The following is a 110,687-nucleotide window of genomic DNA, read 5'->3' as shown; positions in this document are numbered from 1 at the left end:
AGCCCGTCAGCCGCCGTAGACACCCCGGCAGAGCCGCTCCTGCTCGGACCCCGGCGTCAGCTGCCCGTACTGCTCGGCCAGCGCGCACATGCCGGAGCCCTCGGCCGGCCCGGGCGCGGGGGAGGGCCGCCGGGGCACCTGCTGCGGAGCGGCCGGCTGCCCCGGGACCGGCGCCGCGGGCGCGGGCTGCCGCGGTGGCGGCGCCGGATGCGGGCGGGCGGAGGGCCGGACGGGCCCGGCGGGCGAGCCGGCCGCCGCCGAGGGCCCGGCCGGCACCTCGGCCGCCTCCACCTCCGCCGAGCCGTGCTCCGGCACGGCCCCGGACGGCGGCGGCAGCGGCGCCGTGCCCTGCTGCACGGCCGCCCGCCCCGGCGCGCCGGGCGTGGGCGCGCCGGGGGAGAGCGACGGGCTCGGGCTGACCAGGCTGACCATCGGCCCGGCGGGCGGCAGTTGCTCGGCACAGCCGGTCAGCGCCAGGCCCGCCGCCAGGGCCAGCCCGGCCAGCGCCGCGGCGGTGTTTCGGTAGTCCACGGCGGGTGCAACGAGCCGACCGCCCCGGAGGCGACGCCCCGTCAACCCGCCGCCGCCGAAGACACTCCCTAGAGCCGGGGGATCACCTCCGCGCCGTAGGCGTCGATGGTGGCCTCGATCGCGTCGTGCATCGCGTACACGGCGAACTGGTCCACACCCAGCTCCCGCAGCCGCTCCAGCCGGGCCAGCTGCGCCGCGACCGGGCCGATCAGGCAGAACCGGTCCACGATCGCGTCCGGCACGAAGGCGGTGTCCGGGTTCCCGGCCCGCCCGTGGTGCGCGTAGTCGTAGCCCTGCCGGCCCTTGATGTACTCGGTCAGCTCCTCCGGCACCAGGTCGGAGTGCTCGCCGTAGTGCCGCACCAGGTCCGCCACGTGGTTGCCGACCATCCCGCCGAACCAGCGGCACTGCTCGCGGGCGTGCGCCAGCGCGGCGGGCGAGTCGTCGGCCGTGACGTACGCCGGCGCGGCCACGCAGATCCGCACCGAGGCCGGATCCCGCCCGGCCGCCGCGGCCGCCGCCCGGACCGCCTTCACCATGTACTCGGTCAGGTACGGATCGGCCAGCTGCAGGATGAAGCCGTCGGCCTGGCGCCCCGTCAGCTCCAGCGCCCGGGGGCCGTAGGCGGCCATCCAGACCGGCAGCCGGCCGTCCCGCACCCAGGGCAGGTGCAGCTCGGTGCCGTCCAGCTCGACGCTGCGGCCCTCCGCCAGCTCCTTGATCACGTGCATCGCCTCGCCCAGCCTGGCCAGGGTGGCCGGCTTGCGCCCCGCCACCCGCTGGGCCGAGTCGCCGCGCCCGATCCCGCAGACCGTCCGGTTGCCGAACATCTCGTTCAGCGTGGCGAAGAGCGAGGCGGTCACCTCCCAGCTGCGGGTGGCCGGGTTGGTCACCATCGGACCCACCGTCAGCCGGCTGGTCCGCGCCAGGATCTGGCTGTAGATGACGAACGGTTCCTGCCAGAGCACGCAGGAGTCGAAGGTCCAGCCGTGGCTGAACCCGGCGGCCTCCGCACGGCACATCCGCTCCACCACCAGACTGCCCGGCGGATCGGTCTGCAGGACGAGTCCGACGTCCATCGGCGCACCACCCTTTCCCAACATCAGTTGACGTACTGACAGGTCCCCCGGCGCAGGAACCGCCCGTGTCCGGCGCGCCCCCGCCACTCGCCGCGGTCCAGCACGACGGTGCCCCGGGAGAGCACCGTCCGCACCCCGCCGCCGACCCGGGTGCCCTCGTAGGCCGAGTAGTCCACGTTCATGTGGTGGGTGGCGGCGGACAGGGTGTGCGCGGCGGCCGGGTCGTAGACCACCACGTCGGCGTCGGCCCCGGGCGCGATGGTGCCCTTGCGCGGGTAGAGGCCGAACATCCGGGCCGGCGCCGCGCAGGCCAGGTCGATCCAGCGGCGCCGCGAGATCCGCCCGTCCAGCACCGCCTGGTGCAGCAGGTCCATCCGGTCCTCCACCCCCGGCAGCCCGTTGGGGATCTTGGAGAAGTCGCCGCGGCCGAGCTCCTTCTGCCCGGTGAAGCAGAACGGGCAGTGGTCGGTGGAGACCACCTGGAGGTCGTCGGTGCGCAGCCCCTTCCACAGCTCGGCCTGGTGCTCGCGCGGCCGCAGCGGGGTGGAGCAGACGTACTTGGCGCCCTCGAAACCGGGCTCGGCCAGCTTGTCCACGTCCAGGAAGAGGTACTGCGGGCAGGTCTCGCCGAACACCGGCAGCCCCTGGTCCCGGGCGGCGGCCAGCTCGGCCAGCGCCGAGCCGGCCGACACGTGCACCACGTAGAGCGGCGCGCCCGCCACCTGGGCCAGCTTGACGGCCCGGTGCACCGCCTCCGCCTCCAGCAGCTCGCGCCGCACCTCGCCGTGGTAGCGCGGGTCGGTCCGCCCGGCCGCCAGCGCCTGTTCCACCAGCACGTCGATCGCCAGGCCGTTCTCGGCGTGGATCATCGTCAGCGCACCGTTGCCGGCGGCCCGCTGCATGGCCCGCAGGATCCGCCCGTCGTCGCTGTAGAAGACGCCGGGGTATGCCATGAAGAGTTTGAAGGAGGTGGACTCGCCGGAGTCGGTGAGCAGGTCCATCTCCTTCAGCACCGGCTCGGTGACGTCCGAGACGATGGTGTGGAAGCCGTAGTCGATCGCGCAGTTGCCCTCCGCCTTGGCATGCCAGGCATCCAGCCCGGCCCGCAGACTGCCGCCCCGGGGCTGCACCGCGAAGTCGACGATCGTGGTGGTGCCGCCCCAGGCGGCGGCCCGGGTGCCGGTCTCGAAGGTGTCCGAGGCGGCGGTGCCGCCGAACGGCAGCTCCATGTGGGTGTGCGCGTCCACCCCGCCCGGGATCACGTACTGGTCGGTGGCGTCGATGACGGTCTCGGCCGTCCAGGCTTCGGCGGCGTCGCTGCCGGTGGCTGCGAGGGCCACGATCCGGTCGCCTTCGATCAGCACGTCAGCGTGAATCTCGTCGGCGGCGGTGATCACCAGGCCGCCCTTGATCAGGGTCCGCGTCACTCGCTGGCTCCTCTCGGGCACGGGACCTTTATAGGTTCCCGCTCCCGGCACTCGGCAACCCGCAGACACGCGAAGGGTCGCGATGCGGATTCCGCAGCCGGCGGACCTGGGCTGTGGTCGGTAGGAGGCGCCGCATGGCGGGGATCGGGTCAAGGCCGGCGGTGTGCTGCGGTCCTGTAGTGGCGGGAAGTGCGCTACTCGCTTGGCTCCGGACCTTCCGCCGGGGGCTGTCGTTGCAGGAGGGCGGTCGCGCCCGGCCGCTTTGCGTCGACGACCGGCGGACGGAGAGCGGAACTGAGGTGGCGCCCATGAAGTCACCGGTGGCATGTGACCAACCGGCCTGGCCGGAGGCTGCGTCCAGCGCGTCGACCCTGCGGTCCGCGGAGCCCGGGTAGACCGTGTCGCCGGTCACCACGGGTATGGCGTTGATCAGGTCGTCCGTGTTGGCGATCCACTCCTGCCGGCCGGTGGCGGTGTCGAGGGCGTAGGCGTTGCCGAAGAAGTCGCCGATGTGCAGCCGGTTTCCGGAGACCGGCACGAGGAGGAGTCGCTCAACTGGACGGCCTCTGCTGGTCGTTCGTTCGTCATGGGGCCGCAGCGACACCGGGAGCGCTGGCCGCAGCCGCCCGCATCGTTCCAGCGGAGGGCGGGCCCCGCGAAGCCGGGCCGCCAGTGCTCTCTGGGTAGCCGGCCGAAGCGGCGGCCGGGCTGGGGCGTCCACCACCCTCCCCGGGCACCAGGGCCAAGAGTTAGGCTCAGACCGTGGACATCCAGACGAGCATCGCCCAACTGGCCGAGGAAGCTGAGCGCGAGATCCACGACGGGGTGTGGGAGGTCGCGGAGGGGGAGCGGCTGCTCGCCCGCAAGGTCGCCGACGGCCTCACCGAAGCCGTCGATGTGCCGACCGATCGTCAGGGCCTCCCGGAGACTGTGCGCTTGGAGGCTCTGCGCGAGGCCCTCGCCGTCGTGGCGATCACCCTCGCCCGCACCCACGGCCACCTCGCCTGGTTTCTCGGCAACGCCGGCACCGCACTCTCCCCCGTCCTGCACTGGCGCTCCCTGCCCGCCGACCCCCGGCATGCCTTCGGCACCGTCGTCCCCACCCCCGGCCAGTTCACCGATGCCGAGGTGGCCGTCCGCCAGTTGCGCGACACCCTCATCCGCATCGCCGTCGCCTGATCCTTTCCACGCTGGTCCGGCTTCCGCAGACCTGTCGACTCACCGACCGGGCGGTCCGCACCGCAGGTCGTCGTCCTGCTCGGGCGCCGGACCTCTGTCTTGCTGCCCGTCGCCCCGAGCCCGCCCTGTCCCGGCCCGCGCCCGGGACGGCGGGGGATGCGGCATCGGCGGTCAGGCGTCGGGCCGTGCTTCGAGGAATGCGAGGGCCCTGGCCACGAACTCGTCGTGGAACTGGAAGATTCCGCCGTGTCCGGCGTCCGGGTAGAGGGGGACGAGTTCACCCTGGGGCAGCCGTGCGGCGAGGTCGAGGGTGTTCTCGCTCGGCACCGTCCGGTCGCTCTCGCCGTTGGCCACCAGGACTGGCTGGCGGATGCGGGACAGGTCGGCCGGCGGCTGGAGGCCCCATCGGTGGATGGCTTTCGGTTGGGCGCGGAACGACCTCAGCGAGATGGCCTTGTCGCGGCGGTCCGTGCGCTCCTTCAGCCGTTCCAGGAAGGCGTGTGCTTCGCGTCGGCCGTGTTCGGTGTCGGTGAAGAAGAGGAACTGCTTGGGGTCCTTGCGGGTCAGGAAGCCCTTGAGGATGTCCCGGAGGGTGAGTGCGGTGACCTTGTCGATGCCGGGGCCTCCGGCGGGGCCGGTGCCCGCGAGGATGACCTTGCGCACCAGCCGTCGGATGAACAGCACCGCGTCGCGGGCCATCGTTTCGATGGTGTCGGGGGTGGATCCGCCCGACGCGCCGACGCCGCGGTTGTCGAAGGCGATCACCCGGCGCCGGGCGGCGTGTCGCGGTGCGCTCATGATCGGTTCCTGGGGGTATGGAAGGCGGGGCCTGTCGGTGGGTGTGGCGGGGGCCGGCCCTCACGCCATAGCGATGACGACCTTGCCGGCCTTGGCGCGGCCCTTCTCGGCGTACTCCATGGCCTCGAGGGTCTGCTCGAAGGGGAAGACACGGTCGACGACGGGGCGGATCTCTCCGGCGTCGATGAGCCGGGTGAGTTCGCGCAGCTGGTCGCCGCCGGCCTTCATGAACAGGAAGGAGTAGGTCACGCCCTGGCGCTTGGCGTGGCGCCGGGTCCTGAAGCTCAGCGCGTTCATCGCCTGCCGCAGGACCGGGTTCGCGCCGAGTTCGCGGGCGAAGTCCGCGTCGGGCGGCCCGGCGATGCTGATGACCTTGCCGCCCGGCTTGAGGACCCGCAGCGACTTCTCCAGGGTCTCGCCGCCGAGGGTGTCCAGGACGACGTCGTAGCCGTCCAGGACCTCCTCGAAGTCCTGGGCGCGGTAGTCGATGACGACGTCCGCACCGAGTTCCTTGACCAGGGCGGCGTTGGCCGCGCTCGCGGTGGTGGCCACGTGTGCGCCCAAGTGCCTGGCCAGTTGGAGGGCGACGGTGCCCACTCCGCCGGAGCCTGCGTGGATCAGGACCTTCTGGCCCGGCTGGACCTGGGCCCTCTCGACCAGCGCCTGCCATGAGGTGAGGGCTACCAGGGGAAGGGCGGCGGCCTCCGCCATGGTGAGGGTGGCCGGCTTGGGGGCCAGGTCGTTCTGGTGGACGGCGATGAGTTCGGCGAAGGTGCCGATGCGGTCCTTGTCGGGCCGGGCGTAGACCTGGTCACCCACCGCGAACCGGGTGACGGCCGAGCCGACCTGGACCACCACTCCGGCGAAGTCGTTGCCCAGCACGAGAGGGAGGCGGTACGGGAGGATCCGCTTGAAGGCACCGTCGCGGATCTTGAAGTCCAGCGGGTTGACGCTCGCCGCATGGATCTTGACCAGCACGTCGTCGGCGCCCGGCACCGGATCGGGCAACTCGGCGGCGCGCACCGCGGACTGGTCACCGTACTTCTCGATCACGTAGGCCTTCATCGCTGTCTCCCTGTCCCGTCCGCACAGGGACGGGGATCTCCGCTTCGGGCTGCCCCGGTACGAGCTGATTTCTGGTATTCCCTGCTGGTCCATCACGCCCCGCGCCGATGCGGCGGGCGCGCCTCACGCTGCGTGCGGCGATGCGGCCAGGCTCCGCTTCACGTGCCGGGTGGTCTCGTCGGCGAGGATCTCGGGCAGTGCCCGCTCAATGCCGGCCAGCGCCTGGGCGGCGACCTCGGCGGGGTCGGTCTTCTGGTCGGCGGGAACGCTCGCGGCCATGTCCGTGTCCATGTATCCGACGTGCAGCGCGGAGACGGCGATGTTCCGGGGCGCCAGCTCCTCCCGGACCGCGCCGGTCAGCGCCCATGCCGCGGCCTTCGCCGCGGCGTAGGCGCCGAGGCCGGCCGGGTGCAGCCAGGACAGGACCGACAGCACGTTGAGCACGGCGCCGCCGCCGTTGGACTCGATGACCGGGGCGAAAGCCCGCGTCACGGCGAGCGGGCCGAAGAAGTTCACCTCCATCTCCAGGCGCACCAGGTCCGGGCTGCCCGTCATCAGGGGCGTTCCGGTGGAGACGCCCGCGTTGTTGACCAGCAGCGTCGCGTCGGAAGCGGTGCGAGCCGCCGCCCGGATCGACTCCGCGTCCGTCACGTCGAGCCGCAGCGGGATGACACCCGGAAGGTCCACCGTTTCGGGGCGGCGGGCCGCCGCGTACACCTTGGCCCCGCGTTCCACGAGCTGGGCGGCCAGGTGCCGCCCGAGCCCCCGGTTGGCGCCGGTGACCACTGCTACCGCGTCCTTCAGTTCCATGCCCACTCCCAGTGCCTCGGCCGCCTTCAGGCGACCGCGCCAATTAGATTACGACTGCAATCTAACCACTGGTCTAAGATAGATGCCAGTCGACATCCAATCGGGAGGTGGCCGATGGGCCGCGTATCACAGGCGCAGGCGGAGGAGAACCGCCGGCGGGTCGTGGAAACCGCCTCCCGCCTGTTCCGGGAACAGGGGACCCACGTCAGCGTCGCCGACCTCATGAAGGCGGCCGGTCTGACCCACGGCGGCTTCTACAAGCAGTTCGCCTCCAAGGAGGCGCTCATCGACGAAGCCACCGCCCACGCGTTCGGCGAACTCGCCCAGCACCACAAGGACGGGCTCGATCAGTACGCCGGGCAGCGCGACGCCGCCCAGCGGGCGCTGATCGACGCCTACCTCTCCGCCGAGCACCGCGACGGCGCGGCGGACGGGTGCCCCGCCGCCGCACTCGTCACCGACATGGCCCGCGACGGCGGACAGAGCGAGGCCCGCCGCGTCTACACCCAGGGAGTGGGCGACTTCGCCGACTGGCTCGCCACCAAGGACCAGGACGGCATCACCCGGCTGTGCACCATGCTCGGCGCCCTCGTCCTGTCCCGGGCCACCAAAGGCTCCCCGCTCTCCGAGGAGATCCTCGCCACCGCACGCGAGGCACTGACGGCCGGCAACTGACCGGAAACACCGTGCTTCATGGCGGCCCAGACGCCGCGGAGGTTGACGGCGGTGACGCGGCCCGGTAGCGGGCGGCGAGGCGGTGGCGGGCCCTGGTGTCAGCCGATGGCGGGGGCGGCGGTGTACTCGTCCTCGGTGACGGGGCTCAGCCAGTGCACGACGTCGTGGTCGTCGTCGCCCTCGTTGATGGCCAGGTGGACCATGAGCCGGTTGGGGGCGGCGCCGTGCCAGTGCTCCTCGTCGGCCTCGAAGAGCACGCGGTCGCCGGGCCGGATGACCTCGATGGGGCCGCCGCGGCGCTGGCACAGGCCGACCCCTTCGGTGACGAACACGGTCTGGCCCAGCGGGTGGCGGTGCCAGTGGGTGCGGGCGCCGGGCATGAAGTGCACGAGGTTGGCGCTGACCCGGGACGGGGCAGGGGCGGCGGCGACGGCGTCGATGTGGACGTCGCCGGTGAACCAGCCGGCCGGGCCCTTGGCGGTGTCGATCGAGCTGCGGGTGATCTGCACGGAGTGCTCCTTGTCCGGTTCAGGCAGGTCAGGGCGTGAGGAGGGTCTTGATGGCGCGGCGCTCGTCCATGGCCTGGTAGCCCTCGGCGACCCGGTCGAGGGGGAGGGTCAGGTCGAAGACCCGGCCCGGGACGATCCGGCCGGTCAGCACGCGCTCGTTCAGGTCGGGCAGGTAGCGGCGCACGGGGGCCGGTCCGCCACGCAGGCCGACGTGGGAGAAGAACAGCTCCTGCCCGTCGACGGCGACCTCGTGGGGGACGCCGACGAAGCCGACGCTGCCGCCGGGGCGGGCCGAGTGCAGGGCCTGCTGCATGGCCTGGGCGGTGCCGACGCACTCCAGGACGCTGTCGGCGCCGATGCCGCCGGTCAGTTCCCTGATTCCGGCGATGCCGTCCTCGCCGCGCTCGGTGACGATGTCGGTGGCGCCGAACTCCAGGGCGAGCTCCTGCCGGGACTTGTGGCGGGACATGACGATGATCCGCTCGGCGCCCATCTCCTTGGCGGCGATCACCGCGCACAGGCCGACCGCGCCGTCGCCGACGACCACCGCGGTCGCGCCGGGGCGCACCCGGGCGGCGTCGGCGGCCCACCAGCCGGTGCCCATCACGTCGGAGTTCGCCAGCAGGCCCGGCCACAAGCTCTCGTCCGGGACCTCGTCGAGGGCGACCAGGGTGCCGGCGGCGTTGGGGATGCGCACGTACTCGGCCTGGCAGGTGGACATGAACTCCCGGTGCAGGCAGTTCGACTGGAAGCCGTTTCGGCAGTTCGGGCAGGTGTTGTCCGAGGTCGCGAACGAGCCCACGACGAACTGGCCCGGGCGCAGGCCGGTCACCTCCGAGCCGACCTCCTCCACGAAGCCGACATACTCGTGGCCCATCGGGTGCGGGTCGCCGATCGGCTCCGCGCCGCGGTAGGGCCACAGGTCGGAGCCGCACACGCAGGTGACGGCCGTCCGGATGACTGCGTCGGTGGGCTTGAGGATCTTCGCGTCGTCCACGGTCTCGAAGCGGACGTCGCCGGGGGCGTGGATCACTGCGCCGCGCATGGGGTCTTCCTTCGCGTTCCGGGGTGCGGCGGCCCGTCGTACGGGCCACCGCGGGGATGCGGGCGCGTCCTCGCCGACCGGCCGGGGCCGGTCCGGGGGAGCGCCACGCCTTCCAGACAACCCCCTACCGGCGTCCGCAGCGAGTCACCGGTGAAGGGTGTACCGGCAGTGCACCCCTCGCGGACCCGGCGCGCCGTACCGTCGAAGGCGTGGACAACAGCCGAGAAGTCCGCGAGTTCCTCACCTCGCGGCGCGCGAAGATCACCCCCGAGCAGGCCGGCATGCCCTCGGGCCCCCGCCGACGCGTGCCCGGTCTGCGCCGCAGCGAGGTCGCCGCCCTCGCCGACCTGAGCGTCGAGTACTACGCCAAGCTGGAACGCGGCAGTCTCGCCGGCGCCTCCCCGGCCGTCCTGGAGGCCGTCGCCCGCGCCCTGCAACTCGACGACGCCGAACGAGCCCACCTGCTGCACCTCGCCCAGGCCGCCGACGGCTCCGACACCCTCGCCCGCCCCCGCCGCCGCACTACCCGGCAGTGGACCGCGCACCCTGGGCTCCAGTGGATGCTCGACGCGATCACCGGCGGCCCGGCGTTCGTCCGCAACGGCCGCATGGACCTGCTCGCCGCCAACCAGCTCGCCCGCGCCTTCTACACCGAGGTCTACGACACTCCCGCCAACCAGGGCAACCTGGCCCGCTACCAGTTCCTCGACCCCGCCGCCCGCCGCTTCTACCCCGACTGGGACCAGGCCGCCGACATCACCGTCGCCATCCTGCGCACCGAGGCCGGCCGCGACCCCCACGACAAGGACCTCCACGACCTCGTCGGCGAACTCTCCACTCGCAGCGACGACTTCCGCACCCGCTGGGGCGCCCACAACGTCCGCCACCACGGCACCGGCACCAAGCGCTTCCACCACGCGGCCGTCGGCGACCTCACCCTCGCCTACGAAGGCATGCACATGGCCGCCGCCCCCGGCCTGACCCTCACCGTCTACACCGCCCAGCCCGGCAGCCCCGACGAACAGGGCCTGCGCCTGCTCGCCACCTGGGCCGCCACCCGGGAAGCCGCCGCTTGAGTTCGGCGAGCTGGGCGGTGAGGGCGCGTATGACGCTGCTGGGCGCGGGCCTGGGCGGCAGCGCTCTTGCGGACCGCGGGCCTGTGTGATCAGCCCCCGCCGCCGCGGTGGTCGGGGGTGTCGATGCCGGGGCGGGTCTTCACACGCTCAACTGCGGGGTGTGGCGGGGGATTTCGTCCACGTCGTGGTAGACGGGCAGGCCGCGGCGGCGGGCGGTGGCGACGTCCTGGTCGGCCCCGGTGGATTCGCCGGGAAGCCGGAGCACCGCGTCGCAGTGGGCGAGCAGCCGTTCGGCGGTCGGGTAGAGGACCTGGTCGGCGAGCGGGGAGGTGGGGCCCGCGCCCGCCGAGCGCAGGACGGGCAGTGCGATCCATTCCCCGATCACGGGGACGTGGCCGGCGGCGAAGACGGGCCAGGCCGCCGCTTCGAGGCGGGCGAGGTTCGCGGCCATGGCCTGCGGGTCGCCGTCGGTTCCGGAGCGGTACGGGCCGGCGATGAGGATGAGCATGGGCTTGTCGGTCATGGTGCGCTACGATACATGCAGAAACGTGCAAGAACATGAGGAAGTACGGATGCTGGCTGCCGAGAGACGCGACCACCTGCTCGACCTGCTCGCCCGCGAGGGCAAGATCGTCGCCAAGGAGGTCGCCGCCGACCTGGGCATCTCCGAGGACAGCGTGCGCCGCGATCTGCGCGACCTCGCCGCCGAGGGACTGTGCCAGCGCGTCTACGGCGGGGCGCTGCCCGTCTCACCGGCCATCGCGGACTACTCCGTCCGGCAATCCGTCACCCCCGACGGCAAACGGCGGGTCGCCGTGCGCGCTGCCGCGCTCGTACGGCCCGACAGCGCGCTGATCCTGGACGGCGGCACCACCGCCCTCGCCGTCGCCCACGCCCTCCCGCCGGACCTGGCCTGCACCGTGATCACCCACAGCCCGACGATCGCGGCCGCACTGCTCGACCACCCCCGGGCCGAGGTCTTCCTGCTCGGCGGCCGGCTGTACAAGCACTCGGCGGTCACCTGCGGCGCGGCAGCGGTCGAGGCCGCCCAGAACGTCTCAGCCGACCTGTGCCTGCTCGGCGTCACCGGTGTCCACCACGAGGCGGGCCTCACCACCGGCGACGCCGAGGAGGCCGCGATGAAACGGGCCCTGGCCGCACGGGCCGCGGACACCTACATCCTCGCCTCCTCCGAGAAGATCGGTACCGCCTCCCGGTTCCGCGTCCTGCCCTGGGAGGAGGTCAGCGGACTGATCACCGACGCGGACCCCTCCCATGCGGTCCTCGGCCGGCTCGCCGCACACGGCGTGGAGATCCTGGCAGCCTGAAGACCACGGCGCGATGCGGAATCGCAGGAGATCAGGACACCCTCGGTCCGGGAAAGGCGATCCGCCGGGCCACCGATCGTGCAGCACGGGCTACGGGAACGCCTCCACCGGCGCGCAGAAAAGCGGGGAAGAATATCTGTGCCAGGTCGGGGCATCCGAGTGCCATCACCGACTGGGAGGTTTCTCGCCATGGTTCCGCTGCTTCTGGTTCTTCTGTTGGCCCTGATCCTTTTCGGCGCCGGTTTCGCCCTCAAGGCCCTGTGGTGGATTGCCGTCGTCGTGTTCGTCGTCTGGCTGCTGGGATTCGTCGCCCGCGGCACCGGCGCCTCCGGCAGTCGCGGCCGCTGGTACCGCTGGTAGCCGTTTTCGCGCATCTCGACGGCTCGCGTCTGGGGCGCATCCTTCCTGGATGCGCCCCAGACGCGAGCCGTGACGCAACGCTGGGGCGCCTTCCCGACGGTTTTACGGCCCGCAGCCCGGTAGTGGCCGACTGCACGCCGGCCCCCATCCACTGAGGTGTCATCGCACCGGCGGCGACGGCCGAATTCCGGGTCGGCGCTCCTGGAAGCCTCCCTCGATACCCGCCCGGACGAGAAAGAGAAAACCCGTATGAGGAAAGCCCTGAACGATCTCGACGCCCGCCTGTTCGTCCAGGTTGCTTCCCGTCGCCTTCGCGGGGCCGACCCGTGGCTCTCCCACCTGACGCGCCTCGCCGATCACGGGAAGCTGTGGATGGGTGGCGCCGCGCTGCTGGGCGTCACCGGCAACCGCACCGCGCGGCGAGCCGCACTGCGCGGCGCGGGCTCCCTGCTGCTCGCCTCCGCCCTGGCCAACGTCGCCGCCAAGGGGCTCACCCGCCGCCCCCGCCCCCTGCTCGACCCCGTACCCGTGGTGCGGCGCCTGCTCAAGCAGCCCGTCACCAGTTCGTTCCCCTCCGGGCACTCGGCCTCGGCCGCGGCCTTCGCCACCGCCCTGGCCATCGAGTCCCCGCTCCTGGGCGCCGCAGCCGCGCCCGTGGCCGCCGCCGTCATGGCCTCACGCGTCTATACCGGTGTCCACTACCCCGGCGACGTCCTGGCCGGAGCCGCCCTCGGCGCCGGAACGGCCGCCCTCACTCTGCGTTGGTGGCCCCGCCGCAACCAGCGCCCGGCCAGCACCGCGGCCCCCGCCGTGGACGCACCAGCACTGCCCACCGGCGAAGGCCTCCACATCGTGGTCAACGGCAGCGCGGGCTCCGGCGCCGTTCCGGGGACCGGCACCCACGAGCAGATCGTCGAGGAACTGCGCCGTGAACTGCCCGACGCCGACGTCCGGCTGTGCGTCGAGGGCGACGACCTCGCCGTCCTGCTGGACCAGGCGGCCGCCGCGGCCCTCAAGGCGAACGGGGCGCTCGGCATCTGCGGCGGGGACGGCAGCGTCAACCTGGCCGCGACCGTCGCCGCCGGCCATGGCCTGCCGCTGGCGGTGTTCCCCGGCGGCACCCTCAACCACTTCGCCGTCGACCTGGGTACCCACACGGTGCGCTCCACCGCCGAAGCGGTCAGGGCCGGCAGCGCCCGCGCCGTCGACCTCGGCCTGGCCATCGGCGACGACGGTGACCCGCACCCGTTTCTCAACACCTTCAGCATCGGCGTCTACCCGGAGCTCGTCCGCGTCCGCGAAAGCCTGGAGAAGCGCCTGGGCAAGTGGCCCGCCCTGGTCGTCGCCCTCGCCCGCGTCCTACCCAAGGCCCAACCCGTACAGCTGACCGTCTCCGGGACACCCCGGAGCGTGTGGATGCTCTTCGCCGGCAACGGCGCCTACGACCCGCCCGGATTCGCCCCCACCCACCGCAGCGAACTGGACGGCGGACTGCTCGACATCCGCGCGATCGACGGCAGCCACCCCTTCGCCCGCACCCGCCTCCTGCTCGCCTTCCTCACCGGCACCCTCGGCAGCTCTCCCGTCTACCACGAGGCCCGCTTGAGCGCCCTCGACATCACGGGGCTGCAGGAGGTCGAACAGTTCGCTGTCGACGGCGAGGCCCTGCCCGCTCCCACCCGACTGCGCCTAACCAAGGCTTCAGCCGCTCTGACCGTCTACCGGCCCCTTCACCCCGCGGTCCCCTGAGCTTCGGCGGGGTGCCGGCCCGGGCCGGCACCCCGCGCAGGCGCGTTCGCAGTGAGCCGGGGGCCTACTGCAGGGCGCTGACGGCACGGGCGATGACGAGCAGCGAGGTGATCAGCGCGGCGATGCTCTCGATGCTCATCAGGAGTTTGGCGCGGGTGGTGAGCGGCATCGTGTCGGTCGGGCTGAACGCGGTGGAGTTGGTCACCGACACGTACAGGTAGTCGACCAGCGCGGGCGTCCAGTCGCTGGAGCGGCTCGAGCCGTCGGCGACCTCCTCGACGGCGTCGTGGTTCTCGTCCTGGGAGAACCGGAAGTCCGCGGCCGGCAGCTGGGAGCGCGGTGCCTGGGTCCGCACGACCGGGCCTCCGCGGTCGAGTTCCCAGAAGGCGAGGCCGAAGACGATGATGTCGGTCGCCCACACCTGCAGGGCCGCCAGCAGCAGCGCGCCGCCGTTCTTGACGTCGCTGGACACGAGCGCCCTCACCAGCAGCCCGAGCACGACGAGGTTGCTGATGCCGATGACGGCGACCAGCACCAGCGACACGGTCCGGGAGAAGCGGTTCTGCCGGGTGAGGCGGCGCGGGTTGACGGCGATCAGCGGGATCAGCAGCAGGACTTCCAGCGCGGGCAGAACGTAGCGCGGTCCGACGACCAGGCGCTCGGGCAGCGCGAGGTACAGCAGCACGGCGACGAGGGTGGCGATCACCCCGGGCAGCCGGGCCTCGCCCCGCCGCTCATGCCGGGGGTGACGCTTCGACAGGCCCGGGCGCGGCGTGTCCGGATGATGCGCGGTCATCGAGCCGATACCTCCTTGGTCAGCGGCGAGCCGTGGTGAACCCGCTGCCGGCCGCGGTCGGTGCCCCGGGCGATGAGCCGATCAGCCACACGAGGAGGACGAAGATCGCCACCGACCAGCGGACAAGAAGCGCGGGACCACGGTGTGCCTCCTTCGTGCCGGGTTGGTAGATCGTCTGCCCAGCCGGGCCGGTTGCATACCCGATCAGCGGACCGTGGCCTTCCCACGAAATCGGTTTGCCCTGCTCGGCCCGGTCCTCGGCCGGCCCGGACCATCGGACAGTCCTAGCGCACCTTCAACGCAGCCTGTTCCGAGGGGACGCCCGGATGGTCGAGGTTCAACCGGGTTTCGGGCCGGCGCGGCCTGAGCGCGGCGGCCACGAAGGACGCGACCAGCGGTCGGCGGTCCTGGTCGTTCCAGGCGAGCACGAGGCGGCTGGGCGGCGCGTCGGACACCGGGAGGCAGACCAGGCCGGCCGGGACCGGTTCGACCAGCGAGCGGGGCAGCACGCCGATCATCCGGTGCATCTTGATCATGTCGAACAACTGGACCACGTCGGCGACCTCGGGGCCGGTGCCGTCGCCCCCGGGGATTCCCTTCCAGCGCGGCAGCGTCTCGCCCTCCAGATCGGCCAGGCACGCCGAAGTGTGCCCCGCCAGCCGGTGCCCGGCCGGGACGATGACCACGCGGTCCTCGATGTACAGCGTCTCGTGGGCCAAGCCGGCGAGGTCGTCGAGCGGCACGTAGAGCAGGCCGACGTCGGCCCGGCCGTCGCGCAGGATGTCGGCGCGGTCGGCGGGGCCGCTGAACAGGATGTCCACCTGGCGGGCGTCGGGCTGGTGTGCGTATTCGGCCAGGATCCCGGACAGCAGGCCGGCGTCACCGCCGGGCTTGAGCACGAGCCGCAGATGGGCCTGGGTGTCGCCGGCGCGCTGGGCGTGCCGGACGGCGGCGCTGACCGAGTTGAGCACGTGCCGACCGTGTTCCTGCAACGCCTCTCCCGCCGGGGTGAGTTCGACGTGCCGGCTGGAGCGGACGAAGAGCGCGACGCCGAGCCGGGTCTCGATCCGCCGGACGGCCTTCGACAGCGCGGGCTGGGCGATCGAGAGCCGGACGGCGGCCCGGCCGAAGTGCAGTTCGTCGGCGACTGCGAGGAAGTACTCGAGCTCGCGCGTCTCTAGTTCGGCCATGCCTCCAGGTTATCGCTGAAGGCCGAACCGCTCTTGGACACCAGCCGCGGCGGGCACCAAGAATTGACGCATGATCAACCACACGACGAGGGGCACCTCGGATCAGCCCCTGCCCGCCGCCCTGCTCGACCGGTACCTCGCGGATATCGAACCGGTCATGCCCGACACCGGTCAGGTGGCCCGGGCATGAGGGGCGTCGCGGCCGATCACTCACGCCCGGCGGGTACGTCCGGCCTACTCGACGCCCCGACACCTGCCGCCGCATCCGCGCGGCGGCTCGCCGTCAAAGTCCCCGAAATCACCGCACTGTTCTGGATCGTCAAGATCCTCACCACCGGGATGGGCGAGACCTTCTCGGACTTCCTCGTCAGCCACACGAACCCGGGAATCGCCCTGGGGAGCGGCGCGATCGCGTTGACGGTCGCACTGGTCGCCCAATTCCGCAGCGACCGCTACCGCCTCTGGATCTACTGGTCGGCCGTGACCATGGTGGCCGTCTTCGGCACCATGCTCGCCGATGCCCTCACCTTCCTGGTCGGTCTTCCGTACCTGGTGACCACGGTGGGGCTCTCGGTCGTGCTGGCCGTGATCTTCGCCTGGTGGAACGCCCGGGAGAAGACCCTGGCCGTGCACAGCATCACCACTCCGCGCCGGGAACGCTTCTACTGGGCGATGGTGATGACCACGTTCGCGCTCGGCACCGAAGCCGGCGATCTGACGGCCAGCCTGCTGCACCTGGGGTACCTGGGTTCGATCGTGCTGTTCGCCGTCGCCATTGCCGTCCCGGCCGCCGCGCGACGCTGGGCGGGTCTGGGCGCCGTCGCCACGTTCTGGTCCGCCTACGTCATCACCCGTCCGCTCGGCGCCTCGATCACCGACTGGCTGTCCTCGTCCCGGCAGGACGGCCTGAAGCTGGGTACCGGCTGGATCAGCCTTGTCGCGACGATCGCCATCGTCACGCTGCTCGGACTGCTGACGGTGCGCGGAACCGACGCCACCGCAGACCTTCGCTCCGATGCCGACCGCCCCGCCGAGGCGGAGGCCACACCGTAGAAGGCCGGCGGACGCCGGTGAGAACGGAGTCAGACCATTGAGCACACCAGCGTTCGCCCCCGCGGGCGGCAGGCCGTCCCGAAGCCCTTCGGCGTCGGTAGGCACCGTACTCGTCGTCGGCCTGGCGGTGATGACACTGGAAGGCTTCGACCTCGTCGCCTTCGGCGCGACCACGCCACTGCTGCTGCACTACCGCCCCTGGCACCTCACCGCTGCCCTGGTCGGCCTGCTCGGCAGCCTCACCCCCGTCGGCATGCTCGTCGGCTCCCTGCTGGTCGGCCAGTTCACCGACCGGTTCGGCCGCCGCCGGACCACCCTGGTCAGCATCGCGATCGTCAGCGCCGGGATGTTCGCCTGCGCCGCGGCACCCCTCCCGTCCCTGTTCGGCGCGGGCCGGTTCGTCGTCGGGTTCGGGGTCGGTGCGATCTATCCGGCGATGACCCCGCTCATCTTCGAACTCGCCCCCGACAGACGGAAGAACCTGTATTCGGGGATCGTGCAGTGCGGGACCGCCATCGGCGGTGCGTTCGCGGCCCTGGCCGCCAACACCTTGCTGGGCGGGCACGGCTTCCAGCCGGAGTACCTGGTCGGCGGCATCGCCGGTCTGCTCCTGCTGCCCGCGGCCTACGCCTGGTTGCCCGAGTCGACGGAATATCACCAGGCGATGAGCACACCGCTCCCCGCTCTCGGCAGCCGTGGTGTGCGTCTGGTGCTGAAGCCGCCCTACCGCGGCACCACACTGCTGTTCTGCGCCATGGCGGCCGTGTCGTTCCTGCTCATCTTCGGCATGAACACCTGGCTGCCGCAGCTGATGCAGGCGGCGGACTACCCGCTGGGCTCCTCGCAGACCTTCCTCATGCTGCTGAACCTCGGCGCCACCGTCGGCGGGCTCTCCATGGCCCTGCTGGCCGACCGTGGCGGATCGAAGGGACCGGTCACGGCCAGTTTCGCCCTCGGAGCCGCCGCGATCATCGCCATGAGCGCCAGACTGCCGCTCGCCGTGCTCTACGGCATCGCGTTCATCGCCGGCTGCGGCGCGGTCGGGGTCCAGGGGCTGATCAACGTGTACATCTCCCGCAGCTACCCGGTGACCGCGAGGGCCAGCGCGGTGGGCGTCACGCTCGGCGTCGGCCGCATCGGCGCGATCGCCGGTCCCACGCTCGGCGGCTGGATCCTCGCGGCCGGCCTGGCACCTCGGTGGAACTTCGTCGTCTTCGCCATACCCGCCGTCCTCGGCGCAGCCCTCGCCCTGGCCGCCGGCGGGCGAACGCCCCAGAGCCACGACCGTCCCGTTCCCACGCCGCGCGAGGAGTCGATGGCCGGACGGACGCCATGAGAGGGCACTCTCCTCGAGCCGCGGGCTGTGACAGACCCGGTGTACACGGACGCTCGTTCACCTTCTGCTCACAGTGGCGATCCTGGCATGCACAGGAAGGCCAGTATGGTGCTCCTTGTCGTGCTCACTTCGGACCCGACGAACACTCCGACAGACTGGTTCCGCACGGGGCCGGGGATGGGAGCGCTCTCATGGCGCCGTGCCGCCCCAGCTGCTGGCGGGCCCTCATGGTCGGTCACACAGAAAGCGCTGGAGCTCTTCTCCTGTCGACAGCCGCCCCGGACAAGCCATCGCCGCCGGGGCGCGAGCATAGGGAATCACTGTTGCAAAAAAGTCATGGAATACGACTGTTTCTCGGAAAACCCTTCGGGTGGCTTCCGATCTTGACAGCCCTGACCCTGTTAGTCGGGTTGGTCGGGGTCCTCTCCTCGACGCCCGCGCGGGCGGACACCTCCTCGGTGTTCGCCTCCAACGGGGACTTCTCGATCACCGTGAGCGCGTCGGACCTCGGTATCACCCCGGCCGCCTTGCAGGAGGCGACGAACACGGTCACCACCGAGGACATCAGGGAGCACGTCAGCCTGGCCGGCCAGCTCAAGCGGAACGTCGCGGAGTACGGCGGTGACATCTCGGGACTGGTGGACACCGACCTCAGGCTGGACCTGAGCCCCGACGGCTCGGCCGTGACCTTCAGCATCCCGGCCTCGGAGGTGCAGACCAGCCAGACGTTCTGGCAATCGACGATCACACTCGTGGTGGTCGGCATGATCTGGCTCGTGGGCAGAGCAGCGTGCGTCACCTGGCTGACGTTTTCAGGATTCGGCGCCGCGCTGGTTCCGGTCATCTGCACCCCCGTCGCCAGTGGCTTCTCCGCGTTCGCCACATCGCTGATGCAGCACATTATCGACGGCGACGTCAAGACGCCGAAGGCCTGGGCGGACATCCTCGTCAAGACGCTGATCGCGGCGTCCCTCGGCTTCGTCTGGGAGAAGTGGGTCGGCCCGTTCGCCAAGACCACCCTCCCGGATACGTTGACGTTCATCGGTGACCACCTGCAAGCGATGGCGCAAAGGTTCCAGGTGCTGTGGGACAAGGCACCCACCGTCGTGGCCGGCGTCGGTGAGTCACTGGTCGCGCTGGGGGCATTGGTGGTGGTGGCGGTGAACGAGGCCAACGCCAACCCGTCGGCGCCAGGAAGCCTGCCCTGCGACATCTACGGCGAAGACACCGCGGGTGCCCCCTGCACAGCCGCCTACAGCACGACCCGCGCACTGTTCTCCTCCTACGGCGGCCCGCTCTACCAGGTGCAGCGTGCCTCCGACAACACGACGGCCGACATCGGACTGCTGTCGGTCGGCGGCTACGTCAACGCCGCGACGCAGGACTCCTTCTGCGCCGACACCTCCTGCACCATCTCCGAGATCTATGACCAGTCGCCCCAGCAGAACGACCTGACCATCGAGGGCACCGGCGGTGCCGCCTCGGCGGACGGTCCGGCCAGCGCGACCGCGCTGCCCATCACCGTGGCCGGTCACAAGGCGTACGGCATCAGCTTCCCGGGGCACACCGGCTACCGGGACGATGCCACGACCGGCATCGCGACCAACGGCGCCGCCGAGGGCATGTACATGGTGGCCAGTGGCACGCGGGTCAACGACGGCTGCTGCTTCGACTTCGGCAACGCCGAGGCGAACAACCTCGACACCGGCAACGGGCACATGGACTCCGTCAACTTCAGTACGACGTGCTACTTCGCGCCGTGCACCGGCACCGGCCCCTGGGTCGAGGCCGACCTGGAGAACGGCCTGTTCCAGGGCGGAGACGGTTCGAACACCGCCAACACCGGGCTGATCGGCAAGAACTACGTCACCGCCATGTTGAAGAACAACGGGCAGACGACCTACTCGCTCCGCGGCGGTGACGCGAACTCCGGCGGTCTGACCACCTGGTACGACGGAGGGCTGCCGACCATCGGCGGCTACAAGCCGATGCAGCAGGAGGGCGCGATCGTCCTGGGCACCGGAGGTGACAACAGCAACTGGGCGGTCGGCTCGTTCTTCGAGGGCGTCATGACCGCCGGCTACCCGTCCGACGTCGCCGACGCCGCCGTCCAGGCCGACATCGTCTCCGCCGACTACCAGGGCGACTCCGCCGGTACGGGCGGCGCCACCCAGGGAGCGGCCCCGAGCGCGGCCGGGCAGGCGGTGGTCCACACCGCGGGCGCGACCGGCAAGGACGCCGCCGGCTACTCCAGCGTGTACACGGTGGACTCCTCCGACGGTCACCTGCGGGAGAGCTACCTGCCCGCCATGGGCGACAGCTGGAGCAATCAGGACCTGTCCGCCAAGTACGGCACCCCGGCCGTCATGCCGGGCACCCAGCCGGTGTCGGTGGTGCACTGCGGCTTCACCAGCGTCTACACGGTCGACGCGGCCAACGGCGACCTGCAGGAGACCTACCTGCCCGCCATCGGCGGCAGTTGGACCACCCAGGACCTGACCGCCAAGTACGGCACCCCGCCGACCGACACGACACCGACCGCCGTCGTGCACTACGCCGGGGCGACCGGCTCGGCCTCGGCCTGCGGCTTCACCAGCGTCTACACCGTCGACCGGAACGGTGATCTGCAGGAGACCTATCTGACCCTGATCAGCCAGAGCTGGGCCACCCAGGACCTGTCGGCGAACTACGGCACCCCGAAGGTCGAGTCCGGGACGTCCCCGGTCGCCCTCGTCCACTGCGGCTACACCAGCGTCTACACCGTCGACGGCGACCACGACCTGCAGGAGACCTTCCTGCCGGCCATCGGCGGCTCCTGGTCCAGCCAGGACCTGTCGGCGAAGTACGGCACCCCGAAGACGGACACGACACCGACCGCCGTGATGCACACCGCCGGGGCGGGCGGCGCGTCGCCGAGCTGCGGCTTCACCAGCGTCTACTCGGTGAACGAGCGGGACCGGCACCTGCAGGAGACCTACCTGCCCAACGCCGGCTTCCCCGGCAACCCGTGGCAGACCCAGGACCTGTCGGCGAAGTACGGCACCCCGGCCGCAGCCCCGGGCACAGCCCCGGTGGCGCTGGTCCACATGGACTTCACCAGCGTCTACACGGTCGACCAGGGCAGCCTCCACCTCCAGGAGACCTACCTGCCCGCCGTCGGGCAGAACTGGCTCACCCAGGACCTGTCGGCGAACTACGGCACGCCGCCGACCTACCAGACCCCGATCGTGCTGGTTCACCCGGACGCGAGCGGGAACCTCGACTGGACCAGCGTCTTCACGGTCAACCAGTTCGACAACGACCTGCAGGAGACCTATCTGACCAACGTCGGGTTCCCGGGCTCGGCGTGGAAGTCCCAGGACATCTCCGCCAACTACGGCACCCCGCCCGTCGCCGTGCCGCAGTCCTCCCAGTCGGGCTGGTCGGTCGACCACGACGGCTACACCAGTACGTTCACGGTCAACCCCGACCACAGCCTCGAGGAGAACTACCTGCCCGCCATGGGCGGTGCCTGGCAGACCCAGAACCTGTCGAACTACGGGGCCCAGGGCGTGGAGGACTTCACCACACCCGTGGCGCTGGTCCACGACGGCTTCACCAGCGTCTTCACGGTCGACGGCTCCGACCAGCACCTGCGGGAGACCTACCTGCCGGCGATGGGCGGGAAGTGGCTCAGCCAGGACCTCTCCGCGACCTACCAAGTCCCGTCGGTCGCGGCCGGCACCTCCCCGACCGTCGTCTTCCACGACGGGTACGTCAGCGTCTACACGGTCGACGCGGACAAGGGGGACGCGGGCGACCTCCAGGAGACCTTCCTGCCCGCCGCCGGCTTCCCGGGCGACCGGTGGCAGACCCAGGACCTGTCCAAGAACTACGGCGCCCAGCAGGTCCTGCCCATGACGTCCCCGGTGGCCCTTCTCCACGGCGGCTACGTCAGCGTCTACACGGTCGACGCGGCCACCAACGACCTGCGGGAGACCTACCTGCCGGCGATGGGCGACGCCTGGTCCACCCAGGACCTGTCGGCGAACTACCACACGCCCAGGACGCACGCGTCGCCGACCGCCATCGCCCACGACGGCTACGTCAGCGTCTACACCGTGGACATGTCGGACGGACACCTGTGGGAGGCCTACCTGCCGGCCATGGGTGACGCCTGGTCCGCCCAGGACCTGTCGGCGAACTACCACACGCAGGCAGTGAGTCCGGACATGCCTCCGGTCGCGCTCTACCACTCGGGCTACGTCAGCGTCTACACGGTCGACGCGGGCAGCCACGACCTGCGGGAGACCTATCTGCCCGCGATGGGCGACGCCTGGTCCACCCAGGACCTGTCGGCGAACTACCACACGCCGAGCTCCTCGGTGGTGCCGCCGTCGCCGCTGGTCCACTACGCCGCCAACGGCGGCCTGACCTGGACCAGCCTCTTCACGGTCGACGCGGGCAGCATGGACCTGCAGGAGACCTATCTGCCCGCGATAGGCGACGCCTGGTCCACCCAGGACCTGTCGACGATCTACCACATCCCGCCCCTGTAACCACCGGGATCGACGGGCCGCGGGTTCACCTCCCGTCGTCCCGGACCGCGTCGACGCACTCCGAAGGCCGTTCCCGCCGCCCGGCGGGAACGGCCTTTCCGACGAATGCGGCGATGAGGCCGGACAGCTCCCGCTCCCTCGGGTGTGCGGCCATGCGGTGCGCTGGCGGCCGGCCCGCCGGGGGTGCCGTTGCAGCCCGCCCATCCGGAGCACACGGTGGTCGAGCGCCGAGATTCCCGGGCGCGGCCACCAATCCGCCCGGGGCGCGGATCCGAACGAGGGGTGCGCGATTCGGTCAGACGCGCTCCTACGTGTTCTCGGAGGTCCTCATGCCCCACTGCCGGCCCGCCGGCGGCCCATGCCGCCCCGCCGCACCGCCGGCCCGGCCTTCGCGCGGGACCGGGGAGTGCCGGTGAACACCGTTGTCCACCTCTCAGCCCCCCAGCGCCGGGGTCCGGATCTGAAGGAACTGCTCGCGCAGGTGGCGTTCGGCGACCAGACGGCGTTCGGGCAGCTGTACGACGCGGTCGCCGGGCCGGTGTTCGGCCTGGTGCGGCGGGTGCTGCGTGACCCGGCCCAGTCGGAGGAGGTGACGCAGGAGGTGATGCTGGAGGTGTGGCGCAGCGCGGCGCGTTACCAGCCCGAGCGCGGCGAGGTGATGTCCTGGGTGCTGACCATCGCGCACCGCCGGGCCGTGGACCGGGTGCGCTCGGCGCAGGCGGCCACCGAGCGCGAGCAGCGGGCGGCGGCCCGCTCCCACGTGCCGGCGTTCGACGAGGTGGCCGAGCAGGTCGAGGGCAGGCTGGAGCGCGAGCAGGTGCGGCGCTGCCTGAGAAGCCTGACGGACCTTCAGCGCGAGTCGGTCTCCATGGCGTACTACCGGGGCTTCTCCTACCGGGAAGTCGCCGACATGCTCGGGGTGCCGCTGGGCACCATCAAGACACGGATGCGCGACGGGCTGATCCGGCTGCGCGACTGCCTGGGGGTGGCGTCGTGACGATCTCCGCGGATCTGCACACCATGACCGGGGCGTACGCCGCCCATGCGCTCGACGAGCCGGAGCGGGAGGCGTTCGAGCGCCATCTGCTGCTGTGCGAGGCGTGTGCGGTGGAGGTGGCGGAGTTCCAGGACACGCTCGCGCGCCTGGGCGCGGCCGAGACGGTGGTACCGCCGACCGCGCTCAAGGCGCGGGTCCTGGCACAGGCGGCCACGACACGTCAGCTTCCGCCGCTGAGCACACCCGGCGAGGCGATCGCCGGGCGCGGCGGCGGGCGGCGGCGGGCGTGGTCGCGGCTGGCCCTCGCCGCGTGCGTGGCGGCGGCCACCGGTCTGGGCGGGATCGCGGTCCAGCAGTACCAGCGGGCCGAGCACGCGAGCGTGCGGGCAGAGCAGCTGCAGACGCAGCAGGCGCAGCTGACCGCGCTGCTGGCCGCCCCCGACGCGCGGACCGCGACGGCGCGCACCGGCGCGGGCACCGGCACGGTGGTGTGGTCGCAGCACCTGGGCCAGGCCGGATTCCTGGCCGACGGGCTGCCCGCGCTGGCGTCCGGCACGACGTACGAGCTGTGGTTCGACGACGCCGGGACCATGCGCCCGGGCGGGCTGCTGGCGGCCTCCTCGGGGACCGTGCTGCTCGACGGGAAGATCAAGGACGCGGCCGGCATCGGCGTGACCGTCGAACCCGCGGGCGGCTCGCAGCATCCGAGCGGCCGGCCTCTGCTGCTCCTGCCGTTCAGCTGAACCGGGGCCGGTTCCTGCGAGTGAGGACGCCGCACCGCGGCCGCGCGCGGCGTGCGGGCCCGCGCTCACGTTCGGAGCAATCCTCACCGCTGCGTGCTCCGAAGGAGCAGTGAGCACGACGGTGGGCGAGCCCTGAGGAGGGGCCGCCCGTGAGGGAGGGCACGATGGTGTTTCCGGTGCAGGAGCGGTCGGCTGGTGCGGTCGCGCGGCGTCCCGGTGGCGAGGGTGGCGGCGGGACGGCTGCCGTGATCGGGGCGGGGGTCGCTGCTACGACGGCCGCCCGCCGCGCCCACGCGTCCCAGCAGAAGGTCTCCGCGTCATGACCTGGTCCGCCGAACCCCTCGCACCCGCCGCACCGGCCCTGGTGGACGCGCGCCACTGGCCGGACGTGGCCCGGACCCCGTACGTACCCGTCCGCGCCGCCGTGGCGCGGCGGCTGCTCGTCCGCATCGCCCGCCGCCGCGGCCTGCGCGTCGAACTGCCCGGCGAGCGCCTGCTGGCCCCCGCACCCGCCACGGCCCCCGCCCTGCGCCTGCACCGCCCCGACGCGTTCTTCCACCGCATCGGCCAGAGCGGCCTGATCGGCTTCGGAGAGTCCTACCAGGCCGGCGACTGGGACTCGCCCGACCTGGTCGCGCTGCTCACCGAACTGGCGACCGCCCCCGAAACGCTGGTGCCCACCGGCGCGCAGTGGCTGCGCCGCCTGTACGTCCAGCGCCCGCCCGCCGCCGAGCTGAGCACCCCGGACAACGCCCGCACCAACATCCACCGGCACTACGACCTGTCCAACGACCTGTTCGAGCTCTTCCTCGACCGCACCCTGTCCTACTCCTCGGCGATCTTCCCCACCGCGCAGGACGGCACGCCGCTCGCTTCCTGGGAGGGCCTGGCCGAGGCCCAGCACCGCAAGATCGACCGTCTCCTGGACCTGGCCCACGTCCGCTCGGGCAGCCGGGTGCTGGAGATCGGCACCGGCTGGGGCGAACTCGCGATCCGTGCCGCCGCCCGCGGCGCCACGGTCATCAGCCTCACGCTCTCCGAGGAGCAACAGGCCCTCGCCCGGCGCCGGATCGCGGACGCCGGCCTCGCGGACCGGGTCGAGGTGCGGCTGTGCGACTACCGCGCCGTCGAAGGCGAGTTCGACGCGGTGGTGAGCGTGGAGATGGTCGAGGCGGTCGGCCGGCCGTTCTGGCCCGTCTACTTCGCCACCATCGACCGGGTCCTGGCCCCCGGCGGGCGGGTGGCGCTGCAGGCGATCACCATGCCGCACGAGCGGATGCTCGCCAGCAGCGGCACCTACACCTGGATCCTCAAGTACATCTTCCCCGGCGGTCAGATCCCCTCCACCGAGGCGATCCGGCAGGCCACCGCACAGCACACCGACCTGCGCGTGGCCGACTGCGACTCCTTCGGCCCCCACTACGCGCAGACTCTGCGACTGTGGCGCGAACGCTTCACGGAACGCGCCGACGAGGTCGACGCCCTCGGCTTCGACCAGGTCTTCCGCCGCATGTGGGAGCTGTACCTGGCCTACTCCGAGGCCGGGTTCGCCGCCGGCTACCTCGACGTCCAGCAGATCCTCCTCACCCGCCCGGAGCCCACTCGATGACCACCGCCCAGCTGCTCACCGACCAGCTCACCCACCTCATCGGCAGGCCCCTCCCGCTGCGCATCAAGGCCTGGGACGGCTCGACCGCCGGCCCGGCGGACGCGCCGACGGTGACGTTGCGCAACCGGCGCGCGCTGCGCCGCCTGCTCTGGCAGCCCGGCGAACTGGGCCTGGCCGACGCCTGGATCAGCGGTGACCTCGACATCGAAGGCGACCTCGCCCCGGCCCTGTCCCGGGTACGGGCGGCGCTCGCCGGCCGCGGCCCCGTCCGCCCGGGTCTGCGCGAGTGGCCGGCGCTGCTGGGGACCGCGGCCCGCCTCGGCGTCCTCGGCCCGCGCCCCCAACCGCCCGGCGGCCGCGCCCGGGTGCGCGGCTCGCTGCACAGCCGCGCCCGCGACCGCGCGGTGATCAGCCACCACTACGACCTCTCCAACGAGTTCTACGCCCTGCTCCTGGGGGAGGCGATGGCCTACTCATGCGCCTACTGGACCCCCAAGAGCGACAGCCTGCAGACCGCACAGGAAGCCAAGTTCGACCTGGTCTGCCGCAAACTCGCCCTGAACCCCGGCAGCCGCCTGCTGGACATCGGCTGCGGCTGGGGCGCGCTGGCCGTGCACGCCGCCCGCCACTTCGGCGCCCGGGTCACCGCCGTCACCCTCTCCCAGCGCCAGCACGCCTTCGCCACCGCCGCCGTCGAAGCCGCCGGCCTCACCGACCGGGTGGAGGTGCTGCTGTGTGACTACCGCGAGATCGCCGCCGGCCCCTTCGACGCGATCAGCTGCATCGAGATGGGCGAGCACGTCGGCGACCAGGAGTACCCCGCCTTCGCCCGCCGCCTGCACAGCCTGCTGCGGCCCGAGGGCCGCCTGCTGGTCCAGCAGATGTCCCGCTCCACGGTGGCGCCCGGCGGCGGGGCGTTCATCGAGACGTACATCGCCCCCGACATGCACATGCGCCCGGTCGGCGACACCGTCGCCCTGCTGGAGCGCGCGGGACTGGAGGTGCGCAACGTCGAAGCGCTGCGCGAGCACTACGCCCGCACCATCGACGCCTGGCACGAGCGCCTCGACGAGCACCGCGCCGAGTTCACCGCCCTGGTCGGCGAGCCGACGGTGCGCCTGTGGCGGCTCTACCTGGCCGGCAGCTCGCTGGCGTTCGCCGAACGGCGGATGGGTGTGGACCAGATCCTCGCCGTCCGCCCCACCACCACCGGCACCAGCGGAGCCCCCGCCACCCCGCTGGACTGGTACCAGGCCCAGGAGCGGTCCTCGTGAACGCCGCCGCCTTCGCGACCAACCTCGCCGCCACCGCCGGCGCCGCCCTCGTCGTCCTGCTGCTCGCCTTCGCCGTCGGCGTGCGCACCGGCCGTCATCGGGGGGTCGACGTCGCCTGGGGCCTGGCGTTCACCGCCGTCGCCTGGACCGGGTACGCCCTCTCCGCCGGGCACGGTGATCCCGGACGCCGTCTGCTCGTCACCGCGCTGGTGACGGTGTGGGGGCTGCGGCTGTCGGCCCACATCCGGTCGCGTTCGCGCGGCCACGGCGAGGACCCCCGCTACGACCGGATGCTCGCCAAGGCCCCGGGCGGGCGCCGCAACCTCTACGCCCTGCGCATGGTCTACCTGCTGCAGGCGGCGATCGTCTGGTTCGTGTCCCTGCCCGTGCAGGCCGCCCAGTACCTCGACCGCCCGCTGGGCCCGCTCACCGTCGCCGCGATCGCCCTGTGGACGGTCGGCATGTTCTTCGAGACGGTCGGCGACTGGCAGCTGGCCCGGTTCAAGGCCGACCCCGCCAACCGCGGCCAGGTGATGGACCGCGGCCTGTGGGCCTGGACGCGGCACCCGAACTACTTCGGCGACGCCTGCGTCTGGTGGGGCCTGTTCCTGCTCGGCGCCGCCGAGCCGATCGGCTGGGCCTTCGTGCTCAGCCCCGTCCTGATGACCTACCTGCTCGCCTTCGGCAGCGGCAAGCCCCTGCTGGAACGCCGGCTCGGCTCCAGCAAACCGGGCTGGGACGCCTACCTCGCCCGCACCAGCGGCTTCCTGCCCCGCCCTCCGCGCCGATGAGCCCGCCATGGGGGACACGACGCGCCCCGACACCGCAGCCGTCACCGCCGGCACACCCTGCCGGCCCCGGCACGGACACCGGGGGTGCGGGCCGGCTGCTCCTGCGCCATCTGCCCGAACGGCCCGCCGCCGCCGTGCTCCTGTTGCCCGGCGGCAAGGCGGACAGTCTCCAGCCGGTGCCCCGGCTCAGCCTGCCCGCACTGCGGATGGGCTTCTTCGGGGCCGAGATCGGCCGCCGCCCCTGGGGCCGGGACGTGCTCCTCGCGCAGGTCGGCTACCGCTGCCGCGGATGGAACAGGCACCGCGCCGACCCCGTCCACGACACCGCCAGCGCCCTTGACGCGCTGTCCCGCCTGGCACCGCACGTGCCGGTGGTCCTGATCGGCCACTCGATGGGCGGGCGAGCGGCCCTGGCCGCCGCCGGTGGCACGACGGTGCGCGGCGTCGTCGCGCTGGCACCCTGGTGCCCGCCCGGCGAACCCGTCGCCCACCTGCGCGGCAAGGCGGCGGTGTTCCTGCACGACGAGGACGACACTGTCACCTCCGCACAGCAGACCTGGGCCTTCGCCCGCAGAGCCCGAGCCGCCGGAGCCGACGTACAGACCGTGGCCATGCCCACCGGTGGCCACGCCATGCTCCGCGGTGCCCGCCGGTGGCACCGCCTGGCCGCCGACTACACGGCCGCGATCCTGACCTGGGGCCCCGGGCCGGAGAAAGCCGAACACTCCGCTCGCGACACCCGCTGAGGAGAAGGCGGACACCCGGGTCCGGCGGGGCGGGGGTCAGTCCGTCATCGCCTGCTCGAGCAGGTCGACCGCGTCCTCCAGGGTGCGAGGACTGGCCGCGCCCCGCGGCAGTGTGCCGCGAGCCCACCCGGGACCGGCGCCGACGACCACCGCGCCACCGCGGGAGCCCCGCCCGCCCCACAGGCTCGACCCGACCCGGCCGAGGAGCTCGTGGTCGGCGCTGCGCCGGTCCTGGGACCAGAGCATCACGGCCCTGGGGCCCAGCCGCTGGACGGCGTCGAGCAGCGCCCGCGGCGGCACGGCCGCGCCCAGCATCCGAAAGGGCAGGCCGCGCTCGGCCAGCGCCGCGGCCGTGGCTTCCAGCGGGAGAGTGTGCAGTTCGGCGGGCGCCGCGGCCAGCAGGACCGGCGGCACCGGCCGGAGCGGGACCGTCCCCACCGCCACACCCCGCAGCACACAGGAGACGTGCCAGGACAACAGGTGCTCCACCTCCACGTACTGTTCGCCGTCGCCGGCCCACTTGCGGCCGGCGGCGCGCAGAGCTGGCATCATCACCTCGGTCCACGCGTCGACGACCCCGAGCTCCTCGACCGCTTCGCGCAGGATGCCGACGATCGCCGGTGCGTCGAGGCGCACCGCCGCGCGGGCCAGGCCGCGGCATTCGGGGCGCACCGCTCCGACCCGAAGTGCCCGGCTTCCCGCAGGGCCGCGGCCTGGTCGGTCACCTTCCGGGACGCCGGCGTCCGTTTCGCCGGGGACGGGACTCGTCGTGCCGGGGTCGTCGTCAGGCAGGCGCTCGGCGAGGGCCGCGCGGGCGGCCTCGCCGGGTGGCACCCCGCGGGCCGTCAGGTGGCACATGGCCTCCAGGACGGCGATGTCCTGCGGGCTCCAGCGGCGGTGGTGGCCGGCCTCGCGGTGAGCGGGACCGATCCCGTAACGCCGTTCCCAGGACCGGACCGTGGTGGGGGAGACGCCGAGCCGCTGAGCCACGCCCCCGGTCGGCAGCCCCACCCCGTCCGGGAGCTCAGAGGCACCGGGGGCACCGCCGTGTGCTCGGGTGCCGTGAGCGGCGGAGGAGGTCACCATCCCGCGATCCTCCCCACGGCGAAGCCCACGCAGCACACGACCATGACGGCGATCACGAGCAGCGGAATCCAGGAGGGCCAGGCGGTGTGCAGCTCGACCGACTCCGGGGTCGAGATGCCCGCGCACGTCGACGCCTCGCATTCCGGCGTCTCGGTCGGAGGACTCGCGGGCACGACGCGCTCGCGAACGCTTCTCTGCTCTTCGGGGGTCATGGCATCCTCCCGCTGCTGGGGTCTTCGGTACTCGTGGGAGATCGGGTGCGCCGGGCTCCGGCCGCTCGGCGACCGGGCAGGCCGGGATCCTCCGGGACCATGGTTGTCCGGCCTGGCTCGGGCGCCCAGTCGCACCGTCTGCGCATCGGCCGGGACCGGCGCGAAGCCGAGGTGACCGCGTACGCGGTGCGAGGCGCTCACCGTCGTGCGGTCCCCGCCGCGCCTCTGAACGGGCCCGTGATCCCGCCGGTGACCGACGGGCGGCAGGCGGACGCGGGTCCTCCCACACCGATCCGGCGCCGGACCCGCCGCCGTCATCGCCCAGCCCCTGCCATCCGTCCCGGGACGAAGGCCGGGCCGGCAGCCGGACCTCCCGGCCTCGTCAGCTCTCCGTCGGGCGCTATCACCGCCCGCAACCGGATCAGCCCGTCCCGGATCCGGGTCTTGACGGTGCCCAGCGGCACCCCGACCCGCTGCGCGATCTCCCGCTGGGTGTACCCGCCGTAGTAGGCCAGCACCACAGCCTCCCGCTGCACCGGACTCAGCTGCCCGAGCGCCGACCGGACCCACTGGCGGTCGAGTGCACGGACCGCCTGCTCCTCCAGCGGATCGCTCGACGCCGTCTCCCAGCAGCCCACCCGCCGGTCACGATCCGCCGACGCCTGCGCGGACCGCACCCGGTCGACCGCCCGGCGGTGGGCGATGGTCAGCACCCAGGTGAGCACCGACCCGCGCTCGGGGCGGTACGCGGCGGCGGTGCGCCACAGCTCGAGCAGCACCTCCTGCGCCACCTCCTCGGCGTGCGCCGGGCTGCGCACCGTCCGCAGCGCCACGCCGTACACCGGCCCGGCAACCGCGCGGTACAGCGTCTCGAAAGCCGCCTCGTCACCGTTCGCGACCCGTCGGAGCAGGCGGGTCAGGTCATCACCAGCCGCTGCACGGCAGTCGGCCCTCCTCGACACGTTCACGCACTCAACGTGCAGCGATTCACCTCGGCAGGCCCAGTCGGACCGTTTGTGCAGCGTTTTGGACATTCCCGGCCCGGCCGGCCGGTGGCCGCGAGGCCGCGCGCACCGGCGGGCCCGGCCGGGCGGTTCCGGACTTGAACGGCCTCAGCCGCGAGGCGGGGCACCCGCCCCTCCGCCCTCCTGGTCCGGGCACCCATCACGGTGGACGGGTTCGAGAGCGGCCTGGTACGCCCGCGTCAGGGACGCGGCCACGGTGTCGATGCCGAACCTCTCGCGTACTGTCGCGGCCCCGGCCCGCGCCATCGCCACCAGGTCCGGCGTGGGGGTGGCGAGCAGGGAGGACAGGCCCTCGGCCAAGCCCTCGACCGACTCGGTGGCCAGCAGGCGTCCGTTGACGCCGTCGCGCAGGTAGTGGGAGGCGCCGCCGCGCCGCGGGGCGGCCGCCGCAAGGCCTGCTTCCATGGCCTCCAGCACGGCCAGGCCGAACTCCTCCTTGGCGCTGGGGCACACGTACAGGGCGGCTCCTGGCCCGGCCTGTGCCAGCGCTCGTTCCAGCAGCCGGACCTGCCGGTTGGGCAGCGCGGGCCACAGGGCGGCGCGGCGCCCGGCGACCGGGTCGGTCGCGAGGAGTTCGGCGATCCGGCTGCGGACGTCCGTTTCGACAGCGGTGGGGTCCGCAGGGGATCCGCCGATCAGCAGCAGGGTGGTGCGGTGGTGGAGGCCCGCGAGCATCCAGGCGCGCACCAGGTGCTCCTGCTGCTTGACGGGGTGGAGCCGTCCCACGCACAGCAGCAGCGGCAGCCCGCGGTCGGCGGCCTCCAGACCGCCCGCGCCCGTGCCGCCGTACAGGCGTGCGAGCAGGTCGAGCGTCGTCGCGCCGTCGCCCGCGGCGGGCCGGAAGGGGGCGATGCCCTCGGGCTGGACATGGACGGGTCGGTCCGCCAGCTGGGGGAAGTGCGCCGCGAGCTCCCCCGTTCCCGGCCTCGCCGGCATGGCCACCAGCAGATCGGCGCGGGCCACGAGGCGGTCGGCGACGAAGACCCGGTGCAGGTCCAGGCGCAGCGCGCGGGCCGCGTCGCCGGTCTGCTCCGGTGGCAGGCCGGCGTGCCGTTCGTCGATCGTGCGGTGGGGGTCGGGGGTGACGGTGAACGCGAGCTTGGCGCCGTGGGCGCGTGCGGCGCGGGCGACGGCGAGCGAGGAGTCGTCGGCGAACCTGACGTGCACGATGTCCGGGCGGGCGCCTGGGAGTTCGAAGACCCGTGCGGTCCACCAGGCCAGCGCCGCCTGGTGTTCGGCGGCGGTGTGCGGGTCGAGCGGGCGCGGCGTGTCCACGGGCAGTCCTACCAGCAGCTGGGACCTGCCGGTCGGCTGGGCCAGCGCGTGGTGTTCCACCTCGTCGGGCCGGGCGGTGGTGAGAGTGAGGACCCGTGCGATACGTGCGTCGGCGGTCAGGGCCTCTCCCAGCCCGGTGAGGAGCACGCTCATACCGCCGCTGAGTCCGGCGCCCGGTTCCTCGATGCGGCCCAGCAGCATCGACTGCGCGACCACCAGGGGCCGCGGCCGGGGCGCGGCCAAGGCGGCGAACGCGGTCCTGAACCGCCGGCCGGACGGCGCGCCCGGGTCGGACCGGTGGGCGCAGGCGGAGAGCAGCAACTGCTCGTAGCCGTCGCTGCGCCGGTCCGGGTCAGGCAGCAGGGCAACGCCCCCCGGCAGACCCGACAGGTAGCGCCACAGCGCGTGGGCCGCCCGACGGCCGGCGGGCGCCCGTCCGACCGCTTCCGCCGGTGAGAGCGGCCGCAGGCCGTGCGCGTCCGCCACGTCCAGCAGGAACGCGGTCTGCGCGGGGCCGGGATCCGCGAGCAGCCTGCGCCGGATCTCGGCGGTCGCGCTCGCCCCTGCATCCAGGCGTGCGCTGCGTTCCCAGGCCTCCGCGAGGGCGGTCCGCTCCCACGACTGCAGGTCGGTGGCCGCACCCGCGGCGGCCAGCACCCGCGCCGGGACGGCGCGTTCGCGCCGGGCGAGCTGGCGAAGGCCCGCGGTGCGCCGGTCGGCGACGGACAGCACCGCATCGAAGCGGCCCCAGGACCCGCCGTACTCGGCCTGGGCGAGTCGGCCGAGCAGATCACCGCCGGGCACCGCGCTGAGGTCCTGGGCCCAGTGGAACCTGCGCCATGCCGCGAGAACGCCGGCGTCCGCGGGGCCGCTTCGCGGGGGCGCCGCCGCCTCGGCCGGTGTCAGGTGGTGGGTCATCGCGCATCCTCCCGTGCAGCCGTCCGGTCGCCGGCGTCTTCGGAAGGCGGAGGTGGAGCGGATTGGACCGGCGTCGCAGCGCGCGGGAAGGAGAGCGCCGGTTCGCGCCTGGCATCATCGAAGGCCCTACGAGCAGCGTGACCTCGACGGAGGACAGCATGACCCGTGTGGTCGTGATCAGCCCACCCTTCCACTCACACGCCCGGCCGCTGGCCACCCTCGGCGGCGCGCTGACCCGTCACGGCGCCCGCGTCGACTTCGCCTGCACCCCGGCCTTCGCCGAGCTCGCGGGCCGCCACGGTCTCGGCTTCACCGAGCTGGCCGTCACACGCAACGCCAACCACGGCACGGCCGAAGCCACCCGGCAGAACCGCGCCGAAGCCGACCGCCTGCGGGAGTTTCTCGACGCGACGCACCACGGGCCGACCGCGACCCTCCTCACCCAGGCCCGCCACCGCGCCGACGACATGCTCGCCGACCCCGAGCAGGTCCTGCACGAACTCGCCGACCTCGACCGGCGGCTGCACCCCGACTGGTACCTCGTCGACCAGCTCTCCTACTCCGCGACCCTCGCCCTGCACTGCCTCGCCCTGCCCTTCGCCACCTTCTGCCCCGGCCACCCCAGCTACCTCCCGACCACCCCGCACGGCTACTTCGGCCTCCCCTACGCCTGGCCGCACACCCTGCACCCCTCGGCGGAGGAGCTCGGGCGGCTGCGCGGCGCGGCGGCGGCGAACGACGCCGCGTTCACCGCCGCGTTCCAGGCGCTCACCCGGCGACACGCGCCCGGCCGACCGGTACCCGAGCGGGCCTTCGCCCTGTGCTCCCCGCACGCCGTCGTCTTCAACTACCCCCGCCTGCCCTGGCTGCCGCCCGCTCCGGCCGGCCCCCGGGCCCTGTACGCCGGGCACCTGCTGCCCGAGGGCGGCCCCGAACCGCTGGACGAGCGCTGGCAGGCCGTCCGCACCCGCCTGACGAGTGGTGACCGCCCGGTGGTGCTGGTCGCGTTGGGCACGTTCCTGTCCGCCCGCGACGACGTGCTGGCCACCGCCTCAGCAGGGATTCTCCGGCACACCCCGGCATCGGTGATCGTTGCCGCCGGTGAGCGCGTCGCCGCCGTCACGGCCCATCCACTGCTGCGCGACGCCACTCCGGAACGGCTGCACGTCGCCCCGATGGTCCCGCAGCAGGAACTCCTCCAGCACGCGAGCGCGATGGTCCACCACGGCGGCAACAACTCCTTCACCGAATGCCTGCACGCCGCCGTGCCCGCGCTGGTCCTGCCGTTCTCCAGCGACCAGTTCGCCATCGCCCACGACGCCGAACGCGCCGGTGCCGGCCGGTGCCTGGACCCCAACACCCTCACCCCCGACGCCGCCGGACAGGCCGTCGCCGCGCTCCTCGCCGGGCCGGGCCACCGCCTCACCGGGCTCAGCGCCCGCCAGCGCCCGCACGGCCCGGCCTGGGCCGCCTCCGCGCTCGTGCAGGCCATGCCCACCCGCCCCTGACGACCTCACCGCGAGACCTGGCCGGGGCGCGGAAACGCTGCGACTGGCGCGGCGCCCCAGCGCCGGGACGCTGTCAGGCAACGGCGAGGAGCGAGAGGCGGCAGCACCGTGACCACATCCCTGACCGCCCGCGAGCAGCGGGCACTCGACGGCATCGAAGCCCACCTGCGGCAGGACGATCCGGCACTGGATCGCCTGCTCGCCGCCCGCCCGGCGCTGTGGACGCGCCTGTGGCACCGGCCCCGGTTCCTCGCGGTCCTGGACTCCGCCCTGGCCGCCCTGACCGCGGGCGGAGCGCTGTACGCGGGCGCGGACGCGGCGGCCGCGCCCGTCGCGGCCGTCGGATCGGGAGCCTCGGCGCTGCTGTTCACCCTCGTGTTCCGGCACCTTGCCCGGATGCGGCTGGCCTGAGGCGGGCCCGCCACCCGGGACCGGCCGGAGGCGGCACGGCACAGCGGGCGATGCACCAACGATGCGACTGCCACGGTCCGGGGAGTCGGCTCGAGGGTGGGAGGAGACGGGGGATCCGCATCACAGACAGTCGGAGGCGTCATGACCATCGTGCGTCGGCTCCACGAAGCCGGAATCACCAGCGAACACGCCTACGCGGCGGCGTTCGGGTCCGTCGGACTGTCCCTGCTGAGTTGGGTCGCGTCGATGAAGGCCGAACAGGCCGGGGTCGAACGTGCCGACCGGTGGGGCATCTTCGTGGGCGAGTGGGCCCCCACGTTCTTCGCGCTCGGGCTGGCGCTGGCCGGCTACGAGCGGCAGGAACCCGCAGCCGCCAAGGTCCCGGGTGCCGCGTGGCCCGGCGACCCGGGCGACCGGGCCGGGTGAACGCCCGGCCGTGCGTAGGGCCCCGCTGAAGGCACCACGCCGCCCGGGACTCTCTGCGGCGACCCGCCTGCGGGTCGCCGCAGTGGCGTCATCGGGTTCTGCGAGGCCGGTCCGAGCCGCCATCCGGGAACGCGTCCGCGCCGAACACGACATGGCGGCCCGCGCGCAGGCGGCCACGACCCGAGAGGTGGACAGGATGATCAGCGTGGAACGCAGCATGGCGCTCGAACGTCCCGCCGAGGAGGTGCTGAGGTACCTGGCGGACTTCGGGCACACGGTGGAGTGGGATCCGGGCACCGAGGCCTGCGTGCGTCTGGACCCCGGTCCGGTGGCGACCGGGTCGCGCTGGCGCAACACCTCGCGGTTCAGGGGTCGCCGGACCGATCTGGAATACCGGCTGGAGGAGTACCGGAGCGACCGGCTGGTGTTCGTCGGCCACAACTCCACCGTCACGGCCACCGACGACATCACGCTCCGCGCCTCCGGGGACCGCACGCTCGTGGTCTACCGCGCTTCGCTGCGCTTCCACGGCCTGGCGCGCCTTGCGGCGCCGTTCCTGACGGGCGAGTTCGAACGCCTCGCGGACGCCGTCGCCGAGCGGCTTCCCCGGGTGCTGGCAGCACACTGACCCGCCCCTGCGGGGATCGGGCGCGGATCCGCCTGGGCGGTCCTTCTTCGAGACGCTGCGGGAGGCGGCTGTGGAGTTCGACGGATGGCGACTTCTGGTGGCGGGAGCCACCGGGGTGATCGGCGGCGAGGTGGCTGGCGCCGCAGCCGCGCGAGGGGCCCGGGTGGCCGTGGCCGGACGGGACCGGGCCCGCCTGGATGTGGTGGCACGCCGGGTGGGCGCCGTGCGGCAGGAGGTGTTCGACGCCTACGACCTGGAGCGCTGCGGTGAGCTCGCCGCGGGGGCCGCCCAGGCCTTGGGCGGCCTGGACGCGGTGCTGGTCACCTTCGGCGCGGTCGCCTTCGGCCGGGCCCGGGAGGTTCCCCTCGCGGTCCAGGAACATCTGATGGCGGTGAACGCGTCGGCGCCGATGGCGGTCCTCGAAGGCGCCTTGGGCGTCCTCTCGCCGCCAGGTGCGATCGGGGCGCTGACCGGGGTCATCGTGGACCGCCCGGTGCCCGGCACCGCCGCCTACCGCGCGTCCAAGGCCGCCCTGGCCGCCTGGCTCGACTCGGTGCGCGCCGAGCACCGCCGGCACGGTCTCACCGTGCTGGACGCGCGCCTGCCGCACCTGGACACCGGGTTCGCCGGGCGCTCCCTCACCGGGACGCCACCGCCCCTGCCCCCGGGGGCCGAGATGGGACCGTGGGTCGCGGCGGTCCTCGACGGCCTGCGCCACGGCGCCGCCGTCGTGCACCCCGATCGCCGGCACGGAGACCCGGTGAGCGCGCCGGCCGGGCCCAACCCCGCCGACCGTGCGGAAGGCGCCCCGTGAACAGCCCCCGCTCCCGCCTCTGGGAGCGCGCAGACCCAGTGGACCCGGCCCGTGGCCGCCGGAGCCGGAACCGACGTCCAGGTCCGTACGCGGCATCGATACTGATGCCCCGTCACCCGGGCGGGTGAATCCAGGACTTCGTGGGGAAGCCCGGCAAGCCGGTGGCCCCGCCGCCCCGAAGGCATCACGTACGAGCCCGCGGACTGCGGGCTCCGGCCTGAGACGGGAGCATGATGGCCACTGAGCACATCGACACCCGGCTGCTCGAAGACCTGACCGAGCAGTCGCAGGACCTGAACAGCGACGCGTTGCGAATCACCCGCGGTGCGCTGACCGACTTCGGACAGGAGCTGGAGCCCGTGCAGCGCCGCTGGTGGCAGCGCGGCGGCCTGATCGCCGGGGTGGCCGGCACGGCCGCCCTCCTCGGCGGCAGCCGGGCGTTCGCCGACAGCAGCCCCTCGCCCTCCGGGTCCATGGCGGACGACATCATGGCGCTGCAGACCGCCGCCTCCATCGAGAACCTGGCCGTGTCGGTCTACCAGACCGCCGCCGGGCTGCCGTTCATCAAGGACGGCAACAAGACGGTGGCCGCGTTCATCGCCAAGACCACCCAGCAGCACCAGGCGCACGCGCAGGCGTTCAACGCCGCGGCCACCCAGGCCGGCGGGCAGGCGCAGAACAACCCCGACCCGAAGTACAAGGCCGTCGTCGACCAGGCGCTGCCGACCATCCAGGGACCGGCGGACGTGGTGAAGCTGGCCATCACCCTGGAGGACGTGGCCGCGCAGACGTACACCAAGAACGTCTCCCAGGTCTCCGACGCGCAGCTGCGCAAGCTCTTCGCCTCCGTCGCCCCGGTCGAGGCGCAGCACCGCGCCACCCTGCTGGCCGTGCAGGCGCTGCTGGCCGGCAACGCGGCCGACCTGATCACCATCCCGGTCGACCCGGCCAAGCTGCCCGCCGCCGCGGGCAGCGTCGGCTTCCCCGACGCCTTCTACAAGACCGACAACGCTTCCCCGATCAGCGAAGGGGCCGTCAAGTGACGACCGGTACCAAGGGCGGCTGGGAGCTGCCGATCAGCGAGCGCGAACTGACCGGCCTCACCCGCGAGATGCACGCGGCGCACCAGGAGACGCTGCCCGCCATGCGGGCCAGCGCGCTGGACCTGACCGAGGAGATCCGCGCCCGCCAGGCCGGTGGGCCGCGCGATGCCGGTCGGCGGCGGTTCCTGCTCGGGGCGGGCGGCCTCGGCGCCGCCCTGGTCCTCGCGGCCTGCTCCAGCAGCAAGCCGGCCTCCACCGGTTCCTCCGCCGGCGCGTCGATGCCGGCCTCCGGCTCGGCGTCCGGCTCGGCGTCCGGGACGTACACGGGCGACCTGAAGGTCGTGGCGCTGGCCACCGCGCTGGAGAACCAGGCGGTGGGCGCCTACCAGGCCGCCCTGGACGCGGCGAAGGCCGGAAAGCTCGGCACCGTCCCGCCGGCGGTCGCCACCTTCATCACCACCGCGCAGGCCCAGCACGCCGACCACGCCAAGGCCTGGAACGCGGTCCTGACCGGCGCGGGCAAGCCGGCGATCACGGACGTGCCGCTGTCCAACCAGCCGGCCACCCTCCAGGCGCTGAGCGCCGCCACCGACGTGGGCACGGTCGCCAAGCTCGCCCTGTCGCTGGAGGACCAGGCCGCGCAGACCTACCTGTTCGCGACCTACAACGTCACCAGCCCCGGCGGCATCGCCACCGCCGCCACCATCGCCCCCGTCGAGGCGATGCACGCGGCGATCCTCAACTACGTGCTCGGCCAGTACCCGGTCCCGGACGACTTCCTGCCCACCGACAAGGCCGCCAGCCCCACCCTGCTGACTGTCTGAACGACCCCCTGACCGGTGCGTGCCCGGGCGCGAAACGTCGACTCCTCCGTGCCCGGGCACGCACCCCCACCCGCTTCCCGAATGGACCTCCCGCCGTGACCGCCGTGACCGCCGTGACCGCCGTACGCCTGCGCTCCGCCCTGGCCTGCGCCCTGCTGACCCTCAGCCTGGGCGCCTGCTCGTCCAGCCACTCCCCGGCCACCGCCACGGACAGCCCCAGCGGCGCCGCGTCCGCCGGTCGGATCACCATCAAGGACTTCCAGTTCCAGCCGGCCACCCTCACCGTCCACCCCGGCCAGAGCGTGACGGTGGTGAACGAGGACCCCACCGCGCACACCGTCAGCGCCGACGACAAGTCCTTCGACACCAAGGCCATCGAGGGCGGAGCGTCGGCCACCTTCACCGCCCCGTCCACACCGGGCAGCCACCCCTACATCTGCAGCATCCACCAGTACATGCACGCCACCCTCGCCGTCAGTTGACCCGGCGTGACGAGGGCTCGGGCCAGGAGGTCCGCATGAGCGGCCGGCACTCCGACCGGCCGCTCACGCATGCCCCGCTGCGCCCGGTCGCCGCCTTCCCCCAGGGCACCGCCCTGCCGCCCCTGCTGGTTCGGCCGGTCCTGGTGATCCGCCCTGTCCGATGACGCCTCGCGCACCCCAGCCCGGGGATCCCTCCGTCGAGCGGCTGCTGCTGCGGGTCGCCGACCGTGACCCGCAGGCCTTCGAGCAGCTCCACGACGCCATCGGCGCCGCCCTGTTCCTGATCGTGCTGCGCGTGGTGCGCGACCGCGGCCACACCCAGGACGTCGTCCAGGAGGTCCTCCTGGAGATCTGGCACAAGGCCCCGCGCTTCCAGCCGGCACGCGGCGCCGCCATGGCCTGGATCGCCACCATCGCCCACCGCCGCGCCGTCGACCGCGTGCGCACCGAGCGCGCCGCTCACGAGCGCGACCTACGCGCGGCCCTGCTCGAACACCCCGTGCCCGTCGACCAGATCGGCGAACACCTCGAGCGCCTCCTCACCCGACACCGGGTGCGAGAGGGCTTGGACGCCCTCACCGCGCTCCAACGCCAGGCGGTCATCCTGGCCTTCTACCACGACTGCTCCCACCAGGAGATGGCCGACCTCCTCCAGGTGCCGCTGAGCACCGCCAAGACCCGCGTCCGCGACGCCCTGCTGCGGCTGCGCATGCATCTGGCCGATGACAGGTGATCCGCCGACGGCGGCGACGGCCGCCCGAAGCGGTCAGTTCTCGGGAAGGACCGGCGGCGGGCCGGAGGCGGCCGGGCGGGCCTGGACGTCCAGGCCGTGGCGCAGTTGCTCGTCGAGCGGTTGCAGGCTCTCGCGGATCTCGTGGGTGAGGCCGGACAGCTCCGGGGCAGCGGTGGTGAGCGCGCGGGCCACCAGGGCTTTGGGGCGCAGGTCCTGGGGGCGCAGGTCGGCGAACTCCGGGCCGAGGCTCTGCTTGAGCTCGTCGGTGCCGGTGCGGGCGAAGGCCTGAAGGGCGCGCAGCAGCCGCATGGCGTCGGCGATCAGGGCGGGGACCTTCTCCGGTCCGAAGATCATGACGGCCAGCGCCATGAGGACTGCGATCTTGACCAGGCTCAGGTCGAGCACGTGAACGCCCCTTGATGGTGGAGGCGGGTGCGGCGGATGCGCCGGACCCGCGGGATGACCGGTCGGGCCACTGGTCCTGCGGTGGTCACCGGGCGGCGTCGGCGAGTTCGCCCGCCTCGACCGGTTGGGCGGTGGGGGAGGGCGAGGCCTGGTCGTCGTCCAGGAGGCCGTCGGGCCCACGGCTCCTGCGGTGGTCGTGCAGTGAGCAGATGCCGAGGGCCGCGAGGAAGAGCAGGCAGATCGGGACGGCCAGGACCAGCATCGTCAGCGGGTCGCCGGTGGGCACGACGACGGCCGCGAACACGAAGATCAGGAAGATGATGATCCGCCACCAGCCGCGCAGCCGGGCGGCGCTGACCACGCCCACCAGGTTCAGGACGACCAGCAGCAGCGGGAACTGGAAGGACAGGCCGAAGACGACGACCATCCGCAGGAAGAAGTCGAGGAACTCGTCCCCGGGCAGCACCAGGCCGAACGAGGCCGGCGTGAAGGAGGCCAGCAGCTCGATCGTCTTCGGGAAGACGCCGTAGGCCAGGGCCGCGCCGGCGGTGAACAGCGGCACGGCCGCGGCGGCGAACCCGAGGCCGTAGCGGCGCTCCCGGCGGTACAGGCCCGGTGCGATGAACGCCCACACCTGGTAGGACCAGACGGGGCTGGCCAGCAGCACTCCGACCACGAGGGCGACCTTGAAGGAGAAGCTGAGCGGGCTCAGTGCTCCCTGCAGGACGAGCAGCCCGTTCGGGCAGGCCGCGGTGGCGGCGCCGACGCCGTGTACGTGGGTGATCCGGCAGGCCGGGCCGGTCAGGGCGTCCACGACCCGCTCGTGGACGAGCCAGCCCACCGCCGAACCCGCCAGCAGGGAGAGCGCCACCTTGGTCAACCGGGAGCGCAGTTCCCGCAGGTGGCCGCGGAGCGGCATGACGGCACCGTGCGGGTTGTCCGCCTCTCGGCCGGGAGTTCCTCGGGCTTTCACGCTGAGCCTTCCGCGTCCACAGGCCGGGGTTCAGTGCGCGGAGTGCGACGGCTGGCCGGCGGATGCGGGCACCGGCTCGACGATGTCGCCCTCCAACGCCGCTGCCTCCACCCGCGGGCCGGAGCCGGAGCCGGAGGCGCCCTCACCCGGGTGGGCGCCGTCGTACTTCAGCGCGTTCGTCTCGGCCTTGAGGATGCGCAGCGACTTGCCCAGCGCCCGTGCCGAGTCGGGAAGCCGCTTGGCCCCGAACAGCACGAGGACCACCAAGCCGATGATGACGATCTCCAAGCCGCGCGTCTGGAACATTCCGGCACCTCACGTCTTCTGTGCATGGCCCATGGCCGCATCGACGATTCCCGCCGGTTCCTGGGAGAGCGGCGGGCAACGTCCTGTCGCATCCTCTTCGTGCCCCGCCTGGCCGAGGACGGGTCCCGGAGGGCTCAACTTCCGCTTTCACCCGCTCGGGTGAGCACCGGGGCGGTGAGCTGCGGCGCTCCTGGTCCGGTCAGGTGAAGAACGGCCGCGGCCGGTTGCGCGTCGCCTTGACCCGGGTGTCGCGCCGGCACTTCACTGCCGGTGACCGCCCGGCGCCTGGGGCCATGGCCGTCATCGTCAATTGCCTTTCCCGCTCCGCAGTCGACGCGGCGGGATCGTCCACCGTTGCGGGCGCCGATCAGGCCGAGCCGGCGGCGCGTCCAGTCACTCCACACCGATGTGAAGGAGATATCCATGTCCCCGGACACCCCTGCCGCCGACACCCCGACAGACGGCCTGTCGCGCCGGCGCCTGATGCGCCAGGCCGCGGCCGTCGGCGCCGCCGGCCTGGCAGCGACCGTGATCACCGGCGCGGGCCCCGCCACGGCCGTCACGGCTGACACCGCCCCGGCCACCGACCCGCACCACGCGCCGGTGCCCGCCCACGACGAGCCGGTGATCGTGCACGTGCGCGACCTGCGCTCCGGCTCCCTCGACCTGTTCAGCGGCGAACGCCACCACCGCGTCCAGGACCCGGCCCTGGCCGCGGCCCTCGCCCGCGCCCTGGCCTGACCCGCCCCCGGACACCGGCCGGCTCCCGGCAGCTCCACCGGGTGCCGGCCGGCCACCCCTCCCTGCCCGCACACCCCCCGTGAGGTTGATATGTCCTCCCACCGCGAAGCCCCCGAGATCTCCAAGGACCCGGTCGCCGACAGCACCGACGTCTACGCCTTCGTCAGCCCCGACGACTGCGACACCGTCACCCTCATCGCCAACTACATCCCGCTCCAGGGACCCGCCGGCGGCCCCAACTTCTACGAGTTCGGCGACGACGTCCTCTACGCCGTCCACATCGACAACGACAACGACGGCCGACCCGACGTCACCTACGAGTTCCGCTTCCAGGTCGAGGTCCGCAACCCCGACTCGTTCCTCTACAACACCGGGCCGATCACCTCCCTGGACGACCCGAACTGGAACCGCCGCCAGACCTACACCGTCACCCGCGTCGAGGCCGGCGGCCGCCGCACGGTGCTGGGCGAGCACCTGGCCTGCCCGCCCTGCAACATCGGCCCGCTCTCCACCCCCGACTACACCTCGCTGGCGAACAGGGCGGTGCACCGGCTCGACGGCGGCCGCAAGGTCTTCGCCGGCCAGCGCGCCGAGGGCTTCTACGTCGACCTCGGCTCGATCTTCGACCTCGGCACCCTGCGCCCCTTCCAGCAGCTGCACGTCATGCCCGCCTTCACCCAGCCCGCGCCCGGGGTGAACACCACCAAGGCGCTCAACGTCCACAGCATCGCCCTCCAGGTCCCCATCACCGACCTGACCTCCGGCGGGCGCAAGCCCGGCGACGTGATGGACCCGCACGCCACCATCGGCGTGTACACCACCGCCTCCCGCCGCCAGGCCCGCATCATCAACACCACCGGGCGCGACACCGAATCCGGCCCCTTCGTCCAGGTCTCCCGCCTGGGCAACCCGCTGGTCAACGAGGTCATCATCCCCATGGGGAAGAAGGACCTGTGGAACACCCAGCCCCCGGCCGACGACAAGAACTTCGCCCAGTACGTCGCCACTCCCGAGCTCGCCAAGCTCCTCCCGGCGCTGTACCCGGGCGTCTTCCCCCACCTGGCCGCCTACACCAAGCCCCGCGCCGACCTGCTCGCCATCCTGCTCACCGGCATCCCCTCCGGGGTGGTGCCCGGCTTCCAGAACTACACCGGCGACACCCAGGCCGACATGCTGCGCCTGAACGTCGCCGTCCCCCCGACCGCCAAGCCCAACATCCTGGGCCTGGTCGCAGGGGATGCGGCCGGCTTCCCGAACGGGCGCCGCGTCTTCGACGACGTCGTCACCGTCGAGCTGCGCGCCGTCGCGGGCCTGACCCTCCCGCTGGTCGACCCGTCCTTCACCCCGGACGCGGCCACCAGCGCGATCACCGACGGCCTCACCCCCGCCGACGTCAAGAACCCCTACCTCGACACCTTCCCCTACCTCGGTGTGCCGTACGACGGCTACCACAACCCGTCCAACTGACCCACTCCCGTGCCGCGGGGGGGGGGGTGGGCCCCCCCCCCCCCCGCCCCCCCCCCCCCCACCCCCCCCCCCCCCCCCCCCCCCCCCCGGGGGGGGGGGGGGGGGCGCCCCCCCCCCCCCCCCCCGCCACCCCGGGACGACCGACAGCCCGGACAGACGAGCGAGAGCAAGCCCATGACCCAGCAGCACACCCACCCGCACCCCCACACCCACGCGCCGCTTCCGGACCCCTCCCGCGAAGGCAGCGTCGTCCTGGAGATCGGCGGCACCCTCGGCGCCCTGATCATCCACGCCGGCCCGACGGACGACGGCTTGGAGATCGAGGTCAGCCCCACCGGTGACGACACCCTCCGCACCCACGCCGCCGTCCGGCCCCGCCACCTCGCCGACCGCACCACCTACTGCGCCGTCATCTCGCCGCTGCCCGAGGGCGACTACACGATCTGGCGCACCGCCGACAGCCCCGAGGCGGCCTGCACCGTCCGCGGCGGCCAGGTCACCGAGCACCACCGGCTCACCTGACGCAACAGGTCAGGCAACCGGAACGGGCCGTCGGCGTCGTCCGGCACGACACCGCGGCGTCGCGGGCGGGGACGGGGCTCAGGTGGGCCGTTGTCCGGCGAGGCGGTCCCCGCCCGCGAGCGGCGGTGCCGGGATCGATCTGGTGGCGCCGGGCGCCGGCGCCGCCACGCGGCCCTGGGCCGGTACCGCGCACCGAGGCGCGGCCGGTCCCAGACTCGGAGGTGGGGCTGAGTGGCGCGGAAGGGACTGGTGCGCGATGGCGGAGGAACCGGGGGTCGCGTTGGCCCTGTTTCTGGAGCAGTCGCACACCGCGGCTCCGCTGCGGGTGCCGGAGCTGGTCGACGAGGCGGCACGCCGGATGGGGATGGCGTCGGCGACCGTCTACCTGGCGGACGTGCAGGAGGACGAGCTGGTGCCCCTGCCCCGCCCGGGCGGGGCCGGCGACGGTGGCGGCGGCACGGCGCTGGCGATCGAGGGCACGGTGGCCGGGTGGGCGTACCGGACGATGTCGCTGCGGCTGTCGCACCGCCGGCCGCTGTCGGTGTGGCTGCCGCTGGTCGACGGCATCACGAGGATCGGCGTGCTGCAGGTGGTCGCCGAGCAGGTCACGCCCGCGATGCTGGACGGCGCCGTGCAGCTGGCGGCGGTGACCGCGCTGATCGTCGTGTCCAAGAGCGGGTTCAGCGACCTGTTCAGCCGAACCGCCCGCCGGCGCCCGATGACCACCGCGGCGGAGATGGTGTGGGCGTTCCTGCCGCCGCTCACGCTCGGCACCGACCGCGTCACCTCCACGGCGGTGGTGGAGCCGGCCTACGAGATCGGCGGGGACGCCTTCGATCACGGCCTGGACGACGGGCGCCTGCACATGACTGTGGTCGATGCGATGGGGCACGACCTGGCGGCGGGGCTGGCCTCCGCCGTCGCGCTGGCCGGTTGCCGCTCCACCCGCCGCGCGGGCGGGTCCCTGACCGACATCACGGCGCGGATCGACGAGGACCTGAACCGCTGGCGGCCCGGCGGCCTGCTCACCGGCGTCTTCGCCCGTCTGGACCTGGACACCGGGCGGCTGTCGTGGGTGAACGCGGGGCACCCGCCGCCGCTGCTGATCCGCGCGCACCATGTCGTGCCGGGGGCGCTGGAGGTCAGCGGCGAGCTGCCGCTCGGGCTGGGCCCGGGCTACGCGGCCACCCGCACCGTCCACGAGGCCCAGCTGGAACCCGGCGACCGGGTCCTGATCCACACCGACGGGGTCACCGAGGCCCGCTCGGCCACCGGCCGCCAGTTCGGCGAGGTCCAGCTCGTCGACTTCGTCACCCGCGCGCTGGCCGCGGGCGAGCCCGCCCCCGAGGCCCTGCGCCGCCTCATCCACGCCATCCTCGACCACCACCACGGCAGGCTCCAGGACGACGCCACCATCGTCCTGGCCGAATGGCACCCCGCGACCGGCGATGTCCCCTCGTGACGGATCCGCTCCCGGGTCACGGGCGGCCGCTGCGGGTCGCCCGTGACCTCACCGGAGAGGTGCCCGGTCTGAAGGAGCGCCGACCGCCCGGTCTCACGCCGTCGCGGTGGCCGGCACGTCGACGCCGCGCGCGGTGACCAGGCGGGCGGTGCCGTCCGCCAGGCGGTACGACAGACCCACCACCGCGGCCCGGCCCGCCTCCACCGCCTCGGAAAGCGTGCGGGAGCGGTCCAGCAGCAGGTCGACCGTGTGCTCTATGTGCGCGGCGATGAAGTCCTGGTCCTCGGTGCGTCCGGCGGCGCGGGCGGCCAACACGCTCGGTGTCACCTTCTCGATGACGTCGCGTACGTAGCCGCCGGCGGTGGCGCCGTCCTCGACGGCGGAGCGGGTGGCCGCGACCGCGCCACAGGCGTCGTGCCCGAGGACCACGACGAGGGGGCAGCCCAGCACCGCCACCCCGTACTCGATGCTGCCGAGGACCTCGGGTCCTGCGACGTGGCCCGCGGTGCGGACCACGAACAGGTCGCCCAGGCCGCGGTCGAAGATGATCTCGGCGGCGAGGCGGGAGTCGGAGCAGCCGAACAGGACGGCGAACGGGTTCTGGGCCGGTGCGGTCTCGGTGCGGCGGGCGGCGTCCTGGTTCGGGTGTTCCGGGGCCCCGGCGACGAACCGCCGGTTGCCGGCCAGCAGCATGTCGAAGGCGTCCTGGGGCGTGGGAGGCGTGGCGTCGGTCATGCCCGTCAGGTTACGGTCCGCACCGCCCGCCCGCGCAGGCGCCCCTTCAGGTCGAAACCCGGGCGGGCCCGGTCGCCGCCCCGGTCGGCAACCGGGCCCCGGTCCAGGCCCGTCACGCAGGCGGCTCCTGGTCCTCCTCCTCGTCGTCGGCCTTCGCCTCGACGTCCGGCGGGGTGGGCGCGGTGATGTTGCGCTGCTCCGCCGAGCGTTCCCGGGTCTCCTCGTCCGGCTGCGGGGTGTCGTTCTCCTGGGGTGTGCTCATCGCAGTCGTCCTTTCATCGGTCCGGGCCCGAAGGCCGGGTCGTCGGCACACCGGCCCGCCGCGGGGCCGGCGGCTCGTAGTGATGGCTGCAGTCGTCGCACTCGCGGCGAGGCAGCTGCCAGGACAAGGCTCTTACCGGTGTCCTCGGCAGGCAACCGCACGGTGAGCAGTGCGTTCGGGCCGCGGGAGTCGCGGAAGGACACCTGCCCCACCACCACATCCGGGCCGGTGACGCCGGTCCACAGCGCCCCGGTGAGCGCCCCGGCGGACCCGGGTGGACGCCGTGTGTTCGGTGCGAACGTTCTCGGCCCGGCCGATGGCGGTTCTTCGTCCCTTTCTCCTGACGGGAAGGGCTGGGGTAGCCTCCAGGGCGGCACCTGCCCGCGCCCCGTTCGCGGCGGCGCGCGCGCTCGGATACCGGACATGTGGGCCGGTGTGGTCTGGAGGCGACGTTCAATGGCTGGATCGACACCGCCCATCGCTTCACGAGGGCGCGGCACCTCCGGAACGGGTGCTGCGCAGGTCGGGGAGCCGGAACTGCGGCTGCTGCTGGCCGGACTGACGGCGGTGCGCGACGGTGACTTCGGGACCCGGCTGCCCGCGGACGCGGACGGCCTGCTGGGTGAGATCGCCGAGGTCTTCAACGGCATGGTCGACCAGCTGTCGCACTTCACCTCGGAGGTCACCCGGGTGGCCCGGGAGGTCGGCACCGAGGGCCGGCTCGGCGGCCAGGCCCGGGTGCCGGGGGTGTCGGGCACCTGGGAGGACCTGACCGACTCGGTCAACGCGATGGCGGGCAACCTGACCACCCAGGTCCGCGACATCGCCCAGGTGGCGACTGCGGTGGCCAAGGGCGATCTGTCGCAGAAGATCACCGTGGATGCGCGCGGGGAGATCCTGGAGCTGAAGAACACCGTCAACACGATGGTCGACCAGCTCTCCTCCTTCGCCGGCGAGGTCACCCGGGTGGCCCGCGAGGTCGGCACCGAAGGGCGGCTCGGCGGTCAGGCCGACGTGAAGGGCGTTTCGGGCACCTGGCGCGACCTGACCGACTCGGTGAACTTCATGGCCGGCAACCTGACCGGCCAGGTCCGCAACATCGCCCAGGTGGCGACTGCGGTGGCCAAGGGCGATCTGTCGCAGAAGATCACCGTGGATGCGCGCGGGGAGATCCTGGAGCTGAAGAACACCGTCAACACGATGGTCGACCAGCTCTCCTCCTTCGCCGGTGAGGTCACCCGGGTGGCCCGCGAGGTCGGCACCGAGGGCCGCCTCGGCGGTCAGGCCGACGTGCGCGACGTCTCGGGCACCTGGCGCGACCTGACCGAGTCCGTCAACGTCATGGCGGACAACCTCACCGCGCAGGTCCGGGCCATCGCCTCGGTGACCACCGCCGTCGCGCAGGGCGACCTCACCCAGAAGATCCGGGTCGACGCCCGCGGGGAGATCCAGGAGCTCAAGGAGACCATCAACACGATGGTCGACCAGTTGGGGGCGTTCGCCGACGAGGTCACCCGGGTGGCCCGTGAGGTCGGCACCGAGGGCAACCTGGGTGGCCAGGCGACGGTGCGGGGCGTCTCGGGCACCTGGAAGGACCTGACGGACAACGTCAACGTCATGGCGTCCAACCTGACCGGCCAGGTCCGCTCCATCGCCCAGGTGGCGACCGCGGTGGCCAAGGGCGACCTGTCCCAGAAGATCACCGTGGAGGCCAAGGGCGAGGTCGCGGCGCTCGCCGGGGTGATCAACACCATGGTCGACACGCTGTCCGCCTTCGCGGACGAGGTCACCCGGGTGGCCCGTGAGGTCGGCACGGAGGGAACGCTCGGCGGGCAGGCCCGGGTGCCCAACGTCGCGGGGACGTGGAAGGACCTCACCGAGAACGTCAACTTCATGGCGCACAACCTGACCAGCCAGGTCCGCAACATCGCCCAGGTGACGACGGCGGTCGCCAAGGGAGACCTCACCCGCAAGATCGACGTCGACGCCCGCGGCGAGATCCTGGAGCTGAAGACCACGATCAACACGATGGTCGACCAGCTGTCCTCCTTCGCCGCAGAGGTCACGCGTGTCGCCCGGGAGGTCGGCAGCGAAGGGCGCCTGGGCGGCCAGGCCGAGGTCGAGGGCGTCTCCGGCACGTGGAAGCGCCTGACCGAGAACGTCAACGAACTGGCCGGCAACCTGACCCGCCAGGTCCGGGCGATCGCCGAGGTCACCAGTGCCGTGGCGGCGGGAGACCTCACCCGGTCGATCACCGTCGACGCCTCCGGCGAAGTCGCCGACCTCAAGGACAACATCAACTTCATGGTGGAGTCGCTGCGCGAGACCACCCGGGCGGGCAAGGACCAGGACTGGCTCAAGACGAACCTGGCCCGTTTCTCCGCGCTCATGCAGGGCAGGCGCGACCTGGCGGCCGTCGCCGAGTCGATCATGGACGAGCTCACCCCGCTGGTCGGCTCGCAGTGCGGCGCCTTCTATCTCACCGAGGAGGACGGAGAAGCGAAGGCCGTGCTCCGCCTCGTCGCCTCCTTCGCCTTCCCGGACGGCGACCGGCCCACCCGCTTCGGCCTCGGCGAGTCCTTCGTCGGCCAGGCGGCCCGCAGCCGGCGGACCATCGCCGTCGAGGGCCTGCCGGCCGGGTACCTGGCCGCGTCCTCCGGCCTCGGCCGCACGGAGGAGCTGTTCCTGGTGGTGCTGCCCATCGTCGTGGAGGACACCGTCCTCGGGGTGATCGAGCTGGCGTCGGTACGCCCCTTCACCGCGGTGCACCGGGACTTCCTCGACCAGCTGATGGAGACCATCGGCGTCAACCTCAACACCATCATCGCCAACGCCCGCACCGACGAGCTGCTGGGGGAGTCGCAGCGCCTGACCGGCGAGCTCCAGGCCCGCTCGGCGGAACTGCAGGCCCGTCAGGAGGAGCTGCAGGCCTCCAACGCCGAGCTCGAGGAGAAGGCGGAACTCCTCGCCGCGCAGAACCGCGACATCGAGACCAAGAACCTGGAGATCGAGCAGGCCCGCCAGGAACTGGAGGACCGTGCCCACCAGCTGTCGCTGGCCTCCAAGTACAAGTCGGAGTTCCTGGCCAACATGAGCCACGAACTGCGCACCCCGCTCAACAGCCTGCTGATCCTGGCCCAGCTGCTCGCCCAGAACCCCACCCGCAACCTGAATGCCAAGCAGGTCGAGTACGCGGGCATCATCCACTCGGCCGGCTCCGACCTGCTCCAGCTCATCAACGACATCCTCGACCTGTCGAAGGTCGAGGCCGGCAAGATGGACCTGACCATCGAGACGGTCCCCCTGCGCACGCTCCTCGACTACGTGGAGGCCACGTTCCGGCCGATGACCACGCAGAAGAGCCTCGCCTTCACCGTACGGACCGGGGACGGTGTGCCCGGCGAACTGGTCACCGACGACACCCGGCTGCGCCAGGTGCTGCGCAACCTGCTCTCCAACGCCCTGAAGTTCACCGAGAAGGGCCGGGTCGAGCTGCGCATCGAACGCGCCGAGGACGAGGAGGTTCCGGACACGGTGCGCCAGGACGGGCCGGTCCTGGCCCTGCGGGTCACCGACACGGGCATCGGGATCGCCCCCCAGCACCTGGAGACCGTCTTCGGGGCTTTCCAGCAGGCGGACGGAACCACCAGCCGCCGCTACGGTGGCACCGGCCTGGGCCTGTCGATCAGCCGCGAGATCGCCCACCTGCTGGGCGGGGCGATCACCGCCCGCAGCGCCCTGGGGCAGGGCAGCACCTTCACCTTCTACCTGCCGGTGCGCCAACCCGATGCCGACACCGCGCTCCCGCAGCCCGCCGCGGCGGTGCAGGCAGCCGGCCCCGATGGCCCGGAGCGGCAGCAGTCGCCCCTCGGCCGGGCCGGTGCGAAGGCCGGCGGCCCGGTCCTGCCCCGGCGCCTGCTCGTCGTCGAAAGCCGCCCCAACGGCCTGCTGTCACTCGTCGCGCAGAGCGCGGTGGCCGACGTGACCCGCTATGCCGAGGCCGAGACCGGACGGGAGGTGGACATCGTCACCGCGGTCGGCGCCCAGGAAGTGGCCGCGACGCTGGCCACCGGCCACTGCCACTGCGTCGTCCTGGAACTCGACCTTCCGAACGACGCGGCCGCCGGCCTCCTCGCCGACATGGGCCGCGATCCCGCCCTGAACGGCGTGCCGGTCCTGGCACACACCAGCCGGGGCCTCGCCGCCGACGAGGAGGCGACGGCCCTCGGCGACGGGACCCGCCCGATCGAGTTCATCTCCAGCCTCGACGAGCTGCGCGAACGCATCGCGCTCCACATGAGCGCCGACCGCCCCGGCGACGTCACGCCCCTGCGCGCGGCGGGCGTCCAGCGGTCCTGGCAGGCCCCCGACGCGGACGGCATCCTGGCCGGGCGGACCGCCCTCGTCGTGGACGACGACGACCGCAACCTCTACGCGATCACCGGCATCCTCGAACTGCACGGCATGCGCGTCCTGCAGGCCGAGAACGGCCGCACGGCCCTCGACGTGCTGGCCCAGCACCCGGACCTCGACGTGATTCTGATGGACGTGATGATGCCGGAGATGGACGGCTACACCGCCACCGCGGCCATCCGCTCGCGGCCCGAGCACGCGAGTCTGCCGATCATCGCCGTCACCGCCAAGGCCATGATCGGCGACCGGGAGAAGAGCCTGGCCTCCGGCGCGAGCGACTACATCACCAAGCCGGTCGACGCCGGAGAACTGATCAACCGGATCAAGACCCAGCTCGCGTCCTGAGCACGCCCCCGCAGGACACCAAGGAGCCGAAGCCGTGCACCATCAGCAGGAACAGCAACCCGTGAACAGTCCCGGGGCAACGCCGCCCGGCCCTGGAGGAGCCCGGGTGGGAGCCCAGCGGGAAGCCCCCCAGGCGCTCTCCGCGGGCCACCCGGCCGAGCGTGACGCCCTCGCGATCGGCCGGCTCGCCTCGACGGTGGAGGGGCTGCGGCGCGAGCTCCAGCAGGCGCAGGCCGACAGTGCGGGGCGGGCTCTGATCGAGATGGCCGTCGGGGTACTGGTCGAACGCCTTCGGTGCGGGCCCAGCGAGGCCGCGGCCCAACTCGACGACCTGGCCGCCAAGGCAGGCACCTCCCCACTCGAGCTGGCCGCCGACCTGGTCAACCAGGCGTCCACCGACCGGATCTCCGCCCTGGCGGGCGACTTCGTCGCCGCGTCCGGCAAGCCGGCGGCAGCGGCCCTGCGGCTGCGCCGCACCCAGGCGGACACCCTGTCGCGCAGTGACGCCCACTCCGTGGCGCAGTCGATGCTCGAGCACGCCCTGCGTCCCCTGGGCGCCACCGCCGTCGCCATCTGGGCGGCCCATCCGGACCAGTCCCTCTCGCTCGCGGGCGGGGCGGGTTTCAGCGAGGCCGAGACCCACCGCTGGCGCTACGTACCGCCCGGTGTGCCCACTCCCGCACGGCAGGCGCTCGACCGGCGCGAGGCGGTCGGCCACGCGGCGATCGCCGACGCCGGCCTTCCCTCGATCGGCAGCCTGGAGGCGCCCGGCGGGCGGCTGGCCGTGCCCACCGGCAGCGGGGGCAGGCTCATCGGCGCGCTCGAGATCTGCTGGCCCGGCCCGCTTCCGGAACGGACCCAGTCCCTGCACCGGCAGTTCGAGGCCCTTGCGGAGCTGGCCGCCGCCACCCTGGAGACGTGGGACGCCGACGCGCAGGGCCCCTTCGGCCCCACCGACTCGGCCTTCGAGGAACTGCGACAGCTCACCGACGGCCTGCTCGACCCTTGCCTGATCCTGAGCCTGACACCAGGCAGCGACGAAGGCCCCCTCCAGTTCTCGATCGACCACGTCAACCCGGCTTTCGTCGACTTCGCCGGCCGGCCCCGCAACGCGATCGCCGGAGCACGGCTGCTGGAGGCCTACCCGCTCGCGGCGGAGCCCGGCGGGCTCCTCGGCGCGGTGGAGCACACCTTCGCGACCGGTGAGCCCTTCAGGACCGGGAGCATGCGGCTCTCCGCCCACGTGGACGGGGTCCCCCTCAGTACGCACGCCCAGGTGGCGATCAGCCGCCACGGCCGGCGCCTGGCCGTGGTCTGGCGGCTCGACGACGGTGCCCCCCGGGTGGCCCGCCTGCTCCACCACGCCCAACGCCTCGGACGGATCGGCGGCTTCGAGGAGAACCTGACGACCGGCCAGATCGCCTGGAACGAAACCCTGTTCGACCTGCACGGCCTCCCGCCGACCGCCCGCCCGATCGCACTGAGCCAACTCGCCGACCACGTGCACCCCGACGACCGCCAGGCCATCGAACGCTTCCTGCGCACCCTGCTCCACCACCGGCGCCCCGCCTCCGGCGCGTTCCGTCTGCAACGCCCCGACGGGGTCGCCCGCCACATCCGAGTGGTCGCCGAACCCGTGGTCGGCTCCGACACGCAGCCGGACATGGTGCGCGGTGCCTACCAGGACGTCTCCGCCCAGCACTGGACCGAGGTCGCCCTCGCGGCCACCCGCGACCAACTCGCCCAGAGCGAGCAGCAGGCCGCCGAACGCGCCCGCCTGGCCCTCCAGCTCCAGCACGCCATCATGCCGCCCAGCCGCGGGCCGCTCGACCTCTCCGGCCTCCAGGCCGCGGTCCGCTACCGCCCGGCCGAGAAGGACCACCTCATCGGCGGCGACTGGTACGACGCCCTCACCCTTCCCACCGGCGAGATCCTGCTGTGCGTCGGTGACGTCGCCGGCCACGGCATCGAGGCCGCCACCGGCATGGTCGCCCTGCGCAACGCCCTGCGCGGCCTGGCCGCCACCGGTGCCGGCCCCGCCCAGCTGCTGACCTGGCTCAACAGCGTCACCCACCACCTCACCGACAGCGTCACCGCCACCGCCGTCTGCGCCCTCTACCAGCCCGGGACGCGGCGGCTGCGCTGGGCCCGGGCCGGCCACCTGCCGCCGGTCCTGCTGCGCGGAGGCCGCGCGGAGATGCTCCCGCAGCTCGGCGGGGTCCTCCTGGGCGCCGTCGACCAGGCCGACTACGAGGAAGGCGAAACGCACCTGCGCCCCGGAGACACCCTCGTGATGTACACCGACGGCCTGATCGAACGCCGCGACGACTCCCTCCAGGCCTGCCTCGACAGCCTCCTCGCCCTGTCCGAGGGGGCGACCGGCGAACAGGGCCCCCTCGGACTCGAAGCCCACCTGGACCACCTGCTGCGCTTCAGCGACGCCGACACCGACGACGACACCTGCCTGGTCGGCATCCGCGTGCACTAGGAGCGCCCGCCTGCGGCCCGGCCGCCGGCCTTCACGAAACCTTCACCCTGCGCGGGGGCATCGGTGGGTTGATCGGGGGTAGCCGGGCAACGACCTATCCAGATCGGCGAAAGGACCCCCATGGCGGCGACCCGTGATGCACGTCCCCGGCTCCTCGACCCGACGGACCCGGGCCTGCCGCCTGCGCGTCCGGCCGACGCACTCGTGCCGGAGCTGGCCGGGGTCGACGACCCGGCCCGGGTCGCACCCGCCGACGCACGCGAGATGACCCGCGTCCTGCTGCGCCGACTGGCCTCGCTGGAGGAGGGCACCAGGGAGTACTCCTACGTGCGGTCGACCCTGGTCGAGGTGAACCTGTCCCTGGTCCGGTACGTGCTCCGCCGCTTCGACACGCGCCGGGAGTCCCAGGAGGACCTGCTGCAGGTCGGGGCGGTCGGCCTGATCAAGGCGATCGACCGTTTCGACCTCGACCACGGCGTGGAGTTCACCACCTTCGCGATACCGACCATCCTCGGCGAGATCCGGCGCCACTTCCGTGACACCGCCTGGGCCGTCCACGTCCCCCGGCGGCTGCAGGAACTGCGCCTCACGCTGGCCAAGGCCCAGGACGATCTGTCGCAGCGGCTGGACCGCGCGCCCACCGTCACCGAACTCGCCGAGCACCTCGGCCTGCCGGCCGAGGAGATCGTGGAGGGCCTCACCGCCGCCAACGGCCATACCGCCGGATCGCTCGACCTCGGCGGCGACACGGGTGACGAGACCGCCTCGCCGCTGGCCGACCGGATCACCCACGACGACGGATCCTTCGAGCTGGTCGAGAACCTGGTCGCGCTCAAGCCCTTGATCGCAGCGCTTCCCGAGCGGGACCGGCTGATCCTCTCCATGCGCTTCATCGAGGACATGACGCAGTCCCAGATCGGCGAGCGGCTGGGTCTGTCCCAGATGCACGTCTCCCGGCTGCTCAGCCGGACCTTGCGGCAACTGCGCGAAGGGCTGACGCAGACCTGAGGCCCCGTGCCGGGCGCACTCATCACCGAACGTGCCGAGCGGCCGGTCGGTTTGGCGGGGGGACGGGTGTTTCGTACAGTCAGTGGGCACTTCAGTGGAGGGGACGATGACGATGGTGGCCGAGCGCGAACCGGACAGCCCGGTGCCAACCCCCCTGCCCGAGGCGGGACTCGCCGTGGAGATCCGCCAGGAAGGCGAGCGCGCGTGGGTGTGCGCCCTGGCGGGGGACCTCGACGTGGAGACGCTCCAGCCCGCCGCCCAGGCTCTTCGGACGCTGCTCGAACGGCGTCCGAGCAAGGTCGTGGTCGACCTGCGCGGCGTCGGCTTCTGCGACTCCTCCGGCCTCAACCTGCTGCTGAAGTCGCGGCGGGAGGCCGCTGCCGCCGTGGTCGACTTCCGTCTGGCCGCGGCGCCGGCCACCGTCATGCGCGTCCTGGAACTGACGGGTGCGCAGGCCGTATTCTCACTGCACTCCTCCGTCCGCGAGGCCCTAGCCGCACCGCTGTCGTAGAAGCCGGTCACCGGTCACGCCCGCGGTCGAGCCCCGCATGGCCGGCCCGGATGCCGGAAGCCGACCGGCCGAAGGCTCCGTCGACCCGAAGGGACCCCCGCGCATGACGTCCAGCCGGGCCGCTGTGGGCAGCGGCGGGCTGCCGCCCACCGGCCAGCGTCGAAGGCTGCCCCTGGCCGGCCTGCCCAAGCCCGTAGCCCGTGCCAGGGCGCTCACCTCCCAGGCCCTCGCCGACTGGTACGGCCTCGCGGACGGCCCCCAGGGCGAGCCCGGCATCGCCGGAGACGTTGTTCTTCTCGTCGCCGAACTCGTCTCGAACGCCCTCCTGCACGGCGGTGGACCGGTGGAACTCGTCCTGGACGCCACCGCGGACCGGCTGCGCATCGAGGTCAGCGACCGCACCAGCACCCTGCCCACTCCGCATCGCCCCCACCACCCGGCGCTTCCCGGCGGGCACGGGCTGTACATCGTGGAGCGGGCCGCCGACCGCTGGGGCGCGCAGCCGCAGCCGACGGGCAAGACGATCTGGGCCGAGGTCGAAGCGAAGCGCCTGCGCACCGGGAGCTGAGCCGCGCCCGCCCCGCACCTTCCGCAGGCCGGGTCCGCGCCTCGGCGGTCATGCGGCCGATGGCCGATGTCAAGGAACCGTAAGGTCCGCGGAGCGCGGTCGCGGGCCGGGCCGGTCCTAAGCTGTGGGGGACATTTCCGGCGAAGGGGCCATGGCATGACGACGAGTCAGCAGTCGAACGGGATCGCCCGGGCGGAGATCGGGGTGATCGGCGGTTCCGGTCTCTACGCGCTGCTCGACGAGGTGACCGAGGTCCGGGTCGGCACGCCCTACGGGGCACCCAGCGACTCGGTCTTCCTCGGCGAGATCGCCGGGCGCACGGTGGCCTTCCTGCCCCGGCACGGCCGCGACCACCGGCTGCCGCCGCACCGGATCAACTACCGGGCCAACCTGTGGGCGCTGCACTCGCTCGGGGTGCGCCAGGTGGTCGGTCCGTGTGCGGTCGGCGGGCTGCGGCCCGAGTTCGGGCCCGGCACGCTGGTGGTGCCCGACCAGTTCGTGGACCGCACCTCCGGCCGGGTCCAGACCTTCTACGACGGCCTGCCGCTGCCGGACGGGACGGAGCCGGAGGTCGTCCACGTGCCGATGGCGGATCCGTACTGTCCGGCCGGCCGCTCCGCCGCGCTGGCCGCCGCCCGCGCCCAGGCCTGGGAGCCGGTGGACGGCGGGACGCTGGTGGTGATCGAGGGCCCGCGGTTCTCCACCCGGGCCGAGTCGCGCTGGTACACCGACAACGGCTGGTCGGTGGTCGGCATGACCGGCCACCCGGAGGCCGTGCTCGCCCGCGAACTCGGCCTCTGCTACACCTCGCTGGCCCTGGTCACCGACCTGGACGCCGGGGTGGAGGAGGGCGAGGGGGTCACCCACCAGGAGGTGCTGGAGGTCTTCGCGCGCAACGTCGACCGGCTGCGCGGCGTGCTCTTCAAGGCCGTCGAGGCGCTGCCCGCCACCCGCGACTGCCTCTGCTCGCACGCCCTGGACGGCCTCCACACCGGCCTGCCGGGCGTTCCCGGACCCTCCTGACGCCCGGTCGGGCCCGGCCGTCAGGGCTTCCCCGGCCGCGCCCGCCTGGCGCGCCGCCGGCGCAGCAGCAGCCAGGCGACCGTCAGCACGGCGATGGCGGCCAGCGTCAGCAGCCAGTTCCGCAGGTACGGCAGCGGCAGCAGGCTCGGGTTCCCGTGGTCCTGGTGCTCCCGCAGGACCACGGGAAGCGCGACCGCCGTCACCGCCGCCATCAGCACCAGCCCGACCCGGACCGGCGGGTTGCGCACCAGCGCGGCCCCGGCCAGGCAGACGAGCGGCAACCACAGCCCGTCGTGGAGGACCACCGCGCCCGCCGCCCACCAGAGCACGTCCGCCGGGTCGGTGATGTACGGATCGCGCAGCATCCCCTGCAGCCCGAAGCCGATCAGCGCCAACCCGGCCACGGCCGTCGCCACCCGCGCCGCGGTGCGCACCCGCGCCGCGGTCGGCGTCCCGCGCCCGGGCATCAGATGACCTCCAGCCGGGAGACCCACTTGGTCTGCAGCACACCGGGCCGGTTGGGCGCGATGATCCGCGCCGGGTAGCCGTGGTCCGGGGGCAGCACCTCGCCGTTGACCCGCAGCGCGAGCAGCGTCAGCGGATCGCGGGCGTAGGAGGCGGACATCTCGCTCACCGCGTACGGGCCGGCCGCCTCGAAGGAGGTGACCCGCACCCGGGCGGAGGCCGGCGCCCCCGCCCGGTCCAGCAGGTCGCGCAGCCGCACCCCGCTCCAGCGGGCGCCGGCGCTCCAGCCCTCCACACAGGCGATCGGCAGTTCCGACTCGCTCTGCTCCATCGCCGTCAGCTCGGCCAGCGAGAGCTGGTAGGGCCTGGGCCCGGTGACGGTCAGCCGCCAGCCGGGCGGCGGGGTGGTCGCCCCCGCCTGGGCGGCGGTGCGGTTGATCGGCAGGCCCTGCGGGCCCACGTCGGGGCGCCGCGGCGCGAACAGGGTCAGCGGCCGCAGCCAGCGGACGGTCTGGCCGGCCGTGGTCACCGTGACCAGGCCGACCGCGGCGCCGACCGTGCCGAGGAAGGCCCGCCGCTGGGCCGACCCCGGCCGCACCCGCCGCCAGTGCGCCCCGATCAGCGGGGCCTTGGCGCTGACGTGCAGCAGCAGCCCGCCGGTGGCCAGCCAGCCCAGCCAGAAGTGCGTCTGGCGGAACGGGAACGGCCACGGGTACCACTGCACGTTGTTGAGCAGCCCGGTGAACAGCTCCAGCAGCATCGCCGCCACCAGCAGCGCGATGCCCAGCCGCTCCAGCGCGTGCGCCACGCTGCGGGCGGGCGGCCACTCGAACAGCTTCGGGTAGACCGTCCACAGCTTCGCGCCGAGCAGCGGGATCGCGGCGATCCCGCTGATCACGTGCAGGCCCTGGGTGACCCGGTAGCCGGCGACCGGCCGGCTGGGCAGGTGGTCGCGCAGCCAGTCGGGCGGCTGCTGCAGCACGTGGCTGAGCAGGCCGGTCACGAAGCAGGTGAGCAGCGCCGCGCCGAGCAGGCGGCCGATCACCACGGCGGTGCGCGGCTCGTGCAGCGCGGACCGGAAGGTGCCCTCCCGCAGCGGCCCGACGCGCAGGGCGTCCGGCGGGGGCGGCAGCGGGATGTCGAAGGGGCTGCGGTGAGAAGTGTCGTCTCGCACCTCTCCATGAGAGCGCGCGGCGACCGCGAAACGGGGCAGCGACGTCCTTACGGAAAACGAACGTCCCACGGTCGCTGCGGGGCGCGAGCGCGGCCGGGTGACAGGGTGGGCGGATGCCGAACCGTCAGCTGATGGCCGCTCTGCTCGCCCTCGCCGCCCTGGTCACCGCCTCGGCGGCGACCGTCGCGGTGGGCGGCACGCTGGCCCACCGCGGTCCGCTGGACCGCTGGTACGCCCTGGACGCCGCCCTGTTCGCGGTCAGCCTGCTCCTGCTGCGCCGGGTGCCGCGCCATCAGGTCGCCGCACTGGTGCTGGCCGGCAGCGCCGCCGTCGCCGCGGTGGGCCTGCTGGCGCCGCCACGCACCAGCGACGACGCCTACCGGTACGTCTGGGACGGCCGGGTGCAGGCGGCCGGCCTCTCGCCCTACGCCTACCCGCCGCAGGCGCCCGAGCTGGCCCGGCTGCGGGAGCCCGGGCTCTTCCCGGTGACCGGCGGCTGCACGGGCTGGGACGAGCGGCGCACGGCGGACGGCGCCTGCACCCGGATCAACCGGCCCGCCGTGCACACCATCTACCCGCCGGTGGCGGAGGCCTGGTTCCTCGCCCTGCACCCGTTCGGCGGCGGGGTGCGGGCGGTGCAGGCCGCCGGCGCGCTGCTGGCGGTCGCCACCACCGGGGCGCTGCTGCTGGTCGGCGGCGCCGAGCGGTGGCGGGCGGCACTCTGGGGCTGGTGCCCCGGCCTCACCGTGTGGTCGGTCAACGACGCGCACATCGACACCCTCGGCGCCCTGCTGATGGTGGCGGGGCTCGGCTGCCTGGCCCGGCGGCCCGGGCGGCCCGGGCCGAGGGAGCGGCGGCGGGCCTGGACGGGCGGTGCGCTGCTCGGCGGCGCCGTCGCGACCAAGCTGCTGCCGGTGCTGGCGCTGCCCGGTGCGCTCTCCGGCGTGCTGGCCCGCCGGCCCACCCGGCGCGACCTGCTGGCGCCCGTGGCGGCGCTCGGCGTCTTCGCGCTCTCCTACCTGCCCTACCTGGCGGTCTCGGGGCGCGGGGTGCTCGGCTACCTGCCGGGCTACCTCCGGGAGGAGGGCTACGAGGCGGACGGCATCCAGCGGTTCGGCCTGCTGCGGCTGGTGCTGCCCGACCGCCTGGTGCCGGCGGCCGCCGTGCTGGTGCTGGGCGCGGTGCTGCTCGGGGTGCTGCGATTCGGCGATCCGGGGCGTCCGTGGCGCGGGGCGCTGCTGGTGACCGGGTCGGCGCTGCTGCTGGTCGAGCCGGACTACCCCTGGTACGGCCTGCTCGTGGTGGCCCTGGTGGCGCTCGACGGACGCTGGGAGTGGCTGGCGGTGCCGGCCGCCGGCCAGGCCCTCTACCTGGCCGGCGGCGCGCTTCAGGTGCAGCAGGCCGCCTACGGGGCGGCGCTGGCCTGCGTGCTCGCCGGCGCGCTGCTGCGGTGGCGGCGCGCCGGTGCGGCGGTCACCGCCCGCGGCGCCGTGGCCGGCCACTGACCCCCGGTCAGATCCGGTGCGGGCCGGCCGTCTTCCGCAGCGCGACGAACCGGCGGCCCAGCGCCGTCCAGCGGTCCGCCTCGGCCAGCCCGGACCGGCGGGCGTGCCGGACCGCGGCGTCGGCGCCCAGCCGGGCCCAGGCGAACTCCGGCCCGCACCGCCCGTCCGGCCCCTCGACCCGGACCAGCACCCGCTCGTCCAGCTCGCCGGCCTCCACCTCCACCAGCAGCAGTCCGCCCGGGGCGAGCAGTTCGGCGCAGCGCCGCAGCAGCGCGGCCGGATCCCCGCCGATCCCCAGGTTCCCGTCGGCCAGCAGCGCAGCGCCCCATCGGCCCTCGGCGGGCAGCCGGTCGAAGACCGAGCGGCAGATCGCCACCCCGCCCAGGCCGCGGGTGCGCTCCACCGCGGCGCCGGTGAGGTCCACACCCAGGGCGGGCACGCCGAGCGCGAGCAGCGCGGTCACCAGGCGCCCGGGGCCGCAGCCCAGGTCCAGCACCGGCTCGGCCAGCCCGGCGCAGCGCCGCAGCAGCCCGTGGTCCGCCCCGGCGGCGGGCCCGCACCAGCGCTCGATGTCCAACGGGATCCGGCCGCCGTCCGCCCGGCGCAGCCAGAGCGGCCCGCGCCCGCTGACCACGGCGTCGACGAACGGGTCGTCGACCCAGGCCGCCGTCAGCGTCACTGCGTCGCCTCCGGGGCGAGGTCGAGCGAGCGCAGCCGGCCGGCGAACCGGGTGCCCGGCGCCGCGGCCGCGACCAGACGGGCGTCGGCCGGACCGTCCACATCGGTGAGTTCGGGAAGCCGGCCGACCGTGAGCCCGGCCGCGGCGAGGCGGTCGAGCAGTGCCGCGCCGGTGCCGGGAACGGACATCGGCAGGCCCGCCAGGAGCTGCTCGGCCAGCCGGGCGGTGGGCCGGGCCAGACCCAGGGCCCAGAAGCCGCCGTCGGTCGCCGGCCCGTACCAGGCGTCGAACCCGGTCCGGGCCGCGGGGGAGAGCGGTTCGGCCAGCATCGGCGCGGTCAGCTGCGGGGTGTCCATGCCGACCAGCAGCGCCGGCGCGCCGGGCGCGCAGGCGGCGGCATGCGCGAACGCGGCCGCCAGGCGCCGGTCCAGTCCGCCGCCGACCTGCGGCACGACCTGCCAGCCGGGTGGCAGCCAGCGGCCGGGCCGGCCGGCCAGGACCAGCAGGCGCCGCCCGGCCGGCACGGTGCCGAGGGTGTGCAGGGTGTCGGCGAGCGCCGCCTCGGCCAGTGCGGCGGCCTGCTCGGGCGTGCAGGGCGGGGTCAGCCGGGTCTTCACCCGCCCCGGCAGCGGCTCCTTGGCGATCACCAGCAGGGTCGGCGGCGGAGCGGCCAGGACGGCCCGCATGTCCCGCACCGCCTGCCGGGTGCCGCGCAGGGTGCCGGTCACCTTGGAACGGCCGGCCCGGGGCAGGTAGTCGACGGAGGTCTCGGCGATCCGCATGCCCGCCGCCGAGGCGGACAGCACCATTTCCAGCGGGTAGCCCGACCGCCGGTCGCCCAGCCCCAGCGCGAGCAGGCGCTCGCGGCGCGCCGCCCGCATCGGGCCGAGGTCGTGCAGCGGTGCCCCGGTCCGGGCGCGCAGCCGGCGGGCCAGCACGGCGTTGGCCAGCCGCGCGTGGGCGGGCCAGGCCCGCGCGGTGACGGGCCGTCGGCGGGCCAGCACCAGGTCGGCCGAACCGTCGGCCACCGGGCCGGTGACGCGCGGCAGTTGCGCCGGGTCCAGGGAGCCGTCGCAGTCCAGGAAGCAGACCAGCTCGGCGGTGGCCGCGAGCAGGCCGGCGTGGCAGGCGGCGCCGAACCCGCGCCGGGACTCCTCGACCACGGTGGCGCCCAGGGAGCGGGCCAGCTCGGCGGATCCGTCGCTCGAGCCGTTGTCCACGACGATCGCCCGCCAGCCGGCCGGGATCCGCTCCAGCACCCAGGGCAGCGCGGCGGCCTCGTCGAGGCAGGGCAGCACGACATCGACGGACTCTGAGGAAGATGAGGTCACAGCGACCACGCTAAGGTCGCCGACGCCGCGACCGGCCGCAACGACGCCTTACGAAAGTACGACGTCACGGCGGCGGCCGGCCCGTTCGACCACCTGTACGGCGAGGGGATCTGACGCCGGGTCAGCAGCGCAGCGCGGCGAGCGCGAACTCGGCCATCCCCGCCTCGAACGGCACCCGCGGCCGCCAGCCCAGCTCCGCTCGCAGCCGGCCGGAGTCCGCGGTGATGTGCCGGACGTCGCCCAGCCGGTACTCGCCCGTCACCACCGGCTCCGGACCGCCGTAGCCCGCGGCGAGGGCCGACGCCATCTCACCGACCGTGCGGACGCTGCCGCTGCCGACGTTGTACACCCGGCTGCTGCCCGGGGCCCGGGCCCCCACCGCGGCCAGCGCCGCCAGGTTCGCCGAGGCGACGTCCGCCACGTGGACGAAGTCCCGCCGCTGGCGGCCGTCCTCGAACACCCGCGGCGCCTCACCGCGGGCCAGCGCGGACCGGAAGAGCGAGGCCACCCCGGCGTACGGGGTGTTGCGCGGCATCCCCGGCCCGTACACGTTGTGGTAGCGCAGGGTCAGCACCTTGCCCTGGCAGGCCCGGGCCCAGGCCGAGGCCAGCTGCTCCTGGGCCAGCTTCGTCACCGCGTAGACGTTGCGCGGGTCGCCGGGCGCCTCCTCGTCCACCAGGCCCGGCAGCAGCTCGCCGCCACAGCAGGGGCAGGGCGGCTCGAACCGCCCGGCGTCCAGATCGGCCGGCCGGCGCGGCCCGGGGGCGACCGGGCCATGCTCCGGACACCGGTACCGGCCCTCGCCGTAGACCACCATCGAACCGGCCAGCACCAGCTGCCGCACCCCTTGGCGGGCCATCGCCGCGAGCAGCACCGAGGTGCCCAGGTCGTTGCAGCCCACGTACTGCGGCGCGTCGTCCAGGTCCAGCCCCAGGCCGACCATCGCGGCCTGGTGGCAGACCGCGTCCACCCCGGCCAGCACCCGCTCCACCACCCCGGCGTCCCGCACGTCGCCGTGCACCAGCTCACACCCCTCGGGCAGGTCCGGCGCCCGCCCCGAGGGGTGCACCGCCGGCAGCAGCGCGTCCAGCACCCGCACCCCGTGCCCGGCCGCCACCAACTCGCGCACCACGGCCGACCCGATGAACCCGGCACCGCCGGTGACCAGAATCTCCATCCCGCGACGCTACCGCCGACCACCGCGCTCACCCGGGCGATCCGACGCGGCGTCAGCCTTCGGTAATCCTTCCGGACCGCCCGACCGGGCCGCCGGTGTTCCCGGTGCGGCTCAGGCGCCCGCCCTCCGCAGTGCCTCGACGAGCAGCCCGGCGCCCTCGCGGGCCTCGGTGGCGGTCAGGCTGAGCGGCGGGGCGATCCGCAGCGCGTCGCCGCGCCGGCCGCCCTTGCCGATCAGCAGGCCCAGCGCCCGGGCGTGTTCCAGGGTGTCGGTGGCGGTCTGGGCGTCCCGCAGGCCGAGGCCGAGCATCAGTCCGCGGCCGCGCAGCTCCACCGTCGGGCCGACGCCCGCCGCCAGCTCCTCGCGCAGCACCGCGCCGACCCGCTTGGCGTTGCCCTGGAGGTCGTGCTCCAGCAGGTGGCGCAGGTTGGCCAGGGCGGCCACGCAGGTGATCGGGCTGCCGCCGAAGGTGGAGATCGAGTTGGCGCTCAGGCAGTCCATCACCTCGGGCCGGGCCACCACGCCGCCCATCGACATGCCGTTGGCGATGCCCTTGGCGAAGGTCAGAACGTCCGGCGGACCGGCCTGGCCGTGCGCCTGCCAGCCCCAGAAGTGGTCGCCGGTGCGGCCCCAGCCGGTCTGCACCTCGTCGCTGATCCAGAGCACCCCGTGCCGGTCCAACACCTCCTTGAACGCCGCCAGCAGCCCGTCCGGCCCGCTGGTGAAGCCGCCGACGCCCTGGATCGGCTCGGCGATCAGCGCGGCCACCGTGCCCTCGGCCTGGCCGAGCAGGTCCTCCAGGTCGGCCACGCAGGCGGCGGTGAACTGCTCGTCGGTGAGCCGGGCGAACGGGCCGCCGGCCCGCACCCCGCCGTGCACGTAGAGGGTCTGCAGCGGGGAGAGCGCGGTCGGCGACCAGGCGGAGTTGCCGGTCACGCCGATGGTGGCGAAGGACCGGCCGTGGTAGCTGTTGCGCAGCGCCAGCACCTGGTTGGAGCGCCGGTAGGTGGTGGCGAGCATCAGCGCCAGCTCGTTGGCCTCGGTGCCGGAGGTGGTGAAGAAGACCTTTGCGTCCGGGATGCCGGAGAGGCCGGCGATCTGCTCGGCCAGCTCCACCATCGGGGTGGAGAGGTAGAGGGTGGAGGTGTGCAGGATGCGGCCGGCCTGCTCGGCCACCGCCTTGGCCACCTCGGGCAGGGCGTGCGCGGTCATCGTGGTGAGGATGCCGCCGAAGAAGTCCAGGTAGCGGTTGCCCGCGCTGTCGTAGACGTGCCGACCCTCGCCGTGGGTCAGCTCGATCGGGTCGCGGTAGTAGGTGGCCAGCCAGGCGGGCAGCACCTCGCGGTGGCGGGCGCGCAGCGCCGCGGCGTCGGGGAAGGGCTGACGGTCGGTCATCTGATGCCTCCTCGGAACCGGGTGTTCGGGGGTCAGGCCTCGGTGAGCGGGCCGTAGGCCTCGGGGCGGCGGTCGCGGTAGAACGCCCACTGCTGCCGCACCTGCTCGATCAGCCCCAGGTCCAGGTCGCGGACCAGCAGCTCCTCCGCCTTGTCCGAGGCGGGCTCGCCGACCAGCTGCCCGCGCGGGTCGACGAAGTAGGAGGTGCCGTAGAAGTCGTTGTCGCCGTACTCCTCGGTGCCGACCCGGTTGATCGCGGCGACGAAGTACTCGTTGGCCACCGCGGCGGCCGGCTGCTCCAGCTGCCAGAGGTAGGCGGAGAGGCCGCGGCTGGTGGCGGAGGGGTTGTAGACGATCTGCGCGCCGGCCAGGCCGAGCGCCCGCCAGCCCTCCGGGAAGTGCCGGTCGTAGCAGATGTAGACGCCGACCTTGCCGACCGCGGTGTCGAAGACCGGCCAGCCCAGGTTGCCGGGCTTGAAGTAGTACTTCTCCCAGAAGCCCTTGACCTGCGGGATGTGGTGCTTGCGGTACTTGCCGAGGTAGCTGCCGTCGGCGTCGATCACCGCGGCGGTGTTGTAGTAGACCCCGCTCTGCTCCACCTCGTAGACCGGGACGACCATCACCAGGCCCAGCTCGCGGGCGAGCGCGGACATCCGCCGCACGGTCGGGCCGTCCGGCACCGGCTCGGCCCAGCGGTAGTGCTCGGGGTCCTGCACCTGGCAGAAGTACGGGGAGTTGAAGACCTCCTGGAAGCCGATGATCCCGGCCCCCTGGGCGGCGGCCTCCCGGGCGTACCGCTCGTGGAGGTCGATCATCGAGGTCTGGTCGCCGGTCCAGCGGGTCTGGACCAAGGCGGCTCGGACGATCTGCGACTGCGACATGGGCACCGCTCCTCGCCGGAATGGTTGGCAGGTGTCTCGATTGCTCCCCGCGCGGCGGGCCACCGAACCCCGACAGTGTGTCAGCCGAAAGCCCGCTGACGGCGGAAGCGATGACACTCCGCCGCTCGCGTGGCGGCGCCGGGTGAGCAAGGGGGCTCACGCGGACGAGGCGGCGGAGGTGCTCAGCCGGGTGCCGTGAGGCCTCAGCGGGTGGTGCCGCGGTGGCGGGCGGTCGGCCGCCGCTCCCCGGGGTCGGGCGTTTCCGTCCCGGAGGCGTCCGACCCCGGCACGTCCGATCCCGGCACGTCCGATCCGGGCACGTCCGACCCCGGCCCGTCCGGCCCCGGTCCGTCGGGGTTCGCCGCGCCCTCGCAGGCGGCCGGCATCGCGGGGTGGCGCCCGATCACCACCACGCCCGCCACCATCGCCAGCAGCCCCAGCACCTCCCAGGTCAGCGCGGCGGGGGTGACCTCCAGCCGGTCGCCGAGGAACCCCACCGCGCAGACGATCCCGGCCAGCGGCTGGGCGGCGGTCAGCGCGGGCAGCGACATCCGCAGCGGCGCCGCCTCGAAGGCGCTCTGCACCAGCAGCAGCCCCACCGCGCCCAGCCCGATCACGGCGTACGGCTCCCAGTGGTGCAGGGTGGCGGCCACGCCCTCGTGGTCGATCAGGATCTCCGAGGCCCGGGTCAGCGCGTCCTGCAGCCCGTAGAGCAGGCCCGCGGCCAGCGCCAGCAGGGTGGCCTCCTCGAACAGCGGCAGCCGCTTGGCCATCGACACCAGCAGCAGCGCCAGGCCCGCCACGATCCCGAAGACCAGCCAGTGCCGTAGCTCCGAGGCGACCGCCCCGCCGCCCTGCGGGTTCCCGGCCAGGATGAAGGCGGTCACCCCGGCCCCCAGCAGCAGCACCCCGCCCCAGCCCGAGCGGCCCAGCCGCTGCCGCGAGATCAGGCTGGCCAGCGCCATCGCGAAGACCAGGTTGCTGGTCAGCAGCGGCTCGACCAGCGACACCTCGCCGTGGTCCAGGGCCAGCGCGCTGAGCACCAGGCCGACCACCATCACCAGCAGGCCGACCACCCACTCCGGCATCCGGCACAGGTCCAGCAGCAGCCGCCAGCGCAGCAGATCGGCACCGGGCGCGCGCTGCGCCGCGTGCTGCTGCAGGACGAAGCCGAGGCCGAGGCAGCATGCCGCGCCGACCGCCAGCAGGAAGACCGCCACTCGGAATCACCCAGGTAGGTCGTGTGTGGGCCCGCCGCACCCCCTTGGTCCGGGCCGGAACTTGGCGGCCAGCGTACCTCCGGTTCGGGGACAGCGGAGCGCCTCCGCGGCAGGTCGCGCGTGTCGGTGGCCGCCGGACGGTTTGGATGGGCCGCATGAGAGCCCTGCTGGCGCGGTGGCAGCTGCCGGCGCTGATCGAGCACCACGACCCGAGCGGGGTCAAGGCGCTCTACTCGGCCGTCAACGCCTTCGTCTCGGTCGCCGTGATGGCGCTGATCGCGCACTACTCGAACGAGCCGTTCCTCTTCCCGTCGCTGGGACCGACCGCCTTCCTGCTCTTCTACACGCCGATGACGGCGCCGGCCTCGCCGCGCAACACCGTCTGCGGGCACCTGATCGGCGTGCTCGCCGGCTACCTGGCGCTGGCCGCGACCGGGCTGCTGCACACCGGTCCCAACCTCGACGACATCGGCTGGAGCCGGGTGGCGGCCGCCGCCATCGCGCTCGGCGCCACCTGCGGGCTGATGCCGCTGCTCGGGGTGGCCCACCCGCCGGCCGGTGCCACCACGCTGATCGTCGCGCTCGGGCTGCTGCGCACCCCGCGGCAGCTGTCCGTGGTGATGCTCGCGGTGCTGGTGCTGGTGCTGCAGGGGGTGCTGGTCAACCGGCTGGCGGGGATCCGCTACCCGCTCTGGCGGCCGGCGGTCGAGGGCGGGCCGACAATGGGGAGTGGACGCCCCGTCTCCGGAAGGGGGCAGCGATGATCGTGCGGATCTGGGAGGCGCAGGTCGCGCCGAAGATGGTCGCCGAGTTCTGCGCCGTGCTCGAGTCACAGGTGATGCCGCAGCTGGTCGGCCTGGAGGGATACCTCGGCGGGGAGCTGCTGCGCTCGCTGCCGGACAGCACGCACCGCGTGCTGGTGATCACCCGCTGGCGCGACGAGGAGGCGCTGCGCGGCTACGCCGGGCCGATGTGGGCGGTGCGGCCGGTCTGGTCGGAGAGCGAGCTCGGCTACCTGGAGCATCCGCCCGAGGTGGCGCACTTCAGCGTGCTGGTGAACCAGTAGCGGCGAGCGAGCCGATCGCAAAATAGTCTTTGCAAACATTTCTTTGCGGTCTATGGTCGTTGCCATGACCGACCCCACCGGCGATCCCGGCCCGAGCCGGATCGTCCTCGACGCCAGGGCGCTGCGCGCCCTCTCCCACCCGCTGAGAGTGCGGGTGCTCGGCCTGCTCCGCCGCAACGGGCCCTCCACCGCCACCCGGCTGGCCGGGCAGCTGGACCTCAACTCCGGCGCCACCAGCTACCACCTGCGCCAGCTCGCCGCTGCCGGGCTGGTCGAGGAGGACACCGAGCGCGGCAACGCCCGCGACCGCTGGTGGCGGGCGGTGCACCGGTCCAGCAGCCTGGACGACAACGAGCTCGCCGACTCCGACGCCGGACAGGCCTACCTGCAGTCGGTGCTCGCCAGCCAGGCGCTGCTCGCCCAACGCACCGTCAACAACCTGCCCGCCCTGCGGGGGCCCTGGCGGGAGGCCTTCGACCTCAGCAACTGGGGGCTGCGGCTGACGCCCGAGGAGGCGGTCCGGCTGAACGAGGAGCTGGCCGCGGTGGTCGGCCGCTACCGGAGCGACGTCCCCGAACTGCGGTCGCAGGCGCCGGCCGGCGCCGAGCGGGTGACCCTGATCCTGCACCAGCTGCCGGAGCCGGAGCCGGAACCGGAGGCCGAGGAGGAGTGAGGTCCTTGGTGCGCACCCCGTCCCCGCTGGTCAGGCTGCTGCTCGCGAACGGCGTCTCGCTGCTCGGCACCCGGGCCGCCGCCATCGCGCTGCCCTGGTTCGTGCTGGTCAGCACCGGCAGCGCGGCCCGCACCGGCCTGGTGGCCGCCGGCGAACTGCTGCCCTACGTGCTGGCCAAGGCGGCCTGCGGGCCGCTGGTCGACCGGCTCGGCAGCCGCCGGGTCGCGGTCACCGCCGACCTGCTGAGCGCGGGCGCCGCCGCCCTGGTCCCGCTGCTGCACGCCACCGGCCTGCTCTCGCTTCCCGCGCTGCTGTGCTGCGCCGCGCTGCTCGGCGCCCTGCGCGGACCGGGCGACCTGGCCAAGTACGTGATGATCCCGGAGCTGGCCGAGCAGACCGGCCAGCCGCTGGAACGGGCCAGCGGACTGGTCTCGGTGGCCGAACGGCTGGCCCAGGGCACGCTCGGCCCGGCGGTCGGCGGCGTGCTGGTCACGGCCTTCGGGCCGCTGGCGGCGATGCTGGTGAACGCCGGCTCGTTCGCGGTGGTCGCCGCGGTGGTCGGCCTCGGGCTGCCGCGCGCGCTCGGCGCCGCCCGTCCGTCGCGCTCGGAGCCGTCGGAGCCGTCGGAGCCGTCCGGTGGCGGGTACTGGCGGGAGTTCGGGGAGGGGCTGGCCTTCCTGCGGGCGGACCGGCTGCTGTTCTGGCTGACCGTCATGATCACGGTGACCAACCTGCTGGACGCCGCCTTCAGCGCCGTGCTGCTGCCGGTCTGGACCCAGCGCAACGGGCACGGCGCCGATGTGCTGGGCCTGCTCTACGCCTCCTCCGGGCTGGCCGGGGTCGGCGGCAGCGCGATCGCCGCCGCGATCGCGCACCGGATGCCGCGGCGGGTGGTCTTCTTCACCGCCTTCCTCTTCGCCGGCGCGCCCCGCTACCTCGCGCTCGCCTTCCACCTGCCGCTGCCCGGGATCGTCGGGGTGTTCGCGCTCTCGGGCTTCACCGCCGGGTTCCTCAACCCGATCCTCGGCGCCATCGACTTCGAACGGATTCCGCGCCACCTGCTCGGGCGGGTCGGCGCCATCGGGGACGCGCTCGGCTGGGCCGGGGTCCCGCTCGGCGGGCTGCTGGCCGGGGTCGCGGTCGGGACGCTCGGGCTGGTGCCGGTGCTGCTGCTGGCCGGCGGGCTGTACTTCGCCACCACCAACTGCACCGGGCTGCGGCCGGAGTGGCGGGAGATGGACCGGCGGCGGCCGGCCCGGCCGGCGGTGCCGGTGGCCGACCACCCGTCAGGAACCCTGGAGGCCGCGCGGGAGTGACCCGCACTGGGCCGGGCGGGTCACGGCGGGCGCCCGGGGGTTTCCCCGGCGCGCCCGCCGGTGATGGGTTGGCGCGTCCGCCCACTGCTCCCCGGAGGTCCCGCCCGTGCCGCTCACCTGCCGCCCGCCGCTGACCGGCCGTCACGGGCGCGCGGTCACCGCGCTGCTCGCCGCCGCGCTGACACTGCTCTCGGCGGGACCCGCCGCCGCGGGCCGGCCCTGCGGCGGTGCGGAGCTGCGGGCCCGGCTGCAGCAGCTGGTCGACCGGCCGGACGGGCCGCCCGGCGTCATCGCCGTGCTGCGGGACGGCGACCGGGTGCGGGTCTACCGCGCCGGGACCGCCGAACTCGGCACCGGGCAGCCGCCGCCACCGGCGGACCACATGCGGCTGGCCAGCGCCGCCAAGGCGCTCAGCGGTGCGGTGGCGCTGCGGCTGGTGGACCAGGGAGCGCTCGGACTGGACGACACCCTCGCCGAGCGGCTGCCCGCCCTGCCCGCCGCCTGGGGCGCGGTGACGCTGCGCCAACTGCTCCAGCACACCAGCGGGCTGCCGGACTACAGCAGGGATCCGCTCTTCGTCGAGCAGCTCCTCGCCGATCCGCACCGGGTCTTCGACTCCCGCCACCTGCTGGACTACGTCGCGGGCGCGCGCCTGGAGTTCCCGCCCGGCAGCCGCTACCAGTACTCCAACTCCGACAACATCGCCGTAGCCCTGATGGCCGAGGCCGCCACCGGGCAGCGGTACGAGGACCTGCTCGCCGACCAGGTCTACCGGCCGCTGGGGCTCACCCGCACCAGCCTGCCGAGCGGCTACCAGCTGCCCGAGCCGTACCTGCACGGCTACGCCTACGACCCGCAGGACCCGGGCGCGCCGCCGGAGGACGTCAGCACCCAGTTCGGCGCCTCGGGTTCCTGGGCCTCGGGCGGCATCGTCTCCACGCCCTCGGACTTCAGCGCCTTCGCGGCCGGCTACGCGGGCGGCCCGCTGATCAGCGAGACCACCCGGGCCCAGCAGCGGGCCTTCGTCCCCGGTGCCTCCGAGCCGGCCGGGCCGGGGGAGAACCGGGCGGGCCTGGCGATCTTCGAGTACCGCACCCGCTGCGGCACGGTCTTCGGGCACACCGGCAACACCGCCGGGTACACCCAGTTCGGCGCGGGCACGGCGGACGGGCGGCGCAGCGTGACCGTCTCGCTGACCAGGCAGGTGAACCAGCGGCTCGCGCCGGAGCTGCTGGAGCAGCTGCGCGGGGTGGAGGAGGACTTCGTCTGCGCGCTGCTGCAGGGGTAGGGGGCGATGGCGGGTGGTCGGCGCTAGCGGGGCGGTGCCAGGACCACCGGCCAGTCCTCCTCCGCCTGGGCGCCCGCGCTGCTGAGCAGCAGGGTGACCGGCTCCAGGCGGTCCGTCAGACCGCTGTCGACGGGCGTCTGCGCCTCCAGCAGCAGCACCGCGTTCTCGTCAAGGGCGGACCGGTGCCGGAAGTCGGCCGGGTCGACTTCCAGCGCGCGGAGCACGGCCGGGTAGACGGCCAGGCCGATCCAGAGCGAGTCCCCGCTGACCCGCCGCTCGGCCCAGCCGTCGGTGCGCGCCAGATAGAAGGCCTCGTCGCCCTCGTAGCAGTACTCCCAGAGCCGGGCGGCCACCCGCTCGCCCGGCGAGCCCGCCGGATCCACGATCAGGACCGGTACCGGGGGCCGGAGCTGGATGCTGGTCACGCCGCCCAGTAGAACACGGCGGGCTGACGGACGATCAGTCAGCCGGTGAAGCCCGCCTCGGCCAGCAGCACGTCGATCCGGGCCCGGTGCTCGGCCTGCCACGCGTCCAGGGTCTGCGCGGCCTCCTCGGCCAGCCGGGCCTTCGCCGCCGCCAGCACCTCGGCCGCGCGCTCGCGCGGCGTCACCACCACGCCCTCCTCGTCGCCGACCACCAGGTCGCCCTGCCGCACCGTCACGCCCCCGCAGACCACCGGCTCGCCCAGCGGCCGCGCCGCCGCCTTGCCGCCGGGCACCGGCACCACGCCGCGGGCCAGCACCGGGAACCCCATCGCCCGGATCTCCGCCAGGTCGCGGAGCACCCCGTCCAGCACGAACCCGGCGATCCCGCGCCGCTGCGCCACGGCGCAGACGTTGCCCCCGGCGAGGGCGTACCGCAGGTCCCCGCCGGAGGAGACCACCACCACCGAGCCCGGCTCGGCCCGGTGGATCGCCGCGTGCAGCATCAGGTTGTCGCCCGCCGGGCAGCTCACCGTGAAGGCCGGCCCCGCCAGCCGCATCATCGGCGCGTACACCGGCCGGATGCCGAGGTCCATCACCTGCGCCGCGCCCACCACATCCGCCAGCGTGGTCGGGGACAGCTCCGCGAAACCCTTGATCGTCTCCATCCGGCCAACCTAACGCCCCGTCAGGTCCCCGGGCGGTATCCGGCACACCGGGCGACGCGGGGCGCCGGGCCGGAACGACGGCGGGCGCCGGGTCCGAAGACCCGACGCCCGATGTCGAAGGTGCGGGCGCGGCAACGCCTTTCCTTCGAAGCCCTGGGTCGTGGTGGAGTCCGTCACACCTAGGGGCTGGGGTCCTTCCATGACGGAAGTTCCCGATTCGTGGACCACCCTCACACGCGGGCGGGGCCCAGGGCAATCGCAAGGCGGACGGCTGCGCATCAAAACGCCCGGGGCTCGCCATCGGGGCGCCGTGGTGGTAGCTTTGCCCGCCCTCGCGGCCGCCGGAGCGGGCCCGGGACGGGAAAGACCAGGTCAGCGGCGGTGTCGTGGACGGGGAGTGACGGAGTGTCACCTCGCGGGGGGTGGTCACGCTGAGTAGTTCGCGGGAAACGGCCCGCTGATGACCGCGGGATCGGGGATTTCCGCGGCAGGACGCCTGTGCATCAATCCGGTCTCACGCTCTGTCACCGGTAGGGCCCTCGGGTGCACGGTGATTTAATCGTGAAACGGCGTCAGAACGCGGTCGGCAAGCCGCAGTTCACTCGTGACGCCCGGTTCGGAGTCCGTCGGTGACCCGGTCCAGGACCCGGGTCCGAGCACACCTACGTTGGGAGTCCCCCGATCATGCACCACCCCCATCCCTCAGACGGCCGGAGCGCCGCCACCGGCGCGGCCGGCTCAGCCGTCTCCCGCGTGGAGACCGTGCCCCCGCTGCCCTCCCGCCCCGCGCCGTCCGGCATCGAGGGCATCCTGATCGTCGTGGTGATCCTCACCGGCATCGTGATGACCATCCTCGGCGAGTCCACCGCGATGGTCATCGAACTGCTCGGCGGTCTGGCCTACGTGGCCGCGAAGCTCGTGGTCACCGCCCGCACCGCGGGCATCGCCGCCGCAGTGCAGAGGTGACCCGGATCCGATGGGACGGCCGGAACGGCCGCTCGGCGGAGTGATGCAGGTCAACGCGCTCGCGCAGCGGCTCCGGTCGCTGCGCGAGCGCGCGGGCCTGTCCTACCGTCAGCTGGCCGAGACCACTCGGTACAACGCCTCGACCTTCTCGCGCGCCGCCAGCGGTTCGACGGTGCCCTCGGAGGAGGTGCTGGCGGTCTACGGCGAGCGGTGCGGTGCCAGCGAGACCGAGCAGCGGGCGCTGCACGGCCTCTGGCAGGCGGCCCGGCGCGCCGGGCGGACGGCGCCGCGCGCGGTCCGGCTGGAGCTGATCCAGCAGCCCGACGAACTGTGCGCCGCGATGCTCGCCCTGCACCTGCGGGTCGGCCGCCCCTCGCTGCGCGCACTCGAACGGCGGGCCGGCGGCTACGGGCAGCTGCCGCGCAGCAGCCTCAACGCGGTGCTGCGGGGGCAGGCGATGCCCAGCCGCGCGCTGCTGGAGCAGTTCGTCCGCGCCTGCTTCCGGGGGCGCGGAAACGACGAGGTCGAGCGCTGGCTCAGGGCCTGGGACCGGGTCCGCGCCACGCGGCTCACCCGGCCGGAGGCGGCGGACCTGCTGCTGCGCTTCCAGGACCGGCTGAAGGTCGAGCTCCAGCCGGACGGCAGCCTGCGGCTGAGCCTGCCGGCCACGGCGGGCGGCGGCTCGGGCGGCTCTTCGTCAGGCTCCTCGTCCGGTTCCTCGTCCGGATGGAACCTGCGGATCGATCCGGTGACGACCGTCTTCAGACCGCAACCGCGCTGATCGGCGGAAGGGAGCAGGAGCGTGAACGGCATCTCGGACCTCGTGCGGCGGGTCGACGACCGGGCCCAGCGGGAGCGCGGGCAACTGCCCGCGCGGATCAGCGAACAGGCGCTCACGGCGGCGGAGCACGTGCTCGGCTTCGCGCTGCCCCCGGTGCTGCGCCTGCTCTACAGCCGGGTCGCCAACGGCGGCTTCGGCCCCGGCCACCTGCTGCTGCCACTGGCCGGCGACGGCCGCACGGTGCTCTCGGAGTACGGCCACCTGCGCACCGCGGGCCGGGAGTTCTGGCCCCGCGGGGTGCTGCCCATCCTCGACCGGGGCTGCGGCAGGTACGCCGGCGTGGACTGCCTAGACCCCGCCGCACCGGTGCTGCTCTTCGAGCCGAACGGCGGGCCGGCGGACTGGGCGGACGCGTGGTTCCTGGATTCCTCGTCGCTCACGCGGTGGCTGGTGTCCTGGTTGGACGGCACCGGGTGGTGGGCGGGCGTCGGCGAGCCCGGCCGGTGGCCGGCGGCCTCCGAGCGGCTGGGGGCGGGGGTGGGGGTGGGGGAGTGACCACCGGGACGGGGCGGACGCGGGGGAACGCCGGCGGAGATCGACCCGTCGCCGAGACCTGTGCGCTGAGCACGCCGACAGTCCGGCGGCCCGGCCCCTGGCGCGCGCCGTAGGGTGACCCCATGGACGCCCCCGCTACCACCCTCCCCGGTCTCACCCCCGAATTCATCGCCTTCTGGACCGAGCGGCACATCTGCACGCTCACCACGATGCGGCCGAACGGCACGCCGCACGTGGTGCCGGTCGGGGTGACCTTCGATCCCGGGACCGGGATCGCGCGGGTGATCACCAGCCGGGAGAGCCGCAAGGCGCGCAATGTGGCGGCGGCGGGTGCGGCGGGGGCGCGGGTGGCGCTCTGTCAGGTGGACGGCGGGCGGTGGGCGACGCTGGAGGGGGTCGCCGTGCTGCGGGAGGAGCCGGAGCAGGTGGCGGACGCCGAGCGGCGGTACACCGAGCGGTACCGGGCGCCGCGGGCGAACCCGGAGCGCGTGGTGATCGAGATCGCCGTCACCCGCACGCTGGGCCGGGGGACGCCGCCGCGGCCGGCGAGCTGAGCGCCGCCCGGCGCAGCTCCCGCAGCACCTGCGGCTCGATGCCCAGCACCCGGGCGCGGACCAGCACCGGGTGGGCCCGCAGTGCCGCGCCGGCCTGCTCGTAGGCGGCCCAGCGCCGGTCGAACTCGTCCTGCTCCGCCGCCGCCCAGGTGCACCGCTGGACCGCCTGGTGCGGGGCCGGGTAGGCCGCCCGGCGGTGGTCCCGCACGGCCAGCGCGAAGTCGCCGACCGCCCGGTCGGCCGCCAGCACGCGGTGCTGGAGGGCGATCAGGTCGTCGGGCAGGGCCAGCGGCAGCAGGGTCGCGGTCGTGGTGAGCACGGTGAAACCGTAGGGGACGGGTGTGACAGGAAGGTGTTGACGCGATGTCAGCCGAACGGCGGACCGTCAGCGAACCGTTACAGCCCCTCGGCGAAGGCGTACGAGGACGGCACGGAGACCTGGCCGTTCTCCGCGGCGGTGCCGTAGACCAGGGCGATCTCGTCGTGGGCGCTCAGCGGGATCGCGGCGGGGTCGCCGCTCGCCGGCTTGCCGTTGACGTACGCGGTCAGCGTGTGGGTGCCGTCGGCGGTGTTGCCGCCCAGGTGGTCGGCGGCGAGCGAGACCTGCCACTCGGTCATGAACTGGCCGAGCGTGAAGTCGGTCTTGAGCGGTGACTCGATGTGGATAACGCCGCTGGTGTCGTGGGTGTGCAGCGGGCTGATCCGCTGCGCGCCCTCGTCGATGCCGATCAGCGGCGGTACGGCGACCTGCTTGCCGTCGACGTAGACGTCCAGGTGGGCGTGGATGTGCTCGACGGTGCCCTCGGAGTCCAGCATCGGCAGCCCGGCCGCGGCGACGGCGGCGGCTGGGTCGGACGGCGCGTCCCAGGGGCCGGCGGTGGTCCGGCCGTCGGCGGTGGTGCGCGGGTGGGCGGGCATCGCGGCGGCCGTGCCCGAGCTCGCGCCGGAGCCGCTGTGCTGGGTGACGGCGACGGCGGAGACGCCCCCGACCAGCGCCAGGCCGAGCGCGCCGATGGCGCCGCGGACCAGCAGGCGGCGGCGCCGCTCGGCGCGCAGCTCGGCCTGGCGGGCGGCGGCCGCCCGGGCGCGGCGGTCGGCGATCCGCTCGGTGGGCTGCTTGCGGTTGTCGGGGTGCTTGGCCATGTCGATCCTGTTCGTCGGCGGGCTTCGGCAGGGGTGGGGTTCCGGGTCCGGTTCTGGTTCGAATTTGAACCCGAATTCGAACGTACCGCGCGAAACGGACGGACCGCGAAGGATGCGGATGAATGTGAGCCAGGCCGCGCCGTATCGCCAGGTCCGAAATCCGCCAGTCCCGCCCGAGCCGACCAGGCAGAGTAGAGGGGACGAAGAGACCGGCCGCAGAGAGGCGCACCACCGTGACCAGCACCGTTCACACCACCGTCGACAGCCCGCTCGGCCCGCTGCTGCTGGTCGGCGAGCGCTCCGCGACCGCCGCCGGCGGCCTGCTGCTGCACTCGCTCTCGATGACCGGCCAGAAGCGCGCCGTCACCGTCGGGCCCGACTGGAGCGCGGACGCGGACGCCTTCGCCGACCTCGCCGAGCAGCTGACCGGATACTTCGCCGGGGAGCGCGAGGGCTTCGAGGTCGGGCTGCAGACCGCCGGCACCGAGTTCCAGCAGCGCGTCTGGGCGGCGATCGACGCCATCCCGTACGGCGAGACGACCAGCTACGGGCGGCTGGCCGAGCAGATCGGCGCGCCGCGCGCGGCCGTCCGGGCGGTCGGCGCGGCGATCGGGGCGAACCCGGCGCTGATCGTCCGCCCGTGCCACCGGATCGTCGGCGCCGACGGCGCGCTGACCGGGTACGCGGGCGGGCTGGAGCGCAAGGAGTACCTGCTCGGCCGGGAAGGCGCGCTGCTCCGCGGCTGACTAGACGGTGCCGAGCGCCCGGTCGATCAGCTCGCACAGCTCCTGGTCGGCAAGGACCCGCTGGTAGCCCCAGCCCGCCGCGAAGCGGCGGTCCGAGCGGCGCAGCGTGCGGAGCGCGGTCCGCACGGCCGGGCGGACCGCGCCCAGGCCGACCAGGGCCTCCAGCGCGGGGCGGAAGGAGCGGGGCAGGTCGACCTCCTCGGCGGCGGCGGACAGCAGTTCCTCCTCCAGGGCTCCGACGGCCTCGTCGACCGGGCCGTCCGGGTCGATCGCGAGCAGCACGCGGGCGGCCTCGACGCGGGACCAGCCGGTGGTGTACGCCAGCGCATGGCGGACCCGGTCGGCGCAGGCGGCGGCGTCGCGGCCGAACTCGGCGAGGGCCGGGTATGGACCGTGGTCGGGGTCGGTCGCGGTCAGCACCGCGTCCGTGTAGTAGCGCAGCGCTGCCGCGCGGTCCCCCCGGATCCGGAGGGCGGTGGAGGCGACGAAGGCGTGGTTGCCGGGGTGGTCGAGCACCTTGGCCGCGCGCAGGGCCGCCTCCGCGTCGGCGGCGGCCGGGCCGATCGCGGACAGGACCTGGACGGCGTGACTCGCCGTCCAGCTGTGGGCGAGCAGCGGCAGCACCTCGGGCAGTGCAGGCAGGGCGTCCTCACCCCAGGCGGCGAGCACGGCCAGCACCTCGCGGTTCGCCGCGCCGTCGCGCAGCAGCTCGCGCAGCTCGGGGAGCAGGGCGGCCGCGTGGGCGCGCAGCGGGGCGAGCAGGTCGGTGAGCTCCGGCACGCGCGGGTCGGAGGCCACGTAACCCCAGCCCTCCGGGGAGCGGTAGGGCGCGTACGCCCGCTCGACCAGGCCGGGCAGGCCGCGCGGGTCGCCGATCCGGGTGAGCGCCCAGCGGGCGAAGTCGCAGACCCTGGCGTCGTAGTAGTCGTCCTCGGCCTCGTCCTCGAGCAGGTCGGCGAGGCGGTCGGCGTACCGGGCGGCCGCCGGGCCGAGGGCGGCGAGGATGTTGACGGCGCGCAAGCGGACGGCGCCGTCGGGGTCGTCCAGCAGCTCGCCGGCCAGCGGCAGCAGCGGGGCGGCGGGGGAGCGCCGCTGGACCAGCAGCTCCCAGGCGAGCTCCATCGCGACCCGGCGCAGCGGGGCGTCACCGGTCCGCCGGCCCGTCTCGAGGAGGCGGAGGGGGAAGGCGAGTTCTGCGTCCGGGTACGGGCGGAGGAGGGCCGCCGTGCGGTGCACCAGGACGTCGTGGCCGAAGGAGGTCTCGAAGCCCGGGAGGAACCACTCCTGCTCGAACCGGGGACGGGCGGTCCGGTCGGCGAACAGCTCGACCAGGAGGTCGAGCTGACGGACCGGCAGCTCGGGGTCGACGTCCGAGGAGGCGTCCAGGGCGGCGAGGCGGAACACCGGGTCGTCGCCGGTCAGCAGGCGGGCGAGGAGGGCCCGGAGTTCGGCGGCCGCCGGGTCGGCGGAGGCCGCGACCTCGCCGAAGGCGAGCAGCAGGGGGATGCGGACGGTGGGGTCCGACTCGGCCTGCCAGCGGTGCAGCAGCTGGGCGCCGTCGGCGAGCGGGATCGCCTCCCGCCGCACGGCGGGGGCCGGGTCGGCGAGCAGGGCCGGGACCCAGTCGCGGTCGTCGGGGGTGGCGATCCGCGTCAGCAGCTCGACCAGCGCGGTGCGGGCGCCGAACCCGGGGTCGGCGAGGAGCCCGCGGAGGAAGGGCCGGGCGGCCACGGCGGCCTCGGGGACGGGCCGGCCCTCGGCGGGGACGAGCGGGTGCCAGAGCTCGTGGCAGTCCTCCTCGACGGCCGACGGGCCTGCGGCGGCCAGCCGGCGCAGGACGACGGGGACCTCCGTGGGCGGGAAGGCCGGGTTCGCCGTCGCCAGCCGCTCCCAGGGCACGGCGGCGAGCGCCGCCAGGTCCATCGCCAAGACCACATCCCCCGTCCGTGGGCCGAACGGCTCATGCTGCCGGACGGAGGCTGATCTGTCGCATGAATTCGGGCGGAGACGTGGGGCGGTGGGACGCCACCGAGGGCGCCTACCCCTCGATCACCTTCACCGGCCGCAGCGGCTCCAGCAGTTCCGCCGCCACCCACTCCATCGCCTCGACCAACCGCAGCGCCCCGAACGGCATCCAGAGGGAGACCATCGACAGCCCTGCCGCCCCCAACTCCCCGAGCGCGTCCAGCAGCTGCGCCCGGCTCGCGCCCGGCCCGCCCAGCGGTGCGCCCGGCAGCGGCACCTCGGGCTCGAAGCCCGGCGGCACCAGGAAGCAGACGCTGGACAGCTTCAGCTCCCCGGCATCGCGGCCGACCTCCTCACCGAGCGCGGCGAGCCGTCCACGCGCCTCGTGCACCTGCGCCGCCGTGGAGACCCCGCCGTGCCAGCCGTCGCCGAACCGCAGCGCCCGGCGCAGGGCGGCGTCGCTCTGGCCGCCGATCCAGACCTCCGGCCCGCCCTTGGCACGCGGGGTGGTGGCGGGGCGCACACCGTCCAGGGTGGTGAACCGGCCGCGGTGGTGCACCGGCTCGCCGGACCAGAGCGCCCGCAGCACGGTCAGCGCCTCGTCGGTGCGGGCGCCGCGGTGGCGGGGTTCGAGGCCCAGGGCGGCGAACTCCTCGGGGTTCCAGCCGGTGCCGACGCCGAGCGCGAAGCGTCCGCCGGAGATCACGTCCAGGCTGGCGGCCTGCTGGGCCACGATCAGCGGGTGGCGGTAGGGGAGCGCCAGGATGCTGGTGGCCAGCCGGATCCGCCCCGTCGCGCCGGCCACCGCCGAGAGCACCACCAGCGGGTCCAGGGTGGCGCCGCCCTCGCTCGCCAGCACGTGGTCGGACATCAGCAGGTAGTCGAAGCGCAGCTGCTCCGCCCGCACTGCCGTCTGCAGCACCGTCCCGCCCGCGCCGGCCGGCCAGCGCGGCGGCTCCAGGGATACGCCCAGTTGCATCGTGCGGTGCCGCCTTCCAGGAATCCGGGGGTTCGCGACCCACCCTAGACCGCGGCTGACGCGGCGTCAGCCCATCCCACGTTGTATTCTGCAACTACCATCGCAGCCACAGCAGCAAGGAGCACGTCGTTGGCCGCCCGGGACGCCTCGATCGACACCATCCAGCGCGAGCTGACCGCCTTCGCCCGCCGGGCCCGGCACAAGGCCTCGCAACTGCACCCCGAGCTCTCCCTGGTGACCTACAGCATGCTCGACCTGATGTACGAGCGCGGCGGCTGCCGGGCGGCCGACCTGGCCGCGCACTTCCTGCTCGACAAGTCGACGGTCAGCCGGCAGGTCGGCGCGCTGGAGAAGCTGGGGCTGGTCGACCGGGAGACCGACCCGGAGGACCACCGCGGGCAGATCCTGCGGCCCAGCGAGGCCGGGCTGCTGCTGCTCCGGGAGGCCTACGAGATGCGGCGGCGCTCCTTCACCGAGCGGTTCACCGGCTGGAGCGACGAGGACCTGGCCGACCTGGCCCGCCACCTGGTGCGCTACGGCGAAGCCGACTGAGCCGCCGCGGCGCCGGCACAACGCGCCGTGGCCGGCCGCCCGACGGAATCGTCGGAGCGGCCGGCCACGAGGGGCAGTGGAGCTCGGGATCAGTACGCCGAGTGGGTCTGCCAGAAGGCCCAAGCGGCGTTCGGGCTGCCGTAGGTCTCGTTCATGTACTGCAGCGCCCACTTGATCTGGGTGGCCGGGTTGGTCTGCCAGTCGGCGCCCGCGGAGGCCATCTTGTTGCCGGGCAGGGCCTGCGGCAGGCCGTAGGCACCCGAGCTGGGGTTGGTCGCGGTGATGTTCCAGCCGGACTCGTGGGTGATGATCTGGTCGAACGCGGCCAGCTGGCCGGCCGGGACGATGGAGGCGGCCAGCGCCTGCAGCGAGCCCGCGGAGGTGTCGGCCGGGGCGGTGACGGCGGTCTGGGTGGTGGTCGCGGCGGCCGGCGCGGACTTGGCCGGGGCGCTCTGCTGCTGCGCCGGGGCCTGGGTCCGGGCCGGAGCCTGGGTCTGCGCCTGGGCCGGAGCGGCCGCGGCCTGCTGCTGGCCGCCGAGCGACAGGTGCTGGCCCGGGAAGATCGTGTCGGGACCGTGGGTCAGCACGGACTTGTTCAGCTGGTACAGGCCCTGCCAGCCGCCCTGCACGTTGTGCGCGTTGGCGATCTTGAACAGGGTGTCGCCACCGCGGACGGTGTAGCCCGCCGGAGCGGCGGCCTGGGTCTGCGCCGGGGCGGCGGCCTGCGGGGCCGACTGCACCTGGGCGGCCGGCTTCGCGGCGGCCGGGGCGGCCTGCTGCTGGGCCGGGGCGGTGTAGCGGTGGTGCTGCTGCGCGGCGTGGTGCTCCGGGGCGTGGTGCTCCGGGGCGGCGCTGGCGCCACCGGCGGCGATCAGCGGAAGGCCGGCGCCGACACCGGCGATCACGGCGATGGCGACGGTGCGCTTGACGGCGGCGCGGCTGGGCAGGCTGGGACGACCGTTGACGGACATCATGACGTGCGATTCCTCTCCCACGCCTACGAGGTGAGCTGTCGGATTCGGGCTGGAGTTGCCCGGCCGCGCTGAGCACGGCTTCACCCCAAGCCCCGCCCGGACGAGTCCGGGTGGGGCGACTTACCTGTGGTTCCCCCGCCCCTGCCGCGGTGCTGGTGCACGTGCTCGCTCGGTCCGGTGGCAGGGCTCGGCGTTCCGGAGAGCGAGGTTCGTGTGGAGACGAACGAGATGCACCGTAAACAGGCCGACGGTCCTATCACAAGCGGATGTGAGGTGTCTCATGTTCGGACCGGGGCCTCGAGGGGAAGGCGCCAGGGTCTTGCCGCCGGCCTCAGCCCTCCTGCCAGAGCGTCGGCGAGACCCCGCCCGGGACGGCGTCCGCCGGGCCGTACGGCTGCCGGGTGAGCACCGTGCCGCCGAGGTCCAGGTGCGAGACCGAGCCGTCCGCCCGGTGCACCACCCGCAGCTGCTCGCCCGCGTGGTAGCCGTCCTGCGCCGTCCAGCTGCCGTCCGGGTCGGCCCGGAAGTGCGTGCAGTCGCCGTCCGCCTCGCGCAGCGTCAGGCCGCGCTTGGTCATCAGCACCAGGGTGAGCGGTGCCGGGCCCCAGAACCAGTGGCCGGTCAGCGCCAGCAGCTCCGGGTCCACCTCGATCGCCGGGCGCCAGGGCTCGGGGAAGCGCGGCTCGCGGTCCGCCACGATCCGCAGCAGATCGGCAGCGACCCGGCCGGGCGCGGCACCTGACGTGGCGTTGGCCAGCACCACCGCCGCCACGTCCTCCTCCTCGCAGGCCCAGAGCGCGGCCCGGAAGCCCGGCACCGAACCGGTGTGCCCGAAGAGCAGCCGGCCGTGCTCGCGGCGCAGTTGCAGGCCCAGTCCGTAGCCCTCGGTCCAGTCGCCGTCCGGGGCCGCGGCCGGACGGCGCATCTCGGCCAGGGTCTGCGCCGAGAGCACCTTGTCGTTGCCGAAGGTGGTCCCGCAGGAGAGGAAGGCGGCGAGCCGGCCCAGGTCGGCGGCGGTGGACCAGAGCTGGCCGGCCGGCGCCATCCGCCCGGTGTCGGTCAGCGGCTCGGCCGTCATCACGTCCGCCCACGGGTGCACCGCGAAGCCGCCCGCGTGCGGGGCCTGCGGCAGCGGGGTGGTGCGGGTCATGCCCAGCGGCTCCAGCACCTCCTGGCGCAGCGCCTCCGCCCAGGGCTGCCCGCGCAGCCGCTCCACCAGCGCGCCGAGCAGCGCGAAGCCCGCGTTGGAGTAGTGGAACCGCTCGCCCGCCGGGTGCCGGAACGGCTGCTCCTCCAGCAGGTCGGCCAGACCGGGCCGGAGCGAGCCGTCGGTCCGCTCCCACCAGGGGCCGGGCGGCTCGGTGGCCAGCCCGGCGGTGTGGCTGAGCAGCTCGCGCACCGTCGCCCCGCCGGCCGCGGTGCCGGGCAGGTGCTGCTCCAGCGGGTCGGCCAGGTCGAGCAGCCCCTCGTCGCGCAGCCGCAGCACCAGCACGGCGGTGAGCGGCTTGGTGACCGAGCCGATCCGGAACTGCACGTCGGTACCGGGCGCGTGGCCGTCGATCATGCTGCGCGCCCCGGTCCAGACCGGCTGGCCGCCGCGCAGCACGGCGGCCAGCATGGACGGCGTCCGGCCCTCGGCCTGACCCACCGCCACCCGGTGCAGCAGCGCCCGGCGGGTCTCGGGCAGCAGTTCCAGGGACGGCAACTCATCCGACACGTCCGGCATCTGACCTCGCATTCAGGGATGTGGGGGTGGCCGACGTTCGACCTTACCGGGCCCGGGCCCCGATGGCCCGGCAATACCGCGCTCGCTATGCTGACCCGGCCCGCGGGGAGCGGGCGGCGCGACCGGCCCGGCCGACCGGGCACGGCCGCGCGCGCAGACGGGGCACACACGGGGAACCCAGGGGGAGCAGTGCAGCAGACCGGTGACGAGTTCGACCTGACGAAGCTTCAGACGGACCGCCCGCACCCCGCGCGGATCTACGACTACTGGCTGGGCGGCAAGGACAACTTCCCGCCGGACCGGGCCGCCGCCGAGCACGCGATCAGCGTCTCCGCCGACATCCCCGCCGCCGCCCGGGAGAACCGCGCCTTCCTGCAGCGCGCCGTGCGGCTGGCCGCCCGTTCCGGCATCCGGCAGTTCGTCGACGTCGGCGCCGGGCTGCCCTCGGCGGGCAACGTGCACCAGGTCGCCCAGGAGATCGACCCGCAGGCCCGGGTGGTCTACGCGGACAACGACCCGATCGTGCTCACCCACGGCCGCGCCCTGCTGGCCGAGAACCGCACCACCACGGTGCTGCGCGGCGACGTGCGGGAGCTGGACCGGCTCTTCGAGCGGCCGGAGCTGCTGGACCTGATCGACTTCGAGCAGCCGGTGGCCGTGCTGCTGGTCGCGGTGCTGCACTTCGTCGCCGACGAGCAGGCGCACAAGGCCGTGCGGCAGGTGCTGGACCGGGTCGCGCCCGGCAGCCTGCTGCTGCTCTCCAACAGCACCCACGAGGGCAACCCGGAGCGGGCCGCCGAGGCCGCCAAGACCTGGGACAAGACCGAGACCGGCATCCGGCTGCGCACCCGGGCCGAGGTGGCGGAGTTCTTCGACGGCTGGGAGCTGCTGGAGCCGGGCGTGGAGTTCGTGCCGCTCTGGCGGCCGGAGGGGCCGACCGAGGGCAGCACCCGCTGGATGTACGCGGGCGTCGGCCGCAAGGCCTGAATCCTCCGCTCCTCCTGGTGTGCGCCGGGGGCGTGCGCGTGGCTAAGGTCGGCGCCATGAGACGCCGCAGCACGCCCGCCACCGCCCCCCTGCCGCAGCGGCGCGGGGTCGACCCGGTCCGGGTCCGGCTGCCGCTGGAGGGCGACTGGCCCACCGTCGCCGCCTACCTCGCGCACCGGCTGCCGGACCAGCTGGCCGAGCGGCTGGCCGAGATGGTCCGCGGCGGCGAGATCCACGCCGCCGACGGCCCGATCGACGACCGCACCCCTTATTCCCCCGGCACCGAGGTCTGGTTCCACCGCGACCTGCCGCCCGAGGTGCCGGTGCCGTTCCCGCTGGAGCTGGTGCACCGCGACGAGCGGCTGGTGGTGCTGGACAAGCCGCACTTCCTGGCCACCACCCCGCGCGGCAGCCACGTGGTGCAGACGGCGCTCTCCCGGCTGCGCGACGAGCTGGGGCTGCCCCAGCTGGTGCCCGCGCACCGGCTGGACCGGCTGACCGCCGGGCTGGTGATGTTCGTGGCCGACCCGCGGGCCCGTGGCGCCTACCAGACGCTCTTCCGGGACCGGCTGGTCCGCAAGGAGTACCAGGCCGTCGCCCCCTACCGGGCCGGCCTGGAGCTTCCGGTCACGGTGCGCAGCCGGATGGTCAAGGAGCGCGGCGTGCTGGCGGCCCGCGAGGAGCCGGGGGAGGTGAACGCGGTCAGCCGGGTCGAGCTGCTGGAGCGGCGCGGCGGGCTGGCCCGCTACCGGCTGGAGCCGCTGACCGGCCGGACCCACCAGCTGCGGCTGCACATGTGCTCGCTCGGCATCCCGATCGCCAACGACCCCGTCTATCCCGAGGTGCTGCCGGCCGCCGCGCCGGACGACTTCTCCCGGCCGCTGCAGCTGCTGGCGAGCACCCTGGAGTTCACCGACCCGATCACCGGCGCCGAGCTGCGGCTGCGCTCGCGCCGCACCCTCGGCGCCTGGGAGGCGTGAGAAGAGATGACCGAAGCCCCGGACCCCCGGTTCGCCGAACTGCGCGAGCTGCTCTTCGCCCACCCGGCGATGGCCCGCGAGCTGCCCGGCTTCGACCCGCAGGAGGTGCCGGAGGCGCCGGCGCAGCTGTTCGCCGACTGGCTGATCGGCGCGCTGCGGGCCGGGGTGCCGGACCCGCAGGTCGCGGTGCTGGGGACCACCGGGCTGGACGGGGCGCCGGACGGGCGGGTGGTCGGGCTGCGCGAGCTGGAGCCCGAGCAGCAGGTCTGGTGGTTCCACGGCGACGCGCAGAGCCCCAAGGGCCGGCAGCTGGCCGCCGACCCGCGGGCCTCGCTCACCTGGTACTGGCCGGCGCTGGGGCGGCAGGTGCGGGTGCGCGGCGCGGTGGAGACGGCGCCGGCCGAGCGGACGGCGGCCGCCGTGCGGGAGCTGAGCCCGCGCAGCAGGGTGGCCGCGCTGGTCGGGCGGCAGAGCGAGCCGCTGGCCGGCGAGGCCGAGTTCCGGGCGGCCTGGGCAGCCGCCGACCGGCTGCTGGCCGAGCAGCCCGGGGCGGAGCCGCCCGGGTACCGGCAGTACGGGGTGCGGGCCGGGACCGTGGAGTTCTGGCAGGGCTCCTTCGACCGCAAGCACGTGCGGCTGCTCTACCGGCGGGACGGCGAGGGGTGGCACCGGGAGCTGCTCTGGCCGTGAGCCGTGAGCCGTGAGCCGTGAGCCGTGAGCCGTCGCCGAGCCGGGCCGGGCCGGGCCGATGCCGAGCCGCCGCGGCCCGGCGGCCCGCGGCGTGTGGCCCGGGCCACTGACGGGTCGAAATATGACACCGGGCCCCGCCGCGGTGACGCTGCGTCGACCGAACGGGGCCCGCGGCCGGTGGGCTGCGTCACATCGAAGCCCAGGCGGCCCGAAGGATTTGCCGAGTTTTCGGTGGTTTTAGTCCGATTTGGCCGCCAGGTTTCCGCGGGTAACAGTAGCTGACCTGGGGTGATCCCGAAATGGTTGATTCCGGACATCCGGTTGCCTAACTTGAATCTCGGCGCAGCGAGCGCCACCCGGGATCACCCGAGAATCCCACCGCCCCAGCGCGGTGCGGAGCGGGTGCACGGGGACAGAACGGGACGCTCCCGCGTCACGCTCCGTCCACCGGACGCGGCCCAGCACACCAGGACACTCACCTGCCCTGGTTCCGTGCGGCCCCGGGGCTCTGTCGAGAGGGACACCATTGACTTTCCGTAACGAGAACACCGCCACCGCCGCTGCCACCGCCGAGGCGCCGAAGAAGCGCAACTGGGTCCGGATGGCGGTCATGGGTGGCGCCGTCGCCGCCCTTCCGGTGGCGGGCCTCGTCGCGGCCACCACGGCCTCCGCCGCCTCCACCGCGACCTGGAACTCGGTCGCCCAGTGCGAGAGCACCGGCAACTGGAGCATCAACACCGGCAACGGTTTCTCCGGCGGTCTGCAGTTCACCCCGTCCACCTGGGCCGCCTACGGCGGCACCGCGTACGCGGCCTCCGCCGACCAGGCCACCCAGGCGCAGCAGATCGCCGTCGCCGAGAAGGTCCTGGCGGACCAGGGCCCGGGCGCCTGGCCGGTCTGCTCCGTGCAGGCGGGTCTGACCGCGGGCGGCGCCCCGGCGCAGGTGGACACCTCGTCCTCCAGCACCGGCACCACCAGCACCACCAGCTCCAAGAGCACCAGCACCAACACCAGCGCCCCGGCGCAGCAGTCCGCGCCGGCCCAGCAGGCCGCGCCGCAGGCCCAGGCCGCCGCCCCGCAGACCCAGGACGCACCGGCCAAGCAGAACCACCGCAACGGCAGCGGCCACCACCAGGCCAAGCAGCAGGGCTCGACCGGCGGCTACACCGTGAAGAGCGGTGACACCCTGGGCGAGATCGCCGCCGCCAACGGCACCAGCGTCCAGTCGCTGTACGCCAAGAACGCCTCGGTGATCGGCGCCAACCCGGACGTCATCTTCCCGGGCCAGGTCCTGAGCATCTGACGGACCCTCTGAGCCGTACCCGGTAGCACCCCTGTGCCCCGGCCCGCAGCACGCGGGCCGGGGCACAGGGCTGTCCGGGCTCCCCGGGGCCAGGGCCAGGCACGCGCCTGGCGAGCGGTGGGAATACAGTCGTCGACGTCAGCGTCTCACCGATACGCCGGAACGAGGATCATGAGCACCACGCACTACGACGTCGTTGTCCTGGGAGCGGGTCCGGGCGGTTACACCGCCGCTGTCCGTTCGGCCCAGCTGGGCCTGAAGACCGCGGTCATCGAGGAGAAGTACTGGGGCGGGGTCTGCCTGAACGTCGGCTGTATCCCCTCGAAGGCCCTGCTCCGCAACGCCGAGCTGGCCACCATCTTCACCCGCGAGGCCAATGTCTACGGGATCAAGGTCGAGGGCCAGGTGACCTTCGACTACAACGAGGCGTTCAAGCGCAGCCGCAAGGTGGCGGACGGCCGGGTGGCCGGCATCCACTACCTGATGAAGAAGAACAAGATCGACGAGATCGACGGCCGCGGCACCTTCGTTGACGACCACACCATCCAGGTCGCGCTGAACGGCGGCGGGGTCTCCACCGTCACCTTCGACCACTGCATCATCGCCGCCGGCGCCACCACCCGCCTGCTGCCCGGCACCTCGCTCTCCGACCGGGTGGTGACCTACGAGGAGCAGATCCTCAGCGACAGCCTGCCCGAGTCGATCATCATCGCGGGCGCCGGCGCGATCGGCGTCGAGTTCGCCTACGTGCTGAACAGCTACGGCGTGAAGGTCACCATCGTCGAGTTCCTCGACCGGGTGGTCCCGCTGGAGGACGTCGAGGTCTCCACCGAGCTGGGCAAGCAGTACAAGAAGCTCGGCATCCAGATCCTCACCTCCACCCGGGTCGACGCGATCGACGACACCGACCCGCACGGCAAGGTCAAGGTCACCGTCACCCGCAACGGCCAGCAGGAGGTGCTGGAGGCCGACAAGGTGCTGCAGGCCATCGGCTTCGCCCCGCGGGTGGACGGCTACGGCCTCGAGGCCACCGGGGTGGCGCTGACCGAGCGCCGGGCGATCGCGGTGGACGGCCGCGGCCGCACCAATGTGCCGCACATCTTCGCGATCGGCGACGTCACCGCCAAGCTGATGCTCGCGCACGCCGCCGAGGCGATGGCCGTGATCGCCGCCGAGACCATCGCCGGTGCCGAGACCATGGAGATCGACTTCGTCATGGTCCCGCGCGCCACCTACTGCCAGCCGCAGGTGGCCAGCTTCGGCTACACCGAGGCGCAGGCCCGGGAGCAGGGCTTCGACGTCAAGGTCAGCAAGTTCCCGTTCACCGCGAACGGCAAGGCGCACGGCCTCGGCCACCCGGTGGGCTTCGTCAAGGTGATCAGCGACAACACCCACGGCGAGCTGCTGGGCGCCCACCTGATCGGCCCCGAGGTCACCGAGCTGCTGCCCGAGCTGACCCTGGCCCAGCAGTGGGACCTGACGGTGCACGAGGTGGCCCGCAACGTGCACGCCCACCCGACCCTGGGCGAGGCGGTCAAGGAGGCCATCCACGGCCTCTCCGGCCACATGATCAACTTCTGACCGGTCAGTAAGGCCGGTCGGGCCCGCCCAGGCGGGGGCGGACCCGACCGGGGTCAGTGGCCGGCCGGCCTCGCGGTCACCGAGACCTCGCGCACCCGCATCGGGTGCCCGGGCTCGGTGGCCGCCGTGACCGTGCCGCCGAAGGCCGCGGGCAGTCCGCCGCCCACCGCCACGTCCAGCACCAGGAACATCCCGTGGTGCACCGCCCGGTCCCAGGCGGCCGGGTCGACCTGATCGGCCGTCACCCGGTGGTACTCGGTGCCGTCCAGGTACCAGCGGACCTGCTCCGGAGCGGTCGAGCGGTCCACCTCCACCGCGTAGCTGTGGAACCCCGACCGGCAGTCCGGGCAGGGGTGCTCGCCGGAGCCCAGGCCCTGCGGCTCGTGGCAGGGCCCGCCCGGGGCGGAGCCGCAGTGCATGGTGCCGAAGACCGAGCCGCGCCCGTTCACCGACTCCATCACGTCCAGCTCGCCGATCCCCGGCCAGCCCGTGTAGCCGTCGCGCAGCGCGCCGCCCAGCGTCCAGAAGGCCGGCCAGATGCCGCCCGCCGCCGCGCCGGTGGCCTCCGGAAGCTGGATCGAGGCCTCGATCCGCAGCACCCCGCCGGCCGGCGCCGCCAGTCGGGCACTGCGCGACTCCAGCCGGCCCGAGCTCCACTGCCCGTCCGGGCCCCGGGTCGGCACGATCTCCAGCGCGCCCTGGCCGTCCAGCCGGACGTTCTGCGCCGCGTCCGTCATGGTCTCCAGCTCGCCGGTGCCCCACTGGGCGGCCGGGCAGCCCGGGTAGCAGGTGCCGGTGTCGTACTGCCAGCGCGACGGATCCGGCGGTGAGCCGGCCGGGCCCTGGAAGTCCTCGTGCAGCAGCTCCGTGGTGCCCGGCGCGGGCAGCGCTCCGGTGTCGGAGAGCAGCCGGTCCAGCCGGGGCGCCAGCACCACGGCCGCGACATTGGTCAGGTGCGCGTCGTCCCGGTAGAGCAGGATGTGCTCCAGCACCGCCGGGCAGCTGCTGCCGGTATCCGGGCAGAGCACCGGGTTGACCGAGACCGCCCGCACCCCGGGCTCCTGGCCGGCGGCCACCGCCTCGGCCAGCGGATCGGGCCAGTTCGCCGCCGCGCGTGGGAAGGCGCAGCGGCCCGGGTCCTCCGGGTGCCCCGAGACGCAGGCCGGCACGTCCTGGCCCGGGATCGGGGTGTCCGTCAGGTAGACGATCGGCACGCCCAACTCCCGCAGCGGGGCCAGGGTCTGCTCCCAGGCCTTGGCGAGCAGCGGCTGGTCCCGGGTGTAGCGGTTGAGCGCGCCGATCACGATCAGCCGCGGCTTCGGCTCGATCCGCAGCCGCTCCAGCGCGTTCGCCCGCCAGCTGTCGCACTCCCGGTACTCCCGGCCCAACTGCGGGTTGACCACGGTCAGCTGCGGCAGCGGGCAGCCCTGCTTCACCAGCTCCTCCAGCGCCCAGTGCCGTTCGGCGGCGATGCCGAGCAGCGGGGAGAACCACTGGCCGGCGTGCGAGTCGCCGAGCAGCACGATCCGGTCGCCGCTGGAGGTGTCGCCGAACAGGCAGGCCGGGCTGCTGACGGCGGTCGGCGGTACCTCGCAGGCGCCGTCCGGCGGGAAGTCCTTGCGGGCCTGCGCCGCCGTCGGCACCACCGCCGGCACGGTGCGGGCGGCGCTGGACGGCAGCAGCAGGGTCGGGCCGTCCGGCGCGCCCGGCGGCAGGCCGGCCAGGTTCACCGGCGTGCCCGGGCCGAGCAGCCGCAGCGTGCCGCTGCCCACCACCAGCGCCAGCACCACCGGCAGGATCACCGCGCTCAGGCCCAGGGAGAGCCCGCGGCGCGGCAGTTCCACCACCACCGGGCTGCGCCGCAGCGGCCGCTCCACCCAGCGGGTGGTGGCCAGGGCGGGCAGCGCGGAGGCCGCGGTGAGCGCGGCCAGCACCGGCCAGTCCAGCGCGCCGAACCGGGCCTGCACCAGCACCAGCACCGGCCAGTGCCAGAGGTAGAGCGTGTAGGAGAGCCGGCCCACCGCGCGCGGCGCGCGCAGTCCGAGCAGCCGGCCCGGGCCGAAGCGCGGGTCCGGGCCCGCCAGGATCAGCGCCGCCGCGCCCACCGTCGGCAGCACGGCCGCCCAACCCGGGTACGGCGTCCGGGCGGTGAACTCCACCACCGACCAGCCGACGGCCGCCAGGCCCGCCCAGCCGAGCAGCGCCCGCAGCGGCGCGGGCACCCGCCGCAGCCCCGCGGCCGGCAGCAGCGCGGCCACCGCGCCCACGCCGAACTGCCAGGCACGCGACGGCGAGCCGAGGTACGCCAGGGAGACCGAGCCGTGCGTCCAGCGCAGCGAGAGCGCGAACGAGGCCAGCATCACCAGCGCCGTCATCACCGCCCAGGCGGACCGGAAGTGCCGCCGGGCCAGCCAGACCAGCAGGGCCAGCAGCGGCGCCCAGAGCAGGTAGAACTGCTCCTCCACCGCCAGCGACCAGAAGTGCAGCAGCGGGCTCGGGTCCCGGCCCGCCGCCAGGTAGTCGGTCTGCTGGGCGACGAAGCGCCAGTCGGCCACCGACAGCGCGGAGGCCAGCACGTCGTACTCCAGGTCGGCGCGGCGCAGCGGCGCGGTCAGCCAGGCGCCGGCCAGTGCCACCACCGAGAGCACCACGGCCGCCGAGGGCAGCAGCCGGCGGGCCCGGCGGGAGTAGAACTCGACCAGCCGGATCCGCCCGGAGACCGCTGCCTCGCGCAGCAGTTGACCGGTGATCAGGTAACCGGAGATCACGAAGAAGACGTCGACACCGGTGAACCCGCCCGCCAGGTGCGGGATTCCGGCGTGGAAGGCGAGCACGGCCAGCAGCGCGAGGGCGCGCAGGCCCTCGATGTCCGGGCGGAACCCGGGATCGTGCGGGGCCCGTGCGCGGGCAGCAGGAAGTATCGGCTCCGCCGGAACGGTCGGAGCCATGGTGGCAGCCATGGGAGTTCGGGAACCTTTCAGCCGAGCCAGGGCAGCATCGGGCTGACCCAGCCGGAGGCGAGCAGCGCGGTCAGGGCCAGCACGGCGGTCACCGCCAGGCCCTCGGGCCAGCGGCGCGGCAGCACGCCGGCGGCGGTGGTGGTGGTCGTGGCGCCTTCGGCAGGACGGGGGTTGGGCGCGGCGGTGCGGCGCGGCCGGAGCTCGGCCAGCAGGTCGCGCACCAGCGGCAGCCCGATCTGCAGCTGCACCAGCAGGTACAGGCCCAGGCCCCAGGTGGGCGCCCAGCCCTGCCGGGCGACCGCCAGGCCCAGGCCGGCGGCGGCGGCCAGCAGCGCGCCGGCCGTCCAGAGCAGCGAGACCAGCACCACCCGGCGGGCCAGCCCGCCCGGCCGGGACCCGCCCGCGCCGGTCGGCACCCAGGCGGCGCTGCGCCCGCGCAGCGTGTGCAGGAAGGCGGCGCCGGCCGCGATGCTCATCAGCACGTTGGCCCGGATCACCTCCACCCGCCAGCGGGTGCGGCTCACCCGGGGCAGCAGCACGTGCCAGAGCCAGAGCGGCGCGAGCAGCGGCAGCACGTGCCAGGGCCGCACCTGGGAGGGGTAGCAGTAGAGCATCACCAGCGGCGGCAGCGGCGCGGCGAAGATGTTCACGGCCATCGTGAGGTAGCCCACGATGCCCTCGTAGAAGCAGAACCGCATCCGCCAGGGCGCCTTGATCCGCTTCAGGTCGCGGCTGGTCAGCAGGTGCAGGTTGCCCATCGCCCAGCGGTACTGCTGGTTGACGAAGGAGGCGAGGCTGTCCGGCGAGGTGCCCTTGGCCACCAGCACCGGCACGTAGAGGGTGCGGAACCCGTGCTCGTACAGCCCCAGGCCGGTGTACATGTCCTCGCTGTGGTCCAGTTTGGCGAAGCCGCCGGCCGCGTCCAGCGCGGTGCGCCGGTAGACGGCGTTGCTGCCGCAGCAGATCGCGGCGTCGCTGGCGTCCCGGGAGGGCTGGATCCAGCGGAAGAACCACTCCTGCGCCGAACCGGCGGCCCGCTCGATCCAGTTCATCGAGGCGTCGGTGTCGAAGCACTGCGGGCTCTGCACGATGCCGATCGCCGGATCGGCGAAGTACGGCACCAGGTGGCGCAGGAAGTCCGGGCGCGGTGCGAAGTCGGCGTCCAGGATGGCGACGAACTCGCCGTCGGACAGGGTCAGCGCGTGGTTCAGGTTGCCGGCCTTCTTGAACGCGCCACGGTCCGGGCGGACCACGTACTCGAATCCGAACTCGTCTGCCAGAGCGGCGACTTCGGAGCGGTCGGCGTCATCGAGCACCCAGACGGCGAGCCGGCCGGGCCAGTCGGCGGCGGCCACCGCGCGGTAGGCGTTCTCGAGGATCTCCAGCGGCTCCCCGCAGGTCGGCAGGTACAGGTCCACGCTCGGCGCGGTGGCCGGCTGCCAGGCCTGGAACAGCACCTGGTGCGACTGCCGGGTGAGCCGGCGGCCGCGCAGGCTGTTCACCGAGGAGAGCAGCAGGGCCAGCACGTTCAGGCCCAGGACGGCGAGGAAACCCCAGAGTGCCGGGGTGCGCAGTGCGAAGGTGAGCATCGTCGCCGCCGTCAGGACGAAGGCGAGCGAGGTGCAGATCAGGACCCACCGGCGTTGCGGGCCGAAGTACCAGTACAACTCCTGGTCGTCCGGTGGTGTCGGAAGGTGATGGACAGTCATATGGCCCCCACAGCCGTGTCGAACAGCGTCCGGGGGGCAGCCTATACGATTGGTTTAGACCAATTGTGACGGGGTGGTGGTCCCGGGTGAACGTGAGGACAACTCACGGATCGTGCCGGGGCCGGGATGACCTGCGGATTCTTGACGGGAACGGCTCAGGGCGGGCCCCTGGTGGGGCCCGCCCCGGGTGCGGGTGCTGGGCTCGGCGGTGTGCCGGGTCAGCCGATCGCGTGCGACAGCAGGGCGCCGTCGCCGTTGGCCTGGGTGGTCTGGCCGACGTTGCAGATCTGGTGCAGCTGCTGGTTGGCAACCGGGACGTCGACCTGGACCGGGATCAGGCCCACCTGGACGTGGTGCACCTCGGGCAGGCACAGGTTCAGGTTGTCGGCGGCGTGGTAGTTGGGGCTGTGGTCCCCGATGGTGCCGGTGTGGTTGGTGCCGCCGTTGCCGGAGACCGAGGCGGCCGAGCCGTCCGCGTCGCCGATGGCCAGTGCGGGGGTGGTGATCGCGGCAACCGACGCCACGGCGAGACCGGCGCCCGCCAGAACCTTCTTGAGCATGTGTCATCTTCCTTTCGAAGGACCGGCGGTGCGGCTGCCACTGACCGTCCGCCGGTGTACGTACCGACGCCGTGTGCAACGCGCGCCCCCTGGTGAGGACACTGCGCGGATGTCGAAAGTCACCCGTCCGATGGTGTGCGGCCGTCCGTGCTGACAATCGAGGCGCGGTCGGCCAGCCAGTGGCGGCGGCCGATGCTGATCAGCCGCAGCTGGTCGCGGGCCAGCGCGGCGATCCGCCGCTCGGCCGCGCGGGAGCCGGCCGGCGCCTCCAGGAAGGCGGCGGCGGTGGCCACCAGGTGCTCCACGTACAGGCCCGCCAGCATCCGCAGCTCCGGCTCGGGCCAGTCGGCGGCGTCCGGCAGGGCGCCGAGCGCCGCGGCGGTCTCCGCGGTGAAGGCGGCCAGCTCGGCGGCGATCGCCTCGCGCACGCGCTGCACCCCGCCGTGCCGCTCGCGGGCCAGGAAGCGCATGTGCGGCCGGTGCTCGCGGACGTGCCGGGCCACCACCGCCACGGTGCGGTCGATCAGCTCGGCCGGCTCGCCCTGCTCGGCCAGGACCCGGTGGATCATCAGGTGCAGGCTGGCCAGCGACTCGGTGACCAGCGCCACGCCCAGCTCGTCCAGGTCGGCGAAGTGCCGGTAGAAGCCGGCCGGCGAGAGCCCCGCCTCCCGGGTCAGCTCGCGCAGGCCGAGGCCGCTGAGGTTCTGGTGCTCCAGCAGGCGCAGCCCCGCGTCGAGCAGGGCTCGGCGGCTCTGCTCCTTCTGCGCCTGACGGGTGGTCGGGGGCGTGGCGGGCGAGGGGGTCGCGGGCGTGGGGGGAGTGTGACTCACGTCATTCAGTAAACAACTGTTTGCCGACTTTGACCAGCGTAGAGTGGGCGGAGTCGGCGAACAGTTGTTAGCTGAGAGGTAGTCATGTTGTTCTTCGCGCTGCTCCTGGCCGGGGTGCTGGTGGGTGCCGCCGGGCACCTGTCGTTCTCCGGGTTCCTGTTGGCGGCCGGCCTGATCGGCGGCTGGCTGATCGCTTTCGGCGCCCGCGAGGGTGTCGCCCGGCTGCGCCGGCACTGACGAGACGGACGAGACGAGGAGGCTCTGGTGATGGCAACCGGTGGTGGGGCGCTGCGGCGGCAGCGGGCCGCGGAGGCGGACGGCATGGCGGTGGCGTCCTTCGTGCTCGGGCTGATCGGCCTGCTGCTCTTCAACCTGGTGCTCGGCCCGTTCGCGCTGGTGCTCGGCGCGCTGGCGCTGGGCCGCGGCACCGGCCGACGCGGCCGGGCGGTGCTCGGGATGGCGCTGGGCGCCGCCGACCTGGTGGTGCTCGCGGTGGCGCTGATCGGCGGCCACGGGGCGCTCTGGCAGATCGGCTGACGCACGGCCGAGCGGGCTCCCACCCCGGCAGGGGTGGGAGCCCGCCGGCGTCCGGTCAGAGCGGCAGCAGGTCCGGGCGCTTGGCCTCGACGTGGTCGCCCGAGGACTCCCCGCGCAGCCGGCGGCCCACCCACGGCAGCAGGTACTCGCGCGCCCACTGCAGGTTCTCCTGCCGCAGCTCGGCGGCGCTGTGCGGGGCCTCGGCGGGCCAGGCCGCTGCCGGGTCGGCCTCGGTCGGCAGGCCCAGTGCCCGGGCGGCCAGCAGCGCCACCCGCTGGTGGCCCTCCGGGGAGAGGTGCAGCCGGTCCTCGCTCCAGGACCGCCGGTCCTGCAGCGGGCGCAGCGACCAGAGGTCGGCCACCGCGCAGTCGTTGCGGTCGGCGATCGCCCGCAGGTGCATGTTGTAGGTGGCGATCTTGCCGCGCAGGTGCTTGAGCACCGGGACGCCGCGGGTGTCGAAGCCGGTGCAGATCAGCACCCGCCCGCTGTGGTCCCGTACGGTGCGCACCGCGCGCTCGAAGCGCTCGGCCACCTCGTCCGGGTCGCTGCCCGGGCGCAGGATGTCGTTGCCGCCCGCGCAGAGCGTCACCAGGTCCGGCGCCAGCCGCCGCACCTGCGGGATCTGCTCGGCGACGATCTGGTCCAGCAGCCGGCCGCGCACCGCCAGGTTGGCGTAGCGGAACTCGCCCGCCGGCCGGCGCGCGGCCAGCAGCCCGGCGAGCCGGTCGGCCCACCCGGCGAAGCCGCCCTCCGGGGCGGGGTCGTTCAGTCCCTCGGTGAAGCTGTCCCCGAGGGCCGCGTAGGAGCTGAGGTCAAGGGTCTCCAGAAGATCGGCCATGGACTGAATAGTTCACCTTCTCAAGTGACCTACGCCACCGTAGGTGCGGGGTGGCGGAGCGTGACGTTGGCCACCCTGCCTCCGGGACCGGCCGGCTCAGCCCTGCCGGGTCCAGGAGCCGGCGGAGCGGGACGGCCCGGCCGCGGCCAGGGTGACCACCGCGGCCAGCGCGGCCGGGACGGCGAGCGCCGTGCTCTGCGCGGTGTGCAGCACCAGGAAGGCGCCGATCACGGCGCCGGCGGCCAGGGTCAGGACCGAGAGCAGCTGGCGCCCGCCGCGCTCCTCCAGCCGTCCCGAGCGGCCGGAGTCGGCGAAGACGGCGGTGATCGTGCGGGTCAGCACGGTGGTGGTCAGCTCCGGCACGGCGAGCACGGCGACCAGCGCGTTCTGGATGCCCATCGCGAGCGCGAGCACGGCCGTCACCAGGTAGCGCGAGCTCTGCGGGGTGCCGGTGTCCACCACCGGGTCCACCGCCAGCACCAGCGCGGCGGCGGCCACCAGTACGGTCTCGGCCAGCGCGGCCCGCAGCAGCGCCCGCCCGCGGTGCACCAGCGGGCCGAGCAGCCGCCCGCCCAGGAACGCCCCGACGGCGAACGCGGCCAGCGCGACCAGCTGCGAGGCCACCGAGAAGCCGGGCGCGCCGGCGAGGGCGAAGCCCAGGAAGACCACGTTGCCGGTCATGTTCGCCACGAAGACGTGACCCAGCATCAGATAGCTGACCGCGTCGATGATGCCGCTCAGCACCGTCAGCCCCAGCAGCAGCGGCGGCAGCGGCCCGTGCGGATCGCCCGCCCCCGGCACCATGGTCCGCCATGCCCCCCGCACCAGCGCACGCATCCGCGGCCACCTCCCCAGCTCGTCCTCGCCGCTCGGAGGGGAGCTTAGGGCGTGCCGCACGCCCCCACCTGCGACGGCACGCCGGGGTGGAGGTCACGGGTACTCACCTGGACGGGAACGGCCTGCGGCCGGGTGCCGTAGGCGCGGTGGGCGGCGCGGGTGATCGCGTTGGCCTGGGCGGCTGACGGCGGGTTACCGCGGGGGCGGGGGCGGTGAGACTGCGGGTACCCCGTTCGCTCACGATCGGAAGAGGTGCCAGCCATGACGCTCACCCTGCTCCTGCTGACCGTGCCGCCGGCGCTCGCCCTGCTGCTCACCCTCACAGACCCCGCCCGCTACCGCCGCCCCCGCCACGCGGCCCCCCGCCGCCGGGCGGGGGCGGGGGAGTAGCAGGCGGAGGCCGGCCGCGTGCGCGGCGGGTCGGTGGCGGCCGCGCCGGGCCCGGCGCGGCGCGCGGGAGGGCGGGGCGAGCGGCGCGGGAGGGGAGCCGGCCGCCGAGCCGGATGCGCGCGGCGGAGGCGTTGGCCGGGTCGGGCGCAGCGCCTCGCGGTTTCCCGGCGCGCCGATCCCCGCCGTTCGACGCCCGGCGTGACCCGCGCGCCTCCCCCCTCACCCCAGCGGCAGCGCCAGCAGCGGTGTCACGCACACGCTGTGCTCCGCCGCCGAACCCGAGACGGGCAGGCGCTGGCGGCGCAGGGCGTAGTGGTAGGCCTCGCGCTCGGCCGGGGTGGTGAAGTGGCGCTGGTGGCGGGGGAGCGGGTCGGTGCGGGAGACGGTGAGGCGGTGGGCGGCCAGGCAGCGCAGCAGGTCCTCGGTCGGCTGCCCGTAGAGCGGCCAGCCGAGGACGGCGGGTGGGGAGGCCTGCAGGGCGAGGACCCGGGAGAGGGCGGCCGTGCCGCCGCCGGTCAGGACCAGGTCGGCGCCGGACAGCGCCGCGCGGTCGGCCTCGGAGGGCTCGGCGTCTGCCAGGTCGGTGCGTACCACCGCATCCAGCAGGCCGGTGGCCAGCCCGTACTCCGTCGCGGGCGCCGCGGTGTCCACGCCCACCACGGTGAGCTCGCGGTCCACCGGGCGGGCCGCGAAGTGGGCCCGGTCGCGGGCCACCGCGCCCTCCGGGCCGGCCGGGCGGGCGTAGAGCCGGGCCAGGCCGGCGAAGTCGATGCCGTGCTTGAGCAGGGCGCTGTGGACGCCGTAGCCGCAGGCCAGGTCGACCACCTTGAGCCGGCGCCGGCCGAGGCGGCGGCGCAGTTCGGCGACGGTGGCGTGCAGCAGCGGGCGGCTGAAGTCGGGGCTGCGGTAGCGCAGCGGGGCGAGCCGGCCGAGGTAGTCGTGCGGGTGCGGCTGCTGGTAGAGGCCGGGGAAGGGAGACTTGGTGAAGGGGCTCATGGCGGGCTCCTGGTGCGCGGGACAGACCCCGGCGGCCGGGCCTCGCGGCGCGGCCGTCACAGGGTGGGTGGGTGTCCTGACGGAGCGTCAATCTTGGCATGCTCAGAACGGCCGGGGTAGGCGACGCTCCGCCACCACCCCGACCGCCCCGACCCGCCGTCACCCGTACCGGTGGTTCACCCCCAGGAGACCGTCACTCCCAGCGCAGCCCCGCCGCCCGGGTGCGCCGCCAGAGCGCGGGCAGGCTGAGCAGCGTCACGGCGAGTACGGCGGCCGCGCCGCCGCCCGCCAGCACGGCGGTGTCGCCCAGCGAGAAGCCGAGGCCGAACGGCACCCCGGCCAGCCCGAGCAGCAGAGCCGCCAGCCCCACCCCGGCGGCCACCGCGAGCACCAGCCCCACCAGCACGGGCAGCGCGCTCTGCAGCAGCAGCGACCAGGCGAGGGTGCGCCGCCGGGTGCCGAAGGCGGTCAGCACGGCCAGCGTCCGCCGCCGGTCGCGCAGCTGCTCCAGCAGCCCGACCAGCATGCTGGCGCCGATCAGGGTCAGCACCGCCAGCGTGCCCGCGGTCAGCGCCCGGCGGACGCCGAGCAGGTGGGGATCGGAGGGCTGCAACCCGGGACGGAGCAGCGTGCTCCGCGGGTCGGTCAGGGTGACCGTGGTGCGCAGGCTCTCCTCGGCGTCCCGCAGGCCGGGCACCGGGTGCAGCAGCAGTGTGGCCTCCTGGGCGTGCAGCACCACGGGCGGGACGGCTCCGGTGGTGGCCAGCACGGTGGTGTGGATCGGCTGCCCGTCGTGGCTCCCGGGCAGCGCGGGCAGGCCGGTCACCACGGCCCGGGCGGCCGGCAGCCGCCAGCCGGGCAGCCCGGGCACGGGGGCCGTCAGGTCGCCGCCGGTGAGACCGGGAACGGGTGACATCGAGTGGCTGCCCGCGGCCAGCCCGCTGTCGGCGCTGCCGGGCACGGTGAAGACGTCGCCGTCGACGCAGTCGGGCAGCTGCGCGAAGGTCCGCAGTACCCGGCAGGAGCTGGTCACCAAGGTCACCACCAGTCCGGGGCCGTCGAGGGGCAGCGCGTAGTCCTCGGTGTAGCCGCGCACGTCGGCGATCGTCCCCCCGGCGCTGACCCGGTCGGAGAGCTGCTGGATCTGGTCGCCGGTGTTCCCGTGGAAGACCGCGATGTACCGGGTCGGGTCGCCGGAGAGCGAGAAGCCCGCCGTGTAGCGGGTGGAGACGCCGCCGAACAGGGACTGCAGGGCGATCGCCCCGGCCACCGCGACCACGATCCCGGTCACCGGCCGGCTGCCCGTCTCCGGGCTGAACCGCAGCCGCCCGACCGCGAGCTGCCAGGCCGGCGGGCCGCCGATCCGGCCCAGCGCACGGGCGGCCAGGTCGAGCAGCAGCGGCAGCAGCAGCGTGGTGCCGACCAGGAGCAGCAGCAGTCCGGCGATCAGTGCCAGCAGGCTCGGGCTGCTGCTGGTCGCTCCGGCGAACTGGTTCCGCCTGCTGACCAGCAGTGCGGTGCCCAGCACGGGCAGGGCGATCCGCCACCAGACGCGGCGGCGGGCGGTCCGGGCGCCGCGCAGCACGCCCAGCGGCTCGGCGGCGATCCGGCGCATGGCCACCAGCGTGACCAGCACCGCGAGCAGCGGCACGGCGAGCAGTGCCAGCGCGGCGAGGGACGGCTGCGGCTGGATGTCGACGGCGAAGAAGCTCAGCCCGTCGACCGAGATCCGCTCGATCTGGGCGCGGCCGACCAGGAAGAAGAGCACGCCGAGGAGCAGGCCCAGCAGCGCGCCGCCCAGCGCCTCGCCCGCCGCGATCCGGGCGGTGGTGGCCCGGTCCGCACCGGTCAGCCGCAGCGCGGCGAGCCGCCGGTCCCGGGCCTCGCCGCCGAACCGGACGGCGGCGACCAGGAAGACGACGACCGGGCAGAGCAGGAGCACCAGTCCGACGACGGTGAGCAGCACCAGCGCCGGGCTGGTCGGCTTGGGCGGCAGCGGATCGGCGAAGTGGTCGGCCCGTACCACCCGGCCGAAGCCGTCGCCGAGCCGGTCGCTGCCCTGGTAGAAGACCAGGTCGGCGGGGCCGACCAGGCCGGACTCGCCGATGGTGCCGGTGATCGGGCCGGGCAGCCGCTGCCGCAGCAGCCGCCCGTCGGGGGAGGCCAACAGCTCGGCCAGTGCGGGGGAGACCGCCAGGGCGCCCGGTGCGGGATAGGCGGTCAGGCCGGGCGGCACGGGCGCGGCGGCGCCCTCCCGGCGCACGGCGCGGCCGACCACCTGCTCGCCGTGGTAGGTGGTGCTGATGTCGCTCAGCAGCAGGGTCCGGTCGGTCTTGGCCGGGAGGCTGTCGGAGAACATGACGCCGGACAGCGCCCGCAGCCGGTCGTCCCGGTGGGCGCGCATGCCGGGCACCGAGGCGGCCAGCAGCAGGGCGGCCACGCCCAGGCCGACACCGGTCGCGATGAGCAGGGTGCGCAGCCGGGCGTCCCGGCCCCCCGCGAAGGCCATCCGCAGGCCCAGCCCCAGGGCCGTGCCCCAGCGCGCCACCCGCGGCAGTCGTGCCTGATCAGCCGTCACCGTGCCCGCCCCGCCCCGTCGGTGCGCCCGTCGCGGACCACGACCTCGCGGTCCGCGTACGCCGCCACCCGCATCTCGTGGGTGACCAGCACCACCGCCGTCCCGCTCTCCCGGGCCGCCGCGCTGAGCAGCGACATCACCCGCTCGCCCTGCAACGAGTCCAGCGCCCCGGTCGGCTCGTCGGCGAAGAGCACCGAGGGCTCGGTGACCAGCGCCCGGGCTATCGCGCCGCGCTGCCCCTGGCCGCCGGAGAGCTCCCCGGGCCGCTTACCGGCCAGCTCGGCGATGTCGAGCCGCCCCAGCCAGTCGGCCGCCCGCTGTTCGGCGGCCTTCCTGCGCAGCCCGTTGAGCCGCAGCGGCAGCGCGGTGTTCTCCAGCAGGGTCAGCTCGGGCACCAGCTGGCCGAACTGGAAGACGAAGCCGAACTCGGTGCGGCGCAGCGCGCTGCGGGCCGCGTCGCCGCCCGCCCACAGGTCCTCGCCCCGGTAGTGCACCGTCCCCGCGTCCGGCCGGGTCAGCCCGGCCAGGCAGTGCAGCAGGGTGGACTTGCCCGAGCCGGAGGTGCCCAGCACGGCGACCAGTTCGCCGGGCAGCACGTCCAGCGCGGCGCCGGTCAGGGCGGGGGTGGAGCCGAAGGACCTGTGCAGGTCCAGGCCGGCCAGCAGCGCGCCGGGCCGGGCGGTGGCGCCGGAACGGGCGCTCTCGACGGAGGTGACGGCCATCGTCAGCCACGCACCTTCCGGGCCAGCTCGTCCAGGCGGGCGGCGGTCAGCTCCAGCCAGCGCAGGTCGGCCTCCAGGTGGAAGAGCGCGTGGTCGCAGAGCAGCTGGTCGGCGAGGTCGCCGGTGAGCTTGCGCTGGGTCAGCTCGCGCATCTCGCGCAGGTGCTCGGCGCGCTGGGTCTCCAGCAGTTCGCCGGCCGGGCGGCCGGTGAGCAGGGCCAGCACGACCTTGGTGTAGAGGGTGCTCTGCAGGTAGGAGCTGGGGCGCTCCGGCTCCGACAGCCAGTGGGCCACGTCGGTGATCCCGGCCTCGGTGATCACGTAGCGCTTGCGCTCCGGGCCCTCGCCGTGTTCGGTGCCCTCGACCTCGACCAGGCCGCCCTTCAGCAGCCGGGAGAGGGTCGCGTAGACCTGGCCGTAGGGCAGTGCGCGGGCCTGGCCGAACTGCTCGTCATAGGCACGCTTCAGGTCGTAGCCGTGCCGGGGCCGGGACTCCAGGAGCCCCAGAATGGTGTGTCCGAGTGACATGCGGGTGACTGTACACACGATGTATACCGTGTGTGCATAGCAGGGCCCCGGCAGCCGACCCACCGTCAGCTGACACTCCCTGAGGCCCGCTCGGCGTGCGGGGCGGCGCCGCTGGCGGCAGGGTGGGTGGGGCCACGAGTGGCAACCCCGAACCCGAGGAGCCCCCTGAATGAGCGCGCGGACCTCCGCCGACATCGGCGTGATCGGACTGGCCGTCATGGGCCGCAACCTGGCCCGCAACTTCGCCCGGCACGGCCACCGCGTGGCCCTCTACAACCGCACCCCCGCCCGCACCGAGGCGCTGGTCCGGGAGTTCGGGGCGGAGGGCGAGTTCGTCCCCACCACCTCGCCGGCCGAACTGGTCGCCGCCCTGGAGCGGCCCCGCCGGGTGGTGATCATGGTCAAGGCGGGCGGGCCCACCGACGCCGTGATCGACGAGCTGGCCCCGCTGCTGGAGCCCGGCGACATCGTGGTGGACGGCGGCAACGCGCACTTCGAGGACACCCGCCGCCGGGAGGCCGCGCTGCGCGCGCAGGGCCTGCACTTCGTCGGCACCGGCGTCTCCGGCGGCGAGGAGGGCGCGCTCAACGGCCCCAGCATCATGCCCGGCGGCAGCACCGAGGCCTACGCCGGCCTGGGCCCGCTGCTGGAGTCGATCGCCGCCCAGGTGGACGGCCGGCCGTGCTGCGTGCACGTCGGGCCGGACGGCGCCGGACACTTCGTCAAGATGGTGCACAACGGCATCGAGTACGCCGACATGCAGCTCATCGCCGAGGCCTACGACCTGCTGCGGCGCGGCGCCGGGCGCCAGCCCGCCGAGATCGCCGAGATCTTCCGGGACTGGAACGCCGGGCGGCTGGAGTCCTACCTGATCGAGATCACCGCCGAGGTGCTCGGCCAGGTCGACGCCGAGACCGGCCACCCGTTCGTGGACATCGTGCAGGACCGCGCCGAGCAGAAGGGCACCGGACGCTGGACGGTGCAGATCGCGCTCGACCTCGGGGTGCCGGTGCCCGGCATCGCCGAGGCCGTCTTCGCCCGCTCGCTCTCCGGCAGCGTGCCGCAGCGCGAGGCCTGCGCCGACCTGCCCGGGCCCACCGAGACCTGGCTGGACAGCGCCGCCGCCGACACCTTCGCCGAGGACGTCGAGCAGGCGCTCTACGCCTCCAAGATCGTCGCCTACGCGCAGGGCTTCCAGCAGATCCAGGCCGGCAGCGACGAGTACTCCTGGGACATCGACCCCGGCGCGATGGCCGCGATCTGGCGCGGCGGCTGCATCATCCGGGCCCGGTTCCTCAGCCGGATCGAGGAGGCCTACCGGGCCGACCGCGCGCTGCCCACGCTGCTCGGCGACGAGTACTTCCGCAAGGCGCTCGGCGACGCCCAGGCCTCCTGGCGCCGGGTGGTCACCACGGCCGCCCAGCTCGGCATCCCGGTGCCCGGCTTCGCCAGTGCGCTCTCCTACTACGACGCGCTGCGCGCCAAGCGGCTGCCGGCCGCGCTGATCCAGGCGCAGCGCGACTACTTCGGCGCGCACACCTACCACCGCACCGACCGGACGGGCAGCTTCCACACGCTCTGGGCGGGCGACCGCAGCGAGGAGAAGCGGTGACCACGACCGTCGCGGTGCGGGCGGCCGAGCGCGCACAGGCCGTCACCGCGCCGCTGACCAGCGCCGCCCGGTTCCTGGTGCTCACCGTCCGGCCCGGCGGCGAACCGGCCGTCCGGGCGCTGCTGCCGGACCTGGCCGGACTGCGCCGCGCGGTCGGGTTCCGGGCGCCCAGGGCGGAGCTCAGCTGCGTCACCGGGATCGGCTCCGACCTGTGGGACCGGCTCTTCGCCGGCCCGCGCCCCGCCGAGCTGCACCCCTTCCGGGAACTGCGCGGACCCCGGCACACCGCCCCCGCCACACCCGGCGACCTGCTGCTGCACCTGCGCGCCGAGCGGGCCGACGCCTGCTTCGAACTGGCCTCGCAGATCCTCAAACGGCTGGACGGCGCGGCCGAGCCGGCCGACGAGACGATCGGCTTCGAGTACTTCGACCACCGCGACCTGACCGGCTTCGTCGACGGCACCGAGAACCCCGAGGGCGCCGCCGCCGACCGGGCCGCGCTGATCGGCGACGGGCCGTTCGCGGGCGGCAGCTACGTGATCGTGCAGAAGTACCGGCACGACCACGCCGCCTGGGAGGCGCTCGCCACCGAGCAGCAGGAAGGCGCGATCGGGCGCACCAAGCTCACCGACATCGAGCTCACCGGCGACGCCCAGCCACCCGACTCGCACGTCTCGCTGACCAGCCTGGACGACGACGCGAACGGCGAGCCGCAGGAGATCCTGCGGCACAACATGCCGTACGCCGCCCACCTCGGCGAGGACGTCGGCACCTACTTCATCGGCTACTGCCGCACCCCGGCGGTCACCGAGGAGATGCTGCGCAACATGTTCCTCGGGCGGGGCGCCGCGACGCACGACCGGCTGCTCGACTTCGCCACGGCCGTCACCGGCGGGCTCTTCTTCGTGCCGCCCGCCGACCTGCTCGCCGACCCGCCCCCGGCGGCGGCCGCGCGTGCCGTCCCCCCGAACGGCGACGGCTCGCTCGGCATCGGCAGCCTCAAAGGCCTGACCAGCACCCCGCCGCCCGAGCCGGACGGACCCGGAAGGAACCCGTACTGATGGACAACCTGCACCGCGACCTCGCCCCGATCTCCGGTGAAGCCTGGGAGGAGATCGAGGAGGAGGCCCGCCGCACCTTCACCCTGCACCTGGCCGGCCGCCGGGTGGTGGACCTCGCCGGACCGGCCGGTCCGGAGCTGGCCGCGGTCGGCTCCGGGCACCAGCGCCCGATCGACCCCGTGGTGCCCGGCACCGAGGCCCGGGCCCGGGAGGCCCGGGCGGTGGTGGAGCTGCGGGTGCCGTTCACGCTCTCCCGCGAGGAGATCGACACCGTCGAGCGCGGCAGCAAGGACGCCGACTGGCAGCCCGTGAAGGACGCCGCCCGCAGCATCGCGCTGGCCGAGGACACCGCGATCTTCGAGGGCTGGCCGGCCGCCGGCATCACCGGCGTGCGCAGCGGCGCCGAGGGCGTGCCGATCACCCTGCCGGAGGCGGTGGCCGACTACCCCGACGCGGTCAGCCACGCGATCACCACGCTGCGGCTGGCCGGCGTCGACGGGCCGTACTCGCTGCTGCTCGGCGCCGACCTCTACACCGCCGTCAACGAGACCTCCAACCACGGCTACCCGGTCCGCCAGCACCTGGCCCGGGTGGTCACCGGGGAGATCATCTGGGCTCCGGCGCTCACCGGGGCCGTGCTGCTCTCCACCCGGGGCGGCGACTTCGAGCTGCACCTCGGCCAGGACCTGTCGATCGGCTACCTCTCGCACGACGCCGGCACGGTGCGGCTCTACCTCCAGGAGTCGCTGACCTTCTCGCTGCACTCGCCGGAGGCGGCGGTCGCGCTCAGCACCGGCTGATCAGCCCGCCTGGCGCTGGAGACGGTCGAGCGCCAGCTCCAGGGTCGGCGCCAGCTGCGAGTGCAGCGGCGCCGGCAGCGCGTCGGGGGCGAACCAGTCGAGGGCGTCGAACTTGTGCGGCTCGCCGATCGCCACCGCCGCCGGGTCCACCAGCACGGCGCAGACCACGGCCACCCAGTGCGAGTCCACCGGCTCGCCGCGCAGCACGTTGCGCACGCCGAGCACGTCGATCCGCAGCGGCTCGGCCAGGTACTCCTCGGCCACCTCGCGGGCCACGGCCGCCTCGAAGGACTCGCCGAACTCCAGCGCGCCCGCGCCGCAGTCCCAGCGCCCCGGCTCGTCCCGGGCGGCCGCGCCGCGCCGGGCCAGCAGCACCCGGCCGGTGCCGTCGTGGCAGACGAAGACGCAGGAGACGGAGGGGACCGCGGGCTTCGGGGTCTGACCGGCCATCAGAAGTGCTCCCCGAGCTCGGCGAAGGCGGAGAGGTGGAGCACGCCGGAGTCGGCCGGGTCCAGCTCCGCGTCCTCCAGCACCCAGGTGTGCTGGTGGGGGATGAAGACCGCGTTCAGGCCGGCGCCGCGGGCGGGCAGGATGTCGGACTTCGCCGAGTTGCCGATCATCCAGGTGGACTCCGGGAGCAGCTCCTGCTCGCCGATCAGCCGGTGGTAGGCGGCCAGGTCCTTCTCCGGCACGATGTGCACGGAGCGGAAGTGGTGCGCCAGGCCGGAGTTGTCCACCTTCGCCTGCTGCTCGGCGAGGTCGCCCTTGGTGAGCAGCAGTAGCCGGTGCCGGGGCGCGAGCGCCGCCAGGGTCTCCGCCACGTCCGGGATCAGCTCCACCTCGGCGCTGGTGATCGAGGCCGCCAGTTCGGCGAGCAGCAGCGCCTCCGCCCGCTCGGCTTCGCGCTGCCGCAGGAGGGCGAAGCACTCGGCGAGGCTCTGCCCGAACACCTTGGCGCCGTACCCCAGGGTGCGGGCGTTGGCGGCCTCGATCCGGTCCAGCTCGGACCGGGCGGCGAGACGGTCGCCGCCCGGCGCGGTCACCAGGTCGAGGAAGGCCTCGATGGCCCGCTCGAACCGAATGTTGTTCTCCCAGAGCGTGTCATCGGCATCGAAGACCAGCACCTGATTGTCACGTCGCATCCCGCCACCGTAGGAGGTGGTACGCGAGGTGACAATCAGGTTTTCAGCGCTGCCAGCCCGGGTTGCGGCCGCTCAGCGCGAGCGCCCGGTCGAAGTCGCAGGCGCCGTCCGGGACCGTCAGCTCCGGCCCGTACCCGCCGTTGGCGCGGGCCTGGTCGGCGATCTGCCGGACCGCGCCGAGCAGCGCCGTGCCGGACTCCGCGCCGACGGCGAACGGCTGCCCGGTGGCCTGGGCCAGGTCCCAGCCGTGCAGGCCGAGCTCCTGGAGGGTCACGGCGGCGGCGATCCCGGCCGGGATGACGCCCGGCCCGAAGTCCGTCTCGCCCTCCAGCGCGGCCGGCCGCAGCCAGGCGGCCACCGCGCGCTCGGCGCCGGCGGCCACCTCGGCGGGCGCGGTGGGGGTGGTGGCGCTGCTGCCGCTCCGGGGGAGCTTGGCGGCGGCCCGTTCGGCCCCGGCTCAGTGCCGCCGGGCGCGAGCACGGTCGAGGTGACCTTGGCGGCGGAGGGCGAGGGCACGTTGTTGAGGCTGGTGCACAGCGACCTGCCGCCGGAGGCGCGTGCGCCGCACGGGGTGGGGTGGGCGCACTACCTCGATCGGGTGGTGGAGCTGGCGGAGGGCAGGGACCCGGGGCCGGACCCGTGGGTGCGGGGGTAGGGCTGGACGGCCTGGTGGTGCGGCCGGCTCGCCCGCCCTCCACCGCCGGCGGACCACGGCACGGCGCTACCGCCCCAGGCTCGCCCGCAGTGCCGTCACCCGGGCGGCCGCCGCCGTGAATTCCGCGTGATCCAGGCGGCCGTCGGCGAGGGCGTCGGCGAGGGCGGCGGTGGCGTCGGCGGCCTGGTTCGGATCCTGGGCCGAGCAGAGCAGCAGGTCCATGCCGGCGCCGGCGGCGGCGACCGCGCGGTTGCCGGGGTCGCCGTAGGCGGCGAGGGCGCCGGCTTCAAGGGCGTCGGTGACGGTGACGCCCTTGAAGCCGAGCCGCCCGCGGAGTTCGCCGCGGACCACGGTGGTGGAGAGCCCGGCCGGGTGCGCGGCGTCCAGGGCCGGGTAGACGGCCCAGGAGAGCATCACCAGGTCGACCCCGGCGGCGATCGCCGCGGGGTAGGGGGCCTCGTCCACCGTGGTCAGGCGGGCCTTGGAGACGTCCAGGGTCACCGGGCCGGTGTCGGTGTCGGCGCCCGCCGGCGTGGTGCCGAGGCCCGGGAAGTGCTTGGCGGTGGCCGCCACGCCGCCCTGCTGCTGGGCCGTGATGAAGGCCCGGCCGAGGGCGGTGACCGCCGCCGGGTCCTGGCCGTAGGAGCGCTGGTGCTGGTCGATGAAGTCGCCGTCCTGGTGGGAGACGTCGAGCACTGGGGCGAGGTTGACGTTGAGGCCGTAGGCAGTGAGGTTGGCCGCGGCCAGCGCGCCCGCCGAGGTGGCGGCCGCCGCCGGGTCCGGCGCGGTGCCCACCGCCCGCTCGGAGAGGTCGGGTGCGCCGGGCAACCGCCTTACCAGGCCGCCCTCCTGATCGGTCATCAGGAGCAGCGGCTGGTGCACCGGGCTGTCCTGCTGGGCCTGCTTGAGGGCGGCGACGGCCGCGTGGAACTGCTCCGGGTCGGCGGTGTTGCCGCCGAAGAAGATCACGCCTGCCGCGCGTCCGGTGCGGACCGCGGTGAGCAGCTGCTCGGGCGGGGTGGGGCCCTGGTAGGAGTAGACCACCCGCTGGCCGGCGAGCTGGTCCGGGGTGAGCTTGGCGAGCTGGGCGGCGGCCGAGGTGGGCGCGGCAGGCAGGGGCGAGGCGTCGGCGGCCGCGGGCCGGGCGGGCCGGGAGCCGCCGCAGCCGGTGGCGAGCAGCAGCAGTCCGAGGCAGCCGGCGATCCGGCGGGCACGGGTCGTCGTCGGCACGGGCGGCGTCCTCCTGGCGGGCGGGTTTGGCGGGGCGGGTGTCAGGTAGAGGATCGCCTACCCGGAGCCAACAGTTCCGCACGACGCGGTGCGGACCCGGGTGAATGCTCCGCCCGGGTGGCCGGCCGCCCTGCCCGGTCCCGTCCCTGTCTCCGGTCCCTGTGCCTTCCCCTTCCCCGGTCCCGCCCCCGTCGCCGGTCCCGTCCGGTCCCCGGGCAGGCCGCTGCCCGGCGACCGGGTAGGGCGTCGCCGGGCAGCGGGCGGGGGGTCACCCCAGGGACGAACCGGAACGCGGCAGGGGTACCGCGTACAGGCACTGGTGCTGGTGGCCGTCCTCGGCGTCCAACCTGCTGGCCACGCCGTCGGTGTCGATCGCCACCTGGAAGTCTCCACTGTCGTCCGTGTAGACGGTCTGTCCGCCGACCGACCTCGGCGTCCAGTGCACCACGACCACGGTGGCCGCCCGATGGCAGCCGACCGGGCCGGGTAGGGAGACGGCATAGCGCTGGACGAGATCCACGATCCGACCTCCTCGGGGGGTGCGGTCCGGAGCGAGTCCCGGCCGCTTCCACAGGCGCATGCCCGGTTCGAGCCGGATCAACCCTCTTTGGCATGGCCATCTTCGTATACTCTTCAACAAAGAGTCACCGACCGGGTACGGATGGTCGCCGGTCCGGCAGGGCCGGCCGGTGCGGGCCGGGTCAGACGTCCCGGCGGTGCAGCAGCGCCGCGCCGAGCGCCGTGCCGCCCGCCGCCCAGAGCGCGAAGGCCAGCCAGGCGCCGCCCACCGAGGCCGGGTGCGGCGACGGTGCGAAGTGCGCCGGGTCCAGTTCGAGCAGTCGGTGCAGCGCGGTCAGCGGCATCAGGTGCGAGAGCGCCGCCGACCAGGCGTAGCGGTCGGAGCAGAGCGACGGCAGCAGGAAGAGCACCAGCACGGTCGCGGCCACCGCCCCCGCCGGGTGCCGCACCAGCGTGCCCAGGCCGAGGCCGGCCAGTGCGCAGACCGGTGCGAAGAGCGCCGCGGCCACGACGAACCGCAGTGCCCCGGGGTAGTCGAGCCCCACCGCGGCCCGGTGGCCGGACAGCACCGCCTGGGCCAGTCCGTACGACACCCCGGCGCAGCAGGCGCCGTAGCCGGACATCGCCGCCGCCAGCACGCAGGCCTTCGCCGCCAGCACCGACCGGCGGGCCGGCACGGCGGCGAGGGTGCCCCGGATCGACCCCGAGGCGAACTCGCCGGCCATCACCAGCGCCCCGATGCTGCCGGCGGTGATCATCACCAGGGTGATCGCCAGGGTGCCGAAGGAGTCGTCCAGGGCGACCTGCGCCACCGCCGACCGGGGCGCGCCGGGGGAGGAGTTGGCACAGGTGTAGGTCGCGGCCTTCAGGCTGACGGCGACGACCGCCAGCGCGCTCAGCGCCAGCAGTAGACAAGTCGAGCGCAGGGAGCGGAACTTCAGCCACTCCGCGGCCAGCAGGTCGCGGAACCGGGCAGGGTGGCCGGGGGTTGAGACGGGGGCTGGGACGGGGGCTGGGACGGCGGTCATCGGGGGCCTCCGGTGCGGTGCTCGGCGTGGTCGGCGGTCAGCTCCAGGAAGGCCTGTTCCAGGGAGGATTGATGGCTGGTCAGCTCGGTCAGCAGC

At 73.9% G+C, this 110,687-nt stretch carries 111 protein-coding genes, 4 pseudogenes and 1 riboswitch (1 of these 116 only partly in view); of the genes and pseudogenes, 59 read left to right on the top strand and 56 right to left on the bottom strand.

Annotation, left to right across the window (positions count from 1 at the left end):
• Window positions 1–6: 6 nt before the first annotated feature.
• The 4 genes from ACFYNO_RS12370 to ACFYNO_RS12355 form a co-directional block, all read right to left on the bottom strand.
• Window positions 7–531: a hypothetical protein gene (locus ACFYNO_RS12370; protein ID WP_388009655.1), complete on the bottom strand. Its 525-nt coding sequence runs from the start codon at window positions 529–531 to the stop codon at window positions 7–9.
• A gap of 68 nt (window positions 532–599) precedes the next feature.
• The gene (locus ACFYNO_RS12365) at window positions 600–1,610 is read right to left on the bottom strand and encodes a TIGR03842 family LLM class F420-dependent oxidoreductase (protein WP_388009652.1); all 1,011 of its coding nucleotides are present in this window, start codon (window positions 1,608–1,610) and stop codon (window positions 600–602) included.
• Between the two features lie 23 nt (window positions 1,611–1,633).
• Window positions 1,634–3,037, bottom strand: coding sequence for a dihydropyrimidinase (hydA, locus tag ACFYNO_RS12360; protein ID WP_388009649.1), 1,404 nt, complete (start codon window positions 3,035–3,037; stop codon window positions 1,634–1,636).
• Between the two features lie 28 nt (window positions 3,038–3,065).
• The gene (locus tag ACFYNO_RS12355; protein ID WP_388009647.1) at window positions 3,066–3,575 is read right to left on the bottom strand and encodes a PQQ-binding-like beta-propeller repeat protein; all 510 of its coding nucleotides are present in this window, start codon (window positions 3,573–3,575) and stop codon (window positions 3,066–3,068) included.
• 224 nt (window positions 3,576–3,799) lie between these two features.
• On the opposite strand from ACFYNO_RS12355, the gene ACFYNO_RS12350 reads away from it, so the two are divergent.
• Window positions 3,800–4,216, top strand: a complete 417-nt coding sequence (locus ACFYNO_RS12350; RefSeq protein WP_388009645.1) for a hypothetical protein — start codon at window positions 3,800–3,802, stop codon at window positions 4,214–4,216.
• Window positions 4,217–4,387: 171 nt separating this feature from the next.
• Here the strand turns inward: ACFYNO_RS12350 and ACFYNO_RS12345 are convergent, their stop codons facing one another.
• The 3 genes from ACFYNO_RS12345 to ACFYNO_RS12335 all read right to left on the bottom strand — a co-directional run bounded on the left by ACFYNO_RS12345 (window position 4,388) and on the right by ACFYNO_RS12335 (window position 6,889).
• Entirely contained in the window at window positions 4,388–5,014 is a 627-nt protein-coding gene (locus ACFYNO_RS12345; RefSeq protein WP_388009643.1) for an alpha/beta fold hydrolase, read from the bottom strand.
• Window positions 5,015–5,074: 60 nt separating this feature from the next.
• Window positions 5,075–6,079 (bottom strand): NADP-dependent oxidoreductase, encoded by a 1,005-nt coding sequence (locus ACFYNO_RS12340; RefSeq protein ID WP_388009640.1) that lies wholly within the window; start codon window positions 6,077–6,079, stop codon window positions 5,075–5,077.
• A 123-nt stretch (window positions 6,080–6,202) separates the two neighbouring features.
• Window positions 6,203–6,889: an SDR family oxidoreductase gene (locus ACFYNO_RS12335; RefSeq protein WP_388009637.1), complete on the bottom strand. Its 687-nt coding sequence runs from the start codon at window positions 6,887–6,889 to the stop codon at window positions 6,203–6,205.
• A 114-nt stretch (window positions 6,890–7,003) separates the two neighbouring features.
• Between ACFYNO_RS12335 and ACFYNO_RS12330 the strand changes: the two genes are divergently transcribed.
• Entirely contained in the window at window positions 7,004–7,564 is a 561-nt protein-coding gene (locus ACFYNO_RS12330; RefSeq protein WP_388009634.1) for a TetR/AcrR family transcriptional regulator, read from the top strand.
• 98 nt (window positions 7,565–7,662) lie between these two features.
• On the opposite strand, the gene ACFYNO_RS12325 is transcribed toward ACFYNO_RS12330, so the two are convergent.
• Both ACFYNO_RS12325 and ACFYNO_RS12320 read right to left on the bottom strand, forming a co-directional pair.
• Window positions 7,663–8,073, bottom strand: coding sequence for a cupin domain-containing protein (locus ACFYNO_RS12325; protein WP_388009631.1), 411 nt, complete (start codon window positions 8,071–8,073; stop codon window positions 7,663–7,665).
• Window positions 8,074–8,101: 28 nt separating this feature from the next.
• Entirely contained in the window at window positions 8,102–9,118 is a 1,017-nt protein-coding gene (locus ACFYNO_RS12320; protein ID WP_388009628.1) for a zinc-dependent alcohol dehydrogenase family protein, read from the bottom strand.
• A gap of 209 nt (window positions 9,119–9,327) precedes the next feature.
• Between ACFYNO_RS12320 and ACFYNO_RS12315 the strand changes: the two genes are divergently transcribed.
• Complete coding sequence (locus ACFYNO_RS12315) at window positions 9,328–10,194, top strand: helix-turn-helix transcriptional regulator (RefSeq protein ID WP_388009625.1); 867 nt, start codon at window positions 9,328–9,330, stop codon at window positions 10,192–10,194.
• A gap of 139 nt (window positions 10,195–10,333) precedes the next feature.
• On the opposite strand, the gene ACFYNO_RS12310 is transcribed toward ACFYNO_RS12315, so the two are convergent.
• On the bottom strand, window positions 10,334–10,717 hold the full coding sequence (locus ACFYNO_RS12310) for a DUF4406 domain-containing protein (RefSeq protein ID WP_388009622.1): 384 nt from the start codon (window positions 10,715–10,717) through the stop codon (window positions 10,334–10,336).
• Between the two features lie 49 nt (window positions 10,718–10,766).
• Here ACFYNO_RS12310 and ACFYNO_RS12305 point away from each other — a divergent pair, with 49 nt between their 5' ends.
• The 3 genes from ACFYNO_RS12305 (at window position 10,767) to ACFYNO_RS12295 (ending at window position 13,631) form a co-directional block, all read left to right on the top strand.
• Window positions 10,767–11,522 carry a DeoR/GlpR family DNA-binding transcription regulator gene (locus tag ACFYNO_RS12305; RefSeq protein ID WP_388009619.1) on the top strand — a complete coding sequence of 252 codons (756 nt, stop codon included), beginning with the start codon at window positions 10,767–10,769 and terminating at the stop codon, window positions 11,520–11,522.
• A 189-nt stretch (window positions 11,523–11,711) separates the two neighbouring features.
• A complete protein-coding gene (locus ACFYNO_RS12300; RefSeq protein WP_388009616.1) occupies window positions 11,712–11,882 on the top strand; it encodes a hydrophobic protein in 171 nt (56 codons plus the stop codon).
• Between the two features lie 372 nt (window positions 11,883–12,254).
• Window positions 12,255–13,631, top strand: coding sequence for a bifunctional phosphatase PAP2/diacylglycerol kinase family protein (locus ACFYNO_RS12295; protein ID WP_388009613.1), 1,377 nt, complete (start codon window positions 12,255–12,257; stop codon window positions 13,629–13,631).
• A gap of 64 nt (window positions 13,632–13,695) precedes the next feature.
• Here the strand turns inward: ACFYNO_RS12295 and ACFYNO_RS12290 are convergent, their stop codons facing one another.
• Both ACFYNO_RS12290 and ACFYNO_RS12285 read right to left on the bottom strand, forming a co-directional pair.
• Window positions 13,696–14,427 carry a hypothetical protein gene (locus tag ACFYNO_RS12290; RefSeq protein ID WP_388009610.1) on the bottom strand — a complete coding sequence of 244 codons (732 nt, stop codon included), beginning with the start codon at window positions 14,425–14,427 and terminating at the stop codon, window positions 13,696–13,698.
• 284 nt (window positions 14,428–14,711) lie between these two features.
• A complete protein-coding gene (locus ACFYNO_RS12285) occupies window positions 14,712–15,617 on the bottom strand; it encodes a LysR family transcriptional regulator (RefSeq protein ID WP_388009607.1) in 906 nt (301 codons plus the stop codon).
• A 186-nt stretch (window positions 15,618–15,803) separates the two neighbouring features.
• On the opposite strand from ACFYNO_RS12285, the gene ACFYNO_RS12280 reads away from it, so the two are divergent.
• The 9 genes from ACFYNO_RS12280 to ACFYNO_RS12240 all read left to right on the top strand — a co-directional run bounded on the left by ACFYNO_RS12280 (window position 15,804) and on the right by ACFYNO_RS12240 (window position 28,704).
• A complete protein-coding gene (locus ACFYNO_RS12280; RefSeq protein ID WP_388009604.1) occupies window positions 15,804–16,670 on the top strand; it encodes a hypothetical protein in 867 nt (288 codons plus the stop codon).
• A gap of 130 nt (window positions 16,671–16,800) precedes the next feature.
• Window positions 16,801–18,006 carry an MFS transporter gene (locus tag ACFYNO_RS12275; protein WP_388009601.1) on the top strand — a complete coding sequence of 402 codons (1,206 nt, stop codon included), beginning with the start codon at window positions 16,801–16,803 and terminating at the stop codon, window positions 18,004–18,006.
• A gap of 410 nt (window positions 18,007–18,416) precedes the next feature.
• Window positions 18,417–22,544 carry an arabinofuranosidase catalytic domain-containing protein gene (locus tag ACFYNO_RS12270; RefSeq protein ID WP_388009598.1) on the top strand — a complete coding sequence of 1,376 codons (4,128 nt, stop codon included), beginning with the start codon at window positions 18,417–18,419 and terminating at the stop codon, window positions 22,542–22,544.
• Window positions 22,545–22,956: 412 nt separating this feature from the next.
• On the top strand, window positions 22,957–23,541 hold the full coding sequence (locus ACFYNO_RS12265) for a sigma-70 family RNA polymerase sigma factor (RefSeq protein ID WP_388009595.1): 585 nt from the start codon (window positions 22,957–22,959) through the stop codon (window positions 23,539–23,541).
• 23 nt (window positions 23,542–23,564) lie between these two features.
• Window positions 23,565–24,284: an anti-sigma factor domain-containing protein gene (locus tag ACFYNO_RS12260; protein ID WP_388009973.1), complete on the top strand. Its 720-nt coding sequence runs from the start codon at window positions 23,565–23,567 to the stop codon at window positions 24,282–24,284.
• A gap of 319 nt (window positions 24,285–24,603) precedes the next feature.
• Window positions 24,604–25,893, top strand: a complete 1,290-nt coding sequence (locus ACFYNO_RS12255) for a class I SAM-dependent methyltransferase (RefSeq protein WP_388009592.1) — start codon at window positions 24,604–24,606, stop codon at window positions 25,891–25,893.
• Complete coding sequence (locus ACFYNO_RS12250) at window positions 25,890–27,167, top strand: class I SAM-dependent methyltransferase (protein WP_388009589.1); 1,278 nt, start codon at window positions 25,890–25,892, stop codon at window positions 27,165–27,167. Before ACFYNO_RS12255 ends, ACFYNO_RS12250 begins: the two co-directional genes overlap by 4 nt.
• A complete protein-coding gene (locus ACFYNO_RS12245; protein WP_388009586.1) occupies window positions 27,164–27,958 on the top strand; it encodes a DUF1295 domain-containing protein in 795 nt (264 codons plus the stop codon). Before ACFYNO_RS12250 ends, ACFYNO_RS12245 begins: the two co-directional genes overlap by 4 nt.
• 176 nt (window positions 27,959–28,134) lie before the next feature.
• The gene (locus ACFYNO_RS12240) at window positions 28,135–28,704 is read left to right on the top strand and encodes an alpha/beta fold hydrolase (RefSeq protein ID WP_388009583.1); all 570 of its coding nucleotides are present in this window, start codon (window positions 28,135–28,137) and stop codon (window positions 28,702–28,704) included.
• Between the two features lie 36 nt (window positions 28,705–28,740).
• Here ACFYNO_RS12240 and ACFYNO_RS12235 read toward each other — a convergent pair whose 3' ends face one another.
• The 5 genes and pseudogenes from ACFYNO_RS12235 to ACFYNO_RS12215 all read right to left on the bottom strand — a co-directional run bounded on the left by ACFYNO_RS12235 (window position 28,741) and on the right by ACFYNO_RS12215 (window position 33,220).
• A complete protein-coding gene (locus ACFYNO_RS12235; RefSeq protein ID WP_388009970.1) occupies window positions 28,741–29,376 on the bottom strand; it encodes a B12-binding domain-containing protein in 636 nt (211 codons plus the stop codon).
• Between the two features lie 195 nt (window positions 29,377–29,571).
• A pseudogene (locus ACFYNO_RS12230) lies at window positions 29,572–29,790 on the bottom strand (MerR family DNA-binding transcriptional regulator); the annotation flags it as partial.
• Window positions 29,784–30,002 carry a DUF6480 family protein gene (locus tag ACFYNO_RS12225; RefSeq protein WP_388009580.1) on the bottom strand — a complete coding sequence of 73 codons (219 nt, stop codon included), beginning with the start codon at window positions 30,000–30,002 and terminating at the stop codon, window positions 29,784–29,786. The gene ACFYNO_RS12225 and the pseudogene ACFYNO_RS12230, both read right to left, overlap by 7 nt.
• A 410-nt stretch (window positions 30,003–30,412) precedes the next feature.
• Window positions 30,413–30,970 (bottom strand): annotated as a pseudogene (gene sigK, locus ACFYNO_RS12220) (ECF RNA polymerase sigma factor SigK); the annotation flags it as partial.
• A gap of 144 nt (window positions 30,971–31,114) precedes the next feature.
• On the bottom strand, window positions 31,115–33,220 hold the full coding sequence (locus ACFYNO_RS12215; RefSeq protein WP_388009577.1) for a glycosyltransferase: 2,106 nt from the start codon (window positions 33,218–33,220) through the stop codon (window positions 31,115–31,117).
• A gap of 158 nt (window positions 33,221–33,378) precedes the next feature.
• Here ACFYNO_RS12215 and ACFYNO_RS12210 point away from each other — a divergent pair, with 158 nt between their 5' ends.
• From ACFYNO_RS12210 to ACFYNO_RS12165, 10 genes are all read left to right on the top strand, one after another.
• Window positions 33,379–34,728, top strand: a complete 1,350-nt coding sequence (locus ACFYNO_RS12210; RefSeq protein ID WP_388009574.1) for a glycosyltransferase — start codon at window positions 33,379–33,381, stop codon at window positions 34,726–34,728.
• 108 nt (window positions 34,729–34,836) lie between these two features.
• Complete coding sequence (locus ACFYNO_RS12205; protein ID WP_388009571.1) at window positions 34,837–35,139, top strand: DUF3040 domain-containing protein; 303 nt, start codon at window positions 34,837–34,839, stop codon at window positions 35,137–35,139.
• Between the two features lie 141 nt (window positions 35,140–35,280).
• Window positions 35,281–35,565 (top strand): hypothetical protein, encoded by a 285-nt coding sequence (locus ACFYNO_RS12200; protein ID WP_388009568.1) that lies wholly within the window; start codon window positions 35,281–35,283, stop codon window positions 35,563–35,565.
• Window positions 35,566–35,761: 196 nt separating this feature from the next.
• The gene (locus tag ACFYNO_RS12195) at window positions 35,762–36,193 is read left to right on the top strand and encodes an SRPBCC family protein (RefSeq protein WP_388009565.1); all 432 of its coding nucleotides are present in this window, start codon (window positions 35,762–35,764) and stop codon (window positions 36,191–36,193) included.
• A gap of 70 nt (window positions 36,194–36,263) precedes the next feature.
• On the top strand, window positions 36,264–37,007 hold the full coding sequence (locus tag ACFYNO_RS12190; protein ID WP_388009562.1) for an SDR family NAD(P)-dependent oxidoreductase: 744 nt from the start codon (window positions 36,264–36,266) through the stop codon (window positions 37,005–37,007).
• 230 nt (window positions 37,008–37,237) lie between these two features.
• Window positions 37,238–38,050 carry a ferritin-like domain-containing protein gene (locus ACFYNO_RS12185; protein WP_388009559.1) on the top strand — a complete coding sequence of 271 codons (813 nt, stop codon included), beginning with the start codon at window positions 37,238–37,240 and terminating at the stop codon, window positions 38,048–38,050.
• Window positions 38,047–38,874: a ferritin-like domain-containing protein gene (locus ACFYNO_RS12180; protein WP_388009556.1), complete on the top strand. Its 828-nt coding sequence runs from the start codon at window positions 38,047–38,049 to the stop codon at window positions 38,872–38,874. The genes ACFYNO_RS12185 and ACFYNO_RS12180 overlap by 4 nt, the downstream gene beginning before the upstream one ends.
• 95 nt (window positions 38,875–38,969) lie before the next feature.
• The gene (locus tag ACFYNO_RS12175; RefSeq protein WP_388009553.1) at window positions 38,970–39,356 is read left to right on the top strand and encodes a cupredoxin domain-containing protein; all 387 of its coding nucleotides are present in this window, start codon (window positions 38,970–38,972) and stop codon (window positions 39,354–39,356) included.
• 35 nt (window positions 39,357–39,391) lie between these two features.
• Entirely contained in the window at window positions 39,392–39,520 is a 129-nt protein-coding gene (locus tag ACFYNO_RS12170) for a hypothetical protein (RefSeq protein WP_388009550.1), read from the top strand.
• Window positions 39,517–40,089: a sigma-70 family RNA polymerase sigma factor gene (locus ACFYNO_RS12165; RefSeq protein WP_388009547.1), complete on the top strand. Its 573-nt coding sequence runs from the start codon at window positions 39,517–39,519 to the stop codon at window positions 40,087–40,089. The genes ACFYNO_RS12170 and ACFYNO_RS12165 overlap by 4 nt, the downstream gene beginning before the upstream one ends.
• Before the next feature lie 33 nt (window positions 40,090–40,122).
• Here the strand turns inward: ACFYNO_RS12165 and ACFYNO_RS12160 are convergent, their stop codons facing one another.
• The 3 genes from ACFYNO_RS12160 to ACFYNO_RS12150 all read right to left on the bottom strand — a co-directional run bounded on the left by ACFYNO_RS12160 (window position 40,123) and on the right by ACFYNO_RS12150 (window position 41,773).
• Complete coding sequence (locus ACFYNO_RS12160) at window positions 40,123–40,494, bottom strand: hypothetical protein (protein WP_388009544.1); 372 nt, start codon at window positions 40,492–40,494, stop codon at window positions 40,123–40,125.
• An 85-nt stretch (window positions 40,495–40,579) separates the two neighbouring features.
• Window positions 40,580–41,413, bottom strand: a complete 834-nt coding sequence (tatC, locus tag ACFYNO_RS12155) for a twin-arginine translocase subunit TatC (protein WP_388009541.1) — start codon at window positions 41,411–41,413, stop codon at window positions 40,580–40,582.
• An 84-nt stretch (window positions 41,414–41,497) separates the two neighbouring features.
• Window positions 41,498–41,773, bottom strand: a complete 276-nt coding sequence (locus tag ACFYNO_RS12150; RefSeq protein ID WP_388009536.1) for a twin-arginine translocase TatA/TatE family subunit — start codon at window positions 41,771–41,773, stop codon at window positions 41,498–41,500.
• 423 nt (window positions 41,774–42,196) lie between these two features.
• Here ACFYNO_RS12150 and ACFYNO_RS12145 point away from each other — a divergent pair, with 423 nt between their 5' ends.
• From ACFYNO_RS12145 to ACFYNO_RS12130, 4 genes are all read left to right on the top strand, one after another.
• Entirely contained in the window at window positions 42,197–42,514 is a 318-nt protein-coding gene (locus tag ACFYNO_RS12145) for a hypothetical protein (RefSeq protein WP_388009533.1), read from the top strand.
• A gap of 90 nt (window positions 42,515–42,604) precedes the next feature.
• Window positions 42,605–43,981: a DUF4331 domain-containing protein gene (locus ACFYNO_RS12140; RefSeq protein WP_388009530.1), complete on the top strand. Its 1,377-nt coding sequence runs from the start codon at window positions 42,605–42,607 to the stop codon at window positions 43,979–43,981.
• A 174-nt stretch (window positions 43,982–44,155) separates the two neighbouring features.
• Window positions 44,156–44,503: a hypothetical protein gene (locus tag ACFYNO_RS12135; protein WP_388009527.1), complete on the top strand. Its 348-nt coding sequence runs from the start codon at window positions 44,156–44,158 to the stop codon at window positions 44,501–44,503.
• A 256-nt stretch (window positions 44,504–44,759) separates the two neighbouring features.
• The gene (locus ACFYNO_RS12130; protein ID WP_388009524.1) at window positions 44,760–45,965 is read left to right on the top strand and encodes a PP2C family protein-serine/threonine phosphatase; all 1,206 of its coding nucleotides are present in this window, start codon (window positions 44,760–44,762) and stop codon (window positions 45,963–45,965) included.
• 93 nt (window positions 45,966–46,058) lie between these two features.
• On the opposite strand, the gene ACFYNO_RS12125 is transcribed toward ACFYNO_RS12130, so the two are convergent.
• Together ACFYNO_RS12125 and ACFYNO_RS12120 are read right to left on the bottom strand one after the other, a co-directional pair.
• A complete protein-coding gene (locus ACFYNO_RS12125; RefSeq protein ID WP_388009521.1) occupies window positions 46,059–46,700 on the bottom strand; it encodes a carbonic anhydrase in 642 nt (213 codons plus the stop codon).
• A gap of 112 nt (window positions 46,701–46,812) precedes the next feature.
• Complete coding sequence (locus tag ACFYNO_RS12120) at window positions 46,813–46,962, bottom strand: hypothetical protein (RefSeq protein WP_388009518.1); 150 nt, start codon at window positions 46,960–46,962, stop codon at window positions 46,813–46,815.
• A gap of 456 nt (window positions 46,963–47,418) precedes the next feature.
• Here ACFYNO_RS12120 and ACFYNO_RS12115 point away from each other — a divergent pair, with 456 nt between their 5' ends.
• The 6 genes from ACFYNO_RS12115 (at window position 47,419) to ACFYNO_RS12090 (ending at window position 57,318) form a co-directional block, all read left to right on the top strand.
• Complete coding sequence (locus ACFYNO_RS12115) at window positions 47,419–51,720, top strand: HAMP domain-containing protein (RefSeq protein ID WP_388009515.1); 4,302 nt, start codon at window positions 47,419–47,421, stop codon at window positions 51,718–51,720.
• A 106-nt stretch (window positions 51,721–51,826) separates the two neighbouring features.
• A complete protein-coding gene (locus ACFYNO_RS12110; protein ID WP_388009512.1) occupies window positions 51,827–54,208 on the top strand; it encodes a SpoIIE family protein phosphatase in 2,382 nt (793 codons plus the stop codon).
• Between the two features lie 120 nt (window positions 54,209–54,328).
• Window positions 54,329–55,216: an RNA polymerase sigma factor SigF gene (locus ACFYNO_RS12105; protein ID WP_388009509.1), complete on the top strand. Its 888-nt coding sequence runs from the start codon at window positions 54,329–54,331 to the stop codon at window positions 55,214–55,216.
• Between the two features lie 106 nt (window positions 55,217–55,322).
• The gene (locus ACFYNO_RS12100) at window positions 55,323–55,727 is read left to right on the top strand and encodes an STAS domain-containing protein (RefSeq protein WP_388009506.1); all 405 of its coding nucleotides are present in this window, start codon (window positions 55,323–55,325) and stop codon (window positions 55,725–55,727) included.
• 103 nt (window positions 55,728–55,830) lie between these two features.
• Window positions 55,831–56,295 carry an ATP-binding protein gene (locus tag ACFYNO_RS12095; protein ID WP_388009503.1) on the top strand — a complete coding sequence of 155 codons (465 nt, stop codon included), beginning with the start codon at window positions 55,831–55,833 and terminating at the stop codon, window positions 56,293–56,295.
• Window positions 56,296–56,451: 156 nt separating this feature from the next.
• Window positions 56,452–57,318 (top strand): S-methyl-5'-thioadenosine phosphorylase, encoded by an 867-nt coding sequence (locus ACFYNO_RS12090; protein WP_388009500.1) that lies wholly within the window; start codon window positions 56,452–56,454, stop codon window positions 57,316–57,318.
• 20 nt (window positions 57,319–57,338) lie between these two features.
• Here ACFYNO_RS12090 and ACFYNO_RS12085 read toward each other — a convergent pair whose 3' ends face one another.
• The gene (locus ACFYNO_RS12085; RefSeq protein WP_388009497.1) at window positions 57,339–57,785 is read right to left on the bottom strand and encodes a hypothetical protein; all 447 of its coding nucleotides are present in this window, start codon (window positions 57,783–57,785) and stop codon (window positions 57,339–57,341) included.
• Window positions 57,785–58,894 carry a molybdopterin-dependent oxidoreductase gene (locus tag ACFYNO_RS12080; protein ID WP_388009967.1) on the bottom strand — a complete coding sequence of 370 codons (1,110 nt, stop codon included), beginning with the start codon at window positions 58,892–58,894 and terminating at the stop codon, window positions 57,785–57,787. Before ACFYNO_RS12080 ends, ACFYNO_RS12085 begins: the two co-directional genes overlap by 1 nt.
• A gap of 176 nt (window positions 58,895–59,070) precedes the next feature.
• Here ACFYNO_RS12080 and ACFYNO_RS12075 point away from each other — a divergent pair, with 176 nt between their 5' ends.
• A complete protein-coding gene (locus ACFYNO_RS12075) occupies window positions 59,071–60,462 on the top strand; it encodes a hypothetical protein (RefSeq protein ID WP_388009494.1) in 1,392 nt (463 codons plus the stop codon).
• 7 nt (window positions 60,463–60,469) lie between these two features.
• Here the strand turns inward: ACFYNO_RS12075 and ACFYNO_RS12070 are convergent, their stop codons facing one another.
• The 7 genes and pseudogenes from ACFYNO_RS12070 to ACFYNO_RS12040 all read right to left on the bottom strand — a co-directional run bounded on the left by ACFYNO_RS12070 (window position 60,470) and on the right by ACFYNO_RS12040 (window position 67,145).
• Entirely contained in the window at window positions 60,470–61,141 is a 672-nt protein-coding gene (locus tag ACFYNO_RS12070; RefSeq protein WP_388009491.1) for a methyltransferase domain-containing protein, read from the bottom strand.
• Window positions 61,138–61,827, bottom strand: a complete 690-nt coding sequence (locus ACFYNO_RS12065; protein WP_388009964.1) for a DUF2064 domain-containing protein — start codon at window positions 61,825–61,827, stop codon at window positions 61,138–61,140. The genes ACFYNO_RS12070 and ACFYNO_RS12065 overlap by 4 nt, the downstream gene beginning before the upstream one ends.
• Window positions 61,801–62,481, bottom strand: a pseudogene (locus ACFYNO_RS12060) (glycosyltransferase family 2 protein); the annotation flags it as partial. The gene ACFYNO_RS12065 and the pseudogene ACFYNO_RS12060, both read right to left, overlap by 27 nt.
• Window positions 62,482–62,593: 112 nt before the next feature.
• Complete coding sequence (locus ACFYNO_RS12055) at window positions 62,594–63,649, bottom strand: NAD-dependent epimerase/dehydratase family protein (RefSeq protein ID WP_388009488.1); 1,056 nt, start codon at window positions 63,647–63,649, stop codon at window positions 62,594–62,596.
• Window positions 63,650–63,760: 111 nt separating this feature from the next.
• Entirely contained in the window at window positions 63,761–65,044 is a 1,284-nt protein-coding gene (locus ACFYNO_RS12050) for an aspartate aminotransferase family protein (protein ID WP_388009485.1), read from the bottom strand.
• A gap of 32 nt (window positions 65,045–65,076) precedes the next feature.
• A complete protein-coding gene (locus ACFYNO_RS12045) occupies window positions 65,077–65,925 on the bottom strand; it encodes a nitrilase-related carbon-nitrogen hydrolase (RefSeq protein ID WP_388009482.1) in 849 nt (282 codons plus the stop codon).
• Window positions 65,926–66,128: 203 nt separating this feature from the next.
• Window positions 66,129–67,145 (bottom strand): DMT family transporter, encoded by a 1,017-nt coding sequence (locus ACFYNO_RS12040; RefSeq protein ID WP_388009479.1) that lies wholly within the window; start codon window positions 67,143–67,145, stop codon window positions 66,129–66,131.
• Window positions 67,146–67,300: 155 nt separating this feature from the next.
• Here ACFYNO_RS12040 and ACFYNO_RS12035 point away from each other — a divergent pair, with 155 nt between their 5' ends.
• From ACFYNO_RS12035 to ACFYNO_RS12015, 5 genes are all read left to right on the top strand, one after another.
• Window positions 67,301–67,909: an HPP family protein gene (locus tag ACFYNO_RS12035; RefSeq protein WP_388009476.1), complete on the top strand. Its 609-nt coding sequence runs from the start codon at window positions 67,301–67,303 to the stop codon at window positions 67,907–67,909.
• Window positions 67,906–68,211, top strand: coding sequence for an antibiotic biosynthesis monooxygenase family protein (locus ACFYNO_RS12030; protein WP_388009473.1), 306 nt, complete (start codon window positions 67,906–67,908; stop codon window positions 68,209–68,211). The genes ACFYNO_RS12035 and ACFYNO_RS12030 overlap by 4 nt, the downstream gene beginning before the upstream one ends.
• 64 nt (window positions 68,212–68,275) lie before the next feature.
• Entirely contained in the window at window positions 68,276–68,884 is a 609-nt protein-coding gene (locus tag ACFYNO_RS12025; RefSeq protein WP_388009470.1) for a helix-turn-helix domain-containing protein, read from the top strand.
• A gap of 8 nt (window positions 68,885–68,892) precedes the next feature.
• A complete protein-coding gene (locus tag ACFYNO_RS12020; protein WP_388009467.1) occupies window positions 68,893–70,200 on the top strand; it encodes an MFS transporter in 1,308 nt (435 codons plus the stop codon).
• 106 nt (window positions 70,201–70,306) lie between these two features.
• Window positions 70,307–71,488: a serine hydrolase domain-containing protein gene (locus ACFYNO_RS12015; protein ID WP_388009464.1), complete on the top strand. Its 1,182-nt coding sequence runs from the start codon at window positions 70,307–70,309 to the stop codon at window positions 71,486–71,488.
• A 23-nt stretch (window positions 71,489–71,511) separates the two neighbouring features.
• On the opposite strand, the gene ACFYNO_RS12010 is transcribed toward ACFYNO_RS12015, so the two are convergent.
• Together ACFYNO_RS12010 and ACFYNO_RS12005 are read right to left on the bottom strand one after the other, a co-directional pair.
• Window positions 71,512–71,913, bottom strand: coding sequence for a hypothetical protein (locus tag ACFYNO_RS12010; RefSeq protein ID WP_388009461.1), 402 nt, complete (start codon window positions 71,911–71,913; stop codon window positions 71,512–71,514).
• 38 nt (window positions 71,914–71,951) lie between these two features.
• Window positions 71,952–72,578, bottom strand: coding sequence for an RraA family protein (locus ACFYNO_RS12005; protein ID WP_388009458.1), 627 nt, complete (start codon window positions 72,576–72,578; stop codon window positions 71,952–71,954).
• Window positions 72,579–73,262: 684 nt separating this feature from the next.
• On the opposite strand from ACFYNO_RS12005, the gene ACFYNO_RS12000 reads away from it, so the two are divergent.
• From ACFYNO_RS12000 to ACFYNO_RS11985, 4 genes are all read left to right on the top strand, one after another.
• Window positions 73,263–73,544 (top strand): hypothetical protein, encoded by a 282-nt coding sequence (locus ACFYNO_RS12000; protein WP_388009455.1) that lies wholly within the window; start codon window positions 73,263–73,265, stop codon window positions 73,542–73,544.
• Between the two features lie 10 nt (window positions 73,545–73,554).
• Complete coding sequence (locus ACFYNO_RS11995; RefSeq protein WP_388009452.1) at window positions 73,555–74,325, top strand: helix-turn-helix domain-containing protein; 771 nt, start codon at window positions 73,555–73,557, stop codon at window positions 74,323–74,325.
• A gap of 21 nt (window positions 74,326–74,346) precedes the next feature.
• Window positions 74,347–74,880, top strand: coding sequence for an SMI1/KNR4 family protein (locus tag ACFYNO_RS11990; protein ID WP_388009449.1), 534 nt, complete (start codon window positions 74,347–74,349; stop codon window positions 74,878–74,880).
• Between the two features lie 122 nt (window positions 74,881–75,002).
• Window positions 75,003–75,434: a TIGR03618 family F420-dependent PPOX class oxidoreductase gene (locus ACFYNO_RS11985; RefSeq protein WP_388009446.1), complete on the top strand. Its 432-nt coding sequence runs from the start codon at window positions 75,003–75,005 to the stop codon at window positions 75,432–75,434.
• On the opposite strand, the gene ACFYNO_RS11980 is transcribed toward ACFYNO_RS11985, so the two are convergent.
• Both ACFYNO_RS11980 and ACFYNO_RS11975 read right to left on the bottom strand, forming a co-directional pair.
• Window positions 75,388–75,753, bottom strand: coding sequence for a hypothetical protein (locus ACFYNO_RS11980; RefSeq protein ID WP_388009443.1), 366 nt, complete (start codon window positions 75,751–75,753; stop codon window positions 75,388–75,390). The two genes, ACFYNO_RS11985 and ACFYNO_RS11980, sit on opposite strands and share 47 nt — an antisense overlap.
• A gap of 77 nt (window positions 75,754–75,830) precedes the next feature.
• Complete coding sequence (locus ACFYNO_RS11975; RefSeq protein WP_388009440.1) at window positions 75,831–76,577, bottom strand: hypothetical protein; 747 nt, start codon at window positions 76,575–76,577, stop codon at window positions 75,831–75,833.
• Between the two features lie 233 nt (window positions 76,578–76,810).
• Between ACFYNO_RS11975 and ACFYNO_RS11970 the strand changes: the two genes are divergently transcribed.
• Complete coding sequence (locus tag ACFYNO_RS11970) at window positions 76,811–77,323, top strand: methylated-DNA--[protein]-cysteine S-methyltransferase (protein ID WP_388009437.1); 513 nt, start codon at window positions 76,811–76,813, stop codon at window positions 77,321–77,323.
• Here the strand turns inward: ACFYNO_RS11970 and ACFYNO_RS11965 are convergent, their stop codons facing one another.
• On the bottom strand, window positions 77,324–79,252 hold the full coding sequence (locus ACFYNO_RS11965; protein ID WP_388009434.1) for a HEAT repeat domain-containing protein: 1,929 nt from the start codon (window positions 79,250–79,252) through the stop codon (window positions 77,324–77,326). It abuts the gene before it with no gap.
• Between the two features lie 109 nt (window positions 79,253–79,361).
• Window positions 79,362–80,267 (bottom strand): LLM class flavin-dependent oxidoreductase, encoded by a 906-nt coding sequence (locus ACFYNO_RS11960; RefSeq protein WP_388009431.1) that lies wholly within the window; start codon window positions 80,265–80,267, stop codon window positions 79,362–79,364.
• 129 nt (window positions 80,268–80,396) lie between these two features.
• Here ACFYNO_RS11960 and ACFYNO_RS11955 point away from each other — a divergent pair, with 129 nt between their 5' ends.
• Entirely contained in the window at window positions 80,397–80,819 is a 423-nt protein-coding gene (locus ACFYNO_RS11955) for a MarR family winged helix-turn-helix transcriptional regulator (RefSeq protein WP_388009428.1), read from the top strand.
• A gap of 89 nt (window positions 80,820–80,908) precedes the next feature.
• Here ACFYNO_RS11955 and ACFYNO_RS11950 read toward each other — a convergent pair whose 3' ends face one another.
• Both ACFYNO_RS11950 and ACFYNO_RS11945 read right to left on the bottom strand, forming a co-directional pair.
• Entirely contained in the window at window positions 80,909–81,793 is an 885-nt protein-coding gene (locus tag ACFYNO_RS11950; protein WP_388009425.1) for a transglycosylase SLT domain-containing protein, read from the bottom strand.
• A gap of 7 nt (window positions 81,794–81,800) precedes the next feature.
• Window positions 81,801–81,961, bottom strand: a riboswitch (cyclic di-AMP (ydaO/yuaA leader).
• 163 nt (window positions 81,962–82,124) lie between these two features.
• Complete coding sequence (locus ACFYNO_RS11945) at window positions 82,125–83,510, bottom strand: serine hydrolase domain-containing protein (protein WP_388009422.1); 1,386 nt, start codon at window positions 83,508–83,510, stop codon at window positions 82,125–82,127.
• Between the two features lie 198 nt (window positions 83,511–83,708).
• Between ACFYNO_RS11945 and ACFYNO_RS11940 the strand changes: the two genes are divergently transcribed.
• From ACFYNO_RS11940 to lpdA, 5 genes are all read left to right on the top strand, one after another.
• Complete coding sequence (locus ACFYNO_RS11940; protein ID WP_388009419.1) at window positions 83,709–84,506, top strand: SAM-dependent methyltransferase; 798 nt, start codon at window positions 83,709–83,711, stop codon at window positions 84,504–84,506.
• A gap of 56 nt (window positions 84,507–84,562) precedes the next feature.
• Window positions 84,563–85,486, top strand: a complete 924-nt coding sequence (locus tag ACFYNO_RS11935; protein ID WP_388009416.1) for a pseudouridine synthase — start codon at window positions 84,563–84,565, stop codon at window positions 85,484–85,486.
• Between the two features lie 6 nt (window positions 85,487–85,492).
• A complete protein-coding gene (locus ACFYNO_RS11930) occupies window positions 85,493–86,176 on the top strand; it encodes a pyridoxal 5'-phosphate synthase (protein WP_388009413.1) in 684 nt (227 codons plus the stop codon).
• A 526-nt stretch (window positions 86,177–86,702) separates the two neighbouring features.
• Entirely contained in the window at window positions 86,703–87,479 is a 777-nt protein-coding gene (locus ACFYNO_RS11925) for a transglycosylase family protein (RefSeq protein WP_388009410.1), read from the top strand.
• 171 nt (window positions 87,480–87,650) lie between these two features.
• A complete protein-coding gene (gene lpdA / locus ACFYNO_RS11920; RefSeq protein ID WP_388009407.1) occupies window positions 87,651–89,060 on the top strand; it encodes a dihydrolipoyl dehydrogenase in 1,410 nt (469 codons plus the stop codon).
• Between the two features lie 53 nt (window positions 89,061–89,113).
• On the opposite strand, the gene ACFYNO_RS11915 is transcribed toward lpdA, so the two are convergent.
• The 4 genes from ACFYNO_RS11915 to ACFYNO_RS11900 form a co-directional block, all read right to left on the bottom strand.
• The gene (locus ACFYNO_RS11915; protein WP_388009404.1) at window positions 89,114–92,020 is read right to left on the bottom strand and encodes an SGNH hydrolase domain-containing protein; all 2,907 of its coding nucleotides are present in this window, start codon (window positions 92,018–92,020) and stop codon (window positions 89,114–89,116) included.
• A 17-nt stretch (window positions 92,021–92,037) separates the two neighbouring features.
• Window positions 92,038–93,729, bottom strand: a complete 1,692-nt coding sequence (locus ACFYNO_RS11910) for a glycosyltransferase family 2 protein (RefSeq protein WP_388009401.1) — start codon at window positions 93,727–93,729, stop codon at window positions 92,038–92,040.
• A gap of 218 nt (window positions 93,730–93,947) precedes the next feature.
• The gene (locus tag ACFYNO_RS11905) at window positions 93,948–94,289 is read right to left on the bottom strand and encodes a rodlet layer protein (RefSeq protein ID WP_388009398.1); all 342 of its coding nucleotides are present in this window, start codon (window positions 94,287–94,289) and stop codon (window positions 93,948–93,950) included.
• Window positions 94,290–94,408: 119 nt separating this feature from the next.
• Window positions 94,409–95,119, bottom strand: coding sequence for a TetR family transcriptional regulator (locus tag ACFYNO_RS11900; RefSeq protein ID WP_388009395.1), 711 nt, complete (start codon window positions 95,117–95,119; stop codon window positions 94,409–94,411).
• Between the two features lie 84 nt (window positions 95,120–95,203).
• Here ACFYNO_RS11900 and ACFYNO_RS11895 point away from each other — a divergent pair, with 84 nt between their 5' ends.
• Both ACFYNO_RS11895 and ACFYNO_RS11890 read left to right on the top strand, forming a co-directional pair.
• Window positions 95,204–95,356, top strand: coding sequence for a hypothetical protein (locus ACFYNO_RS11895; protein ID WP_388009392.1), 153 nt, complete (start codon window positions 95,204–95,206; stop codon window positions 95,354–95,356).
• A gap of 30 nt (window positions 95,357–95,386) precedes the next feature.
• Complete coding sequence (locus ACFYNO_RS11890) at window positions 95,387–95,656, top strand: DUF4190 domain-containing protein (protein ID WP_388009389.1); 270 nt, start codon at window positions 95,387–95,389, stop codon at window positions 95,654–95,656.
• Window positions 95,657–95,711: 55 nt separating this feature from the next.
• On the opposite strand, the gene ACFYNO_RS11885 is transcribed toward ACFYNO_RS11890, so the two are convergent.
• Together ACFYNO_RS11885 and ACFYNO_RS11880 are read right to left on the bottom strand one after the other, a co-directional pair.
• Complete coding sequence (locus ACFYNO_RS11885) at window positions 95,712–96,494, bottom strand: SGNH/GDSL hydrolase family protein (protein ID WP_388009386.1); 783 nt, start codon at window positions 96,492–96,494, stop codon at window positions 95,712–95,714.
• A gap of 96 nt (window positions 96,495–96,590) precedes the next feature.
• Entirely contained in the window at window positions 96,591–97,331 is a 741-nt protein-coding gene (locus tag ACFYNO_RS11880) for a YoaK family protein (RefSeq protein ID WP_388009383.1), read from the bottom strand.
• Between the two features lie 261 nt (window positions 97,332–97,592).
• Here ACFYNO_RS11880 and ACFYNO_RS11875 point away from each other — a divergent pair, with 261 nt between their 5' ends.
• Window positions 97,593–97,721, top strand: a complete 129-nt coding sequence (locus ACFYNO_RS11875) for a hypothetical protein (RefSeq protein ID WP_388009380.1) — start codon at window positions 97,593–97,595, stop codon at window positions 97,719–97,721.
• 219 nt (window positions 97,722–97,940) lie between these two features.
• Here ACFYNO_RS11875 and ACFYNO_RS11870 read toward each other — a convergent pair whose 3' ends face one another.
• The 4 genes from ACFYNO_RS11870 to ACFYNO_RS11855 form a co-directional block, all read right to left on the bottom strand.
• The gene (locus ACFYNO_RS11870) at window positions 97,941–98,717 is read right to left on the bottom strand and encodes a hypothetical protein (protein WP_388009377.1); all 777 of its coding nucleotides are present in this window, start codon (window positions 98,715–98,717) and stop codon (window positions 97,941–97,943) included.
• Between the two features lie 193 nt (window positions 98,718–98,910).
• Complete coding sequence (locus ACFYNO_RS11865; RefSeq protein WP_388009374.1) at window positions 98,911–101,295, bottom strand: FtsX-like permease family protein; 2,385 nt, start codon at window positions 101,293–101,295, stop codon at window positions 98,911–98,913.
• Window positions 101,292–102,017: an ABC transporter ATP-binding protein gene (locus tag ACFYNO_RS11860; RefSeq protein WP_388009371.1), complete on the bottom strand. Its 726-nt coding sequence runs from the start codon at window positions 102,015–102,017 to the stop codon at window positions 101,292–101,294. The genes ACFYNO_RS11865 and ACFYNO_RS11860 overlap by 4 nt, the downstream gene beginning before the upstream one ends.
• 2 nt (window positions 102,018–102,019) lie before the next feature.
• A complete protein-coding gene (locus tag ACFYNO_RS11855; protein ID WP_388009368.1) occupies window positions 102,020–102,544 on the bottom strand; it encodes a PadR family transcriptional regulator in 525 nt (174 codons plus the stop codon).
• Between the two features lie 169 nt (window positions 102,545–102,713).
• On the opposite strand from ACFYNO_RS11855, the gene gndA reads away from it, so the two are divergent.
• The 3 genes from gndA to ACFYNO_RS11840 are packed head-to-tail and all read left to right on the top strand — an operon-like array spanning window position 102,714 to window position 106,017.
• The gene (gene gndA / locus ACFYNO_RS11850; RefSeq protein WP_388009365.1) at window positions 102,714–104,156 is read left to right on the top strand and encodes an NADP-dependent phosphogluconate dehydrogenase; all 1,443 of its coding nucleotides are present in this window, start codon (window positions 102,714–102,716) and stop codon (window positions 104,154–104,156) included.
• Window positions 104,153–105,217, top strand: coding sequence for a Dyp-type peroxidase (locus ACFYNO_RS11845; protein ID WP_388009362.1), 1,065 nt, complete (start codon window positions 104,153–104,155; stop codon window positions 105,215–105,217). The genes gndA and ACFYNO_RS11845 overlap by 4 nt, the downstream gene beginning before the upstream one ends.
• The gene (locus ACFYNO_RS11840) at window positions 105,217–106,017 is read left to right on the top strand and encodes a family 1 encapsulin nanocompartment shell protein (protein ID WP_388009359.1); all 801 of its coding nucleotides are present in this window, start codon (window positions 105,217–105,219) and stop codon (window positions 106,015–106,017) included. The genes ACFYNO_RS11845 and ACFYNO_RS11840 overlap by 1 nt, the downstream gene beginning before the upstream one ends.
• Here ACFYNO_RS11840 and ACFYNO_RS11835 read toward each other — a convergent pair whose 3' ends face one another.
• From ACFYNO_RS11835 to ACFYNO_RS11825, 3 genes and pseudogenes are all read right to left on the bottom strand, one after another.
• A complete protein-coding gene (locus ACFYNO_RS11835) occupies window positions 106,018–106,467 on the bottom strand; it encodes an NUDIX domain-containing protein (RefSeq protein WP_388009356.1) in 450 nt (149 codons plus the stop codon).
• Window positions 106,467–107,159 (bottom strand): HAD family hydrolase, encoded by a 693-nt coding sequence (locus ACFYNO_RS11830; RefSeq protein ID WP_388009353.1) that lies wholly within the window; start codon window positions 107,157–107,159, stop codon window positions 106,467–106,469. Before ACFYNO_RS11830 ends, ACFYNO_RS11835 begins: the two co-directional genes overlap by 1 nt.
• Window positions 107,160–107,202: 43 nt before the next feature.
• Window positions 107,203–107,589, bottom strand: a pseudogene (locus tag ACFYNO_RS11825) (TIGR03086 family metal-binding protein); the annotation flags it as partial.
• Between the two features lie 30 nt (window positions 107,590–107,619).
• Between ACFYNO_RS11825 and ACFYNO_RS11820 the strand changes: the two are divergent.
• On the top strand, window positions 107,620–107,814 hold the full coding sequence (locus ACFYNO_RS11820) for an SRPBCC domain-containing protein (RefSeq protein ID WP_388009350.1): 195 nt from the start codon (window positions 107,620–107,622) through the stop codon (window positions 107,812–107,814).
• Window positions 107,815–107,880: 66 nt separating this feature from the next.
• On the opposite strand, the gene ACFYNO_RS11815 is transcribed toward ACFYNO_RS11820, so the two are convergent.
• The 4 genes from ACFYNO_RS11815 to ACFYNO_RS11800 form a co-directional block, all read right to left on the bottom strand.
• Window positions 107,881–109,044, bottom strand: a complete 1,164-nt coding sequence (locus ACFYNO_RS11815; protein ID WP_388009347.1) for a glycoside hydrolase family 3 N-terminal domain-containing protein — start codon at window positions 109,042–109,044, stop codon at window positions 107,881–107,883.
• 268 nt (window positions 109,045–109,312) lie between these two features.
• On the bottom strand, window positions 109,313–109,564 hold the full coding sequence (locus tag ACFYNO_RS11810; RefSeq protein ID WP_388009344.1) for a DUF6296 family protein: 252 nt from the start codon (window positions 109,562–109,564) through the stop codon (window positions 109,313–109,315).
• 181 nt (window positions 109,565–109,745) lie between these two features.
• Window positions 109,746–110,591 carry an ABC transporter permease subunit gene (locus ACFYNO_RS11805; RefSeq protein ID WP_388009341.1) on the bottom strand — a complete coding sequence of 282 codons (846 nt, stop codon included), beginning with the start codon at window positions 110,589–110,591 and terminating at the stop codon, window positions 109,746–109,748.
• Window positions 110,588–110,687: the 3' portion of an ABC transporter ATP-binding protein gene (locus ACFYNO_RS11800; protein WP_388009338.1), read on the bottom strand. It continues 812 nt past the right edge of the window; the window shows 100 of its 912 coding nt (coding positions 813–912); its start codon lies off the right edge, out of view; the stop codon is at window positions 110,588–110,590. The genes ACFYNO_RS11805 and ACFYNO_RS11800 overlap by 4 nt, the downstream gene beginning before the upstream one ends.

Source organism: Kitasatospora sp. NPDC006697 (assembly GCF_042869935.1).
Lineage (GTDB): Bacteria > Actinomycetota > Actinomycetes > Streptomycetales > Streptomycetaceae > Kitasatospora.
Note: the sequence above shows the minus strand (reverse complement) of the source record. Positions and strands in the feature narration are given on the sequence as shown.

Coding starts and splice junctions, on each gene's coding strand:
- ACFYNO_RS12365 (WP_388009652.1), bottom strand. CDS start 1,610: ATGGACGTCGGACTCGTCCTGCAGACCGATCCGCCGGGCAGTCTGGTG.
- ACFYNO_RS12345 (WP_388009643.1), bottom strand. CDS start 5,014: ATGAGCGCACCGCGACACGCCGCCCGGCGCCGGGTGATCGCCTTCGAC.
- ACFYNO_RS12340 (WP_388009640.1), bottom strand. CDS start 6,079: ATGAAGGCCTACGTGATCGAGAAGTACGGTGACCAGTCCGCGGTGCGC.
- ACFYNO_RS12335 (WP_388009637.1), bottom strand. CDS start 6,889: ATGGAACTGAAGGACGCGGTAGCAGTGGTCACCGGCGCCAACCGGGGG.
- ACFYNO_RS12330 (WP_388009634.1), top strand. CDS start 7,004: ATGGGCCGCGTATCACAGGCGCAGGCGGAGGAGAACCGCCGGCGGGTC.
- ACFYNO_RS12320 (WP_388009628.1), bottom strand. CDS start 9,118: ATGCGCGGCGCAGTGATCCACGCCCCCGGCGACGTCCGCTTCGAGACC.
- ACFYNO_RS12310 (WP_388009622.1), bottom strand. CDS start 10,717: ATGACCGACAAGCCCATGCTCATCCTCATCGCCGGCCCGTACCGCTCC.
- ACFYNO_RS12305 (WP_388009619.1), top strand. CDS start 10,767: ATGCTGGCTGCCGAGAGACGCGACCACCTGCTCGACCTGCTCGCCCGC.
- ACFYNO_RS12300 (WP_388009616.1), top strand. CDS start 11,712: ATGGTTCCGCTGCTTCTGGTTCTTCTGTTGGCCCTGATCCTTTTCGGC.
- ACFYNO_RS12295 (WP_388009613.1), top strand. CDS start 12,255: ATGGGTGGCGCCGCGCTGCTGGGCGTCACCGGCAACCGCACCGCGCGG.
- ACFYNO_RS12290 (WP_388009610.1), bottom strand. CDS start 14,427: ATGACCGCGCATCATCCGGACACGCCGCGCCCGGGCCTGTCGAAGCGT.
- ACFYNO_RS12285 (WP_388009607.1), bottom strand. CDS start 15,617: ATGGCCGAACTAGAGACGCGCGAGCTCGAGTACTTCCTCGCAGTCGCC.
- ACFYNO_RS12280 (WP_388009604.1), top strand. CDS start 15,804: ATGAGGGGCGTCGCGGCCGATCACTCACGCCCGGCGGGTACGTCCGGC.
- ACFYNO_RS12275 (WP_388009601.1), top strand. CDS start 16,801: ATGACACTGGAAGGCTTCGACCTCGTCGCCTTCGGCGCGACCACGCCA.
- ACFYNO_RS12260 (WP_388009973.1), top strand. CDS start 23,565: ATGACCGGGGCGTACGCCGCCCATGCGCTCGACGAGCCGGAGCGGGAG.
- ACFYNO_RS12255 (WP_388009592.1), top strand. CDS start 24,604: ATGACCTGGTCCGCCGAACCCCTCGCACCCGCCGCACCGGCCCTGGTG.
- ACFYNO_RS12250 (WP_388009589.1), top strand. CDS start 25,890: ATGACCACCGCCCAGCTGCTCACCGACCAGCTCACCCACCTCATCGGC.
- ACFYNO_RS12225 (WP_388009580.1), bottom strand. CDS start 30,002: ATGACCCCCGAAGAGCAGAGAAGCGTTCGCGAGCGCGTCGTGCCCGCG.
- ACFYNO_RS12215 (WP_388009577.1), bottom strand. CDS start 33,220: ATGACCCACCACCTGACACCGGCCGAGGCGGCGGCGCCCCCGCGAAGC.
- ACFYNO_RS12210 (WP_388009574.1), top strand. CDS start 33,379: ATGACCCGTGTGGTCGTGATCAGCCCACCCTTCCACTCACACGCCCGG.
- ACFYNO_RS12200 (WP_388009568.1), top strand. CDS start 35,281: ATGACCATCGTGCGTCGGCTCCACGAAGCCGGAATCACCAGCGAACAC.
- ACFYNO_RS12195 (WP_388009565.1), top strand. CDS start 35,762: ATGATCAGCGTGGAACGCAGCATGGCGCTCGAACGTCCCGCCGAGGAG.
- ACFYNO_RS12185 (WP_388009559.1), top strand. CDS start 37,238: ATGATGGCCACTGAGCACATCGACACCCGGCTGCTCGAAGACCTGACC.
- ACFYNO_RS12170 (WP_388009550.1), top strand. CDS start 39,392: ATGAGCGGCCGGCACTCCGACCGGCCGCTCACGCATGCCCCGCTGCGC.
- ACFYNO_RS12165 (WP_388009547.1), top strand. CDS start 39,517: ATGACGCCTCGCGCACCCCAGCCCGGGGATCCCTCCGTCGAGCGGCTG.
- tatC (WP_388009541.1), bottom strand. CDS start 41,413: ATGCCGCTCCGCGGCCACCTGCGGGAACTGCGCTCCCGGTTGACCAAG.
- ACFYNO_RS12150 (WP_388009536.1), bottom strand. CDS start 41,773: ATGTTCCAGACGCGCGGCTTGGAGATCGTCATCATCGGCTTGGTGGTC.
- ACFYNO_RS12145 (WP_388009533.1), top strand. CDS start 42,197: ATGTCCCCGGACACCCCTGCCGCCGACACCCCGACAGACGGCCTGTCG.
- ACFYNO_RS12140 (WP_388009530.1), top strand. CDS start 42,605: ATGTCCTCCCACCGCGAAGCCCCCGAGATCTCCAAGGACCCGGTCGCC.
- ACFYNO_RS12135 (WP_388009527.1), top strand. CDS start 44,156: ATGACCCAGCAGCACACCCACCCGCACCCCCACACCCACGCGCCGCTT.
- ACFYNO_RS12130 (WP_388009524.1), top strand. CDS start 44,760: ATGGCGGAGGAACCGGGGGTCGCGTTGGCCCTGTTTCTGGAGCAGTCG.
- ACFYNO_RS12125 (WP_388009521.1), bottom strand. CDS start 46,700: ATGACCGACGCCACGCCTCCCACGCCCCAGGACGCCTTCGACATGCTG.
- ACFYNO_RS12120 (WP_388009518.1), bottom strand. CDS start 46,962: ATGAGCACACCCCAGGAGAACGACACCCCGCAGCCGGACGAGGAGACC.
- ACFYNO_RS12115 (WP_388009515.1), top strand. CDS start 47,419: ATGGCTGGATCGACACCGCCCATCGCTTCACGAGGGCGCGGCACCTCC.
- ACFYNO_RS12105 (WP_388009509.1), top strand. CDS start 54,329: ATGGCGGCGACCCGTGATGCACGTCCCCGGCTCCTCGACCCGACGGAC.
- ACFYNO_RS12100 (WP_388009506.1), top strand. CDS start 55,323: ATGACGATGGTGGCCGAGCGCGAACCGGACAGCCCGGTGCCAACCCCC.
- ACFYNO_RS12095 (WP_388009503.1), top strand. CDS start 55,831: ATGACGTCCAGCCGGGCCGCTGTGGGCAGCGGCGGGCTGCCGCCCACC.
- ACFYNO_RS12090 (WP_388009500.1), top strand. CDS start 56,452: ATGACGACGAGTCAGCAGTCGAACGGGATCGCCCGGGCGGAGATCGGG.
- ACFYNO_RS12085 (WP_388009497.1), bottom strand. CDS start 57,785: ATGCCCGGGCGCGGGACGCCGACCGCGGCGCGGGTGCGCACCGCGGCG.
- ACFYNO_RS12075 (WP_388009494.1), top strand. CDS start 59,071: ATGCCGAACCGTCAGCTGATGGCCGCTCTGCTCGCCCTCGCCGCCCTG.
- ACFYNO_RS12065 (WP_388009964.1), bottom strand. CDS start 61,827: ATGCGGGCCGTCCTGGCCGCTCCGCCGCCGACCCTGCTGGTGATCGCC.
- ACFYNO_RS12055 (WP_388009488.1), bottom strand. CDS start 63,649: ATGGAGATTCTGGTCACCGGCGGTGCCGGGTTCATCGGGTCGGCCGTG.
- ACFYNO_RS12050 (WP_388009485.1), bottom strand. CDS start 65,044: ATGACCGACCGTCAGCCCTTCCCCGACGCCGCGGCGCTGCGCGCCCGC.
- ACFYNO_RS12045 (WP_388009482.1), bottom strand. CDS start 65,925: ATGTCGCAGTCGCAGATCGTCCGAGCCGCCTTGGTCCAGACCCGCTGG.
- ACFYNO_RS12035 (WP_388009476.1), top strand. CDS start 67,301: ATGAGAGCCCTGCTGGCGCGGTGGCAGCTGCCGGCGCTGATCGAGCAC.
- ACFYNO_RS12030 (WP_388009473.1), top strand. CDS start 67,906: ATGATCGTGCGGATCTGGGAGGCGCAGGTCGCGCCGAAGATGGTCGCC.
- ACFYNO_RS12025 (WP_388009470.1), top strand. CDS start 68,276: ATGACCGACCCCACCGGCGATCCCGGCCCGAGCCGGATCGTCCTCGAC.
- ACFYNO_RS12005 (WP_388009458.1), bottom strand. CDS start 72,578: ATGGAGACGATCAAGGGTTTCGCGGAGCTGTCCCCGACCACGCTGGCG.
- ACFYNO_RS12000 (WP_388009455.1), top strand. CDS start 73,263: ATGCACCACCCCCATCCCTCAGACGGCCGGAGCGCCGCCACCGGCGCG.
- ACFYNO_RS11995 (WP_388009452.1), top strand. CDS start 73,555: ATGGGACGGCCGGAACGGCCGCTCGGCGGAGTGATGCAGGTCAACGCG.
- ACFYNO_RS11985 (WP_388009446.1), top strand. CDS start 75,003: ATGGACGCCCCCGCTACCACCCTCCCCGGTCTCACCCCCGAATTCATC.
- ACFYNO_RS11975 (WP_388009440.1), bottom strand. CDS start 76,577: ATGGCCAAGCACCCCGACAACCGCAAGCAGCCCACCGAGCGGATCGCC.
- ACFYNO_RS11960 (WP_388009431.1), bottom strand. CDS start 80,267: ATGCAACTGGGCGTATCCCTGGAGCCGCCGCGCTGGCCGGCCGGCGCG.
- ACFYNO_RS11950 (WP_388009425.1), bottom strand. CDS start 81,793: ATGATGTCCGTCAACGGTCGTCCCAGCCTGCCCAGCCGCGCCGCCGTC.
- ACFYNO_RS11935 (WP_388009416.1), top strand. CDS start 84,563: ATGAGACGCCGCAGCACGCCCGCCACCGCCCCCCTGCCGCAGCGGCGC.
- ACFYNO_RS11930 (WP_388009413.1), top strand. CDS start 85,493: ATGACCGAAGCCCCGGACCCCCGGTTCGCCGAACTGCGCGAGCTGCTC.
- lpdA (WP_388009407.1), top strand. CDS start 87,651: ATGAGCACCACGCACTACGACGTCGTTGTCCTGGGAGCGGGTCCGGGC.
- ACFYNO_RS11915 (WP_388009404.1), bottom strand. CDS start 92,020: ATGGCTGCCACCATGGCTCCGACCGTTCCGGCGGAGCCGATACTTCCT.
- ACFYNO_RS11910 (WP_388009401.1), bottom strand. CDS start 93,729: ATGACTGTCCATCACCTTCCGACACCACCGGACGACCAGGAGTTGTAC.
- ACFYNO_RS11905 (WP_388009398.1), bottom strand. CDS start 94,289: ATGCTCAAGAAGGTTCTGGCGGGCGCCGGTCTCGCCGTGGCGTCGGTT.
- ACFYNO_RS11895 (WP_388009392.1), top strand. CDS start 95,204: ATGTTGTTCTTCGCGCTGCTCCTGGCCGGGGTGCTGGTGGGTGCCGCC.
- ACFYNO_RS11890 (WP_388009389.1), top strand. CDS start 95,387: ATGGCAACCGGTGGTGGGGCGCTGCGGCGGCAGCGGGCCGCGGAGGCG.
- ACFYNO_RS11885 (WP_388009386.1), bottom strand. CDS start 96,494: ATGGCCGATCTTCTGGAGACCCTTGACCTCAGCTCCTACGCGGCCCTC.
- ACFYNO_RS11880 (WP_388009383.1), bottom strand. CDS start 97,331: ATGCGTGCGCTGGTGCGGGGGGCATGGCGGACCATGGTGCCGGGGGCG.
- ACFYNO_RS11875 (WP_388009380.1), top strand. CDS start 97,593: ATGACGCTCACCCTGCTCCTGCTGACCGTGCCGCCGGCGCTCGCCCTG.
- ACFYNO_RS11870 (WP_388009377.1), bottom strand. CDS start 98,717: ATGAGCCCCTTCACCAAGTCTCCCTTCCCCGGCCTCTACCAGCAGCCG.
- ACFYNO_RS11860 (WP_388009371.1), bottom strand. CDS start 102,017: ATGGCCGTCACCTCCGTCGAGAGCGCCCGTTCCGGCGCCACCGCCCGG.
- ACFYNO_RS11855 (WP_388009368.1), bottom strand. CDS start 102,544: ATGTCACTCGGACACACCATTCTGGGGCTCCTGGAGTCCCGGCCCCGG.
- gndA (WP_388009365.1), top strand. CDS start 102,714: ATGAGCGCGCGGACCTCCGCCGACATCGGCGTGATCGGACTGGCCGTC.
- ACFYNO_RS11840 (WP_388009359.1), top strand. CDS start 105,217: ATGGACAACCTGCACCGCGACCTCGCCCCGATCTCCGGTGAAGCCTGG.
- ACFYNO_RS11835 (WP_388009356.1), bottom strand. CDS start 106,467: ATGGCCGGTCAGACCCCGAAGCCCGCGGTCCCCTCCGTCTCCTGCGTC.
- ACFYNO_RS11830 (WP_388009353.1), bottom strand. CDS start 107,159: ATGCGACGTGACAATCAGGTGCTGGTCTTCGATGCCGATGACACGCTC.
- ACFYNO_RS11805 (WP_388009341.1), bottom strand. CDS start 110,591: ATGACCGCCGTCCCAGCCCCCGTCCCAGCCCCCGTCTCAACCCCCGGC.